The 115,343-nt window shown below is 53.1% G+C and carries 106 protein-coding genes, 1 pseudogene and 2 riboswitches (2 of these 109 running past the window's edge); of the genes and pseudogenes, 43 read left to right on the top strand and 64 right to left on the bottom strand.

Annotated features, from left to right (window positions below; genetic code table 11):
• Positions 1–38: the 3' end of a hypothetical protein gene (locus NST96_RS19640; protein ID WP_122957937.1), read on the top strand. It extends 259 nt beyond the left edge of the window; 38 of the gene's 297 nt are visible here — the last part of the coding sequence; its start codon lies beyond the left edge, outside the window; it ends in the stop codon at positions 36–38.
• Between the two features lie 86 nt (positions 39–124).
• Here the strand turns inward: NST96_RS19640 and NST96_RS19645 are convergent, their stop codons facing one another.
• From NST96_RS19645 to NST96_RS19655, 3 genes are read right to left on the bottom strand one after another with little or no spacing between them, the layout of a single operon-like run.
• Positions 125–901 carry a fumarylacetoacetate hydrolase family protein gene (locus NST96_RS19645; RefSeq protein WP_003389228.1) on the bottom strand — a complete coding sequence of 259 codons (777 nt, stop codon included), beginning with the start codon at positions 899–901 and terminating at the stop codon, positions 125–127.
• A 57-nt stretch (positions 902–958) separates the two neighbouring features.
• Entirely contained in the window at positions 959–2,158 is a 1,200-nt protein-coding gene (gene thiI / locus NST96_RS19650) for a tRNA uracil 4-sulfurtransferase ThiI (RefSeq protein WP_003389226.1), read from the bottom strand.
• Positions 2,159–2,177: 19 nt separating this feature from the next.
• A complete protein-coding gene (locus tag NST96_RS19655) occupies positions 2,178–3,326 on the bottom strand; it encodes a cysteine desulfurase family protein (RefSeq protein WP_342404324.1) in 1,149 nt (382 codons plus the stop codon).
• 345 nt (positions 3,327–3,671) lie between these two features.
• Here NST96_RS19655 and NST96_RS19660 point away from each other — a divergent pair, with 345 nt between their 5' ends.
• Together NST96_RS19660 and NST96_RS19665 are read left to right on the top strand one after the other, a co-directional pair.
• Positions 3,672–3,812: a hypothetical protein gene (locus NST96_RS19660; protein WP_003389224.1), complete on the top strand. Its 141-nt coding sequence runs from the start codon at positions 3,672–3,674 to the stop codon at positions 3,810–3,812.
• A gap of 198 nt (positions 3,813–4,010) precedes the next feature.
• Positions 4,011–5,240, top strand: a complete 1,230-nt coding sequence (locus tag NST96_RS19665; RefSeq protein ID WP_339185623.1) for a LysM peptidoglycan-binding domain-containing protein — start codon at positions 4,011–4,013, stop codon at positions 5,238–5,240.
• Positions 5,241–5,388: 148 nt separating this feature from the next.
• On the opposite strand, the gene dapF is transcribed toward NST96_RS19665, so the two are convergent.
• Positions 5,389–6,261 carry a diaminopimelate epimerase gene (gene dapF / locus NST96_RS19670; protein WP_003389222.1) on the bottom strand — a complete coding sequence of 291 codons (873 nt, stop codon included), beginning with the start codon at positions 6,259–6,261 and terminating at the stop codon, positions 5,389–5,391.
• Positions 6,262–6,372: 111 nt separating this feature from the next.
• Between dapF and NST96_RS19675 the strand changes: the two genes are divergently transcribed.
• A complete protein-coding gene (locus NST96_RS19675) occupies positions 6,373–6,903 on the top strand; it encodes an inosine/xanthosine triphosphatase (RefSeq protein ID WP_003389221.1) in 531 nt (176 codons plus the stop codon).
• A 79-nt stretch (positions 6,904–6,982) separates the two neighbouring features.
• Here the strand turns inward: NST96_RS19675 and NST96_RS19680 are convergent, their stop codons facing one another.
• Positions 6,983–7,561 carry a DUF456 domain-containing protein gene (locus tag NST96_RS19680; RefSeq protein ID WP_024982841.1) on the bottom strand — a complete coding sequence of 193 codons (579 nt, stop codon included), beginning with the start codon at positions 7,559–7,561 and terminating at the stop codon, positions 6,983–6,985.
• 91 nt (positions 7,562–7,652) lie between these two features.
• Here NST96_RS19680 and NST96_RS19685 point away from each other — a divergent pair, with 91 nt between their 5' ends.
• The gene (locus tag NST96_RS19685; RefSeq protein WP_024982842.1) at positions 7,653–8,252 is read left to right on the top strand and encodes a nucleotidase; all 600 of its coding nucleotides are present in this window, start codon (positions 7,653–7,655) and stop codon (positions 8,250–8,252) included.
• A 114-nt stretch (positions 8,253–8,366) separates the two neighbouring features.
• On the opposite strand, the gene NST96_RS19690 is transcribed toward NST96_RS19685, so the two are convergent.
• Complete coding sequence (locus tag NST96_RS19690; RefSeq protein ID WP_003389218.1) at positions 8,367–8,591, bottom strand: DUF1540 domain-containing protein; 225 nt, start codon at positions 8,589–8,591, stop codon at positions 8,367–8,369.
• 107 nt (positions 8,592–8,698) lie between these two features.
• On the opposite strand from NST96_RS19690, the gene NST96_RS19695 reads away from it, so the two are divergent.
• Complete coding sequence (locus tag NST96_RS19695; protein WP_003389217.1) at positions 8,699–9,478, top strand: SDR family NAD(P)-dependent oxidoreductase; 780 nt, start codon at positions 8,699–8,701, stop codon at positions 9,476–9,478.
• On the opposite strand, the gene NST96_RS19700 is transcribed toward NST96_RS19695, so the two are convergent.
• Complete coding sequence (locus NST96_RS19700; protein ID WP_332309927.1) at positions 9,398–10,759, bottom strand: MFS transporter; 1,362 nt, start codon at positions 10,757–10,759, stop codon at positions 9,398–9,400. The genes NST96_RS19695 and NST96_RS19700 overlap by 81 nt on opposite strands.
• Positions 10,760–10,875: 116 nt before the next feature.
• The gene (locus NST96_RS19705) at positions 10,876–12,087 is read right to left on the bottom strand and encodes an MFS transporter (protein ID WP_003389214.1); all 1,212 of its coding nucleotides are present in this window, start codon (positions 12,085–12,087) and stop codon (positions 10,876–10,878) included.
• A gap of 168 nt (positions 12,088–12,255) precedes the next feature.
• On the opposite strand from NST96_RS19705, the gene NST96_RS19710 reads away from it, so the two are divergent.
• Together NST96_RS19710 and NST96_RS19715 are read left to right on the top strand one after the other, a co-directional pair.
• Positions 12,256–12,975 (top strand): helix-turn-helix domain-containing protein, encoded by a 720-nt coding sequence (locus NST96_RS19710; RefSeq protein WP_024982846.1) that lies wholly within the window; start codon positions 12,256–12,258, stop codon positions 12,973–12,975.
• Positions 12,947–14,272: an MFS transporter gene (locus NST96_RS19715; protein WP_003389210.1), complete on the top strand. Its 1,326-nt coding sequence runs from the start codon at positions 12,947–12,949 to the stop codon at positions 14,270–14,272. Before NST96_RS19710 ends, NST96_RS19715 begins: the two co-directional genes overlap by 29 nt.
• Positions 14,273–14,462: 190 nt before the next feature.
• Here NST96_RS19715 and codY read toward each other — a convergent pair whose 3' ends face one another.
• Both codY and glyA read right to left on the bottom strand, forming a co-directional pair.
• Positions 14,463–15,245, bottom strand: a complete 783-nt coding sequence (gene codY / locus NST96_RS19720; RefSeq protein ID WP_031933103.1) for a GTP-sensing pleiotropic transcriptional regulator CodY — start codon at positions 15,243–15,245, stop codon at positions 14,463–14,465.
• Positions 15,246–15,500: 255 nt separating this feature from the next.
• Positions 15,501–16,742 (bottom strand): serine hydroxymethyltransferase, encoded by a 1,242-nt coding sequence (gene glyA / locus NST96_RS19725; RefSeq protein WP_031933104.1) that lies wholly within the window; start codon positions 16,740–16,742, stop codon positions 15,501–15,503.
• Positions 16,743–16,902: 160 nt separating this feature from the next.
• A riboswitch (glycine riboswitch) is annotated at positions 16,903–17,008 on the bottom strand.
• A 197-nt stretch (positions 17,009–17,205) separates the two neighbouring features.
• Here glyA and yjcZ point away from each other — a divergent pair.
• Complete coding sequence (yjcZ, locus tag NST96_RS19730; protein ID WP_141334129.1) at positions 17,206–17,304, top strand: sporulation protein YjcZ; 99 nt, start codon at positions 17,206–17,208, stop codon at positions 17,302–17,304.
• Between the two features lie 200 nt (positions 17,305–17,504).
• Here the strand turns inward: yjcZ and NST96_RS19735 are convergent, their stop codons facing one another.
• The 4 genes from NST96_RS19735 to NST96_RS19750 all read right to left on the bottom strand — a co-directional run bounded on the left by NST96_RS19735 (position 17,505) and on the right by NST96_RS19750 (position 19,584).
• Positions 17,505–18,281 (bottom strand): sporulation protein, encoded by a 777-nt coding sequence (locus NST96_RS19735; protein WP_003389205.1) that lies wholly within the window; start codon positions 18,279–18,281, stop codon positions 17,505–17,507.
• Positions 18,282–18,405: 124 nt separating this feature from the next.
• Positions 18,406–18,885 (bottom strand): hypothetical protein, encoded by a 480-nt coding sequence (locus NST96_RS19740; RefSeq protein WP_003389203.1) that lies wholly within the window; start codon positions 18,883–18,885, stop codon positions 18,406–18,408.
• Positions 18,882–19,193 (bottom strand): YtrH family sporulation protein, encoded by a 312-nt coding sequence (locus NST96_RS19745; RefSeq protein WP_003389202.1) that lies wholly within the window; start codon positions 19,191–19,193, stop codon positions 18,882–18,884. The genes NST96_RS19740 and NST96_RS19745 overlap by 4 nt, the downstream gene beginning before the upstream one ends.
• 160 nt (positions 19,194–19,353) lie before the next feature.
• A complete protein-coding gene (locus NST96_RS19750; protein ID WP_035979042.1) occupies positions 19,354–19,584 on the bottom strand; it encodes a hypothetical protein in 231 nt (76 codons plus the stop codon).
• Between the two features lie 311 nt (positions 19,585–19,895).
• Here NST96_RS19750 and NST96_RS19755 point away from each other — a divergent pair, with 311 nt between their 5' ends.
• The 3 genes from NST96_RS19755 to NST96_RS19765 all read left to right on the top strand — a co-directional run bounded on the left by NST96_RS19755 (position 19,896) and on the right by NST96_RS19765 (position 22,992).
• Positions 19,896–21,155 carry an MFS transporter gene (locus tag NST96_RS19755; protein WP_342404326.1) on the top strand — a complete coding sequence of 420 codons (1,260 nt, stop codon included), beginning with the start codon at positions 19,896–19,898 and terminating at the stop codon, positions 21,153–21,155.
• A gap of 176 nt (positions 21,156–21,331) precedes the next feature.
• The gene (locus tag NST96_RS19760; protein ID WP_170208328.1) at positions 21,332–21,469 is read left to right on the top strand and encodes a hypothetical protein; all 138 of its coding nucleotides are present in this window, start codon (positions 21,332–21,334) and stop codon (positions 21,467–21,469) included.
• A gap of 110 nt (positions 21,470–21,579) precedes the next feature.
• Positions 21,580–22,992, top strand: coding sequence for an HD domain-containing phosphohydrolase (locus NST96_RS19765; protein WP_003389199.1), 1,413 nt, complete (start codon positions 21,580–21,582; stop codon positions 22,990–22,992).
• Positions 22,993–23,108: 116 nt separating this feature from the next.
• Here the strand turns inward: NST96_RS19765 and NST96_RS19770 are convergent, their stop codons facing one another.
• Positions 23,109–23,615 carry a hypothetical protein gene (locus NST96_RS19770; protein ID WP_003389198.1) on the bottom strand — a complete coding sequence of 169 codons (507 nt, stop codon included), beginning with the start codon at positions 23,613–23,615 and terminating at the stop codon, positions 23,109–23,111.
• Positions 23,616–23,633: 18 nt separating this feature from the next.
• A complete protein-coding gene (locus NST96_RS19775) occupies positions 23,634–24,713 on the bottom strand; it encodes a M42 family metallopeptidase (RefSeq protein WP_003389197.1) in 1,080 nt (359 codons plus the stop codon).
• A 168-nt stretch (positions 24,714–24,881) separates the two neighbouring features.
• On the opposite strand from NST96_RS19775, the gene NST96_RS19780 reads away from it, so the two are divergent.
• Positions 24,882–25,727: a GNAT family N-acetyltransferase gene (locus NST96_RS19780; RefSeq protein ID WP_342404327.1), complete on the top strand. Its 846-nt coding sequence runs from the start codon at positions 24,882–24,884 to the stop codon at positions 25,725–25,727.
• A 66-nt stretch (positions 25,728–25,793) separates the two neighbouring features.
• Complete coding sequence (locus tag NST96_RS19785; protein ID WP_003389195.1) at positions 25,794–27,080, top strand: NAD(P)/FAD-dependent oxidoreductase; 1,287 nt, start codon at positions 25,794–25,796, stop codon at positions 27,078–27,080.
• 290 nt (positions 27,081–27,370) lie between these two features.
• Here NST96_RS19785 and NST96_RS19790 read toward each other — a convergent pair whose 3' ends face one another.
• The 7 genes from NST96_RS19790 to NST96_RS19820 form a co-directional block, all read right to left on the bottom strand.
• A complete protein-coding gene (locus NST96_RS19790; protein WP_003389193.1) occupies positions 27,371–27,568 on the bottom strand; it encodes a hypothetical protein in 198 nt (65 codons plus the stop codon).
• Between the two features lie 6 nt (positions 27,569–27,574).
• Positions 27,575–30,070, bottom strand: coding sequence for a septation ring formation regulator EzrA (locus NST96_RS19795; RefSeq protein WP_122957929.1), 2,496 nt, complete (start codon positions 30,068–30,070; stop codon positions 27,575–27,577).
• A 49-nt stretch (positions 30,071–30,119) separates the two neighbouring features.
• Positions 30,120–30,737 carry a forespore capture DNA-binding protein RefZ gene (gene refZ / locus NST96_RS19800; RefSeq protein WP_024982858.1) on the bottom strand — a complete coding sequence of 206 codons (618 nt, stop codon included), beginning with the start codon at positions 30,735–30,737 and terminating at the stop codon, positions 30,120–30,122.
• Between the two features lie 506 nt (positions 30,738–31,243).
• Positions 31,244–32,155, bottom strand: coding sequence for a hypothetical protein (locus tag NST96_RS19805; RefSeq protein ID WP_003389189.1), 912 nt, complete (start codon positions 32,153–32,155; stop codon positions 31,244–31,246).
• Between the two features lie 115 nt (positions 32,156–32,270).
• Positions 32,271–33,266 carry an MBL fold metallo-hydrolase gene (locus NST96_RS19810; RefSeq protein ID WP_031933111.1) on the bottom strand — a complete coding sequence of 332 codons (996 nt, stop codon included), beginning with the start codon at positions 33,264–33,266 and terminating at the stop codon, positions 32,271–32,273.
• Positions 33,267–33,320: 54 nt separating this feature from the next.
• Positions 33,321–35,591, bottom strand: a complete 2,271-nt coding sequence (locus NST96_RS19815) for a diguanylate cyclase (protein ID WP_227277971.1) — start codon at positions 35,589–35,591, stop codon at positions 33,321–33,323.
• 26 nt (positions 35,592–35,617) lie between these two features.
• Complete coding sequence (locus NST96_RS19820) at positions 35,618–36,199, bottom strand: histidine phosphatase family protein (RefSeq protein ID WP_003389186.1); 582 nt, start codon at positions 36,197–36,199, stop codon at positions 35,618–35,620.
• Positions 36,200–36,421: 222 nt separating this feature from the next.
• Here NST96_RS19820 and NST96_RS19825 point away from each other — a divergent pair, with 222 nt between their 5' ends.
• Together NST96_RS19825 and rpsD are read left to right on the top strand one after the other, a co-directional pair.
• Positions 36,422–38,728 carry a YcdB/YcdC domain-containing protein gene (locus NST96_RS19825; protein ID WP_342404328.1) on the top strand — a complete coding sequence of 769 codons (2,307 nt, stop codon included), beginning with the start codon at positions 36,422–36,424 and terminating at the stop codon, positions 38,726–38,728.
• 325 nt (positions 38,729–39,053) lie between these two features.
• Entirely contained in the window at positions 39,054–39,653 is a 600-nt protein-coding gene (gene rpsD / locus NST96_RS19830) for a 30S ribosomal protein S4 (protein WP_003389184.1), read from the top strand.
• A gap of 91 nt (positions 39,654–39,744) precedes the next feature.
• Here rpsD and NST96_RS19835 read toward each other — a convergent pair whose 3' ends face one another.
• Positions 39,745–40,212: a DinB family protein gene (locus NST96_RS19835; protein ID WP_003389180.1), complete on the bottom strand. Its 468-nt coding sequence runs from the start codon at positions 40,210–40,212 to the stop codon at positions 39,745–39,747.
• A 161-nt stretch (positions 40,213–40,373) separates the two neighbouring features.
• The gene (gene tyrS, locus NST96_RS19840) at positions 40,374–41,654 is read right to left on the bottom strand and encodes a tyrosine--tRNA ligase (protein ID WP_003389179.1); all 1,281 of its coding nucleotides are present in this window, start codon (positions 41,652–41,654) and stop codon (positions 40,374–40,376) included.
• A 455-nt stretch (positions 41,655–42,109) separates the two neighbouring features.
• Between tyrS and NST96_RS19845 the strand changes: the two genes are divergently transcribed.
• From NST96_RS19845 to NST96_RS19860, 4 genes are all read left to right on the top strand, one after another.
• Positions 42,110–45,223: a transglycosylase domain-containing protein gene (locus NST96_RS19845; RefSeq protein WP_342404329.1), complete on the top strand. Its 3,114-nt coding sequence runs from the start codon at positions 42,110–42,112 to the stop codon at positions 45,221–45,223.
• A gap of 86 nt (positions 45,224–45,309) precedes the next feature.
• On the top strand, positions 45,310–45,942 hold the full coding sequence (locus tag NST96_RS19850; protein ID WP_003389176.1) for a hypothetical protein: 633 nt from the start codon (positions 45,310–45,312) through the stop codon (positions 45,940–45,942).
• A 70-nt stretch (positions 45,943–46,012) separates the two neighbouring features.
• On the top strand, positions 46,013–46,657 hold the full coding sequence (locus tag NST96_RS19855) for a CBS and ACT domain-containing protein (RefSeq protein WP_003389175.1): 645 nt from the start codon (positions 46,013–46,015) through the stop codon (positions 46,655–46,657).
• Complete coding sequence (locus tag NST96_RS19860; RefSeq protein WP_122957926.1) at positions 46,654–47,811, top strand: acetoin utilization protein AcuC; 1,158 nt, start codon at positions 46,654–46,656, stop codon at positions 47,809–47,811. Before NST96_RS19855 ends, NST96_RS19860 begins: the two co-directional genes overlap by 4 nt.
• A 174-nt stretch (positions 47,812–47,985) precedes the next feature.
• On the opposite strand, the gene NST96_RS19865 is transcribed toward NST96_RS19860, so the two are convergent.
• On the bottom strand, positions 47,986–48,714 hold the full coding sequence (locus NST96_RS19865) for a reverse transcriptase domain-containing protein (RefSeq protein WP_342404330.1): 729 nt from the start codon (positions 48,712–48,714) through the stop codon (positions 47,986–47,988).
• 90 nt (positions 48,715–48,804) lie between these two features.
• Between NST96_RS19865 and istA the strand changes: the two genes are divergently transcribed.
• Together istA and istB are read left to right on the top strand one after the other, a co-directional pair.
• Positions 48,805–50,046 carry an IS21 family transposase gene (istA, locus tag NST96_RS19870; protein ID WP_311067719.1) on the top strand — a complete coding sequence of 414 codons (1,242 nt, stop codon included), beginning with the start codon at positions 48,805–48,807 and terminating at the stop codon, positions 50,044–50,046.
• Positions 50,043–50,822: an IS21-like element helper ATPase IstB gene (gene istB / locus NST96_RS19875; RefSeq protein ID WP_003386482.1), complete on the top strand. Its 780-nt coding sequence runs from the start codon at positions 50,043–50,045 to the stop codon at positions 50,820–50,822. The genes istA and istB overlap by 4 nt, the downstream gene beginning before the upstream one ends.
• Here istB and NST96_RS19880 read toward each other — a convergent pair.
• The 6 genes from NST96_RS19880 to NST96_RS19905 form a co-directional block, all read right to left on the bottom strand.
• Positions 50,753–51,451 carry a reverse transcriptase domain-containing protein gene (locus NST96_RS19880; protein WP_342404331.1) on the bottom strand — a complete coding sequence of 233 codons (699 nt, stop codon included), beginning with the start codon at positions 51,449–51,451 and terminating at the stop codon, positions 50,753–50,755. The genes istB and NST96_RS19880 overlap by 70 nt on opposite strands.
• Before the next feature lie 571 nt (positions 51,452–52,022).
• The gene (locus tag NST96_RS19885; protein ID WP_039071302.1) at positions 52,023–52,952 is read right to left on the bottom strand and encodes a 5'-methylthioadenosine/adenosylhomocysteine nucleosidase; all 930 of its coding nucleotides are present in this window, start codon (positions 52,950–52,952) and stop codon (positions 52,023–52,025) included.
• 32 nt (positions 52,953–52,984) lie between these two features.
• The gene (ccpA, locus tag NST96_RS19890) at positions 52,985–54,004 is read right to left on the bottom strand and encodes a catabolite control protein A (RefSeq protein WP_024982866.1); all 1,020 of its coding nucleotides are present in this window, start codon (positions 54,002–54,004) and stop codon (positions 52,985–52,987) included.
• Positions 54,005–54,118: 114 nt separating this feature from the next.
• On the bottom strand, positions 54,119–54,427 hold the full coding sequence (locus NST96_RS19895; protein ID WP_003389170.1) for a metal-sensitive transcriptional regulator: 309 nt from the start codon (positions 54,425–54,427) through the stop codon (positions 54,119–54,121).
• Between the two features lie 85 nt (positions 54,428–54,512).
• The gene (locus NST96_RS19900) at positions 54,513–54,752 is read right to left on the bottom strand and encodes a DUF3951 domain-containing protein (RefSeq protein WP_003389169.1); all 240 of its coding nucleotides are present in this window, start codon (positions 54,750–54,752) and stop codon (positions 54,513–54,515) included.
• Positions 54,753–54,906: 154 nt separating this feature from the next.
• Positions 54,907–56,004 carry a bifunctional 3-deoxy-7-phosphoheptulonate synthase/chorismate mutase gene (locus NST96_RS19905; protein ID WP_003389168.1) on the bottom strand — a complete coding sequence of 366 codons (1,098 nt, stop codon included), beginning with the start codon at positions 56,002–56,004 and terminating at the stop codon, positions 54,907–54,909.
• A gap of 261 nt (positions 56,005–56,265) precedes the next feature.
• Here NST96_RS19905 and NST96_RS19910 point away from each other — a divergent pair, with 261 nt between their 5' ends.
• Complete coding sequence (locus NST96_RS19910; protein WP_338463347.1) at positions 56,266–58,446, top strand: cell division protein FtsA; 2,181 nt, start codon at positions 56,266–56,268, stop codon at positions 58,444–58,446.
• Positions 58,447–58,512: 66 nt separating this feature from the next.
• On the opposite strand, the gene ytxJ is transcribed toward NST96_RS19910, so the two are convergent.
• The 3 genes from ytxJ to NST96_RS19925 form a co-directional block, all read right to left on the bottom strand.
• Positions 58,513–58,839: a bacillithiol system redox-active protein YtxJ gene (ytxJ, locus tag NST96_RS19915; RefSeq protein ID WP_003389166.1), complete on the bottom strand. Its 327-nt coding sequence runs from the start codon at positions 58,837–58,839 to the stop codon at positions 58,513–58,515.
• A gap of 191 nt (positions 58,840–59,030) precedes the next feature.
• Positions 59,031–59,429 (bottom strand): hypothetical protein, encoded by a 399-nt coding sequence (locus NST96_RS19920; protein ID WP_024982868.1) that lies wholly within the window; start codon positions 59,427–59,429, stop codon positions 59,031–59,033.
• Positions 59,430–59,718: 289 nt separating this feature from the next.
• Positions 59,719–59,955 carry a hypothetical protein gene (locus NST96_RS19925; protein ID WP_003389164.1) on the bottom strand — a complete coding sequence of 79 codons (237 nt, stop codon included), beginning with the start codon at positions 59,953–59,955 and terminating at the stop codon, positions 59,719–59,721.
• 173 nt (positions 59,956–60,128) lie between these two features.
• Between NST96_RS19925 and NST96_RS19930 the strand changes: the two genes are divergently transcribed.
• Together NST96_RS19930 and NST96_RS19935 are read left to right on the top strand one after the other, a co-directional pair.
• On the top strand, positions 60,129–60,224 hold the full coding sequence (locus NST96_RS19930) for a YjcZ family sporulation protein (protein WP_024982869.1): 96 nt from the start codon (positions 60,129–60,131) through the stop codon (positions 60,222–60,224).
• A 224-nt stretch (positions 60,225–60,448) separates the two neighbouring features.
• The gene (locus NST96_RS19935) at positions 60,449–61,561 is read left to right on the top strand and encodes an aminopeptidase (RefSeq protein WP_003389162.1); all 1,113 of its coding nucleotides are present in this window, start codon (positions 60,449–60,451) and stop codon (positions 61,559–61,561) included.
• 97 nt (positions 61,562–61,658) lie between these two features.
• On the opposite strand, the gene NST96_RS19940 is transcribed toward NST96_RS19935, so the two are convergent.
• A complete protein-coding gene (locus NST96_RS19940; protein WP_003389161.1) occupies positions 61,659–62,195 on the bottom strand; it encodes a PadR family transcriptional regulator in 537 nt (178 codons plus the stop codon).
• 276 nt (positions 62,196–62,471) lie between these two features.
• Here NST96_RS19940 and NST96_RS19945 point away from each other — a divergent pair, with 276 nt between their 5' ends.
• Positions 62,472–63,050: a trypsin-like peptidase domain-containing protein gene (locus NST96_RS19945; RefSeq protein ID WP_003389160.1), complete on the top strand. Its 579-nt coding sequence runs from the start codon at positions 62,472–62,474 to the stop codon at positions 63,048–63,050.
• Here NST96_RS19945 and NST96_RS19950 read toward each other — a convergent pair.
• Positions 63,001–64,113: a YheC/YheD family protein gene (locus tag NST96_RS19950; RefSeq protein WP_024982870.1), complete on the bottom strand. Its 1,113-nt coding sequence runs from the start codon at positions 64,111–64,113 to the stop codon at positions 63,001–63,003. The genes NST96_RS19945 and NST96_RS19950 overlap by 50 nt on opposite strands.
• 231 nt (positions 64,114–64,344) lie before the next feature.
• Here NST96_RS19950 and NST96_RS19955 point away from each other — a divergent pair, with 231 nt between their 5' ends.
• The 3 genes from NST96_RS19955 to NST96_RS19965 all read left to right on the top strand — a co-directional run bounded on the left by NST96_RS19955 (position 64,345) and on the right by NST96_RS19965 (position 66,562).
• Complete coding sequence (locus tag NST96_RS19955; protein WP_024982871.1) at positions 64,345–64,665, top strand: helix-turn-helix domain-containing protein; 321 nt, start codon at positions 64,345–64,347, stop codon at positions 64,663–64,665.
• Positions 64,666–64,817: 152 nt separating this feature from the next.
• Positions 64,818–66,266 (top strand): recombinase family protein, encoded by a 1,449-nt coding sequence (locus NST96_RS19960; protein WP_171506898.1) that lies wholly within the window; start codon positions 64,818–64,820, stop codon positions 66,264–66,266.
• Entirely contained in the window at positions 66,203–66,562 is a 360-nt protein-coding gene (locus tag NST96_RS19965) for a trypsin-like peptidase domain-containing protein (protein ID WP_269320786.1), read from the top strand. The genes NST96_RS19960 and NST96_RS19965 overlap by 64 nt, the downstream gene beginning before the upstream one ends.
• 80 nt (positions 66,563–66,642) lie before the next feature.
• On the opposite strand, the gene NST96_RS19970 is transcribed toward NST96_RS19965, so the two are convergent.
• A complete protein-coding gene (locus NST96_RS19970) occupies positions 66,643–66,789 on the bottom strand; it encodes a hypothetical protein (protein WP_003389155.1) in 147 nt (48 codons plus the stop codon).
• A 63-nt stretch (positions 66,790–66,852) separates the two neighbouring features.
• Complete coding sequence (locus NST96_RS19975) at positions 66,853–67,134, bottom strand: DUF2325 domain-containing protein (protein WP_003389154.1); 282 nt, start codon at positions 67,132–67,134, stop codon at positions 66,853–66,855.
• A 251-nt stretch (positions 67,135–67,385) separates the two neighbouring features.
• Between NST96_RS19975 and NST96_RS19980 the strand changes: the two genes are divergently transcribed.
• Positions 67,386–67,979, top strand: coding sequence for an IMEF encapsulin system ferritin-like cargo protein (locus tag NST96_RS19980; RefSeq protein ID WP_194247035.1), 594 nt, complete (start codon positions 67,386–67,388; stop codon positions 67,977–67,979).
• A gap of 53 nt (positions 67,980–68,032) precedes the next feature.
• Entirely contained in the window at positions 68,033–68,881 is an 849-nt protein-coding gene (locus NST96_RS19985) for a family 1 encapsulin nanocompartment shell protein (protein WP_003389152.1), read from the top strand.
• An 86-nt stretch (positions 68,882–68,967) separates the two neighbouring features.
• On the opposite strand, the gene NST96_RS19990 is transcribed toward NST96_RS19985, so the two are convergent.
• The gene (locus NST96_RS19990; protein WP_342404332.1) at positions 68,968–70,167 is read right to left on the bottom strand and encodes a PLP-dependent aminotransferase family protein; all 1,200 of its coding nucleotides are present in this window, start codon (positions 70,165–70,167) and stop codon (positions 68,968–68,970) included.
• A 161-nt stretch (positions 70,168–70,328) separates the two neighbouring features.
• On the opposite strand from NST96_RS19990, the gene NST96_RS19995 reads away from it, so the two are divergent.
• Complete coding sequence (locus NST96_RS19995) at positions 70,329–70,712, top strand: hypothetical protein (protein ID WP_003389149.1); 384 nt, start codon at positions 70,329–70,331, stop codon at positions 70,710–70,712.
• A gap of 334 nt (positions 70,713–71,046) precedes the next feature.
• On the opposite strand, the gene NST96_RS20000 is transcribed toward NST96_RS19995, so the two are convergent.
• The 3 genes from NST96_RS20000 to moaC form a co-directional block, all read right to left on the bottom strand.
• Positions 71,047–72,222 carry a pyridoxal phosphate-dependent aminotransferase gene (locus NST96_RS20000; protein WP_003389147.1) on the bottom strand — a complete coding sequence of 392 codons (1,176 nt, stop codon included), beginning with the start codon at positions 72,220–72,222 and terminating at the stop codon, positions 71,047–71,049.
• A 105-nt stretch (positions 72,223–72,327) separates the two neighbouring features.
• A riboswitch (SAM riboswitch) is annotated at positions 72,328–72,440 on the bottom strand.
• A gap of 293 nt (positions 72,441–72,733) precedes the next feature.
• A complete protein-coding gene (locus NST96_RS20005) occupies positions 72,734–74,074 on the bottom strand; it encodes an MFS transporter (protein ID WP_003389145.1) in 1,341 nt (446 codons plus the stop codon).
• 7 nt (positions 74,075–74,081) lie between these two features.
• Entirely contained in the window at positions 74,082–74,564 is a 483-nt protein-coding gene (moaC, locus tag NST96_RS20010; protein ID WP_243014245.1) for a cyclic pyranopterin monophosphate synthase MoaC, read from the bottom strand.
• Positions 74,565–74,766: 202 nt separating this feature from the next.
• On the opposite strand from moaC, the gene moaD reads away from it, so the two are divergent.
• Positions 74,767–75,474: a molybdopterin converting factor subunit 1 gene (moaD, locus tag NST96_RS20015; protein WP_003389141.1), complete on the top strand. Its 708-nt coding sequence runs from the start codon at positions 74,767–74,769 to the stop codon at positions 75,472–75,474.
• Between the two features lie 6 nt (positions 75,475–75,480).
• Positions 75,481–76,506 (top strand): ThiF family adenylyltransferase, encoded by a 1,026-nt coding sequence (locus tag NST96_RS20020; RefSeq protein WP_024982875.1) that lies wholly within the window; start codon positions 75,481–75,483, stop codon positions 76,504–76,506.
• A gap of 35 nt (positions 76,507–76,541) precedes the next feature.
• Here the strand turns inward: NST96_RS20020 and NST96_RS20025 are convergent, their stop codons facing one another.
• Genes NST96_RS20025 through NST96_RS20035 form a run of 3 tightly spaced genes read right to left on the bottom strand, consistent with a single transcriptional unit; the run spans position 76,542 to position 80,054 of the window.
• The gene (locus tag NST96_RS20025) at positions 76,542–77,615 is read right to left on the bottom strand and encodes a HAMP domain-containing sensor histidine kinase (protein ID WP_172920709.1); all 1,074 of its coding nucleotides are present in this window, start codon (positions 77,613–77,615) and stop codon (positions 76,542–76,544) included.
• Positions 77,612–78,286, bottom strand: a complete 675-nt coding sequence (locus NST96_RS20030) for a response regulator transcription factor (RefSeq protein WP_024982877.1) — start codon at positions 78,284–78,286, stop codon at positions 77,612–77,614. The genes NST96_RS20025 and NST96_RS20030 overlap by 4 nt, the downstream gene beginning before the upstream one ends.
• Positions 78,287–78,290: 4 nt before the next feature.
• Complete coding sequence (locus NST96_RS20035) at positions 78,291–80,054, bottom strand: ABC transporter ATP-binding protein (RefSeq protein WP_251237990.1); 1,764 nt, start codon at positions 80,052–80,054, stop codon at positions 78,291–78,293.
• 359 nt (positions 80,055–80,413) lie between these two features.
• On the opposite strand from NST96_RS20035, the gene acnA reads away from it, so the two are divergent.
• From acnA to NST96_RS20055, 4 genes are all read left to right on the top strand, one after another.
• Entirely contained in the window at positions 80,414–83,143 is a 2,730-nt protein-coding gene (gene acnA, locus NST96_RS20040; protein ID WP_003389136.1) for an aconitate hydratase AcnA, read from the top strand.
• 494 nt (positions 83,144–83,637) lie between these two features.
• Positions 83,638–83,967, top strand: a complete 330-nt coding sequence (locus tag NST96_RS20045) for a DUF3892 domain-containing protein (protein ID WP_003389134.1) — start codon at positions 83,638–83,640, stop codon at positions 83,965–83,967.
• Between the two features lie 134 nt (positions 83,968–84,101).
• Positions 84,102–87,443 (top strand): SNF2 helicase associated domain-containing protein, encoded by a 3,342-nt coding sequence (locus tag NST96_RS20050; protein ID WP_342404333.1) that lies wholly within the window; start codon positions 84,102–84,104, stop codon positions 87,441–87,443.
• Between the two features lie 294 nt (positions 87,444–87,737).
• Positions 87,738–88,649 (top strand): methyl-accepting chemotaxis protein, encoded by a 912-nt coding sequence (locus tag NST96_RS20055; protein WP_228006791.1) that lies wholly within the window; start codon positions 87,738–87,740, stop codon positions 88,647–88,649.
• Between the two features lie 146 nt (positions 88,650–88,795).
• Here NST96_RS20055 and NST96_RS20060 read toward each other — a convergent pair.
• Positions 88,796–89,298, bottom strand: a pseudogene (locus NST96_RS20060) (DUF4188 domain-containing protein).
• 9 nt (positions 89,299–89,307) lie between these two features.
• The gene (locus NST96_RS20065) at positions 89,308–89,940 is read right to left on the bottom strand and encodes a TetR/AcrR family transcriptional regulator (protein ID WP_003389129.1); all 633 of its coding nucleotides are present in this window, start codon (positions 89,938–89,940) and stop codon (positions 89,308–89,310) included.
• A gap of 185 nt (positions 89,941–90,125) precedes the next feature.
• On the opposite strand from NST96_RS20065, the gene NST96_RS20070 reads away from it, so the two are divergent.
• Positions 90,126–91,274, top strand: a complete 1,149-nt coding sequence (locus tag NST96_RS20070; RefSeq protein WP_003389128.1) for a glycosyltransferase family 1 protein — start codon at positions 90,126–90,128, stop codon at positions 91,272–91,274.
• A 34-nt stretch (positions 91,275–91,308) separates the two neighbouring features.
• On the opposite strand, the gene NST96_RS20075 is transcribed toward NST96_RS20070, so the two are convergent.
• Complete coding sequence (locus NST96_RS20075; RefSeq protein ID WP_003389127.1) at positions 91,309–92,052, bottom strand: IclR family transcriptional regulator; 744 nt, start codon at positions 92,050–92,052, stop codon at positions 91,309–91,311.
• Positions 92,053–92,333: 281 nt separating this feature from the next.
• Here NST96_RS20075 and NST96_RS20080 point away from each other — a divergent pair, with 281 nt between their 5' ends.
• Positions 92,334–93,065, top strand: a complete 732-nt coding sequence (locus tag NST96_RS20080) for a YheC/YheD family protein (RefSeq protein ID WP_031933130.1) — start codon at positions 92,334–92,336, stop codon at positions 93,063–93,065.
• Between the two features lie 110 nt (positions 93,066–93,175).
• On the opposite strand, the gene NST96_RS20085 is transcribed toward NST96_RS20080, so the two are convergent.
• Both NST96_RS20085 and NST96_RS20090 read right to left on the bottom strand, forming a co-directional pair.
• Positions 93,176–94,003, bottom strand: coding sequence for an aldo/keto reductase (locus tag NST96_RS20085; protein ID WP_031933131.1), 828 nt, complete (start codon positions 94,001–94,003; stop codon positions 93,176–93,178).
• 356 nt (positions 94,004–94,359) lie between these two features.
• Positions 94,360–95,223: a LysR family transcriptional regulator gene (locus tag NST96_RS20090; RefSeq protein WP_003389124.1), complete on the bottom strand. Its 864-nt coding sequence runs from the start codon at positions 95,221–95,223 to the stop codon at positions 94,360–94,362.
• A gap of 168 nt (positions 95,224–95,391) precedes the next feature.
• Between NST96_RS20090 and NST96_RS20095 the strand changes: the two genes are divergently transcribed.
• The 3 genes from NST96_RS20095 to NST96_RS20105 all read left to right on the top strand — a co-directional run bounded on the left by NST96_RS20095 (position 95,392) and on the right by NST96_RS20105 (position 98,080).
• Positions 95,392–96,357: a DMT family transporter gene (locus tag NST96_RS20095; RefSeq protein WP_003389123.1), complete on the top strand. Its 966-nt coding sequence runs from the start codon at positions 95,392–95,394 to the stop codon at positions 96,355–96,357.
• 363 nt (positions 96,358–96,720) lie between these two features.
• The gene (locus NST96_RS20100) at positions 96,721–97,515 is read left to right on the top strand and encodes a transposase (RefSeq protein ID WP_251873633.1); all 795 of its coding nucleotides are present in this window, start codon (positions 96,721–96,723) and stop codon (positions 97,513–97,515) included.
• Position 97,516: 1 nt separating this feature from the next.
• The gene (locus tag NST96_RS20105) at positions 97,517–98,080 is read left to right on the top strand and encodes a hypothetical protein (RefSeq protein ID WP_342404165.1); all 564 of its coding nucleotides are present in this window, start codon (positions 97,517–97,519) and stop codon (positions 98,078–98,080) included.
• Between the two features lie 106 nt (positions 98,081–98,186).
• Here NST96_RS20105 and NST96_RS20110 read toward each other — a convergent pair whose 3' ends face one another.
• The 13 genes from NST96_RS20110 to NST96_RS20170 form a co-directional block, all read right to left on the bottom strand.
• A complete protein-coding gene (locus NST96_RS20110) occupies positions 98,187–99,851 on the bottom strand; it encodes a glycerol-3-phosphate dehydrogenase/oxidase (protein ID WP_003389122.1) in 1,665 nt (554 codons plus the stop codon).
• A gap of 285 nt (positions 99,852–100,136) precedes the next feature.
• Positions 100,137–100,700, bottom strand: a complete 564-nt coding sequence (locus NST96_RS20115) for a glycerol-3-phosphate responsive antiterminator (RefSeq protein WP_003389120.1) — start codon at positions 100,698–100,700, stop codon at positions 100,137–100,139.
• Positions 100,701–100,942: 242 nt separating this feature from the next.
• Positions 100,943–101,929, bottom strand: a complete 987-nt coding sequence (locus NST96_RS20120) for a glycerophosphodiester phosphodiesterase family protein (RefSeq protein ID WP_039071312.1) — start codon at positions 101,927–101,929, stop codon at positions 100,943–100,945.
• A 203-nt stretch (positions 101,930–102,132) separates the two neighbouring features.
• Positions 102,133–103,479 carry a YjiH family protein gene (locus NST96_RS20125; protein ID WP_003389117.1) on the bottom strand — a complete coding sequence of 449 codons (1,347 nt, stop codon included), beginning with the start codon at positions 103,477–103,479 and terminating at the stop codon, positions 102,133–102,135.
• Positions 103,480–103,635: 156 nt separating this feature from the next.
• Positions 103,636–104,913: an imidazolonepropionase gene (gene hutI, locus NST96_RS20130; protein ID WP_122957919.1), complete on the bottom strand. Its 1,278-nt coding sequence runs from the start codon at positions 104,911–104,913 to the stop codon at positions 103,636–103,638.
• A 5-nt stretch (positions 104,914–104,918) separates the two neighbouring features.
• On the bottom strand, positions 104,919–106,589 hold the full coding sequence (gene hutU / locus NST96_RS20135; protein ID WP_024982884.1) for a urocanate hydratase: 1,671 nt from the start codon (positions 106,587–106,589) through the stop codon (positions 104,919–104,921).
• Between the two features lie 153 nt (positions 106,590–106,742).
• Positions 106,743–108,242: a helix-turn-helix domain-containing protein gene (locus NST96_RS20140; RefSeq protein WP_003389114.1), complete on the bottom strand. Its 1,500-nt coding sequence runs from the start codon at positions 108,240–108,242 to the stop codon at positions 106,743–106,745.
• 121 nt (positions 108,243–108,363) lie between these two features.
• On the bottom strand, positions 108,364–108,930 hold the full coding sequence (gene lepB / locus NST96_RS20145) for a signal peptidase I (RefSeq protein ID WP_085974956.1): 567 nt from the start codon (positions 108,928–108,930) through the stop codon (positions 108,364–108,366).
• A 77-nt stretch (positions 108,931–109,007) separates the two neighbouring features.
• Entirely contained in the window at positions 109,008–110,492 is a 1,485-nt protein-coding gene (locus NST96_RS20150; RefSeq protein WP_342404334.1) for a sigma 54-interacting transcriptional regulator, read from the bottom strand.
• A gap of 33 nt (positions 110,493–110,525) precedes the next feature.
• Positions 110,526–111,785 carry a diaminopropionate ammonia-lyase gene (dpaL, locus tag NST96_RS20155; protein ID WP_031933138.1) on the bottom strand — a complete coding sequence of 420 codons (1,260 nt, stop codon included), beginning with the start codon at positions 111,783–111,785 and terminating at the stop codon, positions 110,526–110,528.
• Between the two features lie 656 nt (positions 111,786–112,441).
• Complete coding sequence (locus tag NST96_RS20160) at positions 112,442–113,839, bottom strand: aspartate kinase (RefSeq protein ID WP_172920714.1); 1,398 nt, start codon at positions 113,837–113,839, stop codon at positions 112,442–112,444.
• 815 nt (positions 113,840–114,654) lie between these two features.
• A complete protein-coding gene (locus NST96_RS20165) occupies positions 114,655–115,050 on the bottom strand; it encodes a hypothetical protein (RefSeq protein WP_340701472.1) in 396 nt (131 codons plus the stop codon).
• A gap of 133 nt (positions 115,051–115,183) precedes the next feature.
• Positions 115,184–115,343: the end of a DNA translocase FtsK gene (locus NST96_RS20170; RefSeq protein WP_342404335.1), read on the bottom strand. It continues 2,960 nt past the right edge of the window; 160 of the gene's 3,120 nt are visible here — the last part of the coding sequence; the start codon falls outside the window, past its right edge — the gene reads right to left on this strand; its stop codon occupies positions 115,184–115,186.

Raw genomic sequence — 115,343 nt, forward strand, 5'->3', positions numbered from 1 at the left:
TCCACGACAATCCGGAAGCTACAGAAGAAGAAAGATAGTCCTAACCGTTTACTCTCAATAAAAAGCTCACCTGCCCGCAAAGGAGAGGTGAGCTTACTATTTGAAGCCAGGTCATACATACACATTATGATTCAGCGATGACATGAGTAGCGAGGGTACCGATACCCTCGATCGTAACGGAAATCTCATCACCAGGATGAAGCTCCCCTACTCCAACGGGGGTTCCCGTTAGAATTACATCTCCCGGCAAAAGAGTCATAACCGCCGATACTGCCTCAATCAAACGGGGGACAGGAAAAATCATCTGCCGCGTGGAAGCATCCTGCCGTACCTCTCCATTTACCCGAGTGACGATGCGTGCGTCCCGATGATCCAATTTGGCGGCAATCGCAGGTCCAAGCGGACAAAATGTATCAAAGCTTTTCGATCTCGTCCACTGGCCGTCCTTATGCTGGAGGTCTCTTGCGGTTACATCGATGGCGCAGGTATATCCGAGAATAAAATCCTCCGCTTCCTCTGCTTTTACACGATGGGCCCGCTTTTTGATCACGACAGCCAATTCCGCTTCATAATGAAGCTGATTCGTTAACCGGGGATAAATAATCGGTTCGCCCGGCCCTACAACCGTCGTCGACGGTTTTAGAAACATCAACGGCTCTTCGGGTGTTTCCATTCCCATCTCTTCAGCGTGATCGAAATAATTTACCCCAATGCAAACGACCTTGCTCGGCGTACAAGGGGCCAGCAGGGTTACCTCACTTAGCGGCAGCTCCAAACCGGTCATAATGGGCTTGGCTGACTGGACTTTGTAAATATCGCCCTCGATCACCCTTACCTTTTGCTCCTCTTCCACCATCCAGCCGTGCTTAACCTTGCCATTGCGTTCATACCGGACAATCATCGTTCTCCCCCCGATTTTCGTCTCCACATATTTAATGAAACCCGCTTACGCAAAAAACTAAAACAAATCGTTGATCACTTCGCGAGGTTTGGATGTAATCTCTTCAACCACCGTGCGCTTGACTGCGTCTTCGACCATCGCATCCACGTCCAATTTTTCTTCGAAGCGCTCTGCCATATACGGTTTTGGTCTCGTGACAGGTTTTTTCGGTGTAAAGATCGTGCAGCAGTCCTCAAAAGGCAGAATGGAGAGCTCATACGTATCGATCCTTCTGGAAATGTCCATGATCTCCGATTTATCCATGGCAATCAGAGGACGCAGAATCGGAATGGATACGACATCGTTGATCGTATTCATGCTCTCGAGTGTTTGGGATGCAACCTGCCCCAGACTTTCCCCTGTTGCCAAGGCCAAAGCGTTGTTGTCATCCGCGATTCGCTCGGAAATCCTCATCATAAAGCGGCGCATAATCGTAATCATGTAGTCTTCAGGGCAGTTTTGCCGGATTGCCGTCTGAATATCGGTAAAAGGAACCACATGCAGCCGAACAGTTCCGCCCCATTTGGTCAGCTTATGGGCCAGATCCCGCACCTTTTCCAGCGAGCGTTCACTGGTAAACGGCGGGCTGTGGAAATGGATCGCCTCCAGCGTAACTCCCCGCTTCATCATCATCCAGCCTGCGACCGGACTGTCGATCCCGCCAGACAGAAGCAGCAGCACTTTGCCGCCGGACCCTACTGGCAAGCCGCCTGGTCCCGGGATGGTTTGGCAGCTAATGTACGTCCCCTCAGCCCGGATTTCGATATTGACGACTGCCTCCGGTTGATGAACGTCTACTTTAATGGCAGGGAGATTGCGCAAGATATGCGTGCCCACCATCCGGCTGACCTCCATCGAAGTTTTCGGAAACCGCTTGTCGGCACGCCGCGTTTCCACGCGAAAGGTCCTTGGCTCCGGCTGGATTTGCCGGATCATCTCCAGCGACTTTTCCTTAATCAGCTCTTCATCCGGCTCTACCTGAACCGTCGGACTGAAGGAAGAGATTCCAAATACCCGCTTCAGGCGTTCCATAACAGCCTGGGAGTCTTCTCCGTGAAGCTCCACATACATACGGCCGTAATTGCGGCGAACCTTAATCTTGTAAAAGGAACGCAATACACTTTTCACGCTGCGCACCAGCGCCTCTTCAAACAAATCGCGATTTTTGCCTTTCAGGGCCAATTCGCCGTATCGAATTAAAATAACATCGTAATTCATTGTCCGCTCCTTTGCATCGTTACACTTTTTCTTTCATATATGAGCGCATGCTGCCGACTTCCCTCACGGCAGCAATGAACTTTTCGACTTCTTCCGCCGTATTCTCTCTTCCCAGGCTTATCCGGATCGCTGATAAAGCCTGCTCTCTGTCCATTCCGGTCGCTGTCAGCACCCTGCTCGGTTCATCTGCTTTGGACGAACAGGCTGATTTCGTAGAGACGAGAAAACCGCGTTCCTCCAGGGCATGGAGTACAACCTCTGCCTTCATTCCGGGAAACGAGACATTGACGATATGCGGGGCACTTCCCTCTGCGGGAGTGTTGATCACGCAGCCAGATATGCTTGAAAGGCCTTCCCGCAAATGTCCCGTTAACTCGCTCAATCGATCAGCATCGCGCTTTCCTTCCTCCGCCAACATGCGGATCGCTTTGGCCATGCCGGCAACCGCCGGAAGATTTTCGGTTCCCGACCGGAAACCGCCCTCTTGTCCCCCGCCCATCAGCAGCGGCTGGATGATCAGACCCTCGCGTTTAAAGAGAATCCCTGTCCCACGGGGACCATGAAATTTGTGAGCCGAAATGCTCGCAAGGTCAATGCCCCACTCTTTGACACGGAGCGGAAGCTTTCCAAAGCTTTGCACAGCGTCTACATGAAACAAGGTTTTCGGGAATTGTTTGAGCCATTCTCCAATTTCGGCGATTGGCTGAATCGTCCCGAGCTCATTGTTTACATGCATGACAGACACGAGTATCGTATCGTCTCGAACTGCTTTTTTGACGTCTTCGACGGACACCCGTCCATCGCGGTCGACAGGCAGGAAAGTGACGGAAAAACCGAAGCTCTCAAGCTGCTTGCATACATCGTACACTGCAGGATGCTCGATGCTAGTCGTCACAATATGCTTGCCCCTGCCCTGATATTGAAACGCCACTCCTTTGATTGCGGCGTTGTTGCTTTCCGTTCCACCAGAAGTGAACAGGATCTCCGACGGTTTGCAACCGAGGTACTGAGCGGCTACCAGACGGGCCTGCTTCAGCACGTTTTCTGCCTCCAACCCTTTTTGATGCAGCGAAGAGGGATTACCAAAGTAAGTTTCCATCGCTCGTTTGACCACCTCAATCACTTGAGGATGCGGTCGGGTCGTGGCGCTGTTATCAAAATAAATCACCAGTCCACACCTTCCTGTTTGGCGATTGCCCAAAGTCTACCTTTCATCATAACACGACTTGTTTCTTTCCACATAGAGAGAAGCTCGCTACTTCTTTACTTTCCCCAGTTTTGGGGGCGGTCAGTACCTGTTTTCGGAAGCTAGCGAGAGGCTGTTAGGGAAAGCATTCATGACTTATGGCAAGATGGACGGCCTGCCTGTTACGATCAATTATTTTTTAATCGTCAAGAAACCGTCACAGTTACAAGCGCTTACATTCCCAAAGTGCTCTTTACAGGCGGCTGCCCCTTCGTTAAAATAGTCAGTAAATTTAGATAAAAGACAACGAAGAGGAGAGAAATCATCATGACTGCACAAGCAATGCAAGAGAAAATCCGCAAAATGGAAGCCGAATTGAAAAGACTTCAAGCGGAGCTGACAAAAATGAACCATGCGAAGATCGACAAAGCAGAAACAGCCTATCTAAACGAGGTGTACAACGGGTGACAATCCGTATCGTTGATTTCCGTTAGCGTGAAAGGACGCACTGTCTGTGCCGACTTTCACGCATTTTTTGTTTTCACGATCTGGGTACGTTTGCCAATCGGGGAAGCATTTATCCAATGCAAGAAGCTGTTTCCTCCATATACACTGTTGTTACACTATTTTCACAACAAGAGCTCAACATCAAGGAGGAAAGACACCATGTTCAGCACAGCTTGGAAACGCATGACCATCAGCTCGCTCCTGGCGCTCTCACTTCTTCCTGCCGCCAGCGCTTCCGCTCAGACGATCACAGTCAAAGCCGGGGATACCTTGGGGAATATCGCAGCAAGGTACGGTGTTACCGTTGCCCGGGTCAAACAGGTCAATCAACTACAGTCGGACATGCTCTTCGTGGGCCAATCTCTTTACATACCGCCAGTTTCCCCGGTATACACGGTTCAATCCGGCGATGTCCTGTGGAAAATTGCCGGAAAATTCGGTACAACCATTTCCGCTATTGTCGAGGCCAACAAACTGCAAAGCACAGACCTTCTCGTCGGACAAAGGCTTTTGATCCCTGTATCCGGGAATCCATCTGCTCCCCAAACCGGTTCTGTCTACACGGTCGTAAAGGGGGACATGCTGTGGAAGATTGCTGATCGTTTTCAAGTATCCATTCAAGCCATCGTGGATGCCAATCAGTTGAAGACGACCGAGTTGTGGATTGGGCAAAAGCTGGTCATTCCACAGAAACATACTGATACGCCCCCCTCTTCGGCGGGCAGCGAGAGTACATCGGCCACACCCGCCGATAAGACACCTGGTGCAGAGTCGCCTGCCGCCGAGGACAAGCCTTGGGTAACCACGACTTCCTACACGGTTGTCAAAGGGGATACACCGTGGACGGTCTCGATTGCGTACGGGATTCCCCGGGACGAGTTTTTGCGGGTGAACAATCTGTCGGAAAACGATTTCCTGCAAGTCGGGCAAGTCGTAAAAATCCCCGTTCACCATATCCCGGTCACTTCTGCTCCGAGCGCATCCTACGGCGAATATCTGGACTGGTTTGAAGCCGCACAATACCTGTTTCCGATCAATGCTGTCGCCACAGTAACCGATTTTTACACCGGCAAAAGCTTTCAGGTGAAGCGGACCATCGGCGCATTCCACTCGGATACCGAGCCGCTGACGGCAAAAGACGCGGCGATCATCAAAGAGGTATGGGGCGGGACCTATTCCTGGAGCGTCCGTCCGGTACTCGTCGAAGTAAAGGGAAGGAAGCTGGCCGCCTCCATGACTTCTATGCCGCATAGCATGGAATACATAGCGGACAATGATTTCGACGGTCATTTTGACATCCACTTCCCAAACAGCCTTCGCCATAAAGACAATCAGGTCGACCCGGATCATCAGGCAGCGGTAAAAGTAGCGGCGGGTCGGAGCAGGTAGGACTTTGATGCGGAACTGACAAGTCGTCCCAGCATCGTTCCAGCAGAAAAGTCGTACGTACCAACAGGTTCTTCCATTCAAAATCCCGCCCTCGGCTTTTCGCTGAAGGCGGGATTCTTTACTTGGCATGTATCATGTCATTCGCAAATTATTCTGCGCTTCCCACCATCGGAAGCGGTTCTCCATACACACCTTGATACACTTCCGTAGCAGGGCCGGTCATATAGACGCGATTATCGCTCTCCCGCCACTCGATCAGCAAATCTCCGCCAGCCAAGTGAACGGTTACCGTCCGGTCTGTTTTTCCGCTGAGACTCGCGGCAACAGCAGCGGCACATGCCCCGGTCCCGCATGCAAGCGTCACGCCGGAACCGCGTTCCCACACGCGAAACAACAGCTCCTGCCGATTCAGTACCTGAATAAACTCGACATTGGTCCGCTCCGGAAACCACTCATGCCGCTCAATATGCGGCCCATATGCGGTTACATCCTCTTCCTTGAGCTCTTCTACAAACAGGATGGCATGGGGATTGCCCATCGAAACGGCAGTCATGGGAAACGTCCGTCCCTCTACCGTGAGCGGATACTCCACCACCTGTTCATCCGGATTCCCCGTCATCGGAATCGCGGAACGGGCAAAGCGCGGCTCTCCCATATCAATCGTGACCAGCTCCACCCTGCCGTTTGCACCAAGCCGGACACGCGGAGTGACGATGCCCCCCAGTGTCTCCACGGTAAACGACTCCTTGTTGGTCAAACCGTGGTCTACGACGTATTTGCTGACACAGCGCAACCCGTTGCCGCAGTTTTTGGCTTCACTGCCATCATTGTTGAACACTCTCATGCGAAAGTCCGCCACATCGGAAGGCATAATCAAAATCAATCCGTCCCCGCCGATGCCGAAATTTCGATCACTTACCCTCCGGGCCAATTCCGGCAAATCGACTTGCTGGAGGGGCTCCTCAAAACAATTGACATAGACGTAGTCATTTCCCAGCCCATGCATCTTGGTAAATTTCATCGCAGGTTCCTCTCTCGTTTCGTCGTTCTTCTCCCCTCATGTTATCACAGAACATCCTTTCGTGGGACATGGTATACTACCCGTAACCGATACATGTGGAGGGTAGTTCAAATGGATTTTTCCGCACTGAAATACGCTTTGGGCACGAACAACGAAGCGAAGGTAAAGGCGGTTCGGATGGCTACCGGCTCTGAACCGGTGTGCCTATCCGTTTCATCCGGCATATCCGGACAGCCTCTATCCGAGGAAGAAACGATCAAAGGCGCCATCAATCGGGCAAAAGCGGCCCGGCTCGAAGCAGGTGAAGGATTTGTCGGATTGGGATTAGAAGGAGGCCTTACGTTTGACAGTGTCCATACCAACCAATGGTATTTGATCTCCGTATGTGCCGCCTGGAACGGAGAACAGCTTTCGATCGGAAAGGGCCTTGCTTTTCCCATCCCAAGTGCAGCCGTGGATCGTATAAAACGGGAAGGAATCGAACTGTCTGCGGTGATCGACGAGTGGAGCGGCACTGCCGGAAGCAACCACCGTGGGGGCGCTTACGGTTTGCTTACCGAAGGCCGCATTCAAAGAGCCGAGGTTTTTCGTGACGCCGTACTCGCGGCTCTGACTCCATTTTTATCATCCTTCTATAAATAATTCCGTTCATACTGGGAGCGTACATTGCACCCCTGTAAAAAAGAAACACCCCTCCCAAGGGAGAGGCGGTCAAACAGGACTACCGGGCGACATAATAGGGGTACACGATCAAAGCGCCAAGAACAGCTACAACCCCGATAATCATCGCCCACGTCCCGAGAGTACGGGCATCTCGGCGATAAGCAAGGTAACCCAGGACAAAGCCGACTGGCGCGATCAGGTACGGAAGCAAAAAGAGTGACAGGATGGATAGCCCAAGCCCCGTCATTCCAAGTCCGCTCGCGCCGTTTTCAGGGTCTGCCTTGGTTTCGGCAGATCGGCGGGTTCCACGGATCGGCTCCGCAATTTCGGCCGCCGTTTCAGTCTGGTAATCCTTTGCCGAACGCTCGACTGTATAATGGGGGTGTTCAGTTTCCTCCCTCGCTTGGGTCAGGTCGCCATCGAGGTTGGCATTCTGCTGTTCCCCATTGTACCGCTCGGTGCGTGTCAGCGGGTCGTAATCGATGTTCCGCTTGGCATTGTTGCTGTCAGGGTTAAACACAGCACCCATCCAGCTGTCCACAGCAAACTCCGTGTCCCGCTGATCCACCATTTCGGCGGGCCCGTTGTCTGCTTCCTTCCGCTCAGCATTCATACGCTCGTTTTCGTCGTACGCCATGTTAAGCTCAGCCCCTTTTTACAAGGATTGTGGTGAAGGAAGTAGCCTTATTCTCTGCCTTGGGTGTACAATTTAAACTGGAGGCGAGAGGATGAAACCAGAGAGAACCCTAACAATTGGCATTGATATTGATGGAACGGTCACGGAACCTAGCAGTATCGTGCCTATGATGAACGAGAGCTTTGGCAAACATTTGCGGTACGAAGACTGTTTTGTCTACAACCTGGCCGAGGTCTACGGCATTAGTGATGAAGCGTTTGCCGACTGGCTGGACAAGCATGGTGAACGTTTGTACGATGAAGCCCCTGTGCATGGAACGGCTGATCTGATCTTGCGTAGCTGGTTCAACCGCCATCGCCTGATCTACATCAGTGCCCGGGAGGCGCGCCACCGGGAAGTCACGCTCAATTGGTTCTCCCGGTACCGAATTCCTTTTCATGAGCTGGATTTGATCGGTTCTCACGACAAGCTTGCCGCTGCCCAAAGATGGAACGTGGACTTGTTCCTTGAGGACCGTTTGGAAAATGCTCTCCAGTTGTCCGAAGCGCTGGAGATTCCTATCCTGTTGTTTGATACCCCGTACAATCAGGGAACTCTGCCTGAGCTTGTCCACCGCGTTCATTCCTGGGAGCAGGTCGATGCCTTGGTGGAGTCGCTGCCGATCAAACGCCTCCTCGGCTCGCAATCATAGCTAAGCTGAAAGTAGACGTCTGAGCCGCCCCCTTGCCCGAGGGCGACAGGCAAAGGAATAGGAAAAGACGTATCACCAGCCGTGGGATACGTCTTTTTCCTTGCTACGATGGATTTACTTCTTTGCTGTTTTTTTCGGTTTGAAGGTGTGACAACAGGTTTGGGAAGAAGTATCTGCCTTGTCCTTGTGCTCGCTGTCATGGCCGTACTCGCCTGCAAACTCTTCTTTAAAGTTCGCATCCGCGTGCGCGTCGATTTCCACCATGATCATGTCGGCATTACAGTTGTTGCCCTCGCTCCAATACTCACAGTTGGCTACACTGCACTTTACTACTGGCATGTATATTCACCCCCTAGGGGCTATCCTTCACCACATGCCAACCACTTATACTTTCCATATATAGATTGACCTGTTTGCTAAAAAGAACCATCGAAGGGTGAGTATTCATGGATAAACGGCAAGTTGTCGTCATCACCGGCGCTACGGGAGGACTGGGCGGGGCGCTGGCTCGTCTGCATCTCGAACAAGGCGATCAGGTCATTGCCACCGGGCGATCGGAGGCAGGACTGACAGCCCTGCGCGAACAGTTGGGGAACCCGGACAACCTCCGCTGCTATTTGCTCGATGTCACCGACGCCGACGGTTGTGCCAAGCTCGCCGACTGGATCAAACAAAACTACGGAACGTGCGATCTTTTGTACAACAATGCCGGCACAGCCTTGTTTGCACCTTTTGCAGATATGGACCTGCAGCAAATCAAACAGATCGTAGACACCAATATATCGGGCCTGCTTTACATGACCCACGCCCTCTTGCCTCTGATGCTGGCGGCAAACTCCGGACACATCGTCAATATCGGCTCATTGGCGGGACAAGTCGCAACAGCCAAAGCGGCTGTTTACGCCGGCAGCAAGGCAGCCGTCAATCGGTTTAGCGAAGGGCTTCGCCACGAGCTGGCTGACACCGGTATATTCGTCACCAGCGTCCTGCCCGGCCCAATCGACACTCCATTTTTAAATCGGGCCGATCAGTCAGGCGCTTATCGGGGAAAGGTCGCCCGTTATCTGCTCACTCCGGAGGAAACGGCGAAGCTTATTCTCCGCGCTGTCAAACGCAAGCGGGATGAAGCAGCCATGCCCCGCCGCCTACACCTGCTCTCCCTTTTTTATCTCCTCCTGCCGAGCGGGCTGAAGCGTTTGGCCGCTCCCCTCCTGAACCGCAAGTAGCCCGGAAGAATCAAGCCCTCGCAGAAGCGGGAAGGCGAAAAGTCCAATTACGATACAAGCAGCAGACGCAGCTCCGAGAAGCCCCTGCAATCCGAGCAGCGGAATCAGCACACCGGAGATGCCGGCCCCCACCGGCATCCCCGTTCCGGTAATGGTCCTCACACTCGTCAAGACACGACCCAGCATTTCAGAAGGAATGTTTTTTTGCAAATAGCTGCGATACATGATGTTGTAGGGGGTAAAGCTCAGCCCTGCCAACCCCATGGCGATAATGGCCACATCTGTTCGCGAAAAGAAAGCCAGCGGTAGCGTGGTGATTCCCCACAGGACAATGATCGAGGAGAGCGTGACGCCGGTAGAGATCCTCCAGGTGACCGCTGAGAACAGGACGGAACCGAGCAGCGCTCCTCCTGCCAGCGCCGACCACAGCAGACCGAGCGAAAGCGATCCTCCCTTCAGAAGCTGATCGGCATAAAGCGGCAGGGCAACCTCGACAGGGCCGTACGCCATGTTGAAGAAAAACGTAAACAGAATGAGCCAAACGAGCTGTGACCGTTTAAAAAGAAAGCGGTACCCGGTCAAAATATCGGCTGCAAGCGAGCGAAAAAATTCCCCCGGCTTGCCCGCAGCGCTTTGCTGAGAAGCATCATCCAGCGACTCAGCAGAAATGCGGTAAAAACAAAACGCGCATAGGAACATGGCACATGCATCTACCAAAAGGACCATGCTCTCTCCGATCAAGGCGATCAACATTCCTGCCAGGGCCGGTCCGAACAAACCGGTCATCTGCCACTGGCTTTCCATCAAGCCGTTCGCTCTTACCAACAGATTTTTGTCCGGAACCAGTCGGGGCAGAAGCGCCTGTGCTCCCGAGCTGCTGAGCGGCGAGAGCAGCCCCGCCATGATAATCAAGGCATAAACTGTCCACAGCGGCAGCGAATCCGACTGAAGCACCAGGACAAGCGCTATGTAAATCAAGCCGCGCAAAATGTTGTCCCAAATAATGAGTCTGCGCCGGTTAAAGCGATCCAGCAGCACCCCGACGACGAGACCTGCCGCGACCGATGAAAGCATGAACGCAAGAACGACGCCCCCCATCGCCACAGGCGAGCCCGTCTTTTTCATCACAAACCAGGAGAGGGCCATCCAGCCAAACGAATTTCCCAGCGAGGACAAAAACAATCCCGTCCAGTACCAGCGAAAACCGGAATGATTCCAAAGTTCCTTCACATGCATCTCCTCTTTTTTCCACTTTTTCAACCATTTTAATTTATAATACATACATTTTCAACTAGTATGTTTATTAAAATATATAAATTGATTAATTGGGAACAAAAAACACCTCTTTTGCGCCGATCATGCAAAAAAGGTGTTCCTGATAGGAGAATGTGCAACTGCTATACTGCTTCTTTTTTCTGTTCTTTAAGGCTCCGCGCTGCCAGAAGCCAAATCAGCCCGGCGATCACTCCAAAAATGGCCAAACCTGTGGAAACGAGCGAGCTCCCTGCTTTTTCCGCGCCGTAGCCTACGATCAGACATCCCACCGCAAAGCTCCCCATCGTGAGCATCTCCCTGATCGAAAAGACCCTGGCCAGAAATTCCGCATCCGTCAAGCGCTGCAGACGAGTCACCGCCATGATCGAAGAGCTGAAGGAAGCAAAAGCGCAAAACAGGGTGGCCACCGCAAGCACCAGGATAGGCCCTGAATGGAACATCCCGTAGACGGAAAGGCTCATGGCTACCAAGGCCCAGCCAAGCGCAGTATTGACTCCCTTTTCTCCGGCCCGGTCTGCCCACCTGCTCACGACAACACCGGCCAATACTCCCCCCAGTCCCAGCGGTATATCAAGCAGACCAAAGACGTACAAGCCTTCTTTGCGCTCCTGCAAGATATGGAACATCAGCATGATGTAATACGCGCCGAGCATTCGTTCCGCCATTTGATACAGCAGCACAGACTTGATTTTCGGAACCGTGCGGATATAGTCAATTCCTTCCCGCAGTCTCGTGAAAAAGCCGATGCTCGTTATCATCTCCGTGCCGCTGAGAGACGGCAGCTTTAACAGGATCAACAGCGAGACGAAATAACAGGCGGCGTCGAGGAGAAAATTAAATCGGTAGGAAAAATAATAGACCAAAAACGCAGCTACTCCCTGACAGACAATAATCAGAAAGGACGTCGTTCCTTGCAACAGCGAATTGGCTTGCAGTCTGTCCTCCTGCTTTACCGACTGGACGATGGCTACCTGCATGGCCGGTTGAAAAAAGGCGCTGCAGACGTTGACCAGAATTAACAGCAAAAAAACGGCCCATAGGTACGCGGGTGTCGTGATCCAGAAAAAGAGGCTGACCAGGACCCCCCGCAAAAAATTCACGATGATCATCACTCTTCGCTTGTCCCAGTTTTCCAGCAGTGCCCCTGAAAACAAGCTCGTGATTACATAGGGCAGCATCCGAAAAACCGTACCGGCCGCAAACGACAGGCCAGAGCCGCTGAGATCCTGCAGCAGACCCACAACCGCGATAAAGGTGAATTCATTTCCGACGATGTGAATGATGTGTGCCGCGTATAGACGGCGAAAGACGGGGTGTTTAAGAATCGATGACATGCTCTACTCTTGTCCTTTCACCGTTTTTTTCCGTATTGTAACACTATTTGTGAAAAAAAGCAGAATCCTCTTGCGCTACCAGTCATTCTGTTGTTACAATACGTTCAATAAAATTTGAACGTTTGAAAAATAACATACGTTCACTTCACATTGAAAGGTGGATTACGTTTGAAACGTTACATGGTCATCGAAAACCCGGAGCAACTGAAAGCAATCAGCGACGCCCTTCGGATGGAGATCATCAACCTGCTGGTCCGGGAAGAACAGACCGGCAAGCAACTGGCTACCCAGCTTTCCCTCTCTCCCTCCAAGGTGCACTATCATCTGAAAGAGCTGGAGCATCACGGCTTCATCGAAGTCGTTCGAACGGAAGAAAAAAACGGGATCGTGCAAAAGTTTTATCGCTCCAAAGCATACGACTTCAAAGTAAGCGACGCCCTCTTGCCGTCCCTCAAAGACGATACCGTGCTGATGCAGGAAACGATGCTGAACCATCTTCGCAGCAGCATAACCCGTCTGTACAATGCTCCGGAAGAGAGCTTCCTGTACTTTGCCGAGGAATCCAAACGGCCGCCGCTTTTTGGCTGCAATGGCGAGATAAAAGGCCCGCGGGATGAAATCAACGCATGGCTGGACAAATACCGCGAGCTCCTGAAGGAATTGGGCGATATTGAGGAAAGACACCTGCGCCGGATTGCCGCGGGGGAAATCGAAGATACGAATGAAGTATTTTATTTCGTCCACGTCGGATTCATGACGAATGAACGCGTTTACGTAGCGGAAGACGAGTCGCTGCCGGACGGCTATGAATTTATCAACGATACGACAGTCGGAAAAATTAGCAGGAGGGCTGACGCCAATGACGATGACGGCAACTCCGTCACCTAATCCGGTTCTCTGGCGCAACAGCCAGTTTCTCCGCCTCTGGATCGGCAATCTGATCTCAGCGTTGGCTGACGGCGCTTTTTTTATCGCCTTGTCCTGGTTTATCGTCGACAAGACCGGATCAGAAGCGGTTCTCGGGACGACACTGATGTGCATGTCCATCCCGCGCCTGCTCTTTATGCTGGTGGGGGGCGTCGCGGCTGACAAGTACAACCGAAAGTGGATCATGTTTGGCTCCATCCTGGCCCGCGGAGTTGTCCTGGGCGCCTTCGGCTTGCTGCTGCTGCAGGAAACCGGTCATTGGCTGCCTTATGCCGCGTATCTCACAGCCTTCCTGTTCGGTACCGTCGACGCTTTCTTCTGGCCTGCGAGAAGCAGCGTCCTGCCTTTTGTCGTCTCCCGCGAGCAGCTTGCTCCCGCCAACAGCCTTATGGAAATCGCACAGCAGATCAGCCTTGTCGGCGGTCCGCTCACGGCAGCGCTCTTGATGCGGTTGACCAGCTATCCCGCGACCTTTCTTGTCATGGCAGCCGCCTTTTTCATCGGTACACTGATCATTTCTACCCTTCGTCTGGAGCCGGCAGAGGAAATTGACACCTCACGCCAAACAAAAGAACCCTCCTTTTTCCGGCAGATTTTTGAAGGAATCCTCTTTGCCAAAACCATCCCGGTGCTGATGATCATCTTCGGAACCTCGCTGGTCGTAAACATGATGTTCTCAGGTCCTGTCAACATGGGGCTGCCGCTCCTCGTCAAGCAATTGGGCTGGGACAGCAATGCTTACAGCTCTCTGAGCACTTCTCTCGGAGTCGGCACGATCATTGGCGGAGTCATTACCGGCGCCTGCAATGGCTTTCGCGGACGCTTTCTGCTGCTTCCGTTCTTCCTCGGTCTGATGGGGGCAGGCATCCTTGCCGTTTCCTTTATGCATGTTCTGCCGTTCGGTCTGTCGATGATGCTGCTTGTGGGAATAACGATGGCGATGACCAACATCCCTTTGATCACCTACATTCAGACCATCGTCCCCGCCCACATGTTGGGCAGAGTCATGTCTTTGCTGACAACGATGTCCATCGGACTCGGTCCGGTCAGCTATGCCCTTTGCTCATTTCTGCTTGAAACAAAGATGTTGGAAGCCGGTACGCTGCTTCTCGTCGGCGGAATTGCTGTCGGCTTGCTCGGGATGAGTCTGATCCTGTTTCGCCACTTTAGGGAGGCGGAGCAGCATCCGCTATGGGCTCAGCAAGGTGCCAAAAAGCAGCAGGAGCAAGAAAAACCGCAAACCACGCTGTCTGTTTGACCGGGGCAAGGGAGGCAGGCGCGTTCGGGGCGTTTGGGGCGTTTGGAGCCTTTGGAGCGTTCAGAGCGTTCAAAGCGTTCGGGGCGTTCAGAGCGTTCTGCGCGCCCGGCACACACGCTCCCCTCCTGCCTCTTTCCATCACCTGCAAAAAGAAAAACGCCCGATCCGCATTGGATTGGGCATTTTCGCTTTAGGACGTCTTCCACTTCGCCAATTCGGACGGGAATTTGTCGTTCAATACTTTGATGTAGGTCCCTTTCATCCCGAGAGAACGGGATTCCAGCACACCTGCACTGGCAAGCTTTCTGAGCGCGTTGACGATGACGGAACGGGTCAGTCCGGCCTGATCGGCCAACTGGCTTGCGACGAGCAGGCCTTCTTTGGCATCGAGCTGTTCCATGATTTTTTCGATGGCGATTTGCTCACTGTAGGAAAGGGAGGAAAGCGCGATTTTGGCAAAGGTCTTGTCGCGAACTTCATTTTCAATTTGTTCCGTGCGCTGACGGACAATTTTCATGCCGATTACGGTTGCCCCGATTTCGGCCAGGATCAGATCCTCTGTTTCAAAAGTGCCGTAAGCCCGCAGCAATACGAGGGTACCCAAACGGCTTCCGCCTGCGTTGATCGGAACGATGGTCGTCATCATTTGCGGGAAGAGCGGCAACAGCTCCTCTGGTACCATGCTGTACGGGCTTTGTACCCCCTCATTGGCCAGAGACTGATTGACTTCCAAAAGCTTTTGATTGTAGCCGTATGGCAGCATTGCGCCTGACCGGCCGTCCTGCCCCTGTCCGATGCCAAAATCCTCCCGAACCCCGTTTCCGAGAATCGTCCCGTCTGCCGTCACGATGTAGACGTTCGCGCCAATCACATCAGCCAGCAGCCGAGCCAGATCATGATACCCTACCCCGCTTCCTCCCATCGTCTTTTGCAGCATGACGTTAATCCTTCTAGTTTTCTCCAGTAAATTCATTCCATTTTTTCCTCCTTGCGGTTATGTATAGTCGCAGTATTGTCAGAAAAATCCCGGCTTATACATGCAAATCAAAAAATAGACAATAAAAGAACAGGCCCCTTATGGTTTATGCCATAAAGGACCTGTCCGTTCCACCATTCCCGCAGGAGCCGCTTCCTACTCTTCTGAAACAAACGCCATGTACTGTTCTGCAGAAAGCAATTCGCTTACTTCCGCCGGGTTGCTCAATTTGTAAATCATCGCCAGCCTCCGTCAGCGCAAAACTGAAGCGCGACTGTAAAGCGGATAGGCAGCACATAACTGACTGATCGTATCTCGAACGGACGGATCTCCTTTTCCTTTCAGAACAGCAGCAATCGATCGTCCGATGGTCTTCATTTCCGCTTCTTTCATGCCCCTTGTGGTGGCAGCGGCAGTGCCGATGCGAATCCCGCTGGTGACAAACGGGCTTTCCGGATCAAACGGAATCGTGTTTTTGTTGACAGTGATGCCCGCTTCTTCCAACAGCCGCTCCGCTTCCTTTCCTGTCAGTCCGAAGACGCGAACGTCGAGAAGCAGCAGGTGATTGTCCGTGCCCCCCGAAACCAGTCTCGCTCCTTCTTCGAGCAAGGTCTCGGCGAGAGCCTTTGCGTTTTTCACCACTTGCTCCGCGTAGCTCTTGAACTCGGGCTGCAGCGCTTCTTTAAAAGAGACTGCCTTTGCCGCTATGATATGCATCAGCGGCCCGCCCTGAATACCTGGGAATATCGCTTTGTTTACGCCCTTTGCGATCTCCTCGTCATTCGTTAACACAATGCCGCCGCGCGGTCCTCTCAGCGTCTTATGCGTGGTACTTGTCACGACGTCAGCATGGGGAACGGGCGAAGGATGCACGCCCGCCGCCACCAAGCCGGCGATATGAGCCATGTCTACCATCAGCTTTGCTCCTGCCTGCTCGGCGATCTCGCGAAAGCGGGCGAAATCAAGCGTCCGCGAATAGGCGCTGCCGCCTGCGATGATGATCTTCGGCTTTTCCCGGCGGGCAATCGCTTCCACTTCGTCATAATCGATCAGGTGATCCTCTTCGCGGACCCCGTATGCCACGACATTAAACCACTTTCCCGAGAGGCTGACCGGACTTCCATGCGTCAGATGGCCACCGTGCGACAGATTCATTCCCATGAAGGTATCTCCCGGCTGCAGCAGCGAAAAGAACACGGCCGTGTTCGCCTGTGCGCCGGAGTGAGGCTGGACATTGGCATAGGCTGCTCCAAACAGCTTCGATACTCGCTCGATCGCCAAGCGTTCGACTACATCCACGTGCTCGCAGCCGCCGTAATACCGCTTTCCGGGATAGCCTTCCGCATACTTGTTGGTCAGAACCGATCCCATGGCGTCCAAAACGTCCTGACTCACAAAGTTTTCCGATGCGATCAACTCCAGCGTCCCGAGCTGGCGCTGGCGTTCCGCTTCGATCGCTTCAAAAATTTCCTTGTCGTGATCCTGCAAGCTCATCGATATTCCTCCCTTGGCTCCCATCTTTCCCGAACGCAAAAAAGGACAAGGGAAAGATAGATAGCACGTAATCTACCTCTCCTCTGTCCTTTTACCTGAGAGTTTAACTCCTGACACGGGAGTCTTCCCCTTGGGTGGCTGTTCGCTCTCTCCAGAGGTGCGTCCAATTGTGGTACCTTGTACCTGAGAGATTCTTTCCCAAGGATTTTTGGGACTTGCTCCTTCGGTGCCGGGCGCTTCGGTCCGGTCTCTCCCACAATCGTCATCCGCTCTATGCAATTACTTCGAATCATACGTCAAGGGATTCAACATTGTCAATAATATTTCGAATAGAATATCAATTGTTCTTGAGAATGATCCAGTCTGCGGCCTGTCGCCCAAAATGGGTAGTCGCCCTAACACCGAAAGGCCCGCCCGTAAATACGATAGCAGGGAACCCATTCAAACAAAGGAGGATGCTTGCATGAGTAGTCTGTTCAAGAGCGGCGGGTTTAACGGTATCGGTCTTATTCTGGTGCTGTTTATTCTGCTCTCGATTGTCGGATGTTCGGAAGATTGTTAGCAAAGATTGCAAACCGTTCGCTTCTTCATGGATGATTGATTGGGCAGACCGTGGGCGAGCTCCCATATCGTTATAAAAACGCGGGAATTGAACTGCACCTCCAAATGTTAGCTGTGCCTAACAAATGGGGTGCCGTTCACACTCCCGCGTGTTTTTGTCAAATGCGTATTGGTTTTTTCAGAGCGTGGCTTGGCCTTTTGCTAGTGAATATTCCGACGGATGATTTCTTCGATCCCTTCGGCAATCGCCGAGACCGGTCGATGCAAATCAGCCTGGGTCAGCCGGAAACGGGCGTAGCGTTCGTCCAGATTGAAGGCTTCCTGAAAGGCTCCCAGAAAACCGCGAGCTCGTTTGTCCATTTCCAGAAGAACCTCCAGTTCTCCCTCCTTCAAATAAAAGACGGCCTCCAGCTCCTCCAGTCGGCTGCGGTAGGGGCCTGTCGGACGGAACTCAAACTCCTGCACAAACGGGTAAGAGCGCCCGAGATGACGATTGTATTCGCAATCCACTTTGAATAATTGAAAGCCGAGAGACTGAATCGCGTCCAGCACTTTTTCCATCAGCGGATGCGGCCGAACCTCGATGAAGTCTGAATCTCCCGGATCGATGGCATTTTTAATGTCCAGTCCGGTACGCAGGTACACAGGCTGCCGTCCCATCGTAAGCGGAGTCTCGTACGGAAGCTGGAAGGAAAACGGAATGACCTTCTTTTCCTTCGGGTTCAGCACGAACCGTTCAGAAAGACGGTACTTGCCGAGCGTGCATTCTTCCTTTACCTTGCGATCATTTGCCTCGCGCTCATAATGCGTGACGACGTACATATAAATTTCGTCCACATCCTGTGCAACATCGCCACCTGTGATGTGGACCTCACCTCTTACCCATTCTCCCGGGATCAACGAATCGTTCTCCAGGCGGGCATCTACTTGGGCAGCCCCGATACCTACGCTTGCCAACAGCTTTTTAAACATTGACATGGACTCATTCTCCCCTTACCAACGCATCGATTGCCTTGCTTTTTCATGCAGTGAGAAGCTTCTGTACCTTTTATACGGCGGGTCGCAATAAAAGTTTCGCTGCCGAAAATAGATTTCCCGATCTTCATATATCCTCGCGTTTTACTTCAGCAGTCACGAACAAGTGGAGAATCCGGCTGATCGCCACCGTTTTGACGCGCACCTCGACCATCGTTCCTTCGATGATGTACTCTCTTCTCCGCAGCATTTCATGGAGCATCTCCTGGACTTCTGCCACCTGCTCGACTTTTTTTCCTTTCAGGGAAGCCAAGTCTTTTTCCAACTGCCTTGTCATTTGCAGTTGAATCGTTTCATGCAGCTTTGAATCCAGGACGGTGACCCGAATCTCATCGATGACCACCTCTTGTTTTCTCCGGGCCACTTTTTCCGACTGCTTCAAGCTCTGATTTTCCTCCATCAGCTTTTCGTTCAGCAGTTCCAGACTGCGCTTGACAAGCATCATCTGCTCCATTTCCCTGCCGTAAATAAACAGCATTCCCGACCCGCCGAGAATGGCGCCTATGAGCAGGAGAGCTACGTAACGCTTCCACAACATTATTTTCATGAACGCACCTGGACCAGCCATTGAATCGAAATCGTCCCCATATGTGCCCCGAGGAAGGCGACAACGATCATGACAAGCTGTTTGAACACAGGCGAAAAATTGCCCGCGAGGATTTTTTCGATCTGCAAAAAGGAGTCAAACGTTCCGCCCAAGGCACCTACAAGGCCCCATATTTTCAATTGGTCAGCCAAATCATGAATGGACCAGAGCGGCGGCTTTTCATTTAAAAAAGCGCCCAATCCACCGCACAGGGAACCGCCGACCACAATGCCGTACGCCACAAAAAAGGTTAAAATGACCTGCCCCATCTCCATCCCTCCGGCTTGACAGCGTTAGTCTATCCCTACGCCGGAGGCTGGACAAATATGAAAGGCTATATGTCCCTAGCTATATGGCTCCCAGCCAAACGGCTCTCACACACGCAAAAACGGCATGCCGCCAGCGACACGCCGTTTTTGTATGCAGCCCTCAGCCTCTTCTCCCTCGTCCCCTCATTCGCCGAAGTCTCTTTTGAATTTGCGCGGAGTTCATCATCATCAGATCCATGAACAGATTGACCATATTGGGATTGTGCAGAACCTGCTGGAATACTTCCGGATTTTCCCGAAACCACTGTTCATTAGCCTTAACCCAGGATCGAAACCCGTCATTTCTTTTGTAATAGCGGTTTAACCGGCGAATCGGACGGTATGCACTCACCTTTAATCGATCCCTTCGTCGAAGAAAATGGAGAGGAGAAAGATGATCACCAGAATCCAAATCACTACTTCAAACCCTTCGTGATTTGCAAAAAAGCCTCTCACGTTTGTCCCTCCTTGTTGACGCAACCTTGCACCATGTATGCCCACAGTTTTTTTACAGTATAGGTATATGTCGAGAGGCACCCGTTGGATTGGACGAAAGCCTGTTATCCCTTCAATTCCGCTCTCGCCTATTTTCGGGTGCATAGACTGGCTACGGGAACATGCATACTAGGGGAAGATTGCCGAAACGAAAGAGGAGGCGGCTCTATGACCGTTGCGGCAGGAAAGCTATGGCGGAACAAAATATTTGCACTGCTGCTCGTCCTGGTTTTTTTCATGCACCTGGCCTCCTTTCTGATCGTGCCGATCTTTCCCATTTTCCTAAAAAAAGCCCGTGCCCTCTCTCTCGGACAGGTCGGCATCATTCTCGGTGTCGGCAGTATCGCGTATCAGGCGGGCAGCCTTTTGGGAGGTCCTCTGTCCGACCGTCTCGGCCGGCGCTCGATCATGCTGGCGGGAGCACTGCTCCAGGCTGTTGCGATGCTCGGCTACCACTACAGCGACAGCTACGCCGCCTTGCTGTTTTTCTCAGGTGTGAACGGACTGGGAGTTGGATTTCTGGCACCGACAATCAAAGCATTGCTCGCTGACACCGTAGACAACACCCAGCGGACCGCAGCTTTTTCCTGGAGAGGGATTTTCGCTCACCTCGGCATTATCATCGCGGGCCTGACGATCACCTGGATGACCACCAAGGATCTGTATCCGTTTGTCTTGGCCTCGATTGTTTTTTTGCTGCTTGCTGCCGGCATCCTGTTTACCCTGCCGAACGACCGCTGCGTCGGACCTGATTGCAAACGCACGTCCTTATCGGAGTACCGGCATATTTTCCGGCATCGGAGCTTTTTGCTCTTTTCCGGACTCTCTCTATTGATCTGGGCCTTTTATGCCCAGTTCACGCTGGTGCTGCCATTGCGCGGCGAGTACGTGCTGCATTCCGCTCATTTGATCGGGCTGATCTGGACGATCAATTCCGTAAGTGTGGTGCTGCTTCAGGGGCTGATTTCCCGTTTTGTGCTTCTGAAAATCAATCCGTATTTATCGCTCGTTGCGGGAATCCTGATGATAGGCGCCGGTTTGTTCGGCATCGGGTTCGCGGACCGCTTTGCCACGCTGAGCGCTGCTGCCGTCCTGTTCATCATCGGGGAAATGCTTCTGATGCCTGTGCAGGACAGCCTCGTCGGTCACTTTGCCAAAGAGGAATGGCTGGGGGCGTATTTCGGGATTGCCAACTTTGTATCGGGTATCGGCACCGCCATCGGCACAACTGTTGGCGGCACACTCGTAGAGCGATTGGGCGGGGTCAAGAGCCCCTATCCGTGGGTGGTGTACGCCATTACGACAATCATTCTCGCTGTCGTTATGGGATTGTTCGCTCTCTACGCCATGCCGCGTCACAAGCAGGGAAGCGAGGCCGCAGGGCCGATCCAGTCCCGTTTTATGCCTAAAAAGGAGCGTGTCAAATAAAGATGGATGAACGGACACAACAAGATGGTCCCCCCATTCAGGAGGAAAAGGTGCAACTGCTTCAGCGCATCCCCCTGTCTTCTCTGCTCATACAGGCTGAGGACAACATCCAGGATCGACAGTTTGCACGCTGGCGGGCATCTAACCGCCAGCAGTGGATTTTCTAGGAGGTCATGATGGACGAATCGAAAAAGCGCTTCTCCAATAACCAAGAGGTACGAAGCGAAGACAACAGACAGCCTCGTTCCGTGCAAAATGATCAGCCGGGGTACGGGAATAAAAAACTGGAGGGACCAAACCGCCCTTCTACATGACTTGAAAGGGATGGCGATCACCATCCCTTCCTCTATTTTTTTCGACATCATTCGTGAATTTATTGAAGGTTAAAGCGATTTCGCCTATTATGAGGAGGAAGAATACCAAATTGCGGAAAGGACGTAGCGCCTTGCCTTCGAAAACGACGCAAACGACCATAACGCGCCTTTATCCATTGTTCCTTATGTTGCTTCCTATCATCTTTTCCGTAATCGTGTTCTTCGGTTACTCCCAGACAAAGCTTCTCTACTACCAGAACGAAGTACAGGCGATGGACCGACAGTTGAACTCCGTCTTCCAGATACTGAGCTTGTTTGACAAACGGGTCAAAGACAACTCGATAACTCGCACAGAGGCTCAAGAGAGTGCCAAGAAATTGTTGGCCGGAACCAGGCTCCCGGACGGAACCCGCAATACCAACGATGTGGAGCTGACCTTGAGTTCGGGAGATGCCTTTATCGTCTTTAATTCGCAAGGCAACTTGCTCGTGCACCCGCATCTGGAAGGGCAAAACATGTTTCAATTGTCCGATGCCGATGGGCGGACACTTGTTCGTGAAGTGCTGCATAAAGGAAAAACCGTTATTACATACCCGTCATTGGACCCGACTACCGAGACGCGCGACACGAAAATCGCCGTAGCACGGTATTTTCCCGAGTGGGACTGGCATGTAAGCCTGACCACAGCCGAGTCGGACTTCTACCATCAGCTTTCCTTGTTGAAATCTTTACTGGTTTTATTGGTTCTTGGCAGCTATCTGATCACCGCATTTCTTTTTTATAACACGAAGCGGAAGGACAAGGCGCTGCTCAGCTCCACTCTGCGCGGCCAACAGCTCGCGGAGACCAATCAAGGCATTTTGAAAACATTGGCCGTCGCCTTGGAGGAAAGGGATTCGTATACATCGGGCCACTCCCAGCGAGTCGCTTTTTACATGCGGGTCATCGGCCAAAGCATGAACCTGGATGAAAAAACGTTGGATACGATGTACACAGGCGGACTTCTTCACGATATTGGCAAAATCGGCATTGAGGACAGCATACTGCTAAAACCGGGCCGCCTGACAGATGAAGAGTATGAAATTATCAGATCTCATCCGATACGCGGCGAGGCTTTGTTGAAAAGGCTGTACGCCGATGCAGGCAGGCAAAACTCCGCTGAAATTGACGCCATTTTATGCATAACACGCCATCATCATGAGCGCTACGATGGAAAAGGGTATCCTGATCAGCTCGCGGGCGAGGAAATTCCGCTGCTGGCAAGGGTGGCCGCAGTCGCAGACTCGTTTGATGCCATGACATCCTCCCGCGCATACCGAAAAGGGCTCTCCTATTCCAAAGCTTGCGACGAGATTATTCGCAATGCCGGTACACAATTTTGCCCGGAAGTAGTGGCTGCCTTTTTTCGGTGCATGACAGAAGAAACCTTCTTCCATGCTCACCACATCTCGCGAGTCACTGAAATGATTGACCGGATTCATGATAAAAACGGAATGCCCTATATCCATCGCGTCAGCAGTTGAATGGATGTGCGAAATCCATACTCTTTTGCTGCTTTGAGCATAAAGAAAGCCATTTGGCCAAAGGAAACGGCTAAATGGCTTTTGTTTTTCGACGCCGGGCTGGCAATCGGGAATTTTTAATCCAAACGAACTAATTTATAAGGAAGATGAAGCTCCTCCAACTTTGCGAGAAAAGCTTCGGCTTCCTCCTGCGGCGCGATGAGCTGCAGATAGCGGGAGAAGTAGAACACAATCCGGTCTGTCTCGTTCTCCTGCAGCCGATAATGCGGAAACGTGGAAATATCGGTCAGCGTATAAAAGAAATCATACCGCTCAGCCGTCATCGGAGCCCGAAATTGTCTGCTGACAATCACATCGCCGCTCCGGTTTTCGCGTATGCTGTCTCGCGTCGCCCCCAAAAAAACCAGCCACTCCGCAGAACGCTTTGCCCCCCAATTGTCAGCGAGCATCTGATCATTGTACTCGATTTCCAGATGGGTCAGGCGTTGACGGACGCTTTCCAGCATGGCCATCAACACTTTCCGCACAGCCAGATTGCTCGGCGAAAACTTGTTATCGTAAATGTTGTACTCGTACGAGGTCTGTTCACCCTGCTGTTTTACATAAAGGGTTATGGCCTGCATCGTCCTGTTCCTCCTTCCCTATCGCGGCAGGATGCTTTCATATGTCGCTTTATCAAGCCTCTTTACAGCGGCAAAGAGAAGCTTCCTCGCTGCCTCATAGTCATCCCGGTCGATGATTGCCGCATGACTGTGAATGTAGCGGGACGGAATGCCGATCACCGCAGACGGTACCCCTGTGCCATGATATTGGACGACGCCCGCATCGGTGCCCCCTTTGGCGATGTAGATCTGGTAAGGGATGTTTTCTTCTTCACAGACAGAGATGAGGAAATCGCGCAGGTTGGGCGACATGATGTACATCGGATCATACAGCCGCATCAGAACGCCGCCGCCTAGTTTTCCTCCGCCTTCTCTTACTCCGGGAATGTCGCCCGCCGGACTGGCGTCCACCGCCAGGAACAGGTCCGGGTCAATCATGCCGGCCGCGGTCTTGGCCCCCCGTGTACCCGCGACTTCCTCTTGCACGGTCGCTCCGACATAGACTACATTGGGATGATCGCGATGCTCGTGAAGCTCTTTGGCCAGCTCGACAGCGAGGCTGCAGCCGTAGCGATTGTCCCACGCCTTTGCCATGATCCGTCGCGGGTTGGCCATCTGGGTGAGCGGGCATACCGGAACGATCTGCTGCCCCGGACGAACTCCCGCTTTTTCCGCCTCCTCGCGGGAATCGGCCCCGATGTCAATGTACATGTTGCGGACATCCATCGGGCGATTGCGCTGGTCGTCGCTCAGTACATGCGGCGGGATCGAGCTGATGACCCCTTCGATCGCTCCCTGCGGCGTAATCACCTGTACCCGCTGAGCAAGCAGAACCTGTCCCCACCAGCCGCCAACGGTCTGGAACGACAGAAATCCTTTTTCCGAAATGCGGGTGACCATAAACCCGACCTCATCCATATGTCCGGCGACCATAATTTTCGGTCCATTTTCGTTGCCGCGCATAACTCCAAACATGCTTCCCAGACGATCATGAACAATCTCATCCGTATATGCTCCTATGTATTCCCGCATAATCGCGCGCACAGGCCCTTCAAAGCCGGATACGCCCGGTGCTTCCGTCAGTCGCTTCCATAGGTTCCATTGAAACTGGTTTTCCATACCAGTACCCCCTTCTCTCGTACATCCCTTTTATTATTGATCAGGGACTGCCGGGATGCAACCTGCCATCCCGTACTGCAACACCCGATGTGCAGGAATCCCGAATTCCCGGAGCGAATGGTTAACTGTCACATGCTATGGATACGGAATGGAAAGGAAGGCACGCCGATGAATATTACCTTTCGAAAATTGGCAGAGAAAACGGATCTGGAAAAGCTGGAGGAACTGGAGAGTGCAGTCTGGAGCGAATCATCTGTCGTTCCTAGCCATATGACCTTGACACTGGCCAAATTCGGCGGATTGTTTCTTGGCGCCTTCGACGGCGACCGCATGATCGGCTTTCTCTACAGCTTTCCCGGCCACACGGATCAGGAGCTGCATCTCTGCTCGCATATGCTCGGCTTTTTGCCTGAATACCGGAAGCAAGGCCTGGGGGTGCAGATGAAATGGATGCAGCGCAGCGAAGCACTGGCGGAGGGCTACCGAAGGATTACCTGGACCTACGACCCGCTTGAGACGGTCAATGCCTACCTGAATCTGGTCAAGTTGGGCGGCGTGGTTCATCGCTATATTCCAAACTGCTACGGAGAACTGGCAGATGATATGAACCGGGGTCTGCCGACCGACCGTTTTTTACTGGATTGGCATATCGCAAGCGACCGCGTCATGCAGCACCACGCCGGCAAAAGCGTTCGACCTGACGCCAGCGGGCTTCCGGCCGTCCTTTTCTATCAGGAGAAAAACGGTGTCGTGCAGCCAGCAGGAATACATCTGGATCAATCGGAGGAGCGCTTGTCGCTTCCTGTTCCTGCGCACTTCCAGGCCGTCAAACAGGCGGATATGGGAGCAGCCGCTGCCTGGCGGGAAGCCACGCGCGAGCTGTTCACTCACTACTTTTCCAAAGGGTACATCGTAACCGGGATTTGCCGGCAGCAGTCGACCGCCTCTTACATTCTGGAAAAGCGTTCCCTTGAAGACGTGCTGCAAGGTGAGAGGCTTGCCGGGGCAAAATAGGCTCGCTCCTTTTCCTGTGCTACAATAGACGTACAATCATACCCTAAGAAAAAAGGACGAGAACTGATGAAGGCTAGTCACTACGATGTCATCGTCATTGGCGGCGGTCCCGCCGGACTGATGACTTCCATTGCCGCTTCTTCCCAGGGGGCCCGTGTCTGTCTGGTGGAGAAGGGCAACAAGCTCGGACGCAAATTGATCATTTCCGGAGGCGGCCGCTGCAATGTTACGAATGCCAAGGAGCTGGACGAGCTGATCAAGCAAATGCCCGGAAACGGACGCTTTCTGTTCAGCGCACTCTCTCAATTTAACAATCAGGACATTATCCGGTACTTTGAAGAGCTGGGCGTTGCCTTAAAAGAAGAGGACCGCGGGCGCATGTTTCCCGTCACCGATAAAGCTGTGACGGTGGCGAACGCTCTGATCGAGCGGATCAAAAACCAGGGTGTCGAGCTTCGCTTAAACAGTCCCGTGGAGAAAGTGCTGTACGAGAACGGCCATACGGACGGCGTGCTATTGAAAAGCGGCGAGCATCTGAAAGCACCCTGTGTGGTAATCGCGGTAGGCGGATGCTCCGTTCCGCAGACAGGTTCTACTGGAGATGGCTACGAATGGGCGCGGGATGCCGGTCACACCATTACCGACCTGTATCCTACCGAAGTGCCGCTGATTGCTGCCGATTCCTTTATCCGGGACAAATCGCTGCAGGGCTTGTCGCTTCGCGAAGTGGAATTGACTTTGTATGATCCGAAAAAGAAAAAGAAGGTCAGTACGCAGGAAGGCGACATGATTTTTACCCATTTTGGCATTTCCGGCCCTGCTGCCCTGCGTCTGGGACACTATGTCTCCGTCACCCAGAAGAAACACGGCCAGGTCCCGCTCCCTCTGACGATTGACCTGATGCCTCACAAGCATCTTGACGAAGTTGCCGAAGAGAGCTGGCGCTTGTTGGAGGAGCAGCCCAAAAAGGCTGTGAAAAACGTCTGCAAAGGCTATCTGCCGGACAGACTGATCCCGATTCTTTTGTCCATGGCGGGCATTTCCGAAGAAACGACGCTGAGCCACATGCGCAAACAGCAGTGGAGAGAGTTCGCCCAGTTGATCAAAGCGTTTCCGTTGACGATCACCGGCACGCTTTCTTTGCAGGAAGCGTTTATTACCGGTGGAGGTGTCAGCGTCAAGGAAATCGATCCACGGACGATGCAATCCAAGCTGATGCCGGGACTCTTCTTCGCGGGAGAGGTGATGGACGTCCATGCTCATACGGGCGGATACAACATTACCATCGCTTTTTCCTCGGGATATGTCGCTGGTACGCATAGTGCCCAAGCTGCGCTGGAGAAACGCGGATAAAATTTCTACAATTTTTTCTCGAAGAGGTTTAGGCTTTTTCTATACGGGGAAACTAGCTTGTGGGTACTCTTTTTCGAAGAAGAGTGAATGGATTTCTACTCCCCCTAGCAGTAGGATTCCGATTCTCACACCTCTACTCCCTTTATCTTTCTAGATGGGCGTCGATCCAACAGTCGACGTTCTTTTTTTTGTGTGCAAACCGCTCTTTTCCGCTTGTACGCATTGAGAATATGGGCACCGCGCAAAAAAAGCTTCGCCACTGAAAGGCGAAGCCGTGTTTCTTGCGATTATCATGTTGTCACACGATACAATAAGGCGAGTCCTGCCATGATAAACGCGAACCCTAACAAAAAGAAGGTGTTTGCTCTCTGTTTGACCTTTTGTTCATTTCCGTTGAAGTGGGCGAGCAAACGCGCTTGCCACCGCTTGGTTCGCGGCTGGATCATCAGCAAGATCCCGCCGGCGAGGAGGAAAATGGGCAGGAGCAAGCTGCTTCACCCCTTCTTCTTGCGCCGCAGCAGCCAGCGCGTTTCCGTCTCTTCCGGATCGCCTTCCACGATCAGGCGGGCTTCTTCAGCCAATTGGAACGCTTCGGCAAACAACAGCTGGCGAAATGCCTGTTCGGCCTTTGTCAAAAGTTCGTTTACCTGCCGATTTTGCCTTCTGTAGCGATTGGTGTACTGGATGGCCCCCTCCGCCTGCTGGCAGTCGGAAATCGTCCGCTCGGCCAAACGCTCCGTTTCCAGCAGCAACTCATTGGCATCGTTGATCAGCATCGCGACTTCCTCGATGTCATAGCGATACGTTTCCATAACTGCCTGGATGCGGGCCAAAATTTGCACAATGTCTTCAAACAAGTACTTCAAATGCTCCGGTACACCCGGCAAATAGCTTCGCTTAATCTGCTGGCGAATCCGGACCAATGCATTGGAGATGCGTTCCAGCTCATCCAACGCCTCGTCTTCGGTCTCGATCACCAGGCGCTCCGCCTCTTCTTCCGCTTCTTCTTCCTGCCAATCCGAAGCCATTTTCGGGATCACGAGCTCGTATTCCTCGTCGTCCTCGTCATAGTCCGGTTCTTGACGCTTGGGAGCTGCGGCGTTGTCCTTTTTCCTGTCAACGGCACTGTTCAACAGCTCTGCCCGCTCCGCGCCGCTTATTTCATTGGCAGCCCCTGCAAAAGGCCGTTCTTCCCGCATCTCTTGTACCGGAGGCAAAACCTGACCGATGATCTCCGGCTCCGTTTGCAAACGGGCCACATCCGGTTCGACAGAAGGTGCTGCTGCAGCCATCGTCTCAAGTGCTTCCTGGCTGATTGGAGGAGCCGCTTGTGTACTGCCTTCCCTCTCTGAATGTTCTTCGATCGTATTCTCTTGGCCGGCCTTCTCTTGGTGACCAGTAGAGACAGCAGATCTCTCTATGTCAAAACCGATAATCTCCGGTTCCATCGACTCTGCTTCAGCCGGGTAAGCAGTCGGGGAAGCAGCCGCTGCCACTTGAGCGGAGGCGGCTCCATTTCGCTCGGTTAGGATGGCCTCTTCGATACTTTGACAGGTCGAGTCAAGCAGAACCTCAAATGCCTTCACGTGGGTCTCCAGCATCTCCAGATTCCCTTCCTCCAAAGCAGCCTTGGCAGCCATCATGAGCTGCTTTGCCTGCAGGAGAGAGTTGTCCAGCACACTTCGGTTCAAATCGTATCCGTCCCTTGCCGCTTGTGCAATTCCTTCCTCCAACTGGCGGTACTCTTCGGGAAGCTCTTTGCGGATACGCTCGTTCCATTTCGGAATGCTATCGATCGCATCTGTGATCCTGCCCAAAATCTTTTGCGCTTTCAAGGTAAGATCGTACGCAGCGACATCGTCGCCGTCTGCCCGCACTTCTTTAATTCGGGTGCGAATGGCGTAGGCCTCATCCAGTCCGGCCTTGAGCTCATGGAACGACAATCCGTACTCCAGACGCAGATCGGACAGGCGGCGCTCCACCTGCTCCAGTTGTTTGCCGATTTCCGGGATAGCGAGCTTGCTTTCTTTTTTTGTCGTTACCACTTTGACGGTGTCTTGTTTTAAGTCATTGAGCTCCTGCTCGATGGAGGTCAACGTCTCTCTCGCCTCGTCCAGCAGTCCCAAGGCCAGCTTGAAGCGGAAGCGGTCGCATGCTTCCTCCGCGTCAAGTATCATCATATCGACATCCGGTATGCGATTTCGCAGCAGATTTTCTTTGCGGTCTGCCAGGAACATGTACTTCTCTTCCGTCTTTCCGGAAGCCCGGCGAAGCGGCTTGTCCATCTCCATTACGTTGATTTTCTCGACAAGCTCGTCTTTCCAATCCTCTACATCATCCACTTGGGCAAAAATGGCCCGGCGTCTGATCATCGCGTAGATCAGACCGACAGACAAAGCTGCAAAGACGGCCCCAATGGCGTACAACCACCAAGGAAGCTTGGCCCAAGCAGGCTTTTCGGCTTTTTCCTCCTGCGTGCTTTCATCTGCAGCAGGGTTATTGGCAGGCTGCGTTTGATTTTGCTGTCTGTCTAGTTCAGCGGCAACCTCATCGAGAAACGTCTGGATGCCGGACAAGTAATCCTTTTGATTCCGAAAGGGCTCATAGTAAGCCGTCACCTTGTCATGCAGCATCGTCATGCTGGCACCCTTCGCCTGGAGCGCAGGACCGGCATAAACACCGAGCTGTTCGGTATTGATATCCAGCACAATCATCATCGCATCTTCCGGCAAATTGTAGTTGTCGTACAGCTTCTGTGCATACTCGTCTGGGCTTTGCGCCTCTGGCTGCGTGCTTTCGACGACGACGACCTTGTATGTACCCGGCAGCTGCTTGATTGCCTCTGTAAGTTTCTTCTGATCCTCTGGTTTCGTATATTTTCCTGCGTCCTGTACGACTGCATCCGTTTTATCCGGGAAAGGCGCGGCCAATGCCGGTTGGCTATATAACATCATTCCTGCAAGGCAGAGCAGGATCCATTTCTTCTTCACGGTTAGGACAACCCCTTAGCGTCAAAATTCCCTGTAGGCAAAGCTGTTTTTACTTTTGCTGATTGTAAGGCAAACAGAGCCATCCATGCAAAGAACGCATGATTTCGGCAAGCAGCCACTCTGCAAATTCTGCCGAAGCAGGCTCCAGATAGTAAACCTCCCGCACTGTTTGGGGATGGAGAAAAGGATATATCAATTGGCTTGCTGTCATCAAGAGGACGTGTTCCACAGACACAGGCATAAAAACGCCGGCCGCAATCCCTTCTTCGATCGGTTTTGCGATTCCGTGTTTCCAGCGGCTAATATACAGCGTCATCACTTCACGGGCCAACATCGACTCCACGCTCAGCTCTCGCTGGATCAGCCTTGTCGTTGCCGCGTGCTCGCTTTGAAATGTGACATAAAGCCGGATGACCCCTTCCAGTCTTTCCATCGGGAGAAGGTCTTTCTCGCTCTCCTCGAGCTGTTCCAGCTGTTGAAACAAGGTTTCAAAGTAGTAAGAAATCAGCCTTTCGAGAACACCCTGTTTCCCTTTGAAGTGATACGAAATCAGGGCGGCATTCACTTCGGCTGCTTCAGCAATTTGTCTGACACTGGTTCCATGGTACCCCTTTTGGTCAAAAAGGGTTGCTGCTGCAGACAAAATGCGCAATTTGGTCTGGTCCATTCTGCCTGCCCCTTTCCTCGCTCCGCCATTCCGATGAAGGTCGCAGAGGAGGTATCTTACTTCATTTTACAGACCATTCGCCATAAAAAGATAGTCTTGTTAGTAGTTCGACAAAGTTTTCCAGGATTCCTCCTGCAGAAATTTCAAGTATGATAAAAGTATGACAGAGGAAACCTGCATGCACTACAACGATTTATCCGACAGTTCTGGTTGGTCACACTTTCCCTGCCGCCCTTCTTTTCGCAGTCCTTATAGAGCAGAGGGCACAAGATTTTCAACCTCGAAGGAAAGGACCAAAAGCTTTTCCATGAAGAAATACGCTGAAGTCCCGTCAATCGTTACATACGATATTCCCGAAGACGGTGGCGAGCTAAACTATGCCATCTCTATTGCAACAGCTGCGATCGTATGACACTACCGGCTGAATTTGTCCGCATAAAAAAACGTCCACTCTCCCTTCTTGCACAAGAGTGAACGTATACGGAAAGCTGCCCGCATAAAGCCAATTACCCTGTGGCCCCCGCCGCAGTCGGGTCTGGTACCGGAATGGCCTGTCCGTAGTTTTGGAGGTATGTCTCCACCTGCGTATACTCGCGGACTCGCTGGTCATTCATATCGTATTCCGAGCGTATGGACATCGTCATGTTGGTCGGGAGCATCGTATTTTTGTTGTAGTAAATGGTGTATTCCGCTTCCAGCTCCATCTGGTCAATGATCTCGTCCACTGGCGGTTCGGTCGCCTGTATCGTGGCTCCCGTCCGCGGCCGGTTCCATGTTCCGTCCGAGAGCGTCAACGCGTATTTCAAACGAGGCTGGTGAATTGCCTCTGTCTGCAAGACAGCAGCGCCGCCGGCATGAGACTGGGTCCGGGCGCTCGCCTGACTTTTCATCTGCTCCGCCAGCCAGCTTTTCAGTTTCGTCGAGTCCATCAAAATCCGCACTGCTTCGATGTCATCCTCTGGGGCGCGATCCTGCAGGGGCAGTACGCTTTTCTTCATTTGATTGATCTGCTCCATAGCGAACACTGGATCCCAGTTGTTCATTTCCTGGCGAAAGACCGTGTCTTGGCCGCTTGTATTTTTCCAACCGGCGCTTCCTTCTGTCCGAACGTAAATCTGTTCATTTTTGCTCAGCAGCGACACGCTTTTCGCCTGTTTTTGCTCGGGAACGGCAAAATCGACTCTCATCAGCATGTCATCGCCTGTTTTTCGTCCGGAAAAACTGACTACGTTGCCGTTGGCGGTATCGCCTGTCACAAGCTTGGTCGTACCGTGAAAAGCAAAAGCCTGCTGCTCTGAAAAACGGTCACGGACCTGTTCAAAAGCGGAATCCGCATTTTGCTTGACCCCCATCTGATTGCAGCCGGTCAGGCCTCCACAAAGCAGGGCAAGCATCACGATGCTCCATCCTTTGCGCATCTTCGTCCCTCCTCTTCGTCGCCATTAGGGTTTCCGAGGAAGAAAAGGCTTATTCTGCTTGATATTCTGCTTGAGAGATCCGGCAGCCGGAGAGCGTCCCTTTACCTTCATTCACTCACAACGAGTAATAGAGAACCCCCTCTTTTTTTCTGCATTCCACTTGATGCAGGATCGTCAGCAAATCAATATGTCCCAACGTCTCGGATAGCGTCAAAGGGAGTTCCTTTTCATACAGGATGGGGAATAGCATGGCGGTCAGCTCATATGCGGTCTTTTCCCCTTCAGCGAGCAAGTGCCGCAGCATATCGGTCCGCTCCCAATTTCTCTGCAGGCGCTGCAAGATCAGCTCGCGGTGGCCCACAACCGGCTCCCCGTGTCCGGACAATGCCAAATCAATCTCCATATCCGCGCACATCTGCAGTGCAGTCCGATACTGGACGAGGGTCAGCGGACGCGCCGCCGACTGATCGCGGGGCGGTTCGATAAACGCATTGGACGAGATTCGCTTGATGATGTGATCGCCTGCGATCATGACCCGATCTTCCGCCCTGTACAGGGAAAGATGGCTTTGGGAGTGGCCCGGCGTGTATAAAACGCGCCACCCGGGAAGGCCGGGAACGGTTTGTTCGTGCTTGAGCGGTACATCAATGCGGCTTCGCTCCGAGAAGGTCATCATCAGCTTTTGGTACTTTTGAATGATGATCAGCTTGTCGTTCGGTACGCCGCTCTCTTTGTACAGATCATAAAAAAAGCGGTCGTGAAAGGATAAAAAGTCCTCGTCCATCTCTACATACGGAATGGCCAGCGGATGAGCGAGAGTAGATGCGCCCGATACCCGGCGAATCCGCTCCAGTTGTCCGCAATGATCCACGTGATGATGCGTCAGGACGATTTGCTCGATCTCTTCCGGTCGGATGCCGATTGACTTCAGACCCGCTACGAAAGTCTCCCACGCCTCATCCGTCAGCGGACCTGTGTCAACCAAAGTCAGACGCTCTCCCTTGATCACGTATAGATTCACCGGACCAACGGAAAACGGGGTGGGGATTTCCAATAAATAGACCCCCTTTGCCACCTCCGCCGCTTGTCTGTTTGGACGTTCTGTCGTCATTGTAGCCCTCCTGTTTCCCGTCGTCTCTCCAAAAGAAAAGAGCCCAGACGGCTCCTACGCTAATATAACCTGGTTTCTCCCTTTGTTTTTTGCCTCGTATAAAGCGATATCCGCCTGATAAAACAGGGACTCCACACTGATATCGCTGTTTCGTTCCTTGCTCCACTTGGCCAGACCGCAAGAGATCGTAACTTTTGGAGAAGTCTCTTTTTCAACAAAAGAGCGAATCCTCTCTGCGATCGCTTGTGCAGTGAGCTTGTCTACCCGGGGCAGATAGACCGCCAGCTCTTCTCCTCCCCAGCGCGCGGGGATGTCGCTTTCCCTGATATGGCTTTTGATCTGATTGGCGACCTGGATCAAAACCTCATCCCCTACCTGATGGCCGTATGTATCATTGACGACTTTAAAATAGTCAATATCCATCAGAATCAACGAGCCAAAGCCGTCCTTTTCGAGAGAGGCCCGGACGCGTTCATTCAGATAGCGCCGCGTGTACAGCCCGGTCAAATTGTCTGTGATGACCATCCGCTCCACTTCGTTATGCAGCATGGCATTGGTCATGGCTAAACTGGCGTGCTGTCCGAAAATTTCCAAAAGCTTATAATCGTCAAAACTAAAGAAATGATGGCGAGAATCAGCAACGATCAGGACGCCTCCCAGTTCGCCTTCAACGACCAGCGGAACACCCATCAGGGACGCAATCGGCGTCACGGATGAACAAGGCAGCAAGGAGAAGGACAGCGGCCCGGAGCCAGGTTGTACGAGCAGCAGGGCCTGCTTGCTTGATAGTATTTCGGAAATCGGCTTTTCTCCGGCTTGGATAATCCGCCCCTGACACTCGGGATGGGAAGAAGAAATCACTTCAAAGGTTTCCTTTCCCTGCTCCTTGCGTAAAATGGCGCAAAATTCGGTAGAAAAGGTCTCCAGCAGCATCTTGGTTACAAAGTCGAGGATTTCCTGCAAATTCAGACTTCGATTCAGCTGTCTGGCCATCTCATTAATCAAACGCAATTCTCTGATAAGATTGCGGGATTGCTGATACAACTGGGCGTTTTCAAAAGCTTTTCCCGCCGTCTCAGCCAAAATCGAGATATACTCCGTCTCATGTGGACTTAAGAAAACGGTCCTGTCCGTAGTCAACTGCAATACCCCGTAAATGCCCTGTTTGCCTAGCAGTGGTGCGGCAAGCACGGCTACCGTGACTCCATCCCGCTCCTCGTAGTCCATGACCAGGCTTCCTTCCAGATAGGCGCGTGTGCTTGTGGAACAATCCTCGTCTTGGAAGGAGAGCGGCTTAACCGGTGTCGTCGCATTCGTTTCGACGGTGAGGAACAGGTCAACAACGGCGTGCGGATACAAGGATCGGATGCTGCTGATGATTTCGTTCAGTACGTCATTTACATCGATTGACGCCTGGATCTTGGTCATCAATTGATAGAGCAGATCTTTTTTGCTCGCATCCCTTCGCAAGTCGTCGGCTACCATCGTTCTTTTGAGAGCGTAGCTCGCCTTTTCGCCTACCTCTTGCAGAAATGCTACGTCCCGCTCGTCATACGTTTCTCGTTCTTCGGGAGATAGATGTAAAAACAGGGCGTACAGCGGTCTTCCTTCACAAGTAATCGGCAGGATGACGGTGCGATAGCCATCCTCCACCGAGGGGGTCAGCGGCACTCCCGCAAAACGCGCAGCCAACTGCGTAATGTGGCATCCCTTTCCATCCACTGCCTGCGTCGTAAAATACTCCGGCACGATCAGGGTGCCGACCTCGGTCAGCTTTACAGCGGATACGCTGCCTTTTTGGATGATTTCGGCAATTTGATGAATCAAGCATTCCAGCAGGTCCTTCGTACTCTCATGGCGGTTCAGCTTCATGATGATGTCGCTCGTCGCATGCTGAATATATGCGTCATAGCCCATCCGAATCAACGCTTCCAGCCCCCTCATGTACGAAGCCAGCTCGAACTCGATCTCCTGTTGAGGCGCGACCATGCCAATCACCGCTCTGATACGGCCGTCATGCTCCTTTAACGGAAACGCTCCCCAAACCAAATCGCCGTCTCCGGATTTCTGTACGGAAATCTCTCCTGTACGCAACGCTTGGGAGACAGGAGAGTGGGGTTCGTCGATGAGCTTATTGCCCGCCTGGAGGCAGAGTTTGTTGGGATTCCAGGATTGGCCGACCTGCATTTCCATGAACGATACCAGGATTCCGGCTGAATCTGTCAAGAATAGAATGCCCGGGCGCTTTTCCGGCCAGGATAGCAGCATGAAGTGGGCCATGTAGGAAAAGACCGTTTCCAACTTCCCCAACATTTTACTTGACACGCAATACTCCCTCTCTCCACTTTTTGTCAGTCTTCCAAATGGTCCGTATCATTTACTGTAACTACTTCCCATCGCCGGTCAACGTAATGAAACACGTTGATCCCCGTATTGTCGATTCGGGTGATTCCTGTTCCCTGCTGGCCGCCTGTCACACCGTGCAGGAAGCTGTTAATCAGCCCGCCGTGAGAAACGACGACAATCGCTTTTCCCGCATGGCGGTCGGCCAGTTCGGTCAACGCGGCAGCCGCGCGCTGCTGCATATCCTCAAACGTCTCTATTCCACACGCTGTCTCGTCCATATTTGCAAAACGGACCTTGATTTCTTCATAGGTCAGCCCTTCCCACTCTCCATAGCAACGCTCGCGCAAGGTAGTCAGAGTGGAAACGGTGCAGCCGACATTCTCGGCGATGCACTGGGCTGTTTCCCGTGCGCGGGCCAAATCACTGGCGTAAACGGCGTGAATCGTCTCACCGCGAAAGCGGACACCTACCTTCTGAGCCTGGCTCCTCCCTGATTCATTAAGGGCAATATCACTGTGGCCTTGAATTCGGCGAGCCAGATTCCAATCTGTTTCTCCGTGGCGAACGAGGTAGATGACAGTATGCAATGCGTTTCCTCCTCAGCCGTACTGCTTGTATTCACAACTCTTTATTTATTATATAAGATGAATGTTTGCAATTCCATAACGATTCGCTTTTGCACCAGGACAAAATTCCCATTTTTCCCCTCCTCCGTTTGTTTTTCTTCCAATCTATTGAAACGCCGCTTCTCTTCCCTGCGTCAGAAGTTGTAGTGGCAAGATGTCAGATACAACTTGGGGGGATAAATTATGAAAACACTGTTGGTCCGTTCCGGATCGATTCTCTTGACCGCCAGCCTGCTGGCTCCCGGGTCGCTTGCTTACGGGGAGACGAGAGCAGCTTTGCCCGCAGACGCAAACGCGGCCAGCGCAGCCTCTCCTGCCATGCCTGCTTCCAAAGGGTCGGCTGGCCAGCCTGCTTCGGCGCAATCAGGCAAGGCAAAAATCTCGAAAGACGCGGCTATGAAAATTGCCGGCAAATTTGTCTCGACCGCCGGCCTGGAGCTCAACAACGTCTCCTTCCGCTCTGCCGATCCCTGGCGGGCATTTCCGGAATGGACGTTTTACTGGGTAAAAAAATCAAAGAACGATGCGGAAATCGAACACTCCTACAGTGTGGGCATCAACGCCGACACGGGAGAATTGACGTCCTTTTCATCGTACAACAGGAACGCATCCAAGCCTGATTACGCCAACCGCATTTCGTATGACGACGCCCGGAAAAAAGCAGAGGAGTTTTTCTCCGCCAACGTTCCGTCGAAATGGAAGGAGACGAGACTGTACCATGACGATCAGCCGGTGCAAAAAACTCCGCTGAATGCAGACGCTTCCTATGCGTTTCGCTTTGTCCGTCTCGTGGACGATATTCCGTTCCCGGACAACTCTGTGGATATTACCGTTGACTCCTCTGGAAAGGTGACCAATTACTCGGTTTCCTGGAACGATGACGTCACCTTTGAAAGCCCTGGCAAAATGATATCTTCCGAAGAGGCGGCCGAGCTTTTCCAAAAAGCGCTGAAGCCCACACTGTCCTACGTAGTGCCTTGGGAAGCCCAAGGGGAAAACAGGGATAAGCCGATCCTGGCCTACGACAATCCCTTCAAACTGTTTCTGGACGGATCGGACGGCACTCTCTTGACGCCCCAGCTGAAACCGGCAAAGCCAGAAGAAGAGCCTGTTCCGGCCAGCAGCAAGCCGTTGTCGCCTCGCAATGCCGGAAAACCGCTCAGTCAGGATGCAGCCGTCTCTCTGGTCGATCAGGTATTTGGGCTGAAAGGCTATGCACTTCGCTCTGCCAATTACAGCGAAAGCGACCACCGCAGCAACAGGCCAGTCTGGAATCTCGATTTTGAAAATAAAGAGAAGCAGGTTTTTGCTTCGGCTGCGGTCGATGCCATCACCGGCGATGTGTACAGCTTTTACACCAATTTGCCTGATACCCTGAAGGCGGCCGCTACAAAACAAGAGACGAATCCAAAAGCAATCGAAAAGAGAGCGATTGAGGACTTGAAAAAATTCGCGCCCACCTGGGCCAACCGGCTTTATCTCGATCCGCCGCAAGAAGAAACGGGCGAACAGCAGCCGGACACGTCCTACACCGTACGCTTCCTCCGCTTGGTAAACGGCATAGCGGCAGCTTCGGGATCGGCCCATCTTACCTACGACAAAAAAAGCGGCGAGCTGATGTCATTCAACCTCGACTTTGGACGGGAAAGCTATCCATCCCGGCTCGGCGATCACATCTCAGCCGACAAAGCAGCAGAAGCCTGGCTGAAAGAAGCGAAGCCGGAAGCTGTTTACATGCTGGAGCAGCTCCCGGTAAAACCGCTGGAACAAAAGGGTGGTGTCGAAATCGCCCCTCTGCCGGAGCAAAAGGCCAAACTGGTCTACCGCATGACGACCACTCCGCTTGAGCAAGGGTACTTCCTCGATGCCTTATCCGGGGAATGGCGCAGCACGGCGACGGGGAAAACGATTGAACTGCATCGCACTCCGCCTTCCGATCTGGATGGACACAAGGCCGAGAAGGAACTGCTGTTGATGTACGAGTACGATGCGCTCTCCCTTGTTGACGGAAAGATTATGCCGGAAAAAGAGATTACGCGCGGTGAAATGATCGAAATGCTGATGATCAGCCTGAACCAGGGACGGATGTTTGGCATCTCACTGGAACGCAAGGCAAGCTTTGCCGATGTGGCCAATACATCCAGGTATTTTGCTGCCGTAGAGGCTGCGGTTGACCGCGGGCTTCTGGACAGAAATGTAAGCTCGCTGCGGCCGGACGAGAAAATCACCCGTGAAGAGCTGGCCGACATGCTGGTACGGGCGCTTGGATATCGCAAGCTGGCGGATTACTCGGACATGTTCCAGTCCGACCTAACCGATATCGCCAAGTCAAAAAATCGTGGGGCCATCGTGATTGTCACTTCGCTGGGCATCATGAAAAGCGGCCAGGAATTCCATCCGGAGGACACCGTTTCCCGGGCCGATGCGGCCATCGCCTTTTCGCGATTCCTGGAGGTGCGCAGCAAGCTGGACGAGAATCCCCGATTCTGAGAGCCACTGAAAGAGGACATGGCGAGAAGAAAATAGAGGCAAAAGAGACAGACAGCCGCGTGCTGCAAACAAGGCAACTCCCCATTTTTTCTTGACATTCTCCTAAAAGAAAAGATAATATTGATTGTATGTGTACAGGGTGGCATTGATTGTAGGTAAAAACGGGAGGTAGACCCTCTTAGTTTCGTCCCTTGCAGGCTGCGGCTGAACTCCTGCCAAGGAGCACGATGCGGAAATGCTACCGTCCGAAGTTCGTGTAGCTAAAGACGAAACTAGCCTCGCGGAAGTAAACACCTGCGAATCCAACTTAAAGGAGAATGAAAACATGGCACGTTACACAGGTCCTCGTCACAAACTGGCTCGTCGTCTGGGCATTTCCCTGGATGGTACAGGCAAAGACATTAAACGCAACTTTCCTCCAGGTCAACACGGTCACAACAACCGTCGTAAACTGAGCGAATACGGTATCCAGCTGCAAGAAAAGCAAAAGCTGCGCCACATGTTTGGTGTTAGCGAGAAGCAATTCCGCCGCACATTCGAGCAAGCCGGTAAAATGGCTGGCGTATTGGGCGAAAACTTCATGAAACTGCTGGAATCCCGTTTGGATAACGTGGTATACCGCATGGGCCTGGCTCCAACTCGCCCTGCTGCTCGTCAGCTCGTTAACCACGGCCACTTCCTGGTAAACGGTAAAAAAGTTAACATTCCTTCTTACCGCGTACAACCAGGCGACGTGATCTCCGTTCGCGAGAAATCCAGCAACCTGCAAATCATCAAGGATGCTGTGGAAGCACGCAACTTCCTGCCGAACTACATCACGTTCGACGACAACAAACTGGAAGGTACGTTCAACCGCCTGCCAGACCGCGAAGAAATGCCTGCTGAAATCAACGAAGTTCTGATCGTTGAGTTCTACAGCCGTTAATCTTTCGGATAAAAAAAGAGCAGTGCCATTACTGGCCTGCTCTTTTTGTTTTCTCCGCAGCCTTTACAGAAGTGCTTTCCGAATTTAAGGGCTAACGGGCGGCATATGCCGCTTTTACCCGCTCAATTTGTGCCAGATGGTCATGGACATGGTTGACATAGCGCTCCAACAACTGCAGCAGCGAAAGCGGACCCGCTTCGGTGTGAATGCCTTCTCTCCCCCACTCTTCATCCTTCACCCGCTGCAGTACAGACGCCATTTCCTCACGCAGCAACTGGAACAACTGCAAGGCCCGCTCGGCATTCTGCTGCGAATAACCCAAAGAACGCGCCCAGGCATCCTGATCATACCCGGTCAGGAGCGGCCGGTCTTCTGCCAATACCTTCTTCATCCGCTGCACGCCTACGATCTCCGCATCGCAAATATGTACGATGATCTCGTGGATGCTCCATTTTTCCGGCCCCGGCTTGAAGCTCATTTCCTCTGTAGTCAGTCCGTGGATGGACCTGCGGAGCTTTTCACTTCCATTTGCGTAGTCTTCGATCAGCCGTTTCACCATGCGTTTCCACTCCCATTTCCGACAGTCTTCGGACTCCCCTTTTTCTCTTCCACGGCGACCTTGCCGATTCCTCGTTTTAGCTGACCCGAAGAAAAAAGCCCCGGCGCTGTGCTTTGGAATACAACGCAGGAGCTCTCTAACCATTCTATGATACGCTTCAACTACCCCAGCTTCACTTTGGCAAACTTCCGCTTGCCGACCTGAACGACCATCTCGTCTGCAAGCTTCACACTGGCGTTGATGTCCGCCACTTTTTCCTCGTTGATTTTGACAGCTCCTTGCTGAACCATCCGGCGCGCCTCCCCTTTGGAGTCTGCCAGTCCGAGATCAAAGACGAGGTTGACGATACCCGCTTCGCCATTTTCATACGCGGCTGCGTCCAGTTTTACTTCCGGAATGTCCGTCGGCAGCGCCCGCTGCTGGAATACGGTTTTGAAGTAGTTCTCCGCCGCTTCCGCCGCTTCCTCTCCGTGGTACATCCGGACAAAGGTCTTGGCGAGATTCATTTTCGCATCGCGCGGGTGAACGCTGCCGTCTGCCAGCCCTGCCCGGAGCGCCTCCAGATCCTCATTGCTCATGTCCGTAGCCAGCTCGTAGTAGCGAAGCATGAGCTCATCCGGCACAGACATCGCTTTCCCGTATATTTCGTTGGCCGGTTCGTTGACGCCGATGTAGTTCCCCAAGCTTTTGGACATTTTTTGCACGCCGTCCAGGCCCTCAAGGAGCGGCATCGTCAGAATCACTTGCTGTTCCTGACCGTATTCCTTTTGCAGGTTGCGTCCCATCAAAAGGTTGAACTTCTGGTCCGTACCGCCCAGCTCGACGTCGCTTTGAAGCGCTACGGAATCGTATCCCTGCATCAGCGGGTAAAAAAATTCATGCAGGGAAATCGGCTGTTCACTTTTGTACCGTTTTTCAAAATCATCCCGCTCCAGCATGCGGGCAACCGTCGTCTTGGCTGCCAGTTCCACAACCTCGGAGAATGTCAGCGGAGCCAGCCAGCTGGAATTGTAGTTGACCTCGACACGGCTGGCATCGAGCACCTTTCCGAATTGCTCCACATAGCTTCTCGCGTTTTCCTTTACTTGTTCCTCGGTGAGCGGTTTGCGGGTCTCGGATTTTCCGGTGGGGTCGCCAATCCGGCCGGTAAAGTCGCCGATCACGAGCTGGATCGTATGGCCCAGCTCCTGGAACTGGCGCATTTTTTGCAGGACAACCGTATGGCCCACGTGAATGTCAGGGGCGGACGGATCGAGCCCGAGCTTCACCTTCAGCGGCTGGCCCGTAACGACGAAACGCTCCAGCTTGCGGCGCAGGTCCTCCTCCGGGATGATCTCCATCGCGCCGCGGCGAATGATCGCCAGCTGACGCTCCACCTCTTGCTTTTGCGCTTCCGTCAGCGTGAATTTTTCGTTGGTTTGATTGATTTGCTCACTGCTCATCACTGTTACAGCTCCTATTCAAATAAGTTTGTGAAAAACAAAAAAATCCCGCCCCAAAATAGGGACGAGATTGAACCCGCGGTACCACCCTAGTTGAAAAAATGAAGAATGCTCATTTTTTCCGCTCGAATACAGGATAACGGCCTGCACCGTCCGGCATAACCGGCAAGCTCCCGACGTGTAATTCGCAACGTGCAAGGGGCTGATTTTCACCGACCACCAGCTCTCTGCAGGAATCGGCCCGAATCCTCCGCCACTTTCGTCCGGCTGATCCATGCCACTTTCCCTTTCATCCGCTTGTCACTTGCTACTGTCGCCGTTCGACGCTGTTTTGCATTTTACTCGCAAAAAATTATAAGGCTATTTTGGCATAACGCCCCGACGGTGTCAACTCAGACCCGCTATCCTCGCGGTTCCTCCTATGGTATAATCAGGATGCTAGGGGGTCGTAGATCATGTCGAACAACCACACTTCTTCCTCTGAATCGACAAAGAAAAAACGCCGACGAGGCCGCAGACGAATGGTGACGCTGATCGTCTCGGGCCTGTTTCTCTTAGGACTCATGGGTGGCGTTTTGGCAGGAGGAATTCTGGCAGGCTACGTTGCCGCCCTTGTGAAGGACGAGCCTGTACGCAGCAAAGCAGAGTTGGCCGAGAAAATTTTCACCAACTATTTGACCGGCTTTGCCTACTACAATGACGGTACGCTGATCGGTCCGCTCCGTGCAGCCGAGGGCGACCGGCGTTTGGTGAAAAAGTCGGAAGTATCGCCTCATCTGATCAATGCGGTCATTGCGACGGAAGACAAAAATTTCTTTCACCACAAAGGAGTGGTCTTGCAATCCACGCTGCGGGGAGCCTATCAGGACTTTACCAACCAGCCGGTCGTAACCGGAGGCAGCACGCTCACCCAACAGCTGGTCAAAAACACGATCCTCTCCCAGGAAGTAAGCCATTCCCGGAAGGTTCGCGAAATCTTCACCGCGATCCGCATCGAGCGCATGTTTTCCAAGGATCAGATTCTGGAAGCCTACCTGAATGAAATCTATCTCGGCAAAAACGTGAACGGCTCTGTTGTTTACGGCGTTCAGGCAGCTGCCAAAGGGATTTTCAACAAGGATGTGAAGGACCTCGATTTGGCAGAGGCCTCTTACCTGGCGGGAATGATTCAAAACCCCGGGATGTATACACCGTTTACGAGCGAAGGATACCAGCGCGGCAAGGACCGCCAGAAAATGGTGCTCGAGCGCATGCAGGAGAACGGCTACATAACACAGGCACAGTTCGACGAGGCCCTCAAGACTGATCTCACTCCCCGCCTGGCCGCGCCCACAAAGCAGGCCTACAGGGAGGTCCCGTTCCTGATGATGGACATCGAGGAACGCGCAGCACGGGCACTGGTGGATGCCGATCTGAAAGAAAAAGGGCGCGACAAGGAAACAGTCGGCCGCAATGAATACCGCCAGTTGGTCGAAGAAAAACGGCGCGACATCCTGACACGGGGCTACAAGGTATATACCACGATTCACAAGGATGTATACAAGTTCATGCAGCAAATCGCAGCCGATCCGAAAAATTTCGGCCAAAACCGGACCTACACCATCCGCCGTTCCAACGGGAAGACAGAAAAGATTGAAAACGCGCTGGAAGAAGTGGGTGCAATGCTCATCCACAACAAAACCGGCGCCATTCTGGGGATGATCGGGGGGCGCGACTTCAAGGTAGAGCAGACCAATCACGCGACTGCTCCGCGTCAACCGGGGTCGGCGATGAAGCCTTTGGCTGCCTATGCCCCCGCCTTTGAGCTGGGAATCCTGCAGCCTGGATCACCGATCGACGACTCGCCGCTCGTCCTCGCTGACGGGCGCAACGGATCGCACATGCCCATGAACTGGAACAACAAATACCAGGGCGTGGTAAGCGCCAGAGAAGCGCTGCGCCAATCGTGGAATATCCCGGCGATCAAGACTTACCTGAAAGTCGGAATCCCGACCGCTCTGGAGTACGTAAAAAAAATGGGCGTAACCACACTGGTGGAAAATGACAATTACGCAGCCACTGGGGTTATCGGCGGTCTGAGCTACGGTTTGACTGTCGAAGAAATTACCAATGCTTATGCTACCTTTGCGAATCACGGTTCGTTTGTCGATGCCTACCTCATCGACCGGATCGAGGACAGCCAGGGCAAAATCGTCTATCGTCACGAAAGCCAGCCCGTGCAGGTGTACAGCGAACAAACGGCTTACCTGGTCACCGATACGCTCCGCACCGTCGTCAATGCCGGTACGGGCAACCACATTCGCAAATACGTGCCGCGCAAGGTAGATGTAGCAGGCAAGACGGGAACGACCAACAACTCCAATGACCTCTGGTTTGTCGGATACACCCCTGATGTCTCCTTGGGCGTATGGGTCGGCTACGATGAGCCGTATCCGATGCCTGACAAGGATAAGTACGTGCCGATGGTCGTCTGGGGCAAAATCATTAAAGAAATCGGCGAAAAGTATCCCGAGCTGTCGCCGCCGGATGCCACTTTCAAAAAACCGGCCGGGATCGTCAGCGCTACGATAGACAGCAAGTCGGGCCTTTTGCCGAGCGAGCTGTCGAAAGAAGCCGGGCATCTGATAACCGATCTGTTTAATCGCCAGTTTGTCCCGACAAAAGTGGACGATGCCCATCAACGGGCACGAATCGTTGAATACAACAATGTCCGCTATCTGGCCAAGGAAGGGACGCCGGACGATTTCGTGACAGAAGGAATTTTCTTCCGTTCACCAGACCCGGCACCAGACGGCAAGCAAGTGCTCGAGATCACGGACAAGAACAGGAAGACCTCAGCCAAGCCGCCGGATTGGGATCAGCGGCTGCCTGAGAAAGAAGACCCCCGGATCGAAACGGGTGGTCCGCCAGCTCCGCCGAGCAACGTAAAGGCTTCCAAATCAGGCACTCAGACGGTTCTCAGCTGGCAATCCGGCGGAGAAGCCGATCTCCTCGGCTATCGGGTCTATCGGGCCGATCCGCAAGTGGGCTTCGTGCAGATCGCTACCGTCAAGGATCCTGCAATCGTTACCTATACAGACGCAGGCGGCAGCGGCTTGAACGGGTACTACATCACATCTGTGGATATCAGCGGACAAGAATCATCGCCTTCTGCGATCGCTTCTGCCGACTCCTCTGCCGGTACATGGGAGGTTCCCGTGCCGCCAAACGGTATCGGACAGCCTGATGCTATTCCGCCGGATGTACAGGTACCGCCAACCGGCGAGACGAACGAAGGCAATGGTGGCCAGCAGCCTTCCAATGCTCCGCCCTCTGCTCCCCAATCCTTGACGATGTCAACCTCGTCCGATGGTTGGAAGCTGCAATGGAAGGCAAACCGCAGCAGTGAACAGGTCATTGCCTACAACGTGTACTACAGTCCCGATCCTGCGAGCGGATTCCTTTTGATCGACACGGTGACGGGTACCAGCTATATCAACAAATCCGGAGATGTGGCCGGCTCATACTATGTCACAGCCGTAAATAGTTACGGAGAATCGTCACAATCCAACAGTGTAACAGCGAACTAAACTGAATACAGCTAGAGATGAGAAACACACAACAGAGATGGTAGCTTGCTTGCCATCTCTGTTTTCCTACTACGGGAGGTGACCGAATGGAACACATCAAGAGATACTACTCCAAGCATGTCGCAATAAACGGCAAAAGCCTGCTGGTGGAGGGCCCCGTTCCAGCGGATCGTTTGGCGGCTATGCGATTTGACGATGGCCTGAAGGCGTTTCGGATACCGGAAGAACAGCACAAAGCGCTGGTGGAGATCGCGGCACTGCCTGAAGGTCGCATCGTACTCGTCCGGGACGGGGATCTCGTGCTCGGTTATGCTACCTTTCTCTATCCGGACCCGATGGAGAGGTGGTCCCAGGCCAGGCTCCCTGATCTGCTGGAGCTCGGAGCGATTGAAGTGAGCCAGAGCATCCGTGCGGGAGGCGTGGCCAAAGCCCTGCTGGAGGTGGCTTTCTCGGATGACGCGTTGGAGGATTATATCGTCATTACGACGGAGTACTACTGGCATTGGGATTTGAAAGGAACCGGCCTAGATGTGTGGCAGTACCGTAAAGTGATGGAGAAAGTGATGGGCAGCGCCGGAATGGTCTGGATGGCTACGGATGATCCGGAAATCTGCTCGCATCCGGCAAACTGTTTGATGGCCCGCATCGGCAAGCGCGTCCCGCCGGAGAGCGTGGCTGCCTTTGACGCCATGCGGTTTCAGAATCGTTTCTTATTTTAGCTCCTGGCATCACTGCTTTACGAGATTCTGTCAGCTTTGATCTCAATTACGAATGGAGAGATAATCTTTCATGCGTATCGAAAGCATTATGCGTAGACAGGTCATCACCGCAAGTCCGACGACCACGATCGGCGAAGCCTTGCAGCTGCTCCGTGAAAATAAGATTCGACACCTGCCCGTAGTAGAACAGGAACGTCTCGTCGGCATTCTTTCCGACCGCGACCTGCGGGAAGCCCTCCCTTCCATTCTGTTGCCGAAAAAAGACGACGAGACCATTTTTGGCAAGCCCGTTTCCGAGATTATGAAGCGCCAGGTCCTCACTGCCCATCCGCTGGATTTCATCGAGGATGCGGCCGTGCAGATCTACGAATCCAAAGTTGGGTCGCTTCCCGTCGTGGAAGGAAACCGCTTGGTTGGCATCATCACGGAATCGGATTTGTTCAACAGCTTGATCGAGCTTTTTGGCGTAAACAAGCCGAGCTCGCACATCGAGGTGGAGGTGGACGACCGCGTGGGAATGCTTGCGGAAGTAAGCCAGGTGTTCCGGGAAGCCCAGGTCAATGTATCCAGCATCGTCGTTTTCCCCGGGTCCAAGCCGGCGAAGAAAAGTCTCGTCTTTCGCGCTCAAACCATTGACCCCCGCCCGATCGTCCAAAAGCTGCGCGACCATGGCTTCACCGTCATCGCGCCCGGGGAAGGAGGGACCAGCCATTGAGCCGCAACGCTCGTCTGATCTACTCTCCGGACTACACCCAGTATTACTTCAATGATGAACACCCTTTCAACCAGCGCCGTCTTCTGTTGACCCATGATCTGATGAGCGCTTATGGCTTACTGACTGACGCCGATATCCTGCCTCCGCGGATGGCCACGGATGATGAACTGGCGCTGGTGCACGACCGGCGCTACATCGATTTTGTTCGCGACCAGGGACATAGCGACAAAGAACTGCCTGCAGCAGCCAGCTATGGTCTGGGGACGGAGGATGTTCCCTGTTTTCCGCAAATGCATGAAGCTTCCGCCCGGATCGTCGGCGGTACGCTGCAAGCGGTAGACGCTGTCATGACCGGCCGTGCCGAGCATGCGTTCAATCCCGCTGGCGGTCTGCACCACGCTTTCCGCGGCCGGGCTTCCGGGTTTTGCATCTACAACGACTGCTCCGTGGCAATCGCTTATATGCGCAAGCATTGGAATGCGCGCGTCCTCTATATCGACACGGACGCCCATCATGGCGACGGGGTGCAATGGGCTTTTTACGACGATCCCAACGTCCTGACCGTCTCGATTCACGAAACGGGAAAGTACTTGTTTCCCGGTACCGGCAACCTGACGGAACGCGGAGATGGAAGCGGATACGGCTATTCGGTAAACGTCCCTTTGGATGCGTTTACAGAGGACGATTCGTTCCTCGATGTTTATCGGGATTTGCTTCCGAAGCTGGCCAGAGGCTTTCAACCGGATGTCATTCTGACACAAAACGGCTGTGACGCCCATGCTTACGATCCGCTTACGCACCTTTCCTGCTCCATGAGGATTTATCAGGAAATCCCGCGTCTGGCCCATCAACTCGCCCATGAGTATTGCGACGGAAAATGGATCGCAGTCGGCGGCGGCGGCTATGATATCTGGCGGGTCGTTCCCAGGGCCTGGACCTTGTTGTGGAGCGAGATGAGCGATCAACCACTTGCAGACGGGCCTTTGCCGGTTAATTGGCTTGCCCGCTGGCAGCCTCTGAGTGAAGAAAAGCTTCCGGACAGGCTGTTCGACACCCCGTTTCCGCCGATCCCCCGCCGAGCCGAAATCACCGAGAAAAATCGGGTGACGCTGGAGAGAGCCAAAATGTACGCGCCGATCACAGATGGAGACTGAATTTGACCAAATCGCAAGAATAATGAGGAATTTTACCTGTAGAGTAGAGAACTGAAACTTTCGGGCGACCGTATGGTCGCCTTGCTCATTTCAGCTCCCCCTCATCAAACCGTACGTGAGGTTTTCCCTCATACGGCTTTCCGATGTTCTTCTTTCTTTGGCATTCGGCTTACTTTATCCGGCTAATTTCAATAAACTACCCTGCGTGTTTTGTATGACCTTCAGCTTTCCGGCATGTTTATTCCGCTTGCTTCTTTTCTTGTTGCAGAAGATTGTAAGGCGTTCAATCACATACCAGTCTATCCGTCTTGCCCATCGTTTGGCGATGGGCGAGATGAAGTAGTAGTTCTTGAACCCCCTTAGCTTGCGATTTAGCCCTTTCACTAGCTCTTCTAGAGACAGAAACAGTTTGTTCCTTGGTGCAGTGTATTCCTTAATTTTACGTCTCATTTCCTTCATTGCTTTCTTAGCTGGTACATGAGACATAGCAAATACCTTGCTCCCCCCTTTGTTGAACACGGGGAATTTGCGATGGTGCAGCCCAAGAAAGTCAAACCCAGTGGAATTGTCCCAAATATTAACGAGTCTAGATTTCTCTTTACTGAGACTAAGCTCCAGCTTGTTTAGAATAGCCATCAGCACTTGAATGCTTTCCAATGCTTCTTGTTTGGTTCTGCACATGATAACGAAGTCATCCGCATAGCGGATAAGTGTGCCAAGATGGGAGAATTGATTTTCCCAAATGGTGTCCATGTAGTTTAGATAGATGTTTGAAAGAAGAGGCGAGATTACCCCTCCTTGCGGAGTTCCCAGTTCTGTTTCATGGAATTGATCATTTTCCATGACCCCAGCCTGCAGCCATTGTCGGATAAGTTTCAGAACACGTCTGTCGCTGATTCTCATTTCGTGTCAAAATCGGTTGTAAAATCCCCAATATCAGCGGTTTAAAATTCCCCAGAAAAAGCCGACATACTCTCCGGGAGGAGAGTAAATATGGTGAAAAATGGGGAGTTTTTTGTGATCAAAGAAATGCGTCTGAAAGGTATGAGTATTACCCAAATTGCTGAAGAGATGGGACGGGATCGAAAAACGATTCGAAAATGGCTCCTGAAAGATACGCCAGAGAGCTTTCCTACTCGCAAACCACGTCCCAGCAAGTTGGATCCTTTTAAGGATTTCATCCGTACTCGTATGGCGGAGGGCTGTCAAAATGCCCGCATCATCTTCGAAGAAATAAAAGCCCGTGGCTATACCGGAAAGGACACCATCTTACGAGACTTCATGAAGCCGCTGCGTCCCCACTTTCGTTCAAAAGTAACCGTACGATACGAAACGAAACCTGGACAACAAGCGCAAGTAGACTGGGGACATTTTCGAGCAAATGTCAACGGAAAACAAAAGCGTCTTTACGCTTTCGTCATGGTGCTGGGTTATTCACGCATGATGTATGTAGAATTTACCGAGGACGAAAAGCTGGAAACTCTCATCGGATGTCATCTTCGGGCTTGGCAGTACTTTGGGGGTGTCCCTCAAAGTTGTTTGTACGACAACATGAAAACAGTTGTTTCTGGTCGAGATGACAATGGTAGGGTGATCTGGAACGAGCGTTTCGCCCGCTTTGCCAGCCACTATGGGTGCAAGCTGCTGAGCTGCAAGCCCTATCGGGCTCGAACGAAGGGAAAAGTGGAGAATGGGGTGGGTTATCTCAGAAAGAACTTTTGGCCTCGCATCGGCACTTTTACCGGGCTACAAGATCTCAATCAACAAGTACGCTATTGGCTGGACACCGTTGCAAATTGTCGCCTTCACGGAACCACCCATCAAATGCCGAATGAACGATGGAAAGTAGAAGACCTCCAACCTTTGAACCACGTGCCTTTTGCTGTTGTGGACCGGCATTACCGGAAGGTGATGAGTGATGCTTATGTTTCTTTTGAAGCCAATCGTTACTCTGTTCCATGGGAGCACATCGGTCGAGTAGTAGAAATTCAAGATGAGAAAAATGGAGTCTTGCGATTTTATTGCAATGGCCATCTAATCGCTGAACACTCCAAACAGTGGGGGCGTCATCAGACCGTAAGCATAAAAAAACACTTCGAAGGAATTCGCACATCTACGAGCAAACCGGTTCCCCAACCTACACCTCGTTATATGGCGAATTCAACACCCGAAGTGTTGGAACGCTCTCTTACGGCGTATGAAGAACTGGCGGAAGAAGAGGTGACGCTGCAATGATCTTGCAAGAACGCCTGTTGGAAGCGTCCCGTCATTTTGGATGGATACGCATCCCCGAGATCCTCCACGATCACGCCGAAGAAGCATCCAAACACAACATATCGTATTTGGAGTTTTTGGACAAGCTTCTGCAGGAGGAATTAGCGGCTAAATACGAACGATTTTTGCATACAAGAACTCGATTAGCACGGCTTCCGTTCAAAAAAACACTAGACGAATTTGATTTCTCTTTCCAACCTTCCATTGATGAAAGACGTATCCGTGATTTGGCGACTCTAGGTTTTATTGAGCATCAGGAAAACCTCATCTTCTTGGGGCCACCCGGTGTCGGTAAAACTCATTTGGCCGTAGCGCTTGGTTTGGAAGCAATCAAGCAACGCTATACGGTTTATTTTATCACTGCCCACGATCTGGTACAGTCGCTTCAGACGGCCCATGGCAATCGCACGATTGCCCAAAAAATGCGGGCGCTCACCAAACCAGACTTGTTGATCATCGATGAAATTGGTTACCGCAAAATGGACGAAACTGCTGCTCACTTCTTTTTTCAGATTGTATCTGAACGATATGAAAAAGGTTCATTGATCTTGACTTCAAACAAATCGTACGGAGCCTGGGGAGAGATTTTCGGAGATACCATTTTGGCCACTGCGATTTTGGACCGACTGCTTCACCATTCCAGTACGATCAATATCAAAGGGGAAAGTTATCGCATTAAGGAAAAGAAAAAAGCAGGTTTCTTTCGACCGGAGCCTGCTGAAGTAAACAACCAGTAGCGACAAAAATGGGGAATTTTCAACCGATAGTTTTGGGGAAAATTAAATCGATATTGACATTCGACCAGTTTCATCAACTTCTCATGGTTGATGTTGTCGAAATACCCTTTAATGTCAACATCTACGACCCAATAACACCTCTTGCTTGCTTTGCGTATCTGTGCAATTGCCTGGTGAGCATTTCTTCCTGGCCGAAAGCCATAAGAACAGTCCCGAAAATCAGCTTCAAAGATCGGTTCAATGACTAGCTTAGTAGCCATTTGGACCACCCGATCCTTGATCGTCGGGATGCCGAGTGGACGTTTCTTGCCATCCGGTTTAGGGATGTAAGTTCGACGAACCGGATGTGGACGATACCGCTTTTCTTTTAAATCTAGATAGATCTCGTTAAGAAAACGGCTCTCCCCATACTCCTCCACAATCTGTGCGATGGATTGTCCGTCGATTCCTCCGCTCCCTTTATTTGCTTTTACTCTCCTCCAAGCTGTCGCTAGAATATCCGGGCGGTAGATTTTGTCATACAAGGCATGAAATCGCCGTTTTGAGTTTGCCTTGGCACAAAGATATAGGGTTGTCCAAAGTTGTCGAGCTTTTACATCGGTGTAGTTAGCAAGTTTACTTGCATTCACTCACTCTTACCTCCTTCGACCCGTGAACAAAGCAGGGCTCCTTCCCTCCATAAGGTTGTGTTGTCCTTATGTTCATCGGTACTATGAACCCCTCCGACTCCCTCTCTGCCATCCACCACTTCCCTTACGGTTATAGGTTTCCGTTTTACGCTCCTGACGGGGCGTGCAGAGTAGGGTCTCCCCAGTTCCGTTAACTACTTTCTCAACATACCGCTCCCCATACCCCGAGGGATTCATAGGTGCTGTATTCCAAGTTCTCCACACCGTCCTTGGCCTTCGCCCATATGAAACAAGCTCGGCTTCCCTTTGTCCACCTCTCGGTGGTCTTTCTTAACGAGGCTGCAGGATTCACTTTATGTTACGGCCTGCTGATTTGCTCGCACTCTTTCGAGTTACTTTGTCACAGGGCTTCAACCTTAGGATTTCTCCACCAGTTGCCTGTCAGCTACGAGGTGACTTGGCTCCTGCCTCGGTTGGACTTTCACCAACTAGCAATTAACGGCTTGCTGGGCACGCTCGCATATACAAAAAACCGGCCTCTCAGAGACCGGTTTTTTCACTGTCGAAACGATTATGAACGTCCGTCCACCAATTTTTCCAGCTCTGCTGGCTGGAAGCCTTTTACTGCCTTGTCCCCGACTACGGTGACCGGCACTCCCATGAAGCCAAAACGTTCTACTTCCTCCTGGAACGTCCGGCTGGTCATGACATCGCGCACCTCAAAGGCAATTCCCTTCGCGGTCAGCCAATTTTTCACCATATCGCAGTCGATGCAGTTTTTCGTCGAGTACACAATGACTGCGGGTGTCATCGCTCTCAGCATACGCTGGACCATAGAGTAGGAGCGCTCGGATGCTAGCTTGGTAAACTCCGGAAAATTGACGTGTGCAGAGCCATCTGCCTTATCCGACATCGACCGAACGACGACAAAGGGAATGCCGTTCATCGAGCATACTTGTCCGACCGCAGCCCCCTCCATCTCGGTGCAATGGGCAGCAAACTGCTGATGGAGCTGCTGTACCTTTTCGCGGTCGGCCACGAACTGGTCGCCGGAGAGGATACGGCCGGTCGTGACTTGAACACCGGCTTCGAGCTCCTTGCCCGCTTTGACTGCCAGATGGATCAAGCCCGGGTCTGCCTCCCAGACGGATTTCTCGGTAAACGGAATTTGCCCTGGCGCAAACCCGAGCGGCGTCACATCGATATCATGCTGGATACAGTCTGTCGAAACGACAATGTCGCCGATGTTCAGCTCCGGATGCAGCGCGCCCGCTACCCCGGTAAAAATGACGCTGTCCACCTTGTACTGGTCGATCAGGATTTGCGTGGTAACAGCAGCGTTTACTTTTCCCACGCCTGATTTGCACAGGACGATTGTACTGCCTTCCCATTCGCCTTCGTAATATGTGATCCCCGCCTTTTCAGAAGCAGTCGTCCCTGTCATGTTCTCCATGTACAAGGCGATTTCTTCATCCATGGCGCCGATTATTCCGATTCTCATTGCTGTCCTCCTCTTGCTGCTGTGATGCAGCCTTAGCTCGTAGCTGTCACTCGCGGCCTGGTGCTTTCCCGATACTCAATCCGGTGCGGCAGCAAAACGACATGCTCGTCGACTTGTTCGTTGTTCATGTATTTGGTGAGCAGTCGCATTGCAACGGCACCGATATCATACATCGGCTGTACGACCGAGGTCAGGCGAGGACGCACCATTTCGACCAATCGAATGTTGTCGTGACCGATCACCTCGAGGTCTTCGGGAACGTTCAGGCCGGCATCCTGCGCCGCGTGAATTGCCCCGATGGCCATCTCATCGTTGGCCGCAAACACAGCCGTAGGCCGTTTCTCCAGCGTGAGGAATTGGCCTGTTGCCTGCAAGCCGGACTCATAAAACAGATTGCCTTGCGTGACCAATGCGTCATCAACCGGCAGACCCGCATCTTCGAGCGCACGCTTGTAGCCCTGATAGCGCATCAAGCCGCCAAGCGGGTCGTTCATCGGCCCGGTAATCATGGCGATCCGCTCATGTCCGTGGTCGATCAATTCCTTGGTGGCATCGTAAGCAGCCTGGAAGTGATCGATCGTGACCGAAGGCAGCGTGTTGTCGGCGTCTCTCGTAGCTGCCAGCACCGTAGGGACGGAGGAAGAAGTCAGAGCTTGCAGGTGATCCTCTTTAATCTCCGCTCCCATGAACAACAACCCGTCCACCTGCTTTTCCAACAGGGTGTTGATCAATTGAAGCTCTTTCTCCAGGCGCTGGTCAGAGTTGCACAAAATAATATTGTATTTGTACATCGTCGCGATGTCTTCGATCCCGCGTGCCAATTCGGAAAAGAACAAACTGGAGATATCCGGAATGATGACACCGACCGTAGTTGTCTTCTTGCTCGCCAAACCGCGTGCGACTGCATTGGGACGGTATCCGAGGCGCTCAATGGCAGCCAAGACCTTTTTCCTTGTCAGCGGTTTTACGTTCGGATTTCCGTTAACGACTCGGGACACTGTCGCCATGGAGACCCCTGCTTCCCGAGCCACGTCATAGATAGTTACCGGCATCACACACCCTCACTTTCCCCATTTTATGGTTTTCATAGTGTTTTCATAAATGTATGCACCTATGATACGACAAGCCGTGTCCGGTTGCAATTGTTTTCCGGACACGGCTCCCCGTCATTTCATCAATTTATTCATCGTTTTCAAAAGCTCGTCGATCACTTCGTTGTCGCCTTGTTGGATCCGCTCCATGACACAGCTTTTCATGTGCCCTTCCAGCAGTATTTTTCCGACGGCATTCAGCGCAGATTGAACGGCGGCGATCTGGTTGAGGATATCGTCGCAGTAGACATCCTTTTCCACCATGCCGCGAATGCCGCGAACCTGTCCCTCAACTCTGTTCAGACGGGAGATCATATTTGCCTTGATCTTGTCTGCCCGCGGCGTCGACCGCTCTGACGAACAGCAATGGCCCTGCTCACTCATAAACATGCTCCTTCCCCCGAAGTCCATCTGTTATGTTTTAGCTTACTGGTTGCGAGGTTTTTCGTCAAATGAAAGGATGTCCCAGCTACACCCGGAACCGCCTGGAACGTTCATTTTTATCGAAGCCGTCTCCCTGACCGGCGTGTTCTTCCTGCTCTTCCTTTTCCTCATGAAACTCCACGTTCGTCTGGCCGGCAATATAATCAAACGGGGTGTAGCTGTGAGAAATGCTTTGCTTGCGGACAAATGCCTTGTAGCCGGCTATAGCGAGAGATGCGAGAATCAAAAGCGTAAAAACAATCATGGCTGCATTCATTGCAAGCATTTCTCGTCCCCCCTTTGTTTCTCTTAGTTATACGCTTTTTTAGCGGGGAGGTTTCCATTATAGCTGCTTTCGAGCGTGTCGGCTTTCAAAAAGAGCTTTCCCGCAATCGGGAAAGCTCTTTTGGTGCATCCAGTTTCAGTTATCCGCTTGCGGTTTATCTTTCTACGGCAATCTTTGCTTCCTTATATAATCCCGAAGCAAGCAATTGATCCACGATTTCGTTGAACTGCGGAATGTTGACCTGCTGCTTGGCGTCGGAGAGGGCCACATCCGGGTCAGGATGGACTTCCAGCATGACACCGTCTGCTCCCACAGCGAGACCTGCCTTGGCCGTAGGGAGGAGCAGATCGCGGCGGCCGGTAGAGTGAGTGACGTCTACGAAAACAGGAAGATGCGTCTCCTGCTTCAAAAGCGGCACTGCGGAGATGTCCAGCGTGTTGCGGGTCGCTTTTTCGTACGTGCGAATACCGCGTTCGCAGAGCATGACTTGGGTATTGCCTTCGGACAAGATGTACTCGGCAGCGTAGATAAATTCCTCGATCGTCGCAGACAAGCCGCGCTTCAGCAAAACCGGATGATTGAGGCGTCCCACAGCTTTCAGCAGCTCGAAGTTTTGCATGTTGCGGGCGCCGATCTGGATCACGTCGATGTATTTGGTTGCCATCTCCAGGTCGGCAGGCGTCACGATCTCGCTGATGGTGACGAGGTTGAATTCGTCGCCGATGCGTTTGAGAATCTGCAGGCCTTCTTCACCCAGGCCTTGGAAGTCGTAAGGCGATGTGCGAGGCTTGAACGCGCCGCCGCGCAATACGCGAAGTCCCCGTTTGACGTGGTTTTCCGCCACTGCCCGGACTTGCTCATAGCTTTCGACCGAACACGGTCCGGCGATCAGAAGCGGTTCGCCTCCGCCAAACTCTACTCCTTTGATGGTAAGTACGGTGTCCTCCGGCTGCTTCTTGCGGCTCACAAGCAGGACTTTCTTGTTGTCGTCCTTTTGCAAGTCGAGGGAAGCCTGGAAAATCTGTTTGAAGAGGTGACGGATGGTATTGTCGGTAAAAGGTCCGTTGTTGTTTTCCACCAGCAGGTTCAACATTTCGCGCTCGCGCTCCGGATCAAAACGATTGATCCCCTGCTTCAGCTTTTCCTTCCCCAAGTCTTGGACAAGAGCTGCCCGTTTGTTGATTAAGGCGAGAATCTCCAGGTTGATCTCGTCTATCTGTTTGCGCATGGTTTCGATTGGATCATGTGCCATTCGTCTCCACTCTCCTTTTCTCTTCTAGTTTGTAGGCTTTTTGAAATAAATTAGGCTTATTATAATGGATCGAAACCCCTTTGTCAGCAGTTTAGCGCCAAAAAGCGCGAAAGTAAATTGTAAAGTATTTTATAGCGTTTTCAAAATTTTCTTGTAGGAATAAGAAGATTCCTTGATTCGACAGGATTCTCCCCGTTTCGAGTCGAATAACATACACATTCATTTCCCGGAATTTCCACCGGTAAGAGGAGTGACATCCCATTGTCAGACCATGAACAATCATCGTCAGAAGAGCTGATTTTTGCTTTGGATATCGGAACCCGCAGCGTAGTAGGGCTGATCGTGGAACCCTGTGGAGAACAATTTCGCGTGATTGACTGCACCGTCCGCGAGCACGACGAACGCTCGATGCTGGACGGTCAAATACACGATGTGATCGCCGTTTCCAAAGTCATCGGAAAAATAAAAGAAGAGTTGGAAATAAAGCACGGGCCGCTCAAGCGGGTAGCTGTCGCTGCGGCGGGCCGCTCGCTTCGGACAAAGCGCGTGAGGATGGACATTCATCTGTCGCGTCACGCAGCCATTGCCCGTGACGATGTCCTGACATTGGAGTTTTCCGCCGTACAGGAGGCACAGGCACAGTTGGCCCAGGAGCTGAATGAACAGGACGTGACTCGCTATTACTGTGTCGGGTACAGCGTGGTCAATTACTTTCTGGATGGAGAATTGATCGGCAACCTGATCGACCAGCGCGGTGAAACAGCCAGTGCAGACGTGATTGCGACGTTTTTGCCACGTGTCGTCGTGGATTCTCTGCTGGCTGCCTTGAACCGCTGCGGACTGGACATGCAGGCGCTCACGCTGGAGCCGATCGCTGCCATCAACGTCCTCATCCCGGTCACGATGCGCAGGCTGAACATCGCGCTTGTCGACATCGGCGCCGGCACATCTGACGTCGCCTTGACCGAGGAGGGAGCGATTACCGCGTACGGGATGGTGCCCGTCGCCGGTGACGAAATTACCGATGCTCTCATGAACGCATTCCTGCTCGACTTCCCGATGGCCGAGGAAGTAAAGCGCGCCCTCACCGGCTCCGAGATGATTACGTTCACGGATATTCTCGGACTTGAACAGACGCTGCCGAGCGAAGAGATCGTAAAAGCAATCGACAAGGAGATCAACCATCTCGCCGGAAAAATCGCGATGAAGATCCTCGAGCTCAACGGCAAGCCTCCGCAAGCCGTGATGCTGATCGGCGGCGGCAGCCTGACACCCAAGCTGACGGAACGGGTCGCAGAGGCACTCGGGCTGCCGGCAGCGCGAGTCGCGGTCAGAGGAGCGGATGCCATCCGCCAATTTGTCGGCGAGCATCCGCTGCTGAACGGACCGGAATTCGTAACGCCAGTAGGGATTGCGGTCGCTGCACAGCGGCATCCGGTGAAGTACGTAACCGTCACCGTCAACGACAGTCCCATCCGCATCTTCGATCTGCGGAAAATGACCGTCGGTGACGCTTTGATCGCTGCCGGTCTGGATATTCGCCGTCTGCATGGCCGTCCGGGAATGGCGATCACCCTGACCGTCAACGGCCGGATGAAGATGATCCCCGGCGGGCATGGAACCGCTCCTGTCATCATGAAAAACGGAGAGGCTAGCGGTCTGGACGCACCGATCATGGAAGGCGACCGGATCGTGGCAGAGGCGGGATCAGACGGAGAAGACGCCAAGGCTCAAGTGATCGATTTGATGGACAAGCTGGATACGCTGGAGCTGACCGTAAACAGCCAGCCGCTTTCCTTGGGCCCAATCGCGCTGGTGAATGGCCAGCCCCATCCGCTAGACGCCGAGCTGGCTGACCGGAGCGAGGTTGTCATCCGTTTGCCGCGAACGGTAGAAGAGGTTTTGCGCGAATCCGGCATGCTTTCTGCGGCATCTGCCGACGCGGCCGCCGAAACCGTTCAATTCAGCGTAAACGGCCGTGAGTATTCCTTGTCATCCCGACAGACAGTCGTGGAGATAAACGGCAAGGCAGCTTCTCTCAGCGACTTTGTCAGACCTGGAGATGAGCTGATCTTCCGGGAGGAGCCGCTCGAGCTGCCGGCGATCCGCGACGTCATTCCGCCGGAGGAATGGGTGCAGGAGTCGATGACCGTCCACTTCAACGGGACTCCCGTATCGATCGCGCTTTCTTCCCTGTCGATTACGATGAATGGCCGCCCTGCCGAGCAGCACGAACGGGTAGAGGACGGTGCGATCATTACCGTAAAGGCGACACAGCCTGCCGCGCCCGTATTCAGCGATGTCTTCCGCTATGTTGACGTCTCGCTGGAAAAACCATCGACGGATGGCCTCACCAGGCTCGTCATGCTGATAAACGGAGAGCCCGCTTCTTTTCATAGCGAGCTGCAGGCGGGCGACAAACTGGAATTGTACTGGGAATAGCTTTTGAGAGAAACGTTTGACCGAATAGAAAAACGGGCTGGCGCCATATGCCAACCCGTTTTTGGTTTACCCGTTAATCGCTTCGGCTATCGCAGCTTTGGTGATTTTCCAGTGCGATGTGTGCCATTTGACCTGGCCGTCCTCCAGCAGAAAAATCTGCGGGGACTCGTGCGTAATCGCGAAACGCTCGGCAACGGCATTGGATACGGGACGATCCTCCCGCACGAGAATAACCGCTGACGGCACGTCCTGTTCACGCAAAAATGCTTGAAATTCCTCGTAGGCAGTCGTGCTGATCGGGCAGACCGTACTATGCTTGAACAGCAGGCGCTTGCCTGTTTCCGACACAAACTGGTCCAATTCCTCCAGGGAATGAAGCTGATTTACTGACATTGGCGTATCGCTCCTCTCATCACTCCTATGTGGTTCATAGTATACGGAAAAGAAATGCGGAAGTCCATGCTTCCGGTGCACCCGCCAGCCCACAATCGCGATGCATTCTTTCCGTATCGAAAAGCATTCTTTCCGCATTTTGAAGCGATAACAAAAAGAGCCGTCCTAGCAAACAGGACAACTCTCCACAGTCAAATCATGATTTTGGTCAAACGCTGCCGGAGCTCTCGCATCCACTCCTGATCCCCAAGCGATTGCGCAAGCAAAAACAGGTCCAACAGTTCATTTACCCGCTCTTCCAAAGCCTGCCGAACCGTAGCATCCTCTTCTTGGTTCGCAATCAATACCAGCAAATGAGAGAGTTCTGACACGTCTTCAAATTCGATGTTCTGCCGCTCCGGATACTGGCCCAGGTTCTCCATCAATTCTTTCAGGTCTTCCTTGACTACGTCGACGACCTGGGAATGGGAGCAGTGATCATTCTGACAGACTTGCACCGGTACATTCAAGATTTTGACCCTTTTCCGGTACACGACATTTCGCAGCATGATCTCCATGTCTCTCCCACAGCGGCTGCATTTCTTGTGCATGTGTTCACCTCTATCCTGCCTTATGTATGCTCCCTTACGTATTCGATTTAACAGGGTTCAATCCTGCTAAAACAGGGGTGGTACATGGTGGATAGAGTGGCAGACACAAGCAAAAGCGATGCCCCTGTAAGAGACATCGCTTTTGCCCGATCAGGGGCTGATGCTCCCGGATCTTCGATGAAACCTGTTGTTGCCGCCATTTCGCCATGCCCTTCTGCGAGCATGGTCCCCCCGGCTAAACCTTTCCCCCTTTTTTCTTAGCGGCAGCGGGAAAAGTTACCTGGATTACTCAAGCGTAAATGGCGTTCACTTTTTCGCAATGGGGACAGACTGCGACTTTTCCGGAGCGTCCTGCTTCATCTTCGACCCGGTACCCGGTAATCTTTTCGGAAAAACAGAACAGACACTCCGTATTAAAATCCATATCGTATTGCGCTTTCCACACAATCGATTTGAAGTCTTCTCCCACGTTGATCAAAACGGGTTCCAAAAAATAATGGTCCATGCCGGACAAGGCTTTGCGCATGACAAATGCCATCCTTTCGTTTCGCGTCGTACTTTCGTATCCTCTAGCTTTTCCATGTTTTCAGAATAATATACTTCGGAAAAATGGGCGTTTGCCCTTGTTACGGCATTGTGCGAAAACCCATATGTTATGGATGTAAGCACTGACGCTTAACAAACAAAGGAGGATGTTTAATGAGTAGCATCTTTAACGGCAACCTTGACGACTTCACTCTGGTGTTGATCCTGTTTATCCTGTTGGTAATTGTCGGCTGCTCTTGTGACAATTAATCAGCACTAGTGGAACATAAGGGCCAATGATTGCATATATATTAGGACCGGATCCTGAATAGCGCGTTTCATACGCATGCTGCCCTGTCGACGGGTAGCTTTTTTCTTTTCTTCACGAGTTAGAAAAAAATTTTTTATCGCTTGCATAGCGGTTTCTGGCAAAGCCAGATTTTCTCATGTTACAATACTGTATGAACGCTACTGAAAGCGAGGTACACTCACCCATGAAAGATCCCCGTTTGGAAAAGCTGGCCAATGTTCTGGTCAATTACTCGACCCGCGTACAAAGCGGTGAAAACGTTCTCATCTATGCCGTCGGTTCTGTTTCCGAACTGACTCGCGCCGTCATCAGGGAAGTGTATGCAGCAGGAGGCAATCCTTTCGTACAGCTGATCGATCCTACGATTCAGCGTGAACTGCTTCTTCACACCAATGAAAAGCAACTGGAAATCATGCGCGAGGCTGACGTGTCCTTCATGAAGAAGATGGACGTCTACATCGGCATTCGCGGCGGCGACAACATCAATGAATACGCTGATGTTCCCGGCGACAAGATCCAGTTGAGTTCCAGACTGCACACGCGCCCGGTACTGGATGTGCGTGTTCCTGAAACAAAATGGGTCGTCCTCCGCTACCCGAACGCTTCGATGGCCCAGTTGGCCAACATGAGCACGGCAGCCTTTGAAGATTTCTATTTCGATGTCTGCACGCTGGATTACGGAAAAATGGATAAGGCGATGGACAGCCTCGTCGAACTGATGGAGAAAACCGACAAGGTCCGCATCGTAGGTCCTGGCACCGATCTGAGCTTTTCCATCAAAGGCATTCCTGCGATCAAATGCGCCGGGGAAGCCAATATTCCGGACGGGGAAGTGTTTACCGCACCTGTTCGCGACTCTGTCAACGGCGTCATCTCCTACAATACGCCGTCTCCTTACCAAGGCTTTACATACGACAATATCAAGCTGACCTTCAAGGATGGCAAAATCGTCGAAGCGACCGCCAACGATACGAAAAAGATCAACGAAGTATTCGACACAGACGAGGGCGCCCGTTTCATCGGGGAATTTGCCATTGGCGTCAATCCTTATATCCAAAATCCGATGAAGGACATCCTGTTTGACGAAAAAATCGACGGCAGCTTCCACTTTACGCCGGGTCAAGCCTATGACGAAGCGTTTAACGGCAACAAGTCCTCCATTCACTGGGATCTGGTCTGCATCCAACGCCCTGAGTGGGGTGGCGGTGAAATCTGGTTTGATGACCGCCTGATTCGCAAGGACGGCCGTTTTGTCGTACCTGAGCTGGAGTGCCTCAATCCGGAAAACCTGAAATAAAACACGAAAAAGCGAAAGGCGTCTATACGGCCCTTTCGCTTTTTTTATTTGTTCTGAGCACGCATCATTGGGGGTCCTTCACTTGGGTTCCTGGCTTTTAAGCCATGTACGCATGCTCCTTTTTCAATAGAGCCGGCATTTTTTCTTCCAGGAAAGAAATCGTCATTTCCAGGTGATGAATCGTATATTCCCAACAAAACTTTTGATAATCGTCAAAAGTGTCCTGCAATTTCGCGTACGAGTCCCGGCTTTGCTTCAGCATGTTATGCTGAAGCTCCAGACAGCTCTCCATCAGCTCTTTCTGCTCTGCCTCGGTGCGGCTGTTTCCGAAGAAAATTTTTACCAGCATATCGGAACGAAGAACGGGCGGCAAAATTGCAGACTGAATCTCCTGGTTGAATGTCGCCTTGCCCGCTTCTGTAATCCGGTACAAAATCTTGTTCGGCTTGCCCGATTGAATGATTTCCTGCTTGGTCACATAGCCCTCTTCCTCCAGCTTGCGCAGAGCCGGATAGATCGCGCCGAAGCTGGCATCGTAGAAAAAGCCGATGCTGCTTGAAAAAGCCTGCTTTATGTCATAGCCGCTCATTTCACCATAATTCAGAAAACCGAGTATGATTGTTTTTACGTCCATCTCTCTACATCCTCCAATACCCTAAGCATCTCCATGTTTCCGCCGCGAAATCGTCAATTCTGGAAACGGAAGGTTTCCGTATATTGCGAAATCGCTTGTATTGTTCGAAATATTCTTTACCCAATTATAAGTGTTCCTTTATAAATATACCAATGCTAATTCTTTATTATATCAATTAAAAATATTGATATATCCCACTGATTATATTTGGGCGTCCCATACCTCCGCACTCGCCATAAGATGATACATACCTATCTGCTTTAGGGGGAGAGAGACGTGAAAAGTAAAAAGTGGAACAACTATGCCAGAGCCAAATACCCCGCGAGCAACAGTTTGCACCCCTTCAACTTCTTCGTTCCCATTATCGAACGGGTAAGGGACGGCGTTGTTTCCATCGTCACAGAAGATAATCATCAGACCAACAACGTAGAAGACCTGATTCGCAGTCTGGTCTCCGATGATCCGCCCTTTGCTTCCGAGCGGAGTTACGGTTCCGGCTTTCTCTTTCATCCCAAAGGGTATATCCTGACCAGCGAACACGTCATCGGAAAATCGCGTACCATCCTTGTCAAACTATACAATGGGCGTGTCTTTGAGGCGAAGCGGGTACTGGCTGATCGCGTCCGCGATTATGCTGTTATCAAGATTGATGCGGATTGCAAGCTGCATCCATTGCGGCTCGGTGACTCTTCGGAGACAAAAGTAGGTGAATGGGTCATCAGCATTGGTTCACCGCCTGTTGCTATAGCGGCAAACCGTCATGGGGGGTCTCCACCGCTTCGTTCCGGGTTTGGCTCCCGCCTCTTCAAGCCCCCGTTTTTCGACCGCCTTTCGTCTGCACCTGTCCGGAGTTGATCAGATGAAGCGCAAAGGAGACGGGGCGGGCGATCGCTTCTTCATACGTGCGCGTATCCCCCATCTGCCTGAAGATTTCCCGGCCCGGCTTGGGGTTTACTTCGATCAGCCAGACTCTTCCGGCTACATCCACCCCTACGTCCAGACCAAACTCCATCATCCGCCCAAATTTTCCCTCCAGGACAGACGCTATCTCGTGGGCCATCCGGTGGCACTCCTGCTGGATAAGCTTTGTCCGCTCCGGACCGAACCGCTTGCCCACGAACGACTGGAATGAAATGGCCTTCCCCCCTCCGTGCAGATTGGAAATGGAGCTGCCCGTCTCCCCGAGGCGTACTCCAGAGCCAGTCACCTCCCACTCTCCAGCGCTGTTTTTTTGGATCAAAAGGCGTACATCAGCGACGCGGCCCGGCACCAGCGAAAGATCGAGCCCCTGCTGCACGAGAAAGTTCCCGTCTCGAATCCGCTGCTCCCGCACCCACTTTTGAATCCAGCTCTCCACGCCATCCCTGGTCGCAAAGCTAGCCTTCCGTCTTTGCAGCCGGCGATCTCTCCCCTGAATGAGGAAGTGTTTCCCTGCCTGCGAGATCTTGACGATGCTGCGTCCCCCTGTCCCATTGCCCGGTTTTACATAGACGATCGGATAGCGGTCCAGCATCGCCTTTACTTTTCCTTTCGCGTACACGTACGTCTCGGGAATCCATCTTTTGACCCGATCGTCTTTGGCCAAAAGCTCAGTCACCCTCCATTTCTTTCCAAACGGACTGTTGGCAAACTGAAACACCCCGCCATGACGCAGCCTCATGTACGCGTCTTCCCTTTTTCGGTACCGGTCAATGACGACCTCTGGCCACGGAAACAGGCGGCTTTCCCACCCGCCTCCCTTTGCCGGAACGAATCCCCTGATCTTTTTCTCAGCCGTATTCACATCCTGATGGGAAAACAGGAACGTCTCTGCCCCCATTCGCTTTCCTGCCGTCACCAGCCTTCGCAAGTATCCCGGCTCGCCAAACCGTTTCCCTTCTCTCCACGTAAGAATACCGATTACCGGTTTTTTTGACATCAAGACCCACCCTCCGTCTATGTTCTCGAATAGTCTATGTTGAAATGAAAAAAGTGGAGACCCATGGGCTGGAAACGGGCCATCGCCCTTTTTATCGCCAGCGCTTGCATAAGTCCGGACACTCTGGACAAAACAATATAGGCACCAGGTCTCATTGTGTTACTTACTTTATTCAAGTTGATATGCTACAATAAAGAGGAAAACAAGATGTACCACAGAGGTGACACCATCGTGGGTCAAGAATTTGGGAATGAACAGACGTGCCCCAAATACGAAGGAGCTATCAATATTCTCGGTAAGAGATGGACCGGTTTGATTATCAACGTGCTGTTGCGCGGGGCTGTCCGATTCAAGGATATCCGGGAAATGGTTCCGCACATGAGCGATAAAATGCTTTCCGAGCGATTGAAGGAATTGGAGGAGCAGGGCATTCTGGAACGCAAAGTGTATCCGGAAATACCCGTCCGTATCGAGTACGAGCTGACCGACAAGGGGAAGGATCTTCGGCCAGTGATCGACTCCATTCACGAATGGGGGCAAAAGTGGATGTAGCCTCCCCAACAGATCCCTCTCGCCTGCTGCGTTTTCGTCACGAATCGCAGCGGGCTTTTTATTTTCCCCGGCAAAAACTTTCAGCTGTCCAGGCATAGGAAACCCGGCCTGCTTGTAAACTCTAGCAATCCGTTATCCGGGAGGTTGATGCCATGAGGACAGCTGTGTACATTCGCGTCAGTACGGAAGAACAGGCTTCCGACGGGTTTTCCATGGCTGCTCAGAAAGAACGGCTGACTGCCTACATCAGCTCGCAGGGCTGGACGCTTTCCAACATCTATGCTGACGAGGGCTTCAGCGCCAAGGATACGAAAAGGCCGGCCCTGCAGCGAATGCTCGGCGACATTCGTTCCGGAAGCATCGATGTCGTCCTGGTCTACCGGCTGGATCGGCTCACCCGGTCTGTTCTCGACTTGTACCGGTTGCTTCAGGATTTTGAGAAATACGGTGTCCGCTTTAAAAGCTGTACAGAGGTGTACGATACGACAACAGCCATCGGCAGACTGTTTATCACACTGGTAGCCGCCCTGGCCCAGTGGGAGCGGGAAAACCTCGGAGAGCGGGTCAAATTGGGCATGGAGCAAATGGCGCGGGAACGAAAACGCCCGGGCGGTCCTCCTCCCTACGGCTACATGCTGCATCACCATCAGCTCATACCCCATCCCGAGGAAGCCAAAGTGGTCAGCCGCATGTATCAGCAATACCTTTCCGGTTATACGCCTGGCCAGATTGCAGAGAAAGCCAATCGGGACGGACATTTGGGCAAGCATGGCGGAAAATGGAGCGGCAGCACGGTGACTCGCCTGCTGCGCAATCCGGTGTACTACGGAGCGCTTCGCTGGAACTACGCGGAAGCTGGCGGACAGCAGAACAAGCGGGACGAATGGATTCTGGTTGAAGACGCCCATCCGGCGATTGTCGATCGGGAAACGTTCCTCAAGGTACAGGAACGGATGGGGCTGCGGCAGAGAACGCATCCGAGAGTCCTTTCCTCTCCGTTTGTTTTTTCCGGCTTGTTATACTGTGCCCGCTGCAAAGCCGAGATGCGCGGGAAAACAGCAGATATCCGCAAAGGCGGCGGAAAGCGGTATCGTCACATCTATTACCTGTGCAAAAACAGAGCCAACGGCATTTGTCAGGCGCCTGCACTCCGGGAAGACCGGCTGGAGGACGAGGTGCTTGGGCAGCTTTCTTCTGCACAAGAGGAAATGGGCTCGGTCTTTCGCCGCATCGTTCAGGAGAGGTGCAGGTCCTCTACAGCGGCTGCCGATGATCGCAAGCAGCTTACCAAAAAACGGCAGCGCTGGATGAAAGCGTATGAGGCAGGCGTGATTACGCTGGAGGAGCTCGCAGCAAGGCAGCAGGACTTGAGGCGGTTGGAGCAGGAGATGTCTTCGGGTGGAAATGAGGCTTTCTTTGCTCCCGGAGCAATCGACTGGCGGCAATGGACAGATTGGAAATGGATATGGCAGCAGGCTGCGCGTGAAGAACGCCGGCATTTGGCCCTGCTGTTGTTGGAGCGAGTGGAGGCAGAGGCTTGGACGACCCAAGGAAAAAAGAAGCAGCGTACGGTGAAAGTGCGGGCCATTTTTTACCGGTAACGGCAAAGATGTTTGCTCCTACAGGAACAGACGGTTCACCGCTCGGTTTGGAAAACTCCGTCACAGCGGGCATCATCAGTGCAAAAAATCGCCGTCTCCATGTCGCCAAACGAATGTATGACGAAATTTTCCAGACCGATGCCGCCATCAATCCCGGCAACAGTGGAGGTCCCTTGATCAATCTGAATGGAGAAGTCGTAGGGCTAAACGCGTTTATCATCCAGTCCAGCCAATGCCTTGGATTTGCCATCGGAATCGATGCATTGAAACAGCAGTTGGATCAATTTGTGTTTTAGAGGAAAGGTCCCGCCAAGTCCCCGGCTCCGTTCCGTCGGAGCCCTCGGCCTGGCGGAGCCAATTTCAAAGCAAAACCCCGTCACTGGGACGGGGCCTGTTTTTCAAAAGCGATCAGGTAGACATCTGTGCCTTCTTTGGTGATCTCTTCTTCCGCTGCTCGCAGATGCTGAAGCTGCTGCTCGGACAGTTTGGCAATCGGCAATTCGTCAAGCTTGTTTTGCTTCACCTTTCATTCCCCCGTTTGGTGTACATATCAGTCTGTAGTCTTTCCACAGCGGGGGGTATGTATTTATGCTCCCTGAACCAAAGCCTTCGCGATCGCCGAGCAGGAACGTTTGCAAAAGAGAATCGGCAGCTCCCTGTCCTTTGCCTGACTTTTTACGGTCTTGGCCAGATTGTGGTTGACGAAATCCGTCAGCACCAAAATCATGTGAATGCCAGTAGGGATTTTTACGCCGGTCTGGGAGTTTTTCCGCCCCGTCACATGATGAATATTGGTAAAACCCTGCTCCTCCAAAAAGTCTACAATATTTCCGAGGCGGTCTCCGCCAATGACGAGAATAGATGACATGTTTTTTCCTCCTAACCTGGTTTATCGACTTTTGTTGTGTATATCTATGGCTTTCATTTCTAATTGATAATGAATATCACTCTTATTGATAAATATTATCATTCCCATTTAGCTTTGACAATACTCTCCATGATAAGTTTTTCAGACTGACACAAACTAGGAGATACATGCAGATAAAGGTTGCCCGGTTTATTTTTCCAACGTTATAATGAAACAAATCACCTGCAAGGAGGTGGCGTCGGGTGCAAGAAATGTCACAACTGCACGCCATATTTTCTCGAACCAGGGGCTATATCGACCGCTTTGCGGAGATTATCCAGCCCATTATCGATGCTGCACAGGACGAGCATACGCGACTCTACTACCACCACATCCTGGAGGAAGAAGAACAGCGCCTCGGCCGTTTGCAGGAGCTGATTCCCTACATAGGCTCGCTCGACGAGGCAAAAAAAGCGGAACAGCTCAGCGACCGCGAACTGTCCCGCCTTTTATCCGACATCAATCTCGAACGGTTCGGCTTGCACAATTTTCGCGAGCATCTGGAGCTATCTTTGTATGAGTTCAAAGACGAGGAAACCCGCCAGCTCCTAAACAGCATGCGCGAATCCACCCAGGAGGACTACCTCCGCGTAAAGGAAATCATGGCAGCGCTAAGCGAGCGTTTCTCGGATGTGCACCGGCCTGATCTGACCGATCATGACGAGGGATACGATATCCACCAGGTGGATCATCTGAAAGCCTCCTCTTCTCCGGCAGTTGCCAATACCGGCAAGACTGCTGCCGCCCCAGCAGCCAAAACAGGCAGAAAGGGCCTGACTGTAGGCAGCTTAAAAGGCATGTTTTAAACTTTGCTTGCAGATTCCGGCAGGTAAACAGAAACGATTTGGAGGTATGTGGAATGGACAAGCTCCGCAAATATCCCGATTCCCCTTTGACTCACGATGAATGGAAGCAACTGGATGAAACCGTTGTTGATATGGCGCGACGCCAGCTGGTTGGCCGCCGCTTTCTCGATATTTACGGCCCGCTCGGTGAGGGCATTCAGACGATTACCAACGATATTTACGACGAGTCCCGCTTTGGCGGATTGAACCTGCGCGGCGAATCGCTGGAAATGACCCAGCCCAGCAAACGGGTCAGCCTGACCATTCCCATCCTGTACAAAGACTTCATGCTGTACTGGCGGGATGTGGCCCAAGCCCGGACATTGGGTATGCCGCTGGATATGAGTGCCGCTGCGAATGCGGCAGCCGGCTGCGCTCTCATGGAGGATGACCTGATCTTCAACGGCTCCCCGGGTCTGGACCTGCCGGGCTTGATGAATGTGAAGGGGCGTCTCACCCACTTGAAGAGCGACTGGATGGAGTCGGGCAATGCCTTTGCCGACATCGTGGAAGCGCGCAACAAGCTGTTGAAGATGGGACACAGCGGTCCATACGCATTGGTCGTCTCCCCTGAGCTGTACTCGCTTCTGCACCGCGTACACAAGGGAACGAATGTACTGGAAATCGAGCACGTCCGCAATCTGGTCACCGACGGCGTCTTCCAATCCCCGACCATCAAGGGCCGATCCGGCGTCCTGGTCGCAACCGGCCGTCACAACCTTGACCTGGCTATTGCGGAAGACTTCGATACGTCCTTCCTCGGAGACGAGCAAATGAACAGCCTGTTCCGCGTCTATGAGTGTGTCGTGCTCCGCATCAAGCGGCCGAGTGCGATCTGCACGTTGGAGGAAACAGAAGAATAATAACCGAGGCTGCAAAAAACAGGGTGCCCCCGTCGTCAAAGACTTCGGGACACCCTGTTTTATTCGATCCACGTATTCATTTATCGCTAGTGAGCGACTAGCTGGCTGTACTCCGCAAACGCTTTGCCCAAGCGGTTGATCGCCAGTTCGGTATGTTCCCGATCCAGCAGCGTATAGTTGAGGCGCATCGTATTCGTTTGAGGCTGGTCCGCGTAGAACGGGATACCGGGAACAAACGCGACGCCTTCCTTGACAGCCTGCGCCAGCAGCTTCTCGGAGTGTACATGCTCCGGCAGCTCTACCCAGAGGAACATTCCGCCTCTCGGTTTATTCCACTTCATGCCGCTGGTTTGACGACAGAGCAGCTCGTGCATCCACTCCATCCGCTCTTTGTACGAGTCGCGGATTTTTTGAATATGGCTTTCCAAATCAAACCGGGACAGCAGCTCATACAGAGCAAATTGGTCGATTGTGCTGGACTGCAAGTCGATTGCCTGCTTGGCTTTTACCATCATCTGAATCACCTGGCTGTCTCCAATCGCCCACCCCGTTCGAAGACCCGGAGCGACGATTTTGGAGAAGGTGCTGGTGTAGACGACAGCCGATCCGTCCGGATGCTCATCGAGAGAAAAAATGCTGCGATAAGGCGCCTTGCCGTCGAACTGGATTTCCCCGTACGGATCGTCTTCCAGAATCAAAATGTTGTTTTCCCGGCATTGTTTCAGCAGTCCCAAGCGTTTTTCCAGACTCCAAACCTTTCCTGTCGGGTTTGCAAACGTCGGAATGACATAGGCCATCTTCGGGCGATATTGTGCGATTTTTCTGGCAAGGTCCTCCATATCCATGCCTTCCGCATCTCCATCCACCGGAATAGCTCGAATGCCGCGAAATTGGAACAGTTGCACGGCCGCGAGATACGTTGGATTTTCTACCAGCACGACGTCGCCTTCGTCCAGATAGACACGGCAGAGCAAGTCGACGGCCTGCTGGGAGCCGGTAGTGATCAGCATGTTTTCTACGCCAACATTCATATGCTTTTGTTTCATGCGGGACGAAACCCATTCCCGAAGCGGAATGTACCCGTCAGTCAAGCCGTATTGCAGCGATTTTGCTCCGTGATCCAGAGCGCGATTGAAGGCTTCTCTCATTTCTTCGATTGGAAAAGAATCCTCTGCCGGCAGGCCGCCTGCCAAAGACAATACTTGATTGCCCTGTGTCAGCTTCAGGATTTCGCGCACGGCCGAGGAGCTGAGTGCGCTGGTTGCTTTGGAAAATGAATATTCCATGTTCGGTTCCCCCTAGATTTCGCTTATACCTGTTTTATCACTGCGGCCGTCATAAGTCCAATCTCACAAATCTATCGGCGGAATAGGTTTTAGCTATGTCGAGCGATGGCTCGGTCGAAATCGTCGGATTATACTCGCGACTACTTTGGTTGGGGGTATCGATGCTTGTGCAGATGTTTCCTGCTTTTCTTTTGGTGGTAAACCGGGCTGTAGAGGTAAGAAACAGGAGAAAAAGCAAAAGTACGGTGGGACGGGTTTTTGTAGGCAAATTCGAGCCCGTCTGGATAATCGAGTTGAAGGGCTTGGGAAAACTGGAGAGCTTCCCTTACTGGAATCTGTATGACGAAAACGGCAAGCGTTTCGACGTTCGGACCGATTTTGCCAAGACGTATATGGAGAATTCAGACAAGGGAGTCGTATTGGTCCAAACCCTGATTGTCAAAGGAATGGAGCAGCCTCCGCAAAAGCTGAAGCTCGCTTTGCAAACCATCGAAACACGGTACATAGACTTGAACTGGCAACCTCCGATCCCGCCCAGTCCATAAAGCTGGCCTGGGGTATCACCTGATTCCATCAAGCCATCATAAAGGCCCTGAGCGATCATAGCTCCGGGCCTTTTGCTTGGGAAGCCATGCTTTATGTTGCAAGTATGGCTTCCGCTATACACGAAAAATAAGGCTGTCTTTCTTGAAAAGATTGCCGTCATTATGTTTTGGCATCCGTGAGTATCATTTCGAATCAAGCCTGCTTTATCCGTGAGTATCCTGCTTGATTCAGCCTGTTGTGCCACCCCGAATCGCAGGAGAAGCCTGTTTCCAGGCTTCTCCCCACCGCGGCCCCTGGACAAGGAGCAAGATAACCCGAAGCCCGCCAACAAGCTTACCGAGCAAACAGCCCCAGCTTCTCAATCCTTCGCACTGCCTCCGCCAGCCTTTCTTCGCTGGAAAGAAGCGCCGCGCGCACATACCCCTCGCCCGTCGGTCCAAAACCGACGCCAGGCGCAACCACCACATGAGCCTTTTCCAGCAGCAAATCGGAAAACTCGACCGATGTAAACCCTTCGGGAACAGGCAGCCAGCTGAAAAACGAGCCCTCTGAAGGCTTGGCCTGCCAACCGATCCGGTGGAGCTCGGCGAACAGCACATCCCGCCTGCTTTGGTAGACGGAGACGAGATCATGTACGCATTGCTGCGAGCCGGTCATCGCTTTTGCCGCCGCCATCTGCACAGCGCCGAAGAGACTGACAAAGTAATGGTCCTGAATCAAATTGACCAGCCGTACGAGCTCCTTGTTTCCGACCATAGCCCCGACGCGCCAGCCGGCCATGTTGTACGTTTTCGACAGGGTGTAAAACTCCACTCCTACTTCTTTTGCCCCCGGCACCTGCATGAAGCTGACCGGCTTTTTGCCGTCAAAGCTGATCGCACCATAGGCGAAATCATGGCAGACGACGATCTCGTGCTTGCGGGCAAAGCGGATGGTCTCTTCAAAAAATTCCACCGGAGCGTTGACCGCCGTCGGATTGTTCGGGTAATTGAGGAACATCAGCTTGGCTTTTTCCAAATCTTCCGGCTTCAACTGGCCGTAATCCGGAAGAAACGCGTTTTCAGCCTTGAGCGGCATCATGACCATGCGGCCGTCAGCTACAGCCACGCCGGACCAGTAATCCGGATAACCTGGATCGGGCACCAAAGCGACGTCCCCGGGGTTCAGCAGCACCTGACAAATCTCAACCAGACCTGTCTTGCTGCCAAACAGGATGGCTACCTCTTCCTCCGCGTCCAGCTCCACGCCGAACTCTTCCTTGTACCAGTGGGCGACGGCCTGCTTCAGCTCCAGCCTGCCGCTGAACGGCGGGTATTTGTGATGGACAGGGCGCTTGGCCTGCTCGCTCAGCTCTTCCACGATATGCTGCGGTGTCGGGAGATCGGGATTGCCCTGTCCAAGATTGATAATGTCATGTCCGGCCGCGATGGCCTTGTTTGTTTTCGCTACCAGCGTGGCAAAAAACTGCGTCGGCAGTCGGTCCACCATGGCAGATGGTTGGATGCGCATTGGCTTTCTATCCTTTCTTTCGCAAAAATAATCCAGACATCGAAGCAGGCATGCAAAAAGCCCCTTTTCCTGAACAGAAAAAGGGGCGGATCGTGCGTCTCCACGTTCTTATCTGTCAGGATCGCTCCTGCTGGAATTGGCACAGCATCTGCAGAATATCCTGCAAGATCCGCTGCCGGGCTTCATCGGGCCAGTCCCTCCACCTCTCTGGATAAGTTAACAGCAACCTATTTACTTTGAATGTCTACTATACTACTTGAGCAGGTTGGGAGTGTCAATACAATATCCCGAACCATGGCCCGGGCTGCTTTGCTGTTGCTGGCCCGGCAGCCTGCAGGGCCTCGTTAGACAGCCTGGCAGTCCTCAACTGTCAGCCTGGCGGTCCTCAACTGACAAACTGAGGAGCCTCACTGACAGGCTGAGGGGCCTCGACTGACAGCCTGAGCGGCCTCGGCTGAAAGCCTGCTGGTCTTCGCCTGACAGCTACGAGTATCCGTCCAAGCATTGCTTGTCATGACCCGAGCTTCTCCGGAGCAGGCAGAGCTGCCTTCATCTCAGGACGCTTTACAAAGGACGTGTACACGGTAAAGCAAGCGACAGCGACCAAAGCCAAAGCAGCCATGAAGTAGACCATCCCATTTGCTCCGAGCGCTTCAAAGATCACGGCGCCCATCAGCGGGCCGACCATGCGTCCTCCTGAGCCTACGCCCCCGATGAGGCCTTGAATGAACCCTTCACGTCCCGGTGGAGACAACTCGGCAGCGATGGTCGGGACGGCAGGCCACACCAGCATTTCACCCAGTGTAATGACAAACATGGCCACGAAAAAACCGGCGTACACCGTCGTCTGGGACAAGATCAGCATGGAGAGCGAAAAGACGTAGGCGCCTAACAGCAACTGCGCTTTCAGCGTACGGGCGAAGTGCCTGATCACCCAGGAGATAAACGGCTGCCCGAACAGGATCAAAGCACCATTCAGCGTCCACAGCAGGCTGTACTCCCTGAGCGTGATGCCCAGCGACTGCATATACGCCGACAGCACAGTCGTCCACTGCGAGTAAATAATCCAGCAGACCAACAACCCTGCCGACAACAGACCGAGCGCTAGCCATGCCATCGGGCGACCGGCAGCTTGAGCGGCATCCGTCGCCATTGCCGCCGCGGCCCCTTTTGATCCGCCGGCCTTCTCCGCCAATCCCGCGGCAGGCAGCTGTGCCCCCTCACCTTCCTCTGTGTGCTTCGCCGACGCTGCCACGAGCCGGCCTTCTTTTTCCTGACCGCGCTCAAGATCGACCGTGCGGCTCAAAAAGATAAAGAGAAACAGAACTGCCAGCTGCAGCGCCGCATTTCCAAAGAAAGTCCAGGCAAAGGAAATGCTCGCCAGCATTCCCGCCGAGGCGGAACCGATCGCTACCCCGATATTGAGTGCCACATAAACCGTATTCAAGCCCTTGCGGCCGCCGTCAGGCCACAAGAGGCCGATCAGGGCATTGAGCACAGGAAACATGATGCCGGAGAAAAATCCGTTCAAAAGCAGCAAGACCGTATACGTATGAAAGCTGGTTGTGAAGCCCAGTGCCACAGCTACGGCTACCGCTCCCGCTGTCGCGGCGTATACTGTGCGCATTTTCCCCCAGCGGTCAAAGAGAACCCCGCCTGTCAGACTGCCGATCAGGTACGCTCCCTGATTCAGCATCAAAAGAACACCCGCTACGGTGAGCGGCTTCCCGAGAAAATCGTGGATGTAGATCGTCACCAGCGGCCAGATACAGGCCATGCCCGTAGAATGAATAACGGCAGCAACGGCCAGAAGCCGGATGCTGCGCGGATAGGAATTCCATAGTCGACTCATCTGATGTTTACGCCTCGCTCCGATAAAAATCTCCGCTTTTCCCGCCGGTTTTGCTCTGGAGATACGTCGGCCCGATTACCATTTCCTTGTCCATGGCCTTGCACATGTCATAAACGGTGAGCGCGGCTGCGCTTGCGGCTGTCAGTGCCTCCATCTCCACGCCGGTCTTGCCGGTCGTTTTGACGGTTGCCTCGATATCCAATGTCGCTTTGTCCGCATACGAAAAGCGGATGTCAATGCCCGTCAGCGGCAGCGGATGACACATCGGGATGATCTCCCACGTCTTTTTCGCAGCCATTACTCCGGCTACCTGTGCGACAGCCAATACATCCCCCTTGGCAATCTGCCCCTCGCGAATGCGCAGCAGCGTTTCCGGCTTCATCGCGATTTTGCTGACAGCCACCGCTACCCGCTTGGTTACCTCTTTTTCGGAGACGTCCACCATTTTGGCCCGTTGTTGATCGTTAAAATGCGTTAATTCGTCGTTCATTTCTTCCTCCCATTTGCTTTCCGCCTGGGAATGCCCTTCTTTTTCGATAATCTAACCTTACATTCAGCACTGTAGAAAATCAATCGGGAATCTGCAAGAAGTCGCTCTCTGATTTGGCAGTTAGGCGCAATTATGTTATCGTCACAAGTAGAGAGAAGCTTTTCCTTCCTATAAATAACCCTTGGGAAACGAGGAGTGCTACATGCAAATATCTGTCCTTTTATTTGCCGGTTTGGCCGAGCTGGCCGGCGAGCGAACGATACAACTGACACTGCCGGAGGGAGCAACCGTACAGGACCTGCTGCAAGCCGCATCCAGCCAATACCCTGCGCTGTCCTCCCTGCTCGGCAGCTGCTTTATCTCCGTCAATCAAGAGTATGCCAAGCCGGATACGGCCATCCGGGCCGGAGACGAAATCGCCATATTGCCACCTGTGAGCGGCGGTCAGGACCCTCGTTTTGCCATCACGACCGAACCGCTGAGCGCTGACAAACTGGTCAAGCTCGTGTCCAATCCGCATGCCGGCGCTGTCCTCGCTTTTGTCGGAACCGTCCGGGAGTTCACGCACGGCCAGCGTACCGTATTGCTTGCCTATGAAGCCTACGAGCCAATGGCAGTGGAAAAAATGAAGCAGATCGCGTCCGAGGTTGAAGAGCGGTGGCCGGGTACGAAGCTGGCGATGCATCACCGGATCGGCGAGCTTGCCATCGAGGAGATCGCGGTGGTCGCTGCCGTAGCGACGCCGCATCGAAAAGCGGCTTTCGAGGCTGGCGAATACGCGATCGAGCGGTTGAAGCAGATCGTACCGATCTGGAAGAAGGAAATCTGGGAGGACGGCAGCGAGTGGAAGGGCCATCAGCAAGGACCTTGGAACCCGACAGCGCTTCCGGATGACGTGGAAAGGAGCTAACCTACCGTGAATACGCGTTATTCCCGTCAAATCCTGTTTCCTCCTATCGGCCGCGCGGGACAAGAGCGGCTGTCGCAAAGCCGTGTAGCGATTGTCGGCATGGGAGCGCTGGGTACGGTGTCCGCCAATCACATGGTTCGCGCAGGCGTCGGTTTTGTCCGGCTCATCGACCGCGATTTTGTGGAACCGAGCAACCTCCAGCGGCAAATGCTCTACGACGAGGACGATGCCCGGCAGCATTTGCCCAAGGCCATCGCAGCCCACGCCAAGCTGACGCGGATCAATTCCGAAGTCGCGATCGAGCCTGTCGTGGCTGACCTGACCGCCTACAATGCGGAGTCTCTGCTCGCCGATGTCGATCTCGTGCTGGATGCCACCGACAACTTCCAGGTGCGCTATCTCGTAAACGACGTCTGTGTCAAACACGGCATTCCCTGGGTGTACGGCGGAGCGGTCAGCGCGACCGGCACGTTTGCCTCCATTCGCCCGGGCGTGACGCCTTGCCTGCGGTGTCTCTTTCCGGAGCCGCCCAATCCGGGTGAAATGGCGACCTGCGATACGGCCGGGGTAATTGGCCCGATCATTCACATCGTGGCCTCTTATCAGGCGACAGAAGCGCTCAAAATCCTGGTCGGGGACACCGATGCGCTAAACCCCAATCTGGAGCATTTCGACTTGTGGAACAATCGCCACCACCAGATCAAGGTGGCGAACGGGCGTCGCGATGACTGTCCGACATGCGGCCAGCGGCAGTTCTCCTTTTTGCAGCCGGATTCGCAAGAGGGCCAAGCCGTCTCCCTGTGCGGCCGGGATACGGTGCAAATCTCCCCTGCCGGCAATATGTCGCTTGATCTGGATGTGGTCGCTGAACGGCTTTCCCCGCTGGGCCAGGTGGAACGCAACAAGTTTCTCCTGCGCTTCCACGTAGACCCGCACACGCTGGTCGTCTTTCCAGACGGGCGGGTGCTCGTGCAAGGAACGGATGACGTCAGTCTGGCCCGCACTCTCCATGCCAGGTATATCGGAGCTTGAGCGCACGGCGAGCATTGCAAAAAGTCCCCTTCTTTTTAAGGAAGAGAGGGGACTTTCTTGTCCTCCGCGAATGTGATGATAAAGGTTGTTCCTTCGCCTGGCCGGCTCTGTACGGCAATCTTTCCCTGATGCAAATCGACAATCTTTTTTACGATGGAAAGTCCAAGTCCGCTGCCCCCAACGGCCCGATTCCGCGATCTGTCCGCCTTGAAAAACCGCTCGAATATCCGCTCCTGATCCTCCCTTGAAATGCCGATGCCGGTATCGGAAACCTGCACGACCACCTCCCCCCCTACTCTGTGGGCACGGACGCTGATCGAACCGCCCTGGGGAGTAAATTTGATGCTGTTGCCGAGCAGGTTGGTCCAAACCTGGCTCATCATGTCCTCGTCCGCGACGAGCTCCACTTTTTCCAGCTCTGCGTCCAGCTCGATGCCTTTCTCCAGCCACTGCGGCTCACATGCCAGGATGATGCTCCGAAGCTGGTCGTCGAGACGGTAGCGCTTCCGCTCCATCGGATGCTGCCTCGCTTCCAGCGATGTGAGCTTCAGCAGATTGTCGCTCAGCTTTGACAGGCGCTTGCTTTCCGTTTCAATAATATCCAGATAATGGAGCTGTTCCTCGCGGGTGAGATGCTCGCTTCGCAAGGCGCGGGCGAAGCCGCTGATCGAGGTCAGCGGAGATTGGATTTCGTGAGAGACGTTGGAGATGAACTCCTGGCGCATCTGCTCCATTTCGTTCAGCTGCTCCGCCATATGGTTGATGTTCTCGACGAGCTGCCCCCACTGGTGCTCCATTTTGATATCGAGCTTGACGCTGAAATCCCCTTTGGCGATCCGTTTCAATGCGTCGATCAGCAGTTGGAAAAGCTCCACATGCCGCGGCCTGACAAGCCGTGAAAGAAGAAACATAGAGCAAAAAAAGATGAGAAAGCCCAAAAAGGAGTTGACCAGTCCCCTGACAAACTCGGAAGGCTCGATCCCGATTTTCGGGTACAGGCCTTGCGTAATCCAATACGCAGCAGACCAGCAAAGATTGATGTAGATGACAAAGCCGATGACGCCAAGGACTCTGAGCCATATCACCTTCCTGTGCGGATGAACTCTCATGGCCTGATCTCCAGTCGGTACCCGAGCCCCCGAACGGTTCGAATCTGAAAGCCGCACTCCGACTCGGGAAAGCGTTCCCGCAGTCGGTTGATGTGCACATCGACGGTTCGCTCATTGCCCTCGAAGTCAAAGCCCCAAATCTGCTCGATCAGCTGCTCGCGGGAGATGGTCTGCCCCGGATAGCTGGCCAGCTTGAACAGCAGCTCGAACTCTTTGGGAGGAATCGTCAGCTTTTGGCCGCCCATCCCGATTTCAAATGTCTTCCGGTTCAATTGCAGCGAACCGGCCTGTACCGTGTGCGAGGCTGCGATCCGGTACCGCTTTAACAGCGCCTTGACGCGAACAACGAGCTCCGCCGGTTCGAACGGCTTGACGAGGTAGTCGTCCGTTCCCAGCTCGAAGCCTTTGATTTTTTGCGCAGTCTCTCCCTTGGCTGTCAGCATGAGCAGCGGGATGTCGTAATGCTTCCTGAGCTCGCGGCATAGCTCCCATCCATCCATACGGGGCATCATGATGTCGAGGATAACCAGATCCGCCTGGTCCGTCTCCATGATAGCCAAGGCTTCCTGACCGTCGGCTGCCTCCAGGATATCGAAGCCTTCGTTTTGCAAAAAGACCCTGACCAGTTCGCGAATATGCGGATCGTCATCGACAACCAGCAGTTTGGCCATTTGCCTACACCTCCTGTTTCATTCGCAGCTGCTGCGTGGCAAATTCGCGGTACATCGCATGTGTTTCAAGCAGCTCTTCGTGCGTTCCTTTTCCGGTAATCCTTCCTTTTTCCAGAAAGACAATCTGATCGGCATCTACGACCGTAGACAGGCGATGGGCGATGACGAGTGTCGTGCGTCCCTTCATCAAATTGTTGAGCGCCTGCTGCACGATGATCTCGGATTTGCTGTCCAGACTGGAGGTCGCTTCGTCCAGCATCAGAATTTGCGGGTTGCGCAGCAGCGCCCGGGCGATGCCGATGCGCTGACGCTGTCCGCCCGACAGCTTCATGCCTCTTTCGCCGACCTGTGTGTCATATCCTTCCGGCAGCTCGTCGATGAATTGATCGGCGTATGCCATCGAAGCAGCTTGCCTCAACTCCTGCTCGCTGACAGGACGCGAGATTCCGTAGCAGATGTTATCCCGGATGGTCCCTGCTATCAACGGGCTTTCCTGGGACACGTAACCGATTTTGCTCCGCCACGACGACAGCGTATAGTCGCTGATCGGGCTGTCGCCGAGCCGGATCGTTCCGCCAGTCGGCTGATAATACCTTTCGATCAGGGAGAACAAAGTCGTCTTCCCGCTGCCGCTCGGTCCGACGATCGCCGTCACTTTCCCCGGCTCGACCCGAAAGCTTACATCGTCGAGAATGGTCTCCCCGTTTTCGTAGGCAAACGTCACCCGGTCGATATGGATCGGCAGCCCCGCATCCTCCAGCGGCCGTCCCGAAGCGTGGTCTTCTTCATCGGCTTCCAGCGTGGAGATGATCCGCTCTGTCGCACCCATCGCTTTTTGCAGCTGGGTAAAGAACTGGGTGAACTGCCCGAGCGGCATGATGATTTGAACCAGATAAAGAATAAACGCGACAAGCTCTCCTGCCGTCAAAGCGCCCGTGGAAACGCGCATTCCTCCATATCCCATGATGACGACCAAAAGCACCATCAGGACAAACGAAATGAGCGGACCGATCAGCGCCTGTACTCTGCCTTCCTTTAATCCGAAACGGAACAGGTTCTCTATTCCCCGCTTGCCGCTTTGGTACTCGTGCGGCTCGGCATTGGATGCCTTGACGAGACGGATTTCCGACAGCACCTGATTCATGATGGTGGTGAAGCTGGCGGTCTCGTCTTGCAGTCCCTTCGATATTTTGTACATCTGCCGCCCCAGCGGGACCAAAATGAGCAGTGACAGCGGAACGGCAATCAGCATCGTCAGCGTCATCTGCCAGTCGAGGTAGAGAAGCGTCGCTACCGAACCGATGATGGAGATGATCCCGGTGAAAAAGCTGGACAGGTGATCCGTGATCAGCCCTTTTACGACTCCGGTATCATTCGTCATCCGGCTGATCGTTTCCCCGGTCCGGTGGTTGTCATAATAGCTTACGGGCAGGACGAGCAGCTTTTTCCACAGCCTGTCCCGGAGAGCGGCGACGATGCTTTGCCCCACGTGATTCAAAAGATAGATGGTCAGCCCTCCTGCGATGGCCTGGGCGATGAAGGCCACGGCCAGCAGCACAATCTGTCCGGTGGTGATCGAAGCGAGCGTAAAGCTGTCCACAAGATTTCGCGTAAACAGCGGGATCACCAGACTGACAAGCGTCGTGGCGATGCTCATGAACAAGGCCACGCCCAACTTCAGCTTGGACGGGTTGGTCTGTTTGATCAGCTCGTAAAAAGCGCGCCAGTTTCCTGTTTTTGTCTTCGTTTGCGTATGTGTCTGTTCCATAAATAATGATTTCTCCTCTCCTAAAGCTTTCCGCTTGAGTCCCCCAACACCCTTGCACCATTTCTTTGGCAATGCGGCGATTTTCCCGTTCGTTTCACTTCCCATCCGGTTTTATGCATGGAGAAACGATACCGCATGAATGTAAACGGAATGTAAACGGGATAATACATGGAGTCTGGTTATTTTTCCTAGCTCTACCGTCAAAGCGGCATCGTGTTTTTTCCGAGTGATTTTGTGTATAAAGGATGAAATTTGGGGTAGAAGCGGGGAAACAAATCGAGTATAATAGGTTCGTAATGAAGAAACGAAACTATGTTTCACCAGATGAAACCCCGAAATAATTAGGGAGGTTATGCACATTGGCTACACACGATGCTTACAACGTGAAGTCTTCCCTGCAAGTGGGCGATAAAGCGTACGCATACTACCGCCTGCAAGGCCTGGAAGAACAAGGAATCGGCGAGATCTCCAAGCTGCCATTCTCGATCAAAGTCCTGTTGGAGGCGGCAGTTCGTCAGTTTGACGGCCGCGCCATTACCAAAGAACACGTACAACAACTGGCAAACTGGACAAAAGGACGCGACGGCAATCAAGAAGTGCCGCTCATGCCTGCCCGTATTGTCCTGCAAGACTTTACTGGTGTTCCTGCTGTCGTAGACCTCGCCGCTATGCGCATCGCCATGAAGCGCGCCGGTGGAGATCCGAAGCGCATCAACCCGCTCGTACCGGTTGATCTCGTTATCGACCACTCCGTCATGGTTGACGATTTCGGAAACGACAAAGCTCTCGATAACAACATGAAGCTGGAATTTGAACGCAACCAGGAGCGCTACCGCTTCCTGCGCTGGGCTCAAACCGCTTTTGACAATTTCCGTGCGGTTCCTCCTGCGACCGGTATCGTTCACCAGGTAAACCTGGAGTACCTCGCATCGGTAATCGCTACCCGCGAAGTAAACGGCGAGCTCGTCGCTTTCCCTGACTCCCTCGTAGGTACCGACTCCCACACCACGATGATCAACGGTCTGGGCGTACTCGGCTGGGGCGTTGGCGGTATCGAGGCAGAAGCAGGAATGCTCGGCCAACCGCTTTATTTCGTAACGCCAGAGGTCGTCGGCTTCAAGCTGACCGGTACCCTCAAAGAAGGCTCTACCGCTACCGACCTGGCACTGACTGTAACACAAATGCTGCGCAAAAAAGGCGTTGTCGGCAAATTCGTAGAGTTCTACGGTCCTGGCCTGTCCAACATCTCGCTGGCTGACCGCGCTACGGTTGCCAACATGGCTCCTGAATACGGCGCGACCATGGGCTTCTTCCCGGTAGACGCGGAAACGCTCAACTACCTGCGTCAAACCGGCCGTGAAGAGTCCTTGATCAACCTGGTGGAAACCTACACCAAAGCACAAGGCCTGTTCCGTACAGACGACACGCCAGATCCTGTCTTCTCCGAAACACTGGAACTGGATCTGTCCACCGTCGTACCGAGCCTGGCTGGTCCGAAGCGCCCGCAAGACCGCGTAGAGCTGACTTCCATGAAGGAATCCTTCAACGAAAGCCTGCGTACGCCAATCGAAAAAGGCGGCTTCGGTCTGTCCGAAGAGAAAATCGCTGCTGAAGCGCAAGTAACCTATCCGACCGGTGAAACTGCGACCCTGAAAACAGGCTCCGTCGTTATCGCGGCAATCACTTCTTGTACCAACACCTCCAACCCGAGCGTTATGCTGGGCGCAGGTATTCTGGCGAAGAAAGCGGTTGAAAAAGGCCTGAAAAAGCCTCCGTTCGTGAAGAGCTCCCTGGCTCCAGGTTCCCGTGTCGTTACCCAATACCTGATCGACGCTGGTCTGATCGACTCTCTGAACGCCATCGGCTTCAACGTCGTCGGCTACGGCTGCACCACTTGTATCGGTAACTCCGGTCCGCTGCCGGAAGAAACCAGCAAGGCAATCGCTGACAACGATCTGACCGTAGCGGCTGTCCTGTCCGGTAACCGCAACTTTGAAGGCCGTATTCACGCCCAGGTGAAAGCGAACTACCTCGCTTCTCCTCCGCTCGTTATCGCATACGCGCTGGCTGGCAACGTGAACATCGACCTGACCAAAGATCCGATCGGCATCGGCAACGACGGTCAACCCGTTTACCTGAAAGACATCTGGCCAACTCCGCAAGAGCTCAACGAAGCAATGGGCAAAGCGATGAATCCGGAGCTGTTCCGTGCGCAATACGCAAAAGTATTCACACAGAACGAAGAGTGGAACAAAATCGACGCTCCGACGGGCGATCTGTACGAGTGGGATGAAAAATCCACCTACATCCAGGAGCCCCCATTCTTCAAAAACCTGGCTGGAGACGCAGGTCACATCGACGAAGTACTGAAAGCACGCACCATCGCGCTGTTCGGTGATTCTGTCACAACTGACCACATCTCCCCCGCCGGAAACATCTCGCCGACCAGCCCGGCTGGCCGCTATCTGCAAGAAAACGGCGTAGAACGCAAAGACTTCAACTCCTACGGCGCTCGTCGCGGAAGCCACGATGTCATGATGCGCGGTACGTTTGCCAACATCCGTATCCGCAACCAAGTGGCACCTGGCACCGAGGGCGGGGTAACCAAATACCTGCCGACGGGCGAAGTCATGTCCATCTACGATGCGTGCATGAAATATCAAGCAGACGGTACTCCACTGGTTGTTCTGGCCGGTAAAGAGTACGGTACAGGGTCTTCCCGCGACTGGGCGGCAAAAGGCACCTTCCTGCTCGGCATCAAGGCTGTTATCGCAGAAAGCTTCGAGCGCATCCACCGCGCCAACCTGGTAGGCATGGGCGTACTGCCGCTGCAATTCGCAGACGGTCAAAGCTGGAAGTCTCTCGGCATCGATGGCAGCGAAACCTTTGACATCCTCGGCCTCTCTGACAATGTTCAGCCTGGCCAACGCGTCAAAGTGAAAGCGACTCGCCAAGACGGCAGCAGCTTCGAATTCGACGTAATCGTACGCCTCGACAGCATGGTTGACGTAGACTACTATCGCAACGGCGGTATTCTGCAAACCGTTCTGCGTCAGCTTCTCGACGAAGGCAAACCGGTAAACGCATAAGCTTTACCCAATATTTCCATTACAGCACCCACCCATAGCAGGCAGACATCGTCTTAGACGGTGTTCTGCCTGTTTTTTTGTGCAACCGGCTTCCCCATCCTGCGCGAGCTAACGGCTGCTGCTGCAATATTTGCCTTTTTTACAAACCGCACCCTTTGATAGAATGTCACTCATGGACTGTGAAACCGTCTCCCGAGCCAATCCGTAAATGACCAGTAACGGGTGGTGATTTTATCCATGGGGTCTATTTTCGATTTCTTGTTTTACCTCTTCTTTTTAGCGATCACAGGGCTTACCGCTCTGTATCCTCGCACTGCTTTGTCTAAGCGCGATTATGAGCCTTCACAATTTCGGGTCGACATGACTCGCATCATTTCGAGCATTGTTTTTTTCATTTTTTTGATCAGCTTCATACACGATCTCTTTTTCTAGCGCAAAACGAATGTATCTTCCTTCCCTGGCAAGGCACCCTATAAAAAAGGAGGGACTGCGCAATGGACCAACGAGATTTTGAACAGATTTACGCCGCTTACAAGGCAGAGGGCGAGCGGCAGGCCCGGCAGGAGAATGGCGGTGGGACAGGAGCGCCGCTATCCGCCGATGGAAAGGAGAGCATCGTTGCCGTCCGCAAAAATGACGACGGCGATCTGATCGCTTTCAAGACAAATACGGGACGGGAGCTGGACTATGTGACAGCCCTGCAGGAGGCAAAGGCAGGTCAGCTTGCCCATGTCGACGTCTTCCACAAATACGGCCGTGACATTTTGCGGAGCGAGCCGGACGGAATCAAGGAGAACAATCTGGACAACCTGCCTACGTTTTAAACCCTGGACAAACATACGCCTGATCCCCCACTCGCCCCTCTGGCTCAGTATCGATACCGGTACTCAGTCCAGAGGGGCTCTCTTGTGTGTTATCATAAGAGACAGGACTATTTTATCGAGGAAGGATTAAATCCATGGGCTTTCATTTGACTAAAGGGATCATCACGTCTTTGTGCGGCCGGATCTCTTCCGACAGAGGAAAAGCGTATTACCGGGCCAGAAAAGTAACTTTTACGCAATACGATCCCGAAGCTTCCGTCTATGAAGCCACGGTCAAAGGAACAGGCAGCAGCTACAAGGTCGCTGTCGAGTTTCATCCGGACGGGAACGTAGAGGCGGAATGCACCTGTCCCTCGCTCGGTTCCTATGATCAGTTCTGCCAGCACATTGCCGCCGTCCTGCACGGCATCGAGGATATGGAGAAAAACGAGCTCATGAATCGCTACTCGCAAGGGGCCGGACGGCGATCAGAAGCCTTGGAAAATCCGTATTCGGGGACTTCCGGAGAGCGGGAACCCCGCTTCTCTGCCACCCAGCCCTCCTCCGGGATTTCTGCGGGAGATGTACAGCTGACCAACCGCGTTCTGGGACTGTTCGGCGAAAAACCGACCCGCCCGAATCATGTGCGGCCGCTCTTTGATACCCGGACAGCCCTCGATGTGTCTTTCACTCTGAAGCCTGTCCTGTACGGCTACCGCAAGCAGATGTTCGGCATCGAGCTCAAGGTCGGGCCAAAACGGCTGTACGTCGTCCAGAAAATAAAGGAGTTCCTCGAGTGTATCGAGCGCAGAGAACCGTTCGTCTTTTCCAAGCACTTCACCTACGACCCTGAGCTTCACCGTTTTCAAAAAGAAGACGATGCCGTCATCAGACAGCTGATTCACATTTTTCACAACGAAAAGCTGTACCGCGAAACCGTGAGCGCGTACCTCCTGCAAACGAGGAACAAAAGCGGCGAACGAATGCTGTTCATTCCCCCTTTCATGTGGGAGTCGCTTCTTCCCCTGCTCACGTCCGCCCCGAACGTGCAGGTGATGGACAAAGAGCAAGCATTCGCAGGAGTCCACATCTCCGATGAGCTGATCCCGCTTTGCTTTGCGTTCGACCAGGCCGACTCGGAAAGCTTTCAACTGGACGTCCAGGGCTTGGATTTAATCACCGTGATGGAATCGTACGGAGTCGTTCTTTCCGAAGGGAAGCTGATCAAGCTGCCAGCCGACCAGTGCAAGCGACTGGCGGAGCTGAAACAAATGCTTGAGGCTTCCCGCAAGCGGCAAATCCTGATTCCGGCAGGACAGATGGAGCCATTCATGGTTACGGTCGCACCCGGATTGATGAAGCTCGGCAGCGTCAGCATCGCCCGCTCCGTCTCTGAGCGCATCATCCAAACACAACTGAAAGCCAAGCTGTATTTGGACCGGGTAAAGGATCGACTGCTCGCCGGTCTGGAGTTTCAATACGGCGACATTGTGATCAATCCGTTGGAGGGAGACGGGCAGCATCGCGGCGCCGAACGCATCCTCATGCGGGACGGAGAGCAGGAGCGGCGAATCCTGGAGCTGATGGAGCAATCCCCTTTTATCAGGACGGAGAGCGGCTATTTCATGGAGGATGAGGACGCTCAGTACGAATTTCTGTACCACGTCGTTCCCGAGCTGGAGAAGCTGCTGACGGTATACGCCACCTCTGCCGTGAAAACAAGACTGCATACCGGGTACACTCCGCCAAAGGTAACCGTGAATCTGGATGAACGAACCGACTGGCTGGAATTCAAGTTTGATATAGACGGGATCCCGGAGTCGCACATTCGCCAACTGCTCCAATCCATCGAGGAAAAGCGCAAATACTACCGGATGCCGGACGGAGCGTTTGTACCGCTGGAGAATGAGGCGTTTCGGGAAATCGGCCGCTTCATCGACGACATGGGCATCCGCATTGCAGAGCTGAAAGGCTCGGACTTCCGCGTTCCGGTAGCCCGGGGGCTTCATCTGGTCGATTCCCACAGACCAGGGAATGCCGTCAAGCTGGGCAAATCGTTCCGCCAGCTCCTGGAAAACATGCGCAATCCGGACAATCTCGATTTCCCTGTGCCGGACAGTCTGGCATCTGTGCTTCGGGACTATCAAAAGTACGGCTTCCAATGGCTGAAGACGCTGGCCCACTACCGCTTCGGAGGTATTCTCGCGGATGATATGGGGCTTGGAAAGACGCTGCAAAGCATTGCTTTTCTCGTCTCCGTACTGCCGGAGATCAGAAGCCGGCAGCTCCCAGCGCTGATCATCTCACCCGCTTCGCTTATGTACAATTGGAAAAACGAGCTGAAGAAATTCGCTCCGGAAATAAAGGCCGTCATCGCGGACGGGAGCAAGACAGAGCGCAGCAGGAAGATTCGGGATGCCGCCCAGGCAGATGTGATCATTACCTCGTATCCGCTCCTGCGGAGAGATGTCGAGCTGTATGCGTCAAAGTCGTTTCATACGCTTATCCTGGACGAGGCGCAGGCCTTCAAAAACCACGCCACACAGACGGCGCAGTCGGTCAAAGAGCTCCAGGCCAAGTACCGTTTTGCCCTCACCGGAACACCCGTGGAAAACTCGCTGGAGGAGCTGTGGTCAATCTTCGATGCGGTGTTCCCCGGATTGTTTCCGGGACGACGGGCATTCAACGACATGTCGAGGGAAGCGGTGGCGAAGCGAGTTCGTCCCTTTTTGCTGCGCCGGGTGAAAGCGGACGTGCTGAAGGAGCTGCCTGACAAGATCGAGTCGCTGCAAGCTTCCGAGCTGCTTCCGGAGCAGAAAAAGCTGTACGTCGCCTATTTGTCCAAGCTGCAGCAGGAGACACTCAAGCATCTGAACGAGGAGACCTTTGATAAAAACCGGATCAAAATTCTGGCTGGCTTGACCCGTCTTCGTCAGCTATGCTGCCACCCTGCCCTTTTCATCGAGGACTACGCAGGAAGCTCGGCCAAATTCGAGCAGCTGCTGGAAATTGTCGCGGAATGCCGCAGCGCGGGAAAGCGGCTTCTGGTATTCTCGCAGTTTACCGAAATGCTTGGAATGATCGCAAGGGAGCTTGGCTGTCAGGGAGTGCCGTTTTTTTATCTGGACGGGAAAACGCCAGCGGCAGAGCGGATTGAGCTGTGCAACAGGTTCAACGAGGGTGAACGAGACCTGTTCCTCATCTCGCTAAAGGCAGGGGGCACCGGATTGAACCTGACGGGAGCGGACACCGTCATTCTCTATGATCTGTGGTGGAATCCCGCTGTGGAAGAACAGGCAGCCGACCGTGCCCACCGCATCGGCCAAAAGAATGTCGTCCAAGTCATTCGCCTCGTCGCCCAAGGGACCGTGGAAGAGATGATGTACGCGCTTCAACAGAAAAAGAAGCATCTGATCGAGGAAGTGGTCAAGCCTGGTGAGGCCGCGTTGTCGTCCCTGACGGAACAGGACATTCGCGAGATTTTGATGATCGGATAAGTGGCCTGACGGTCAGCATCGGGAACCGCAGGACTTTTGGCAAAGCAAGTAAAACGAGTAGAGGCCCAAAAGCGAGCTGGCGAAGCCAATGTACACGGAAAACCTGCGGAGCCGTGTCGCTTCTGTCCATGGAGCAAGATCGAGTAAACGGAAGCAGCATGGATTCGAATTGTGTTAGGGACCATGCACGGCAGTAGAAAAACCGGAGCGATTGAGAGCTCCGGTTTTTTCCGTTTACAAGTTGTTTAGAATTTATTCAGAGCATCAGGCGATAATAGCTCTTGGAATCCAGCAATGAAAGCAGTTGCGAGCGAACCAACTACTGATATACAGGGAGAGGAAATTCCATACATGCAAACCGTGACCGATCAAAAATTCGCTATTTTATCGTCGATTCAAAATCATTTAGCCATGATCAGGTTTGACACGCAAGGAAGGGTTATTTGGGCGAATCAACTTTTCGCTTCCACAATGGGATATGCGGTCGATGAAATTGTCGGCCTCCATCACAGCCAGTTTTGCTTGCCTGAATATGCATCAAGCAAAGCGTATGTAAATTTGTGGGATGGTTTGCGTCAGGGGAGAGCATCCCAAGAAAAGATCGTACGGATTTCGAAGGATGGACGAAAGCTGACGCTGGAAGCAACTTATATGCCTGTTATTGAGAATGGCAAAGTGGAAGCAGTCGTCAAGGTGGCTACTGATATCACAAAACGTGAATCAGTTCTTCAGCAAAGTACCGCAGAGTTGATGGCTATGGTCGAGGAGATGACTGCCAGCACGGATCAAGTATTGGATGCCTCAAAGCTCATCTTGAACCAGATGACCAAGTTGAATATTGAATCTGAAGCAGTTACCGATCAGGTAAAAAGTATCCAATCCGTAACGAAAATTGTCAAAGAAATTGCCTCTCAGTCCCATATGCTAGGTCTAAATGCCGCTATAGAAGCTGCCCGAGCCGGTGAACACGGACGCGGTTTTGAGGTCGTTGCGAATGAAGTCCGGAACATGGCGGCATCCAGCAAACAGTCGGCGGAAACCATTTCGGTTCAGTTGACGGATATCGCAAAATCGGTATCTTTGATGATGCAGAGCATCGAAGCAATCACCGCTCAAATCTCAAACAATTCGAGAGCGATAGAAGAATTAAAGACGGCTTATCATCAAGTCGCCACGGCAACCAAAAGATTAACATCCTCGATGTAACGTGGAACAATAGTTGAAAACGACAGGCGCAACAGCGGCGGACTGCGTTCCTCTCCCCAGTCCGCCGCTGTTTTCCCATATGCGATAAGCCCTTTCGAGACGTCCGCTTTCGATTTGGACCAAAAAAAGACGGACACTGGCAACGATTACGCATCCGGCGTCGGAACGGCAGGAGCATTTTCGCCTCCCAGCCTGCGCCGGGCGGTTTCTCTTTTGCCTACGGCCGGGACGTGCTGACCGGCTTTGGCCAATCCATACACAGGCATGTTTACGTACATGCACTCGTACATTCCCGCCTCCACCAAATACGTTTCGTGAAAAAATCCGACCCCTCCCGACTTTGCCGCCTTTTGATTGAAATCTCTCCACGCAGACAGGTGCAGCTCCCCGCTTCTGGCATACTGCTCCAGCTGGTCAAACGAGCGCCAATACTGAATCTGGACAGGGCCCCGTGCGCTCATGAAAAAGGCGGCGTCAAGAAAGCCCAGCTCCTTGTTTCGATACAATTCTTGCAGCATGCCATTCATCGCCTTTACGACAGGAAGCCATTGATTCACGGCAAGCCAGTTGTTCACATGCAATCGATCACAAACACGACAAACGGCCCTTCCATCTCTGCCGTATACCGCCCCGCTAAAATTTTCCCCATCTGGATCACCTACCTGAATAAAAGTTTGGCATGAAGCTCGTAACATCCGAGAAAATCCTGCGATTGATAGATGTGGGCGGTCAAATACGCACCGTAAAAGATCGTGTGCAGTCCCATAACCAGGTCATTTACATCCGCATCAGCCGCAATTTCGCCATCAGCCATGGCCTGCTCTATGCAACGGCGGAACAAATCGTCGAGACGAGGAACAAGCGAACCCGCCTGTTCTTCCTTTCCGGGATAGTACAAATGGAGTTCCGCCTCCGTCAGCTCCGGCATGCATGGATGCATTTTCACCTCAGTTAAAAAACCGATAAGGCTCAGCATAATACCCGGATGCTGCTTCGCGTTTTCATCCACCTTTTGAAATACGTGACGAAGCGCCGACAGCCCCCTTTTGGGCGAATCGGCCAGCTCCAGCAGCCGATCGGTCACCCACAGCCGCATGTAGTAAATCAGCAGGTCCTCCTTCTGGGGAAAAAACTTGAAAAAGGTCACCTTGGAAATCTCCGCTTTTTTGCAGATCTCCTCGACGTACACCTCGCGGAAGGATTTCTCTCCGATCAATTCCAGACACGCATGCAGCAGTGCTTGCTTCGTTTTCGCTTTTTTCCATTCCCTGAGCGGAATGCTTCGTTCCATGGGAGCAGCTCCTTCGCAAATAAATACAAACTCATATTAATAAATTAACTTGAGTTAATTTTAAAGTCAACCATTCCTCACTTCCCCCTCTCCCTCTCATCATCCACCCGGCTCAAAAATTTCTCTTCCCCGCTCTCCAGGCATTTGCATACCTTGTAAGAGAGAGAACCTAAGGAGAGAATTTCGTGAAAATCTGTTTTTCCTGCCACCTAGAAAAATTCAAGCCAAAAGGGAATGTCCTGCAGTTTTTCATCATGCTCCAGGCGATTGACCGGGAAGTGGAACGGCTCCCTGCCCAAGAGCGCGAGGGATTTGTCCTGCACTGCGTCCTGCCGTTTCGATATGTAAACGGGATGGGGGGCTTTCGCTTTCGCCATGTTCGCTTTTATCAAGCCGCGGAGCTGAACAGCAAAATTATCAGTCTCGATCAGAAGCACAGCTACGACTTTATTTTTATTCGCAACCGGACACAGGCTCGCGAGTTTATCAAAAAGAAGCCTTCCCTGGGCAAAAAGCTGTTGTTCCTCTCTATTCACTACAATCTGAACGACCCGATCATCATGAACAAGGTCAATCACTTGTTCGACAACTCCCGCATGGTCTTTTTTCAAACCGTGCCCAATGCCAGGCGCTACCGCGAATATCTGGAACGGAAAACGAGGTATTCCGCTCGGGAGCTGGATCGCAAAATTCAGGTCCTCCCTCAATTCGTGGAGGGATATTCCGGTGATCAGGACCCCCAGCCGCAGCCGAATCCCCCGCTCGACCTGATTATGGCCGGGGTGCTTCGCCCCCGTTACGGACTAGAAACGGCCGTGAACGCCATCAGGCTGATTCGCAAGGAATTTCCGGGGGCAAAGCTCAATGTGCTCTACCCGTCTATCGTGATCCGTTACCGGAAACAGGCTCACGAGCTGCTCCGTTCCCGAGGTGTGCGGAATCACGGACAAAAATCGATGTGGGAAACAAAGCGGATGATTCTGCAAAGCGGAATTGGCCTTGCCCTGATTTACGACAACACATCAGACAAAAATCCGTCTCATTCGTATCTTTCCCGCGTCCTGGAGTACATGGCGCTCGGTGTGCCTGTGCTTACCACCAAAACCGTCGGCAACATCCATCTGCTTGGAGAAAAGTATCCGCTCTTTGTCAAAGACGAACACGACATTCTCAAGTGCTACAGGAAGCTATCAGATCCGGACTATTACCAGCAGATGTGCCAGTACGTGAAAAGCCGGGGCAAGCACTACCTTGCGGAAAACGCGGTCAAACCGTTCTGGAATCTGCTCATGGACGAGTGGAAAGCAATGAAAAAAGGGCGATCCCCCAAGTAGAAAAACCTGCTTGAGGGGCCGCCCTTTTCCCTGTTCATTTTAACATTTTTCCCATGCGATAAGCGGATTCCATGATCGGCTCCGCAATCTCCATCATTCTTTCCAGCGTGAGGCGGTTGGAGGGACCTGATACCGCCAGCGCGGCAACCAATTTTTCGTTCCGGTTAAAAATCGGCGCGGCTACTGCTGCTGCTCCCAGCTCCCGTTCCTCGACACTGGTGGCAAAGCCTTGGCGTCGGATCTGCTCCAGCTGTTCCAGGTATGCGTCGCGGTCGATCGATTCGGGCCAAAGCGGGTCACTTAGCACTTCTTCCCTGACAGCCGGTTCCGCGTATGCCACCAGAACCTTGCTCGATGCGCCTACTGACAGCGGCATGCGTGCCCCGATAGGCGCGACCCTCCGGATAGCCTGGTTGCTCTGCACTGCCTGTATGCGAATCCGCTCATTGCCGTCGCGGACATACAAGCTGATCGTTTCCCCGACGACATCCCGCAAACGCTCCATCTCCGGCAGCCAAAGGGTGGCCGGGTCATCGGAATGCGCCAGATTCACGGACAGCTCCCACAAGCGAAATCCAAGGCGGTATTTCTCCGTCTGAGCGTCGCGTATTAAAAATCCCTTGTTTTCCAGAGTGGCCAGCAAGCGGTGTACCGTACTTTTATGCAGCGACAACCGCCCGGCGATCTCGCTTAGCCCCAAGTCGGTTGAATCCGTAAAGCAAAGCAGGATGTCAAGCGCCCGCTCTACGGCTCGCACGTTAGCTTTCTGTTCTTCCATTCGTTCCACCTGCTTCATTAAAATCGGTTCCGTACGTTTCACCTGATGAAATGAGGTTCTATTTTTAAGTATACGAAAAAAAGCGGCGAAGAGTAAAGAGCAGAATGTGACGCGGTCCTGTCAGGCTGTCAACGCGGCCATTCCTTTTGAAGTGCGCCTTGAAGTGCGCCATCCACCTAATTTTCCCCTGAGTGGACATCTCCCCATCGCTATTCGCTGATAGAAACATAGATTGAAAAGGAATGAAACCATAACTTCAGCTCATGGAGGGATGACCGCTCGTGGGTAAATACAATGAGTCAAAGCTGAAAAAATACCGTGTCTTGCGTCGAAATTCCCGCTTGGCCTCTACTCTTCCGCGCACCCGACTCTTCTCCAAGCATGCGCTCCGCCATTTTTTAAAACAGTATCGAAAAGTTATTGCCAAGCCGATCGCAGGCAGCGGCGGTGCCGGTGTCATCCTGATCACCGGCCTGGGAGATAACCACTACAAGGTCCATCGCGGCTGCCGCAAACGTACGATTCGCGGCAAATCAGCCACCTACCGCTACATCCGCAGCCGGATCAAGTCGCAGTACTTGGTGCAGAAAGGAATCTCGCTCGCCCGCGTCAACGGCCGTCCGTTTGACATTCGTGTCATGGTCCAGCGCCGTTCGGGCTCCTCGTGGGTCGTGACCGGAATGCTCGCCAAGGTGGCTGGAGCCGGCTACATTATCACCAACATCAAGCGGAGCGGAGGAAGAGTATTGCCGCTGCGTTCCGCGATACAGCTCTCATCGCTTCGATCCGCTTCTGCCGATCAACTGATTCAGCGTTTGAAAGCGGTGGCGGTCGCAGCCGCCAAGCAGCTAAGCACCTACTATGCCAATCAGAGGGTGTACGGTTTGGATATGGCTTTGGATTCTTCGGGACGGGTCTGGATCATCGAAGCCAACCTGCGGCCCGATATTTCCCTGTTCCTGAAGCTGAAGGACAAAAGCCAGTACCGCCGCATCCGCTCCTATAAACGGTAGTATCCAAAATCGGACGAGCGAAGCCAAGGAAGGCTAGACGAGCCTTCTGCCGTACAGAAAGCAAAAAGCCCCGACAGCTCTCGCAGAGGTCGGGGCGTTCGTCGTTTATGCTAGAAATCAAAGTTATCCGGGTCCGGACCAAAACGCTTGTTTTGATTAAGGCGGCTGATTTGCTCCATCTCTTCAACTGTCAACGTGAAGTCGAACACGTCGGCATTTTGGCGGATGCGCTCCGGCGTGACCGATTTTGGAATCGTCACGACACCGTTTTGCAGATCCCAGCGCAGGATTACCTGGGCAGGAGACTTGCCGTATTTTTGTCCGATTTCCACCAGCACCGGCTGGTCGAGGTTGCCTTGCATCAGCGGGCTCCACGCCTCCATCTGGATGCCGTTCTCCTTGCAATAAGCGAGCAGCTCTTTTTGTGTCAGGAGCGGGTGGTACTCTACCTGATCCACGGCCGGGACGATTTCACTGTTCTGTTTCAAATCCTCCAAGTGATGCACGTGGAAGTTGCTGACTCCGATCGCTCGCACGTATCCGTCGCGGTACAGCTTTTCCAACGCTTTCCACGTATCCAGATACTTGCCTTGTACCGGCCAGTGCACCAGGTACAGGTCGAGGTAATCCAGGCGCAGCTTTTTCATGCTTTCGTCAAACGCCTTCAGCGTCGTCTCGTAGCCTTGATCGGAATTCCATACCTTGGTCGTGATGAACAGTTGGTCGCGGGCAATTCCGCTGTCGCGAATCGCATCGCCCACGCCAGCCTCATTGCCGTAAACAGCAGCGGTGTCGATGGCGCGGTAGCCGGTCTCGATAGCCGACAGGATCGCGCGCTGCACCTCATCCCCTTCTTTCACTTTCCACACGCCGAGGCCGAGCCAGGGCATTTTGATTCCGTTGTTTAAGACGGTGGTATCAGCAAGATGCGTTGCCATTCGATTTCCTCCCGTTCTATCGGTTTTATGTATCTCGCTTGATAGTGTAGCACAATGGCGATTCCAAAAAAAGGCGCTGCGCCCTTCGAATATGCTTTCCGTGTGCTCTCCTTGAACAGGGCTGTACACCCTGGGACACAAGTGACGGCTGCTCCACGGGACGGTTGCTATACAAGACGGTTCCTGCATGAAACCGTTGCTGAACGAGGCGGCTGCCCCAGGAGACAAAAAGCGGGCCGATACGTTCCTTGCGGTGCTGCGCGCAATCGCATCGGCCCTGAATGCCGCGTATGGAACGCCGCTTTTGATGCTTGTCATCCGTTTTCATGCTTATCATCGCTTCTTGTACGAACGGCTCATCCTGCGTGAAGCGCCCGAATCGTCTCCAGAAATTTTTTCATCGTTCCCGTCATGTGCGAGTCCCGTCTATGGATGAACACGGTCGAGACCGTGGAATATTCCTCGGGTATGGAGAAGCAGCGAATCTTCCCCTCTCTCTCCAACCGTGACACGGTCGGCCGCGGAACCAGCGAAACGCCCAGCCCCGATGCGACGACGGCCAGTATCGTCTCAAGCGTCCCGAACTCCATGATCTTCGTCGGCGCAATGCCCTGGCTGCCGAGCCAATGAACCAGACGAGAGCGGTAGCCGCAGCCGGAGCGAAACACAAGGAGCGGCTTTGTGCTGCATTCCTCCAGCGACGCAGGCCCATCCTCGGCCCTGGCGATCAAGACCAGCTCCTCTTCGATCAAGGGCTCCTGGACAAGCTCCGGGTGCTGGACCGGACCGCTGACAAACGCCCCGTCCAGCTCGTACTGGAGGACGTCCCTGATCAAATGCTCCGTGACGCCGGTCATCAGCGACAAATCCACGCGCGGATACTTTTTGTGATAGGCGGACAAGATGTCAGGCAAACAACTGACAGTTTCCACCGAGCCGACCAGGAGCGGACCGGACGGGTCTTCCTCGTCCTGAAAGGCGAGCTTCATTTCTTCCATCATCGCCAGGATCTTCTGCGTGTACCCCAGCAGCTTTTTCCCCTCGGGATTGAGGCTCATTCCCCTGCGATGCCGATAAAACAATTCGGTCCCCAGCTTCAGCTCCATCTGTTGAATCCGGGCTGTCACATTGGACTGTACGTAATTTAATTCTTTCGCCGCCTTGCTGACACTGCCCAGCTCAGCCACAGCCTGAAAAATCCGCAGATCGCTGATCTCCATTTTCGCTCCCTCTTTCTATGTTTCCGCCGCTTATCTTCCACCCCCATTGTATCACTGACAATGATACATTTCATCATTTTCAATCATTTTACATGATGGTAATTTCGGAATATGATAGTCATCGTGAAAAATTTGTTAGCGAAAGTGAATTGCGAAAGGAAGTCACCTATGAACAAAGAGCACATCATGAAAGGGGCCTTGCTCTGCCTGATCGCCAGCATGGCGTGGGGCGCCATGTTTCCGGTCGCAGAAAGCGCGTTTGCCCATCTGGACCCGTTTTACTTTTCCGTTATCCGTTATTCGGTTGTTTCCCTGCTGCTGCTTGTTTTTCTCTGGATCAAGGAAGGCAGACAAGCACTGCGTCTCGAAGGCCGCGGAGTCTCTCTCTGGTTTTTCGGGACCATGGCATTTACCATATACAACTTGCTGGTCTTCTGGGGCCAAAACCAGTTGGGCACCTCGGGAGTGATCCTCGCATCCGTCATGGAAGCGCTCATGCCGATGCTGTCCGTACTCGTGCTGTGGATGTATAAAGGCCAGAAGCCTCAACCGTTTACCATCGGCTGCATCGCCCTCGCCCTGGTCGGCTGCTTTTTGGTGATTACGAAGGGCGACTTCCGCACCTTTCTTTTGGGGGGAGACAGCCTGCTGCCTGTCCTGCTGATATTGCTCGGCGTACTGGGCTGGGTGATCTATACGATCGGGGGCAACCACTTCGCCTCGTGGTCAGTGCTGCGGTATTCCACTTTGAGCTGCGTGCTGGGAACCGGGACCTCCCTGGTGATCGTCCTGCTGCTGACAGCCTTGGATGTCCTGCACGCCCCATCGCTCCAGTCGGTATTTTCCGTCGGCTACGAGCTTGGCTTCATGATCGGAGTCGCGGGAATCCTGGCTCTGCTCAGCTGGAACGCGGGTGTCAAGCTGCTCACACCGATCAACGGCATCCTGTTTATCAACTTTGTTCCGGTCACCACTTTTCTGATCTCCGTCTGGCAAGGCTATCAGATCACGATGTACGATGCCGGAGGAACGCTCTTGATCATTTTGGCTTTGATCAGCAACAACCTGTTTCAGCGAAAAAAGCTCAAGCTTGCGGTGTCGGGCAGAGCCGCTTCCAAGGAAGCCTCTTTTTGACCGCCCCGTGGCGCTCAGCTCCCTATTGCTTCAACAGATAAAAAAAACTACGACTGACCAATTAACTAACAAGGATTTCCAAGACCTCTGTCGAAGTTAGTCATTAGCCTATTTGACGGAGGTCTTCTCATGCCTTTACCCAAGAATCGTGTCATTCCTGAAAAGAAAATATACTTTCGGCCAGAGATACAGCATTGCCCGCACTGTGGCACGAAACTCAGGCGACATCATACCGCATGGAAAAAGAATGTCATCACACTTGCCGGTGTTATCCAAGCTTGGAGTATGGCTTATGCTTGCAGCAACGCAGATTGCTCATACCCCAGAACCTATTACAAATCCGCTGAAGCTGAGCTTCTCAGCATGAAACACACTTCCTACGGTTTTGACGTGCTAGCGTTGGTTGGTCAGCTTCGGTTTAAGCAACATATGACAATCGGCGAAATTACGGAAACGTTGAATCAGCGCGGGGTAACCACGTCAGAACGCAATTCTCAGCGGTTGTACGAACGTTATCTTACCTTGCTCCGCGCTAGCGTGACGGATCACGTCAAGCAAGCACTCAAGCAAGTTGTTCAGGACCGTGGCGGTATCATGATTTCCATGGACGGTGTTCAGCCCGAGAAAGGCAATGAGACGCTCTATGTCATACGAGAAGTATTCAGCGGAACGATCCTGTCTGCACAAAATCTAAAGAGTAGCTCCGCAGAAGAACTTAAGAAACTCATCCTGCCTGTTATCGAACTGGGATTTCCCATCATCGGGATCGTTACGGATGGTCAACAATCCATCCGAATGGCCATGGAATCGTTACTGCCGGACGTGCCGTACCAATACTGCCAATACCACTATCTAAAGGACATTGCAAAGCCTGTTGTCGATTTAGACCGCAAGCTCAAGACAGGAATCAAGAAGAGCCTCCGTGGTATTCGCGAAGTCGAGAAGCGAATCGAAAACGATGCCTCTACAGAAGCAGAGGTGGCAAAAGATTACGTGGCGGCCATTCGTTCTGTGCTCCTCGAAGACGGCAATCCCCCACTCGATCTACCGGGCATACGTGTTTATGAAAATGCTAGAGCCATTCAGGCTTCCCTCGAACGATGCCTGAGTAAAAAAGGGGCCCTCTCTGCTCAAAAACCTAATCAGAATTTTCGATAAATTGGATGATTTTGAAGAGCAATATGCTACCGTGATGCGCTGGTCCAAACCGATTCACCACGTTGCCGGGATCTTGAATCCAAGCATAGATAAACGAAGTGAAACGGTTCGATTTCATATGCAGCATCTGTTAGATTGGGTTGAACAGACGTACACCAGCAAAGACGACTTGCCAATGGTTGCAAATCTGAAAAGCTACTCCCGAGGGTTTTGGAAAGGCCTGTTTACGTGTTACGACCATCCGCATGTCCCACGAACGAACAACGACCATGAGCGTTTCTTCCGCCAGACGAAGACCCGGCATCGACGGATGACGGGTCTGAGAAGTTGGAACGAATATATCCTCCGAAGTGGTGAAATGGTCGTATTTGTCGATGACGCACTTCACCAGAGTAATGTGTTAAGTAGACTTCAGTCTGTAAACTACCTTGATTTTAAAAATGAAGGCCTGCGTTGGTCTGCTCGTTTGAGTGAAGCTACCAAACGCAGACGATTCCGAACGAATCCAAGTGTGTACCTGGAACAGGCCGAAAATGCTTACTGTATGTTAATTGGTCAGTCGTAGAAAAAAAAGCCACGCGCCATGGCAACCGTTCCGCATAGGAACCTGCCAAGCGCGTGGTTTTTTCTTGTGTTTTCGTTCCGTTGTCTTTTATGGTGTCCTGAAGTTTTTACGCCTCCAGCGGCGTGACCGCATCGTGCATATGCATGTCCATCTCTTGCAGATACGCATCTTTTTGCGATTCGCTCCACCCCAGATGGCTGGCCATGTACGCGACCACGGCATCCTTCCACTGTTTCGCTTCGTTGATCCGGAAGAACAGAGCACCCGTCCGTCTGATGAGGAAATCGACCGGCTTCACTGCCATTTCCGCTTCCATCGCATAGCGCAGCGAAACGAACCAGTCAAGCGGCAGACCGGACTCCGCGGCCTCCTGGGCGTGCCCTTCGGCTAAGCGGAACAGTTCATCTACATTGGAGCCATAGAAACGGGCCAGCCGCTCTGCTTGCTGACGGGTAAAGCCGTATCTCGTTCCCTCTTCGGTTTTCCGTTCGATAAAGGCGGGCAAGCTCGCACTGCCTCCCACTTTTCCGCCGGAAATAGGCATATGCTTCGTTGCACAAGGTCCAAATGTCCCTTTTCCTTCTTTTTGCAGCAAATCAGCGACCATGTCGACGACCATCTCGGCCATTTTCCGGTACCCCGTCAGCTTCCCTCCGGCGATGGTGATCAATCCCGAATCGGATTGCCAAATTTCGTCTTTGCGCGAGATTTCCGAAGCGGATTTTCCTTCTTCGTAAATCAGCGGGCGAACGCCTGCCCAGCTTGATTCGACGTCTTCGTCTTTGATATCGAGCGCAGGGAACATATAGCGGATCGCATCAAGCAAGTACTGCTTGTCGGCACTCGTCATCCGCGGATGGGAAATCTCCTCTTTGTAGAACGTATCGGTTGTCCCTACATATGTTTTTCCGTCGCGAGGGATGGCGAACACCATGCGTCCGTCGGGCGTGTCAAAATAGACAGCTTGTTTCAACGGGAAGCGGCTTTGGTCGATGACGAGATGCACCCCTTTTGACAGCTGCAGGAATTTTCCTTTCTTGGAGTTGTCCCGATCCCGCAGCGTATCTACCCAAGGTCCTGTCGCGTTTACGATTTTCTTTCCGTACAGCTTGTATTCGGTGCCGTCCAGCTGATCGACGACCTTGACGCCGTTCACCTTGCCGTTTTCGTACAAAAATTCCTCAACCTTGGCGTAGTTCACCGGCAGCGCCCCGCGCTCGGCGGCTTCTTTCATCACCTCTATGGTCAAACGGGCATCATCTGTACGGTATTCTACATAATACCCTCCGCCCAACAAATCTTTTTGCTTGATCAGCGGCTCTTTGGCCAAAGTCTGCTGGGCATTCAGCATTTTCCGGCGCTCTGAGCCTTTCACCTGGGCCAAATAATCATAGACTCGCAGGCCGATGGATGTCGAGAATTTGCCGAAGGTCCCGCCTTTGTGGATCGGCAGCAGCATCCATTCCGGTGTCGTCACGTGAGGGCCATTTTCGTACACGATTGCCCGCTCCCGTCCGACTTCCGCAACCATCTTCACTTCAAACTGTTTCAGATAGCGCAGGCCGCCGTGGACCAGCTTGGTCGAACGGCTGGACGTTCCCGCAGCAAAATCCTGCATTTCGACCAGGGCAACCTTCATGCCCCTCGTTGTCGCGTCAAGGGCAATGCCCGCTCCGGTAATTCCTCCTCCGATCACCACGAGGTCAAAGAGCTGATTGTTCATTTCTTCCAATCTCTTTGTTCTCTGCGCACTTGAAAATGTCTCTGCCATTTCATTCCCTCCCGAGGTTGTACAGAAAAACAAAAAGAGACCCCAACGAACACTATAGCTAAACTATAATGCATTGAGGTCTCTCCGATTCTCCAGACGAAATATTAACTTATACAATAATATAACATAATATGCCTTCCGATAAAAGCCATAGCTGCAATTACCGCTCGTTTCCAGCCCGGCTGCATTACTGCAGCTTTTTCCAGGGCCGCGAATGCCTCTGTACCAAAGGACGAGGCGACCATTTTTGGACAACGTCCGCCTTGTAAAGCTCCGAAACGCACCTCAGCCTTTCGGAGCAAAATGCTCCCAGAGCTTCCGATTGGAGGTGGTAATAGCCGAAGCTCCCCCTTGCAAGGCCATGTTCACGTCATCAATCGTTCGAATCAGTCCCCCTGCCAAGATCGGGATCTTCGTTCGTTCAAACACTTCTGTTATGATCGCAGGCATGGCGCCCGGGAGGACTTCAATAAAGTCGGGCTGCGTCTTTTCCAAAAGCAAATAGCTTTTTTCCAATGCATTGGTATCCAGCAAAAAAATACGTTGAATCGCCAATACCCCTTTTTGCTTCGCTTTTAAAATGACGCTCGACCTGGTTGAAATCAATCCCGCCGGCTTGATTTGCTGACAGAGAAATTCCGCGGCGTACTCATCGTTTTTCAAGCCTTGCACGAGGTCGGCATGCAAAAACATTTTCTTCTTATGTTTCTCTGCCATGTCATACAAGCCTTTCAATTGCGCGATATGCGTATCCAGAAACACCCCGTATTCGTAGGGGGATTCCAAAATATGATCAAAATCCTTCATATGGCGGGCAGCAGGAAGTATTTTTTGGCCGTTAAAATTCATCAAGATCCACCTTTCTTCCGATAACGTCCTTCCTCCAACTAGGATGCATCGATCATTTCCATCTTACTGCAAAACAGCTTGCAGACAGAAAAAAACCCACCTTTTGCAAACTCCCCTTCATCGGGGAATTCAACAGTGGGTCTCCATCTCTCCGTCACTTCGTATTAACTTAGTTTGATTTAAGCAGATCGTGTAACCGTTGTCAATTGCTCTGAATGGAGCCGCACTCCCCGCAAAGCATGTTATTTCTGTTGATAGAGAGGACCGATTCGGTCAATCCGGTTTGTCCAGATGCCGCCGGTATAGCCGGAAGGCAGCCGCTTTACATCCTCGGGGGTATCAAATCCGGTTGAAAAGTCGCTTCCGTCTCCTCCCACCACGATAACGCGTGTGTGGGCGTTATCCATGCGCTCCAGAAAACGAGTCGGCCATCCCCACAGCCAAGGGCCGATTTTTTCGGGAATATGCAGCTGCGTATGCTCGCATGCGGCTGGAACGTAGCCTGTCCAGCCTGCAGCAATGTAAGGGATCAGACAGCTTTTCATCGTTGCTTTCGACATCACTCTGACGCTGGGCAAGCCTTCCTTCAGGGCCGCTATCGGTTCATCTCCGCCATACACAGTCAACCGCTCCAATTGGCTGGCGGGCAATCCAGAGAGAAAGGCGGCGAGCTGCTCTCCTTCGGTCGGATCGTTGCTCTTCACGTGGATTAAAAACGATTGCTCGGGAAAATGGTTCAGCACTTCTTCCAGCGACGGCATCAAGCCGATTCCCTTTCCGCGAAACGGATATGTTTTTCCTTGGTCGGCTGTGTAGCCGTACCCGATATCCAATCGCTTCAGCTCTTCCAGGGTATGCTCGCGCGTAACCCCTTGTCCGTTGGTCCGGCAGCCTAGCGTCCAATCGTGGAAAACGGCGAACTTGCCGTCTCTGGTGGGCTGAACGTCAAATTCGACAATGTCGGCTCCAGCCTGAAAAGCCGCTTCCATAGACGGGATCGTGTTCTCCAGAAACGGGTGCTCCGGTTCGTAAATCCTCTCCGCTGTGCACGTCTCGCCTGTAATTCCTTCCATATGAAAGGTTTGGGCCATACCCCGATGGGCCAGCAGCAGCGGAGCTTCATTGCTCGCTTTTGTAAACAGAGAGCTGTTGTTTATGTAGACAAATGCAGCCAGCACAAGCAGACACAAAACGAATTTGCTCTTCAGCATTTTTTTCAGCTTCTTCATCGAGTCCTCCTGTTGTAGATTGCATGATGTAAAGCAAGAATATCATGAACCTTCTCCATATGGCTAATCCGGCTACAGCTCTCCCAGCGGTTGAAAACCAATCGCATGTACACGTGCCTTGAAAAAATAAGGCTGGCTGCCTCTTTTACAAGTGCAACCAGCCTGTGCTCATTTCTTTGCGGTCATTCTGTTTTCTTACGGTCCTACGACAAGAACAAATAAGCGAGCGGGGTCGTAAACACAAGCGTGAGAATCGTCCTCTCCAGCCAGATCGCGATCAGCTGCGGGATGCTGATCGGAATCTCCGTAGACAAGATGCACGGAATCGTGGCGGAGAAGAACAGGATAGACGAGACAGAGACTACCGCGATCACAAACTTGGTGATCAGGGGCGCTCCGGTCACAATCAGCGCGGGCAAAAACATTTCGGCGATTTCGATCGCGGATGCCTTGGCCGCGAGGAACGGCTCAGGAAGCTGCAGCAGCCACGTGACCGGATAAAACAAATAGGCCAGCCAGTCAAAAACAGGCGTGAACTGGGCCAGCACCATGCCGATCAAGCCCACTGACATGATCGAAGGCAAGATGCCCATCGTCATGATAAAGCCGTCGCGCAGATTCACCCAGATGTTTTGGCCAAGCGACATCGACGATTGGGCGGCGTGCATCGCGTCGCTCCAGGCATGCTGGAGCCTGCGTCCGGTCACCGCCTTTTCCGGGTCCCCTTTGCCATCGTAATACTCGTCGCTCATCTTGCTGAGCGGCCAGATGCGGACGGTCACAGCCGTCACCAAAAACGTAACCACAAGCGTGACCCAGAAATAAAGGTTCCAGTAGGCCATCAGATCAAGCGTCTTCGCCACCACAATCATGAATGTGGCAGAAACCGTGGAAAAGCCGGTGGCAATGATCGCCGCTTCCTTGACCGTATACTTGCCTTCCTTAAAGACGCGGTTTGTAATAAGCAGGCCGATCGAGTAGCTGCCGACAAACGAGGCCACCGCATCGACAGCGGAGCGGCCTGGTGTTTTCCATACGGGACGCATAATCGGCTGAACCAGTACGCCTATAAACTCCAACAGGCCGTAGCCGACCAGCAAAGCCAGGAAAATGGAACCGATCGGAACGACCAGCCCAACCGGTATCACGAGCTTTTCAAACAGGTACGGCCCCATGTCTTTGTCCATCAGCCAGGCTGGTCCGATCTGAAAGAAGATCAGAGCCGCTACGATCACACCCAGCACCTTGAGAAAGGAAAAGACAATGTTCACCTTGTTTTTCTTCCACGTGCCTGTAGCGAACGGATAGATCGCTCCGAGCAGGATCACCACAAAAGCATACAGAGGGATGACGCCCGGGACAGTGCCCCGCAGCCAGGTGACGATATGGTCCAGCGGGATGGAGGAATTTCCGTTTACCGTTATCGGGATAAAGAACATAAAAATGCCGATCAAGCTGAAAATGAGAAACTTCCATACATTGGCCGGCGTAGCTGGAGCAGTGGCCGGATTCGTTTCTGCAGCAAGCCCGTTTTGCGGATGATAGTCCATAAGGGTCCTCCTCTGGCTGAGTTGTCGGTCCCTCTCCCTTTTCCTATCCAGATAACTGCTATCTCTCTTTTTCAAACGGCACAGGCTGCCTGCCATCACCCAATCGAGGAGAGAGTGCCCCCTCGCACTCTCTCTTCTGGACCGGGTTATGACGCTTTACGCCAACCGTCCTTCTTTTACTACCGTGATGCCTTTTTTCACAACTGTGTGAACGTGGTTGATGCCGTATCGATATTGCAGGGTCATGTAATCAGGCACATCAAATATCGTTACATCCCCCTGCTTGCCCTGCTCAAGACTGCCGATCTGCCCGCCGCGGCTGATCGCGTGGGCCGCATTGATCGTCGCGGCTGTCAATACCTCCGCAGGGGTCATGCCCATTTTCAGGCAGCCCAGATTCATGATCAGCGGCGTGGAAACAGTCGGCGAAGAGCCTGGATTGCAGTCCGTCGAGATCGCTACGGCCATTCCCGCGTCGATCATCTTCCGGCCATTGGCCGACTCCGCCATGAGGAAGAAGGCGGTCCCCGGCAGGAGGACACCGATGACGCCCGCTTCTGCCATCATTTGAATGCCTTTGTCAGAAGCGCGCAGGAGGTGGTCAGCCGATACGGCGCCGATGGAGGCAGCCAGCTCGGCTCCTTCATACGGCTCGATTTCATCGGCGTGAATTTTTGCTTTGAGTCCATACTCCACGCCTGCTTCCAAAATGCGGCGGGACTGCTCGGGGGTAAACACTCCGCGCTCGCAGAATACGTCGTTGAATTCTGCCAGCTTGCGGCGGGCGACTTCGGGAAGCATTTCGCGAATCACCAGCTCGACGAAAGCATCGGGATCGTGCTTGTATTCGCGAGGGACGGCATGCGCTCCCATAAAAGTGCTGACGATGTCAATCGGATGCGCTTGGTCCAGCTGCTGTGCCACTTCGAGCTGCTTGATCTCATCCTCGAGAGTGAGGCCGTAGCCGCTTTTCGCTTCTACAGTCGTGACCCCGTGGAGGAGAAATTGATCGAGCCGCTTCTTGCTCTCGGCAAACAGGGTCGCGTGATCAGCAGCGCGGGTCGCGGCTGTCGTCGCGTGAATGCCCCCGCCGTTGTTCATGATTTCCATATAAGTAGCGCCGTTTAAGCGCATGTTGAATTCATTTTGACGGCTTCCGGCATGGACGAGATGGGTATGAGGATCAACCAGACCCGGCGTTACCAGCTTGCCGGACGCGTCGATGACTTCTGCCTCATGGGCTCGCCCCTCATACGCCGCTTGCAGCTCGTCATCCGTCCCGACCATTTCAATCCGGCCTTTTTCGATCCAGAGGCTGCCGTTCTCGATGATTCCCAGCTCATTCATTCGCTTGCCTGTCACCGGTGCGGCAGAACCGCCGGCCAGCGTCACCAATTGGCTGGCCCGGCGAATCCATACAGGTTTGTTGTTCATGGCGCTTACTCCTTTAGCATCGGGATTTTGACGCCTTTTTCCTTGGCTGTCTTCACCGCGAGATCATAGCCTGCATCCACATGGCGGACTACCCCCATGCCCGGGTCGGTCGTGAGGACGCGCTCCAGGCGCTTCTCTGCTTCCGGCGTTCCGTCAGCCACGATGACCATGCCGGCATGCAGCGAATACCCCATGCCTACGCCGCCGCCGTGGTGGACGGATACCCAGCTTGCTCCGCCTACCGCGTTGATCAGGGCGTTCAGGATCGGCCAGTCCGCAACTGCATCGCTGCCGTCCTTCATCGCTTCCGTTTCCCGGTTCGGAGAAGCGACAGAGCCGGAATCCAGGTGGTCGCGGCCGATCACGATCGGAGCGCTCAGTTCGCCGCGGGCCACCATGTCGTTGATGATTTTGCCGAAGCGTGCCCGCTCGCCGTAGCCCAGCCAGCAGATGCGCGCCGGAAGTCCCTGGAAGGACACCCTTTCGCGGGCCATGCGAATCCAGTTGCACAAGTGCGTGTTATAGGAAAACTCGCGGAGAATCACTTCGTCTGTCTTGTAGATGTCCTCCGGATCACCCGAGAGCGCCGCCCAGCGGAACGGACCTTTGCCTTCGCAGAACTGCGGACGGATGTACGCGGGTACAAACCCCGGGAAGCGGAACGCATCCTCCACGCCTTCGTTTTTCGCCACCTGACGGATATTGTTGCCGTAGTCGAAGGTAACGGCACCCTGCTCCTGCAGCTTCAGCATTGCGCGGACATGCTCGGCGATGCTCGCCACCGCTTTCGCCTCGTACGCTTTCGGATCAGCCTTGCGGAGTGCTGCCGCTTCCTCCAGCGTCATGCCGACCGGAATATACCCGTTCAACGGGTCGTGGGCGGACGTCTGATCAGTCAGTACATCGGGGATGAAGCCGCGCCGCAGCATTTCGTTCAGGACGTCTACGGCGTTGCCCAGAAGACCGATGGACAGGTCCTTCTTGGCCGCTTTGGCTTCCTTCGCCATCTCGATCGCTTCATCCAGACTTTCTGTCATCACATCGAGATAGCGCGTTTCCAGACGGCGCTGGATGCGTGTGCGGTCGATTTCGATGTTGATGCTCACCCCGCCATTGAGCGATACCGCGAGCGGTTGAGCGCCTCCCATACCGCCCAAACCGGCAGTTACTGTGATCGTGCCTGCCAGCGTACCGCCGAAATGCTGACGGGCGCACTCGGCAAATGTCTCGTACGTCCCCTGCACAATTCCCTGGCTGCCGATGTAGATCCAGCTGCCGGCGGTCATCTGTCCGTACATCATCAAGCCCTTTTTGTCGAGCTCGTTGAAGTGGTCCCAGGTCGCCCAGCGCGGCACCAGATTGGAGTTGGCCAACAGCACGCGCGGCGCATCCGCATGCGATTTGAATACGGCAACCGGCTTGCCGGACTGGATCAGGAGCGTTTCGTCGCTCTCCAGGTTTTTCAATGTTTCGACAATTGCATCGAAGCATTCCCAGTTCCGGGCTGCCTTGCCAATGCCGCCGTACACGACCAAATCCTCAGGGCGCTCCGCCACTTCCTCGTTCAGATTGTTGAGCAGCATCCGAAGCGCCGCTTCCTGTACCCATCCCTTGGCATGAAGCTTTGTACCTGAATATTGCTGGATCAACTCTTGAATCGATTGTGTCTTCGTCATCATTGCACCTGCCCTTTCCCCAATAGGTCTTTGTATATGTAGTATAGAAGAGACCAATCGGGGAAAAACAGGCATCCTTATTTCGATTTCCTTTCGGTTTTTTCGGAGATTTCGGATAACCGGAAGCGCTTCCAACCAGAAAAAGAAAAAAATTTACGATTTATTGCTTTTCTTTTGATTTCGAAACGAACGAGGGGTTGTCCCCCGCTTTTCCTTAAAAATCTTGCTAAAATAATTGGCGTTTACAAAGCCTGTCCGCTCGGCAACCTCCTGGATGGAAAGGCGCGTCTCCAATAACAGCCGCTCTGCTTCGCGCAAGCGTATCGTCGTCAGCAGCTGGCGAAAGGACACTCCCTGACGCTTTGACAAAAGCGAGCTGAAATAGGCGGGACTGCGGTCCACATGCCGCGCTGCCTCCTCCAGCCGCAAATCGGCGCGGGCGTAGTTTTCCTCCAGGTAGCGGATGGCCTGCTCGATAATATCGAGGCGGGCTCCCTCGCGATTCGTCGTCGCGGAATCGAGCAGCTCGTAGATGAACAAAAGCAGCTCCTGGACGATCCGATAGAGCACCGGCGTGTATAAGATCGTATCGAATACGCGGTGATACCAATCCTCCAGCGCTCCTTCGTCCAGACAGTGAGACTTCATAAATCTTCTCACCTGGGCCAAAATGCTGGTCAGGCGGATACGAAGCAGCCCCGGCTCGGGATACGGCTCTTCTTTATGAAGGAACTGGCGGTACATCCACTGCTTCACCTGTTCGCGGTCGCCGTCGTGGAGCATGTCAATCCACGCCCTTTGCTCCGCCGGAGTCAGAAAAGGATCGATGACCGCCCAGTTCACCTTGTTCTCCACCACCGATATTTGCCGGTATCCTTTGAAAAAGCGGATGTCCAGCGCTTCGACGGCATACCTGTACTTCTGGTGCAGACTGAGCATTTGATCCTCGGCGTCGTACAAAACGAGCGAAAGCGACTCCGAATGCTGCGCTTCCCAGTCCATCAGCAGCCGTTTTCCTACTTCCAGCAGCGAAGCGAGAGGCGCCTCGTTTTTCAGATCGAAAAGACAGACGATCACGTCGCTCAGCGGCAAAAGAGCAGGCTTGTCCCGAAACGGATATGTCTCCAAAAATGTCAGCAAATCCCCGTGCCGCGCTGTCTCCTCGAGCTGCAGCAGCATCAGCTGAAGTCCCCTTCCCGGCGTTTCCAGAGGCAAAAACAGACTGCGGTACGATACCGCCGATCCGTAATGGTCAGTCTGCACTTCGCTTGCTTTTCGGGCCACCGTCCTGTCCTGGCAGCAGCGGGTCAGGACACGCCGGATATGCTCGGGAGTTTGCGGCTTGACCCACAGGTCGATGGCGTGAAGCTCGATGCCCTGTACGGCGCGCTCAAAGGTGGCCTCCGCTGTTGTTACAATGACTGTCGGCCGGTATTGGGAGGTCAGCATTTTCAGTCGCTCCCACTGTTCCTTGGACACCATGTCCAGCTCGACGCAGACGACATCCGGCCTTGTTCCTTCGAGGACGCGGAACAGCTCGGAAGCCGTCCCGGCGGTGACAACCTCGTCAAAGGGGATGGCACATGTGGAAACAAGCCAACTGATGCCCGTCCGTTCATTGGCGTCCCGGTCCGCGATCAAAAGCGTCGTCATGCGATCTCCTCCTGTTCCGTGAGACTAGCAGGGTTATGCCCTGCATGGGATTCCTCGCAATCCGGCTTTGCCGGCAGAAATTCTGTCAGACAAGGGAAGGGCTGCCAAAATGGCAACCCTTTTACTTTCCAACCTTCCATTCTATTTTGCTGCCGATGACATGATCGAACGGGACAAAGCCGATCTCGCGGGAGTCCAGGCTGTTGTTGCGGTTGTCTCCCATGACGAAGATGTGGCCCTCCGGCACGGCCCATTTCCCGTCTTCTCCCTCCATCTTTTCCTTGATGTAGGGCTCACTCAGCTTCTCGCCATTTCGATAGAGCTGATGGTCCTTAATCTCGATGACGTCACCCGGCTTGCCGATCAAACGCTTTACATACATGAAATTTTCGTTCTCTTTTCCCAAAAACAGATGGATGAGCGGATGGCCGACCAGGTCATCCTGAAAGCTGCGCTCTCGATCCACGCGACTGTCAATTACCACGATATCGCCGTAGTCCGGCAAATACGAAAACGTATGGGACAGCTTCGATACATAGATTCGCTGCTGATCTTGCAAGGTTGGGTCCATCGAATGCCCTTCTACCTTGAACGGCTGAAACACAAAAATGCCGAGCACAAGCGCAAGTCCTAGCGCAAATGCCAATGAACGGACCCATTCCCAGATCTCTCTTAGCTTCACCGGCAACCCCGCCTTTCGATTTTCAAAATTTCCTCGAAAGCTATCATAGCATAAAATGGCGGCGGAGCCAAAAATATACCAAATTATGGATCTCTGTGAGACCGTTCACATATTCTCATTTCTTTCAATTTCCTGAACAAAGTCGCCCGACTGACCCCTAAAAGCTGCGCCGCTTCCTCTTTCGGCCTGTTTGCTCTCTCCAGGTGAGTCATGACCCGCCTGATTGTGCGCTGCTCGATCTGCTTTAGATTCCAGCTTGAGCCTTCTCCCGGCCCGACGACAGGCTGGGCCTTGCCTTCAGCAGATGGGCTTGTCCACAACGTGGCGGGGAGATTTTCCGGAGAAATGAACAAGCGATGCTCCATCGTGGACGCATACTCGACGACGTTGGACAGCTCCCGTACGTTACCGGGCCAGTCATGCTGGACGAACCTGGCTTGTACCTCCGGCGTAAAGCCGTTTAGCTGTTTTCCCAAACGTGCAGCGTTTTTCTGCAAAAGAAGGTGGGCCAGAGGCAATATATCTTCCCTGCGCTCCCTTAGCGGAGGCAGATGGATCGGGATGACATGCAGACGATAATACAGATCCTGCCGGAAGGCGCCCTCTCTGACCAGTTGGGCGAGATCGCGATGGGTCGCCGCCACCACTCTTACGTCGACACCGACGGGCTGGCCCTCTCCTCCCACGCGGACGACCTGCTTTTCCTGCAGGACACGCAGCAGCTTGCCCTGCAAATGCATCGGCATATCCCCGATCTCGTCGAGGAAAATCGTCCCTTTGTCAGCCGTTTCAAACAGTCCCTTTTTTCCTCCTCTGCGGGCTCCGGTGAACGCCCCCTCTTCGTATCCAAAAAACTCGCTCTCCATCAAAGTATCGGGAATGGCGGCGCAGTTGAGAGAAACAAACGGTTCGTTTCTGCGGGGACTGGCCTTGTGAATCGCTCGTGCGAACAATTCCTTTCCCGTGCCGCTTTCCCCCAGAAGCAGGACGGTGGAATCACTCTCTGCCGCACGTCTTGCCATCTCTTTCGCCCGTGTGATTACGGCGCTGGTTCCGGTTATCTCGGCAAACGCATCATCCTGCTGCATAGCCGCCTGCAGTCTCTCCAGGGCAAGCTGCTGCTCCCGATACATCTGATGTTCTTTTATTTGCATCGCGATCAGCTCTGCCATTTTTTGCAAGAAAAGCAAAATGGAGTCCACATCGGAAAAAAGCCGATCCCGCTGTTTCTGATCAAAGGCGAGCAGCCCGATCACTCCCACGCCAATCCCGTTCACCCGAATCGGACAGCAATTCTCCCCGGTTTCCGCGCAATTCCCGTAATGCATGCAAGGACGACAGAGCGGATCGGTACCCGGGCTGTCGATCACGACAGGCTGACCCGTCCTGAGCGCTGCCTGGTAGACAAAATCTTCTCCGGCCATCGCTTGCAATCTGCCCGGCTCAGTCTTGCCTGTACCGGCGATTCGCAGCAACTGATGGTCAGCTATCTCTACCTCCACGTGCAATACGGACGCGACTGCCTCCGCAATCTGTTGAACCGAGTCGGCTATTTCCCGCAATGACACAGCGCATCCCCTCTCGTTTTCCGTCTCCCTCCATTATAGCTGGCGGGAGGCACAAGAAGGATCTGGAACAAGTGGATACTTTCCGCCCCATACGACGTCTTCGTACTGTTTCGCATCCGTATTTCCCTCGGTACTGAAGAGCAGGATCACCGAGTCTTTGCCCAGCCCGAGATGTTCCCGCAGCGCAGAGAGCTCACCTGACCGCATGATTTCCGCAAGCAAGCCGAGTCCTACCGCTCCACTCTCACCGCTAATGATGCGGGGGTCATCTCCCGGGGGAGCTGCCAGCATTCGCATCCCGGTCGCCGCTACCCAATCGGGACAGCTCACGAAAGCTGCGGCATGATCGCGCAAAATCTCCCAGGCGATCGGGTTCGGTTCTCCGCAAGCAAGCCCGGCCATAATCGTCTCCAGATCACCGTCTACCGTATGCGGAGCACCGTCGCCTATCTGTGCCGACTGGTACAAGCAATTTGCCGTATGAGGCTCGACAATGATGGTGGCCGGCCCCTGATCTCCCAAACAGCTTTGCAGATAGCCATGCACGGCTGCAGCCATCGAGCCAACCCCCGCCTGCAGAAAAACATGTGTCGGCACAGGCTCTCCGGACTCCTCGAGTTGTTCCAGCGCTTCCCTGGCCATCGTCGTATAGCCCTGCATAATCCATCGCGGGATGTCCGTATAGCCTTCCCATGCGGTATCCTGGACGACCTGCCAGCCGTTTTCCTCGGCCATTTTTCTCGACAAGCGGACAGCTTCGTCGTAATTGCCATCTGTCACATGCGCCTCGGCTCCTGTCTGCCGAATCGCTTCCACCCGCTGCTCTGCCGATCCCTTTGGCAGAAAGACGACTGCTTTTTGTCCCAACTGCTGCGCTGCCCAGGCGACCGCTCTGCCGTGATTCCCATCGGTCGCAGTGACGAACGTTACGGCTCCGAGCTTTTGCTTTGCCTCAGCCGAACGAAGCAGCTCGAAGCTCGCCTCTTCGACCGGAATCCCCAACCGGGCGCTCAAATGTCTGCCGATCGCATAAGTGGCTCCGAGCACCTTAAAGGCGTTCAGGCCAAAGCGGTAGGATTCGTCTTTGATAAAAATGGCTCTCACGCCGAGACGCTCAGCCAGGTGTTTCAGGAAATGAAGCGGAGCAGGCTTGTAGCCGTGAATGGAGCGGTGGAACCGGATGACCTCCTGCGTTTTGGCCTCATCCAAAAATGTCGCCGCTTCTCGCGGTCGGCCTATCGTTTGGTTCCCTGTTTCTTGAAGAAAATAGCGAATACCCGTTTCCATTGACATGATTTCTCTCCTCCTTGTTTACCCGCAATAAAGGAATGCTCCATTGCTGCTGAGTCGATTGGTTGGAATCGATGCTCTGATTCGATACTCTGAATCGACTATTCAGAGCTTATTTCTGTGCAACTCTCATGCCATGGAGGAGGGGAGGCAGTGAACGGTTTCATTTTTCGTACAAGAATCAAAACGATACTATATTTGACTCATTTTGATTCTTTCGTCTCTTTTTGAGACTTTTCGCTTTTGGTGGTCACAGCCTGCCGCAAAAGCTCCGCGATCCGCTTTTGCTCCTGCTCGGCGATGATCACGTAACTGAGAGACTGCGGGCCAAATCTGGCGGTTGTCGCCTTGTATGCAAATGGATCTACCTCCGTCTTGTCCCGATCGTTTAGCAGGGAACTGGTGAGCTCTATCGCCGCTCCGCCTTCGTACTTACACCTATCGACACAAGACCATTTATATAGTTAGTACAATCGTATGGCGGGAAGGAGGAAAACTTGACCGATACTTTTTTCCCATCCCGTTTCTTTTGTCCTGGACAGAAAATCCCCCCTCCGATTCGATTCTCATCAGTTTCTGAAGGGGGCTTGTTATTTATTTTCGGACGACCTTGAACAAATCGACTGTATGGCCTGGCTCGTTTCTGCAAACGTCCTTGCTCAAGCTTTCAGCGTCACGGCCATGTCTGCCAATGCCTCTTCGGACTGGGCAAAAAACTCCTCATACAGCGCGATCACGGCCCTGTCCGCATCTACCTCTTTTACGCCGAACATCATGCTGACCTCGGAGGAGCCCTGGTTGATCATCTCCAGATTGACCTTGGCTCTGGCGAGAGCGGATGTTGCTCGCGCCGAAGTACCCACGGAACGGCGCATGCCTTCGCCGACGATCATGACGAGTGAAAGGCCTCTCTCGACGATGATGTCTTCGGCCTGAAGCTCCTGTTTCAATCTGTTCACTACCCGCTGTTCGATTTGCGGGGTAAAATCCTTTTCCCGCAAAATGACAGAGATATTGTCAATCCCCGACGGCGTATGCTCGTACGAGAGACCCTCTTCCTCAAAGATTTGCAGCAGCCTGCGGCCAAAGCCGATCTCTTTGTTGAGCAAATACTTGCTCACATAAATACTGCAAAAGCCTTTGTCAGCCGCGATTCCGGATACCCGATTTTCGTGGAACGGTCTCTCTGAGACGATCATGGTGCCTGGTGCCTGCGGATTATTCGTATTTTTGATGCAGACGGGGATACCCGCCTGATACGCCGGATACAAAGCTTCCTCGTGAAAGACGGAAAAGCCCGAATAGGAGAGCTCTCGCATCTCCCGATAGGTGATGACCTGGATTTCCTTCGGTTTTTCTACAAGACTCGGGTTCACGACATACACCGAGTCGACATCGGTAAAGTTCTCATACAGCTCCGCTTGCACGGCTGCAGCCAGAATGGAGCCAGTAATATCGGAGCCTCCCCTGGAGAAGGTGACCAGCTCGCCCGCCGGCGTAAATCCGAAAAACCCCGGAAAAATCACGATCCCGGACTGGCTTTTCAAACTGCGCAGCTTTTCATACGCTTCAGGCAATACATGAGCGTTCCCCGGCTCTCCAGTCACGACCAGACCGGCATCCTTGGGGTTTACATAGACAGCCTCCCTGCCCTGGCTTTGCAGGTAACGGGCTACCAGCTTGGCGCACGTATCCTCTCCCGCCGCTTTTACCCTGTCCATGAACCGGCCGGGATCTTCGGCAGGTATGAAGTGCAGCGCCTCTTTCAGCTGTGCGGCGATCTCTTCCGCCGCCTCGACAGGCAAGCCCAGTTCCCGGATAATGTCTTGATATCTGCCGATGATCCGGCTTTGAACTTCTTCGGCGGGCTGGCCTTGCAGACGCGCTTCCGCGTACCGGATGAGAAGATCGGTAACCTTCGTATCTTCCTTGTACCGTTTTCCGGGTGCTGAAACGACGACGAGCTTTCTCGCTTCATCCGACTTGACAATCTCGCATACTTTTTTTATCTGTGCGGCGCTCGCCAGTGAGGTCCCGCCAAATTTGGCAACTTTCATCTCCGACTCCTCCATCTGTGTATAACGATCACAAACTGCATGAGTATAGGTTAAATTATTTACCCCATAAAGACAAGTGTCCATTTCAGAAGGACATAAAAGAAACCCCTTTCACAAAGAACAGTCTTCGCGAAAGGGGTGAAGAGCCTGTATGATCCGCGATATGGGCCGCGGCCGTCGGAATAGCAGGGGGGTAATAAAGTTTCTACAAATCGGGCTAAAAAACATTTCGAACATTAGTTCAGCTGTAAATATATCGGTTCATGTTTGTCGAGAGAGACAATCATACCCATCTACCCCCAGAGATTAGAATTTTCCGCAGAACGGTTACCATACCCGCAGGAAACTGTGCATTTCTAAGAGTGCGTTCCGGACCGAATACCTTCCGCGGCAATAACATGCTCCGTGTTGTTATGGAGGGGGATACGAGTAAAAATGAGAAAGGCGTTGTAATAGCCCTGTCAGGCACTACAGCGGAAGGACGTACAGCAACTACAATGATTTTCAATCATGAAGAATTTATTGTAGTTAAATGATCACTTTTGCTTCCCAGGAAAAAGAAGTGCTTCATAAACAACGAAGGAGCTGCGCAAGACTAGCAGCTCCTTTTCCACTTTGTACATACAAGCCGGCAGCTCCCCCGCGAAACGCTCCGGAGCGGACAGTTCACACTTCTTATGCAAACGGAGCCCGGAGCCAAGCAGAAAAACACGCTTTTCCCGCCCCGGCCCCGTTCTCAAAACAAAAAAGGGGCAAGCCCCCAAGGATTTAGCCCCAAACAAGTTAAAAAGCTGTGCCACATCAGATCATGCAGGTCATGCGGTCACATTCAGATTCGGATTGTACCTCTTCACGTAATGATACAGCTCCTCCTCTGCCAGACGAAAAGTGAAAGCCGCCTGAGATTGTCCAGACAGATGCTCGCCAAGTTGTTCCTCTCCCCGCGTCAAGCGCTTGTTTGCCGCCTCTGGCAAGGTGAAGACATGCGGGACGAGAAGCTGCAAGTACCACTTGCCCTGCTCCTCCTCCGAAATATCGATTTCCAGCTCGATGTCAGCACTTTCGAAGGAGTAGAGATGCGTAAACAGCTCCTCTCTCGCAGCAGCATCCAGGCCGTCTATGGACAGCTTCATGACGCGGAGGTAATACTCCTCGTTAAACAGGACGGTATGCTCATCCATGCGTTGATATTTTTTCTGGACCAAATCCATCGCAATCCCCGCCTCTCCTTTTCTCATACTTTTCAGAATACAACGAACAATCGCTTTGAGCAACCATGCAATAAAAAAAGACGGCCTGTTACCGAGAATAACATCCCGGCCACCAGGCCCCCTGATGAACTTGCTAAAACAGCGATGTCCCTTCCGTCAACGCTTCAGCGTCTTCACGCGTGATCAACACAGCGCGAGGCTTTCCGCCGCTCTGTCCGGCTACATAGCCGTCGGCTTCCATCATCTCAATCAGGCGAGCCGCCCGGTTGTAGCCTACGCGGAAACGGCGCTGC

Source organism: Brevibacillus sp. FSL K6-2834 (assembly GCF_038592925.1).
Taxonomy (GTDB): Bacteria; Bacillota; Bacilli; order Brevibacillales; family Brevibacillaceae; genus Brevibacillus; species Brevibacillus borstelensis.

What these genes read in the sequence shown, in the direction of transcription:
- istA (WP_311067719.1), top strand. Translation starts at nt 48,805, where the DNA reads ATGGTGAAAAATGGGGAGTTTTTTGTGATCAAAGAAATGCGTCTGAAA.
- moaD (WP_003389141.1), top strand. Translation starts at nt 74,767, where the DNA reads ATGCAAATATCTGTCCTTTTATTTGCCGGTTTGGCCGAGCTGGCCGGC.
- rpsD (WP_003389184.1), top strand. Translation starts at nt 39,054, where the DNA reads ATGGCACGTTACACAGGTCCTCGTCACAAACTGGCTCGTCGTCTGGGC.
- NST96_RS20030 (WP_024982877.1), bottom strand. Translation starts at nt 78,286, where the DNA reads ATGGCCAAACTGCTGGTTGTCGATGACGATCCGCATATTCGCGAACTG.
- NST96_RS19895 (WP_003389170.1), bottom strand. Translation starts at nt 54,427, where the DNA reads ATGAGTGAGCAGGGCCATTGCTGTTCGTCAGAGCGGTCGACGCCGCGG.
- NST96_RS19705 (WP_003389214.1), bottom strand. Translation starts at nt 12,087, where the DNA reads ATGTCATCGATTCTTAAACACCCCGTCTTTCGCCGTCTATACGCGGCA.
- dpaL (WP_031933138.1), bottom strand. Translation starts at nt 111,785, where the DNA reads ATGTCAATGGAAACGGGTATTCGCTATTTTCTTCAAGAAACAGGGAAC.
- NST96_RS19675 (WP_003389221.1), top strand. Translation starts at nt 6,373, where the DNA reads ATGGATTTTTCCGCACTGAAATACGCTTTGGGCACGAACAACGAAGCG.
- tyrS (WP_003389179.1), bottom strand. Translation starts at nt 41,654, where the DNA reads ATGAGCAGTGAGCAAATCAATCAAACCAACGAAAAATTCACGCTGACG.
- NST96_RS19715 (WP_003389210.1), top strand. Translation starts at nt 12,947, where the DNA reads ATGACGATGACGGCAACTCCGTCACCTAATCCGGTTCTCTGGCGCAAC.
- NST96_RS20140 (WP_003389114.1), bottom strand. Translation starts at nt 108,242, where the DNA reads ATGACGACGCTTTTGATCGCGGACCGGGACGCCAATGAACGGACGGGC.
- NST96_RS19935 (WP_003389162.1), top strand. Translation starts at nt 60,449, where the DNA reads ATGAAAGATCCCCGTTTGGAAAAGCTGGCCAATGTTCTGGTCAATTAC.
- NST96_RS19645 (WP_003389228.1), bottom strand. Translation starts at nt 901, where the DNA reads ATGATTGTCCGGTATGAACGCAATGGCAAGGTTAAGCACGGCTGGATG.
- NST96_RS19855 (WP_003389175.1), top strand. Translation starts at nt 46,013, where the DNA reads ATGCGTATCGAAAGCATTATGCGTAGACAGGTCATCACCGCAAGTCCG.
- NST96_RS19660 (WP_003389224.1), top strand. Translation starts at nt 3,672, where the DNA reads ATGACTGCACAAGCAATGCAAGAGAAAATCCGCAAAATGGAAGCCGAA.
- NST96_RS19735 (WP_003389205.1), bottom strand. Translation starts at nt 18,281, where the DNA reads ATGTCAATGTTTAAAAAGCTGTTGGCAAGCGTAGGTATCGGGGCTGCC.
- NST96_RS20100 (WP_251873633.1), top strand. Translation starts at nt 96,721, where the DNA reads ATGAAACACACTTCCTACGGTTTTGACGTGCTAGCGTTGGTTGGTCAG.
- NST96_RS20035 (WP_251237990.1), bottom strand. Translation starts at nt 80,054, where the DNA reads ATGGAACAGACACATACGCAAACGAAGACAAAAACAGGAAACTGGCGC.
- NST96_RS20095 (WP_003389123.1), top strand. Translation starts at nt 95,392, where the DNA reads ATGAACAAAGAGCACATCATGAAAGGGGCCTTGCTCTGCCTGATCGCC.
- NST96_RS19770 (WP_003389198.1), bottom strand. Translation starts at nt 23,615, where the DNA reads ATGCAGGCCATAACCCTTTATGTAAAACAGCAGGGTGAACAGACCTCG.
- NST96_RS19745 (WP_003389202.1), bottom strand. Translation starts at nt 19,193, where the DNA reads ATGGGGCAGGTCATTTTAACCTTTTTTGTGGCGTACGGCATTGTGGTC.
- hutU (WP_024982884.1), bottom strand. Translation starts at nt 106,589, where the DNA reads ATGACGAAGACACAATCGATTCAAGAGTTGATCCAGCAATATTCAGGT.
- NST96_RS19865 (WP_342404330.1), bottom strand. Translation starts at nt 48,714, where the DNA reads ATGAGAATCAGCGACAGACGTGTTCTGAAACTTATCCGACAATGGCTG.
- NST96_RS19775 (WP_003389197.1), bottom strand. Translation starts at nt 24,713, where the DNA reads ATGGAAAACCAGTTTCAATGGAACCTATGGAAGCGACTGACGGAAGCA.
- NST96_RS19740 (WP_003389203.1), bottom strand. Translation starts at nt 18,885, where the DNA reads ATGAAAATAATGTTGTGGAAGCGTTACGTAGCTCTCCTGCTCATAGGC.
- yjcZ (WP_141334129.1), top strand. Translation starts at nt 17,206, where the DNA reads ATGAGTAGTCTGTTCAAGAGCGGCGGGTTTAACGGTATCGGTCTTATT.
- NST96_RS19665 (WP_339185623.1), top strand. Translation starts at nt 4,011, where the DNA reads ATGTTCAGCACAGCTTGGAAACGCATGACCATCAGCTCGCTCCTGGCG.
- NST96_RS19755 (WP_342404326.1), top strand. Translation starts at nt 19,896, where the DNA reads ATGACCGTTGCGGCAGGAAAGCTATGGCGGAACAAAATATTTGCACTG.
- NST96_RS19835 (WP_003389180.1), bottom strand. Translation starts at nt 40,212, where the DNA reads ATGGTGAAACGGCTGATCGAAGACTACGCAAATGGAAGTGAAAAGCTC.
- NST96_RS20065 (WP_003389129.1), bottom strand. Translation starts at nt 89,940, where the DNA reads ATGGAACGAAGCATTCCGCTCAGGGAATGGAAAAAAGCGAAAACGAAG.
- NST96_RS20165 (WP_340701472.1), bottom strand. Translation starts at nt 115,050, where the DNA reads ATGGATTTGGTCCAGAAAAAATATCAACGCATGGATGAGCATACCGTC.
- NST96_RS19950 (WP_024982870.1), bottom strand. Translation starts at nt 64,113, where the DNA reads ATGTCAAAAAAACCGGTAATCGGTATTCTTACGTGGAGAGAAGGGAAA.
- dapF (WP_003389222.1), bottom strand. Translation starts at nt 6,261, where the DNA reads ATGAAATTTACCAAGATGCATGGGCTGGGAAATGACTACGTCTATGTC.
- NST96_RS19980 (WP_194247035.1), top strand. Translation starts at nt 67,386, where the DNA reads ATGTCACAACTGCACGCCATATTTTCTCGAACCAGGGGCTATATCGAC.
- NST96_RS19760 (WP_170208328.1), top strand. Translation starts at nt 21,332, where the DNA reads ATGGACGAATCGAAAAAGCGCTTCTCCAATAACCAAGAGGTACGAAGC.
- NST96_RS20125 (WP_003389117.1), bottom strand. Translation starts at nt 103,479, where the DNA reads ATGGACTATCATCCGCAAAACGGGCTTGCTGCAGAAACGAATCCGGCC.
- hutI (WP_122957919.1), bottom strand. Translation starts at nt 104,913, where the DNA reads ATGAACAACAAACCTGTATGGATTCGCCGGGCCAGCCAATTGGTGACG.
- NST96_RS20160 (WP_172920714.1), bottom strand. Translation starts at nt 113,839, where the DNA reads ATGAAAGTTGCCAAATTTGGCGGGACCTCACTGGCGAGCGCCGCACAG.
- NST96_RS19695 (WP_003389217.1), top strand. Translation starts at nt 8,699, where the DNA reads ATGGATAAACGGCAAGTTGTCGTCATCACCGGCGCTACGGGAGGACTG.
- NST96_RS19845 (WP_342404329.1), top strand. Translation starts at nt 42,110, where the DNA reads ATGTCGAACAACCACACTTCTTCCTCTGAATCGACAAAGAAAAAACGC.
- NST96_RS19805 (WP_003389189.1), bottom strand. Translation starts at nt 32,155, where the DNA reads ATGCGCAAAGGATGGAGCATCGTGATGCTTGCCCTGCTTTGTGGAGGC.
- NST96_RS19930 (WP_024982869.1), top strand. Translation starts at nt 60,129, where the DNA reads ATGAGTAGCATCTTTAACGGCAACCTTGACGACTTCACTCTGGTGTTG.
- NST96_RS20000 (WP_003389147.1), bottom strand. Translation starts at nt 72,222, where the DNA reads ATGCGCATCCAACCATCTGCCATGGTGGACCGACTGCCGACGCAGTTT.
- NST96_RS19690 (WP_003389218.1), bottom strand. Translation starts at nt 8,591, where the DNA reads ATGCCAGTAGTAAAGTGCAGTGTAGCCAACTGTGAGTATTGGAGCGAG.
- NST96_RS19960 (WP_171506898.1), top strand. Translation starts at nt 64,818, where the DNA reads ATGAGGACAGCTGTGTACATTCGCGTCAGTACGGAAGAACAGGCTTCC.
- NST96_RS20045 (WP_003389134.1), top strand. Translation starts at nt 83,638, where the DNA reads ATGGACCAACGAGATTTTGAACAGATTTACGCCGCTTACAAGGCAGAG.
- NST96_RS19700 (WP_332309927.1), bottom strand. Translation starts at nt 10,759, where the DNA reads ATGTATTATAAATTAAAATGGTTGAAAAAGTGGAAAAAAGAGGAGATG.
- NST96_RS20110 (WP_003389122.1), bottom strand. Translation starts at nt 99,851, where the DNA reads ATGGCAGAGACATTTTCAAGTGCGCAGAGAACAAAGAGATTGGAAGAA.
- NST96_RS20085 (WP_031933131.1), bottom strand. Translation starts at nt 94,003, where the DNA reads ATGGCAACGCATCTTGCTGATACCACCGTCTTAAACAACGGAATCAAA.
- ccpA (WP_024982866.1), bottom strand. Translation starts at nt 54,004, where the DNA reads ATGCCGGTAACTATCTATGACGTGGCTCGGGAAGCAGGGGTCTCCATG.
- thiI (WP_003389226.1), bottom strand. Translation starts at nt 2,158, where the DNA reads ATGAATTACGATGTTATTTTAATTCGATACGGCGAATTGGCCCTGAAA.
- NST96_RS19885 (WP_039071302.1), bottom strand. Translation starts at nt 52,952, where the DNA reads ATGAGAATCGGAATAATCGGCGCCATGGATGAAGAAATCGCCTTGTAC.
- NST96_RS20055 (WP_228006791.1), top strand. Translation starts at nt 87,738, where the DNA reads ATGAAAGCAGTTGCGAGCGAACCAACTACTGATATACAGGGAGAGGAA.
- NST96_RS19680 (WP_024982841.1), bottom strand. Translation starts at nt 7,561, where the DNA reads ATGGCGTACGACGAAAACGAGCGTATGAATGCTGAGCGGAAGGAAGCA.
- NST96_RS19990 (WP_342404332.1), bottom strand. Translation starts at nt 70,167, where the DNA reads ATGGAATATTCATTTTCCAAAGCAACCAGCGCACTCAGCTCCTCGGCC.
- ytxJ (WP_003389166.1), bottom strand. Translation starts at nt 58,839, where the DNA reads ATGTCAGTAAATCAGCTTCATTCCCTGGAGGAATTGGACCAGTTTGTG.
- NST96_RS19995 (WP_003389149.1), top strand. Translation starts at nt 70,329, where the DNA reads ATGCTTGTGCAGATGTTTCCTGCTTTTCTTTTGGTGGTAAACCGGGCT.
- istB (WP_003386482.1), top strand. Translation starts at nt 50,043, where the DNA reads ATGATCTTGCAAGAACGCCTGTTGGAAGCGTCCCGTCATTTTGGATGG.
- NST96_RS20005 (WP_003389145.1), bottom strand. Translation starts at nt 74,074, where the DNA reads ATGAGTCGACTATGGAATTCCTATCCGCGCAGCATCCGGCTTCTGGCC.
- NST96_RS20050 (WP_342404333.1), top strand. Translation starts at nt 84,102, where the DNA reads ATGGGCTTTCATTTGACTAAAGGGATCATCACGTCTTTGTGCGGCCGG.
- NST96_RS19975 (WP_003389154.1), bottom strand. Translation starts at nt 67,134, where the DNA reads ATGTCATCTATTCTCGTCATTGGCGGAGACCGCCTCGGAAATATTGTA.
- NST96_RS19685 (WP_024982842.1), top strand. Translation starts at nt 7,653, where the DNA reads ATGAAACCAGAGAGAACCCTAACAATTGGCATTGATATTGATGGAACG.
- NST96_RS19925 (WP_003389164.1), bottom strand. Translation starts at nt 59,955, where the DNA reads ATGCGCAAAGCCTTGTCCGGCATGGACCATTATTTTTTGGAACCCGTT.
- refZ (WP_024982858.1), bottom strand. Translation starts at nt 30,737, where the DNA reads ATGGACCAGACCAAATTGCGCATTTTGTCTGCAGCAGCAACCCTTTTT.
- NST96_RS19985 (WP_003389152.1), top strand. Translation starts at nt 68,033, where the DNA reads ATGGACAAGCTCCGCAAATATCCCGATTCCCCTTTGACTCACGATGAA.
- NST96_RS20120 (WP_039071312.1), bottom strand. Translation starts at nt 101,929, where the DNA reads ATGAAGAAGCTGAAAAAAATGCTGAAGAGCAAATTCGTTTTGTGTCTG.
- NST96_RS20090 (WP_003389124.1), bottom strand. Translation starts at nt 95,223, where the DNA reads ATGGAGATCAGCGATCTGCGGATTTTTCAGGCTGTGGCTGAGCTGGGC.
- NST96_RS19785 (WP_003389195.1), top strand. Translation starts at nt 25,794, where the DNA reads ATGAAGGCTAGTCACTACGATGTCATCGTCATTGGCGGCGGTCCCGCC.
- codY (WP_031933103.1), bottom strand. Translation starts at nt 15,245, where the DNA reads ATGAATTTACTGGAGAAAACTAGAAGGATTAACGTCATGCTGCAAAAG.
- NST96_RS19850 (WP_003389176.1), top strand. Translation starts at nt 45,310, where the DNA reads ATGGAACACATCAAGAGATACTACTCCAAGCATGTCGCAATAAACGGC.
- NST96_RS19825 (WP_342404328.1), top strand. Translation starts at nt 36,422, where the DNA reads ATGAAAACACTGTTGGTCCGTTCCGGATCGATTCTCTTGACCGCCAGC.
- NST96_RS19780 (WP_342404327.1), top strand. Translation starts at nt 24,882, where the DNA reads ATGAATATTACCTTTCGAAAATTGGCAGAGAAAACGGATCTGGAAAAG.
- NST96_RS19940 (WP_003389161.1), bottom strand. Translation starts at nt 62,195, where the DNA reads ATGGACGTAAAAACAATCATACTCGGTTTTCTGAATTATGGTGAAATG.
- NST96_RS19920 (WP_024982868.1), bottom strand. Translation starts at nt 59,429, where the DNA reads ATGCACAAGAAATGCAGCCGCTGTGGGAGAGACATGGAGATCATGCTG.
- moaC (WP_243014245.1), bottom strand. Translation starts at nt 74,564, where the DNA reads ATGAACGACGAATTAACGCATTTTAACGATCAACAACGGGCCAAAATG.
- NST96_RS20115 (WP_003389120.1), bottom strand. Translation starts at nt 100,700, where the DNA reads ATGAATTTTAACGGCCAAAAAATACTTCCTGCTGCCCGCCATATGAAG.
- NST96_RS19900 (WP_003389169.1), bottom strand. Translation starts at nt 54,752, where the DNA reads ATGCTTGCAATGAATGCAGCCATGATTGTTTTTACGCTTTTGATTCTC.
- glyA (WP_031933104.1), bottom strand. Translation starts at nt 16,742, where the DNA reads ATGAGCTTGCAGGATCACGACAAGGAAATTTTTGAAGCGATCGAAGCG.
- NST96_RS20025 (WP_172920709.1), bottom strand. Translation starts at nt 77,615, where the DNA reads ATGAGAGTTCATCCGCACAGGAAGGTGATATGGCTCAGAGTCCTTGGC.
- NST96_RS19905 (WP_003389168.1), bottom strand. Translation starts at nt 56,004, where the DNA reads ATGGCACATGATCCAATCGAAACCATGCGCAAACAGATAGACGAGATC.
- NST96_RS20075 (WP_003389127.1), bottom strand. Translation starts at nt 92,052, where the DNA reads ATGGAAGAACAGAAAGCTAACGTGCGAGCCGTAGAGCGGGCGCTTGAC.
- NST96_RS19810 (WP_031933111.1), bottom strand. Translation starts at nt 33,266, where the DNA reads ATGACGACAGAACGTCCAAACAGACAAGCGGCGGAGGTGGCAAAGGGG.